The following is a 115,343-nucleotide window of genomic DNA, read 5'->3' as shown; positions in this document are numbered from 1 at the left end:
AAGAATTTTGGTATGAAATATTATTTAAAGTAGTGACTTCTAATGGCAAGAGATTTATATTTCTAGATGAGAATCAGAATATTTTTGAAAATTTCACAACAATTCCAAATGAGAAAAAATTTTTTAAATATAATCTTCCAGAAAATTGCAGAAATACAAAGACAATTGTAAATCATTTGTCTGTAATTATAAATAGAGAAATCAAATCATTTGTATCTGCTCCGGTTGGAGAGGCAATTGTCAATAAGGCATTTGATAATTTAATTGAATTACAAAAATATTTAATTGAAGAGGTTAAAGAATTACTTCAAAATCAAAATTTAGATCCAAGTCAGATACTATTTATGTTAAATACCCCAAAAGATGAAAGCAGTATTTCTAATTTAACGAAAATCGGAAACATGAAAATAGAGGCGGTGGATAATAAAGGAAGACTTCAATCAAATTGTATCAATTATACGACAATTAACCAGTTTAAAGGGCTTGAGGCAGATGTTGTGTTTATTTTAGATACAAACAAAATAATAAATAAAAAACTCGAGAAACTATACACTGAAGCTTCTCGAGCTCGATTTAAGCTGTATATTATTGACTTAGAATTATCTATTAAAAAATAAATCATTCCATTTCTACTTCGAAATCCTCATTAATATACTCATCTTCGTCATCATCTTCGTCATCATCATCATCTTCGCCATTTCTTAAAAAATCTAAGGGATTAACTTCAATATGTCTATCTCTAATAAATCTAGCCAACGAAATAGATATATTTTGTAATAAGTCCTCAAAAGCATTACTATTTTCTTCTGAATCATTTGAAAGAATATCCATTTCATATGCTAAGGAACTTATCAACATTTCAATACTAATAGCGAATATTTTTAGACTAGGGTTTGTCTTTAAAGGTAAAATGATATTTTGATAATAATTGTGATTTGTATTGATAAATGTAATCAGTTTTCCATCAATTTCTCTGAGTTCAAATAAATTGCCTGTTTCATTAGGAGCATACAAAACGATTGTTTTTGTGTTTTTTTCTGCTTCTTTCACAACTTGAGCATGAATATCTTCTCTAGAAATATATGCAAATCTTTCATGCAATAAATCAACAACTCTCTCTATATGCTCGGGATTCCAAGTTCCTCCTGCAGGAAATAGTGGCCTTAATGTTCCATCAATAGTTGTTATGGGATCTGGTTCATCACCTTCATTTGTAGCGGTTAAATAACTTTTCTCTACCTCTTTAAATCTATCTGAGGCTTCTTTGAATTTTTTCCTCATTAGTTTAATAGCTCTTTTCATTGATGAAGAAATTTCTTGATATAAAAGATCTTTTTCAATTCCTTTCGGCAATTCTTCATTTATATCGTAACTCCTAACTGAAGCAGAATCAATATATTTAAAATCTACACTTTGTTTTGTCATACTTACCCCTAAGAGGTCATCTAGTTCACTTTGAAAGTGAATTTCAATTGTCCAAAATCTATTTTTTTCATCTGTTACAGTATACATTCCAAAATTACCAAAATCAATTTCTCTTCCAGCCCTTAAAAAATAAATATTAGCACTTTTAAAATGGTTATCTCCAGACATTTTTTTTGCCAAATTCTCTGCCAATTTTAGTTCCTCCACCATTTCTAATTCCTGGATTGGTAATTGAATCTTTTGCATAAGCTGCCCTAATTGTCCAAGAATAGGTTTTACCATTTAAAGTAATAGAAGAAGGTGCATCCCAAAATCCTTCTAATTTATCAAATAGAGGCAATGTAGTTTCGTTTTCAATACACCCATCTATAAATTTCGCGTAATGATATTTTGAATTAAACTGCTGATCAACATTGCCAAGATCTGAATGTTTCCCTTGAGGATCATCATTCAATGCATAATACCAAATCTCCGATGTCATATAATATCTGCTTTGAGTTACATATAATGGATCATATGCAAGTAAAGGTTTGATTGTTTCTTCGGCAGGATTTCCTTTTCTAAATATTCTAAAGTTGATATTTAAGTCATCAGTCAATTTGTATCGGTAAATTCTCCCCATTAACTTCTCCCCTCTACTAATAAGTGTGTCTGCTTTAGCTGCGTCTAATTTATCTAGCTTAGACCATACAATTATAGTTTTTGCATCTTGCAGTAGGTATTCAGGAATATTGTATTCATCAAATTCTGGGTTTTTAAAAATTGCAAAATCAATTTCTGCATTATCTTTATTTAGTTGATCTTCTACATCTAAAAAGGTATACATCCAATTTAAAGTTACATTTGTTCGAGAGAATACATCAACTCTTTTTCCCACACTTAGAGATGAGGTTGGGAGGCCAATTCCAAAAGCTCCGATTCTTTCATCTGATTTGCCTTCGCCATCTGAAAAAACAAGACAACCGTTCAAGCGCTCCTCTGTCATACCTTTCCCATTATCAATAAATATAATTTTATCAATATAACTTATTGTTTGTTGACCTCTTACTTTAATTGACTCAATAAATAAAATATCAATATTTTTTGCCCCAGCATCTACTGAATTATCGACAATTTCTGCCATTGAGTAAATTGTTGACTTATAGCCACTACTCCTTTGTGAAGTAATGTAATTTGATCCATATAATCTGTTTCCCATAATTTTTGAATTAATTATTTAATACAATATATTCTAATAACTTAAAATCTTCTATCTTTTTTCGATTGCTTGGTGTTAAATAAACCGTGTTTACTTCGTTACCTTGATTTTCTTCTCCCCTCATTGCTCTTCCAAGTATCTGCAATGTTAAAGTGGGCGAACTAATATCACCAAGGATCATTATTGAATTTAAGCCTGGAACATCAATTCCCGTTGATAAAATTTGATGATTAACCAATACATTTAAACTTGAATTATCATCACCTAATTTTTCAATTAAGTCCTTCCTTAAAGCATTTGGAGTTTCACCAACAATTAAACCATTTTCTATTCCTTTTTGATTTAGTAAAATGGATAAAGCGATCGCATGTGATTTGCTCTCTGCATAAATAATGGTATTCTCATTCAACCCGATCAGTTGTAGACAATTATTAACAATTGCCTCATGTAGATTTTTATAATAGGTAGAATTTTTAGTTTCTGAAACGACACTTAGAATGTGAAAATTAATCCTAGCTAAATATCTGGCTTCTACTAGATAGTCAATTGGGCTTTCAACTACAATCCCATTTTCATCTGTAATTGAGACTAATTCATTGAACATTCCTCTCAAACTATCACTAGATGTATCATCAAGCCTGTATGGAGTAGCTGTTAATCCCAAAATTCTACAATTATCTTGTGATAAATCTTTATACAATTCAATTAATTCACGATAGGTTGTAGCATTTGAAAAATGCGCTTCATCAATGATTAATAAACTAGTATCTTGAAGTAATTTTTTTATAACATGATTATCAATTCGCGCATTCAATAAGTCAAACGTTGCAAATGTAACCGTCGAATGAAAATCTGAAAAAACTAGTTCGTCAAACTTATCAAAAAATCTTTGAATGATAATTGGATGATCTCCACGTTGTAGCCAAATTTTTTTAAAAGAGAGCAAACTTTGTTCGCAAAGCTCCTTTGAATTAACAAGCCATAAAATATTATGAGAATTTCCTTTTAGATCTTTATCAACTCTTAAAAAATCAACTACAGCCTCTAAAGCTAAAACTGTTTTACCTCCACCAGTTGGCATTGTGGCTAGTATTCTAGGTCTTACATTATTAATTAAATATTTAATAATACTCGATTTAATTCTTTTTTGGTAAGAATGAGGGAACCCATTAATTTTAATTAGGCTATTATGTACTGGTTGTAAAGTTTCCCTATTTTGTCTATCATCAATAATAGCCTCCCTTTTAAACTCATTTTCTATTCCAACAATATCGAAAAAATTTTGGGGATCATTTAAAAAACTTCTTGCTTCATCCAAGCTACCGAATCCTAGTTCAATTAAATTTTTTTTCGTTAAATATGCAACTAATATTTCTCGGTATTTTCTATTATAAATCAAATTTTCTCCAAGCTGCAATACGATTGCTTCATCGATTATTACAGATTTTATTGGATGATCTTCTGATTCTGCAAAAGTATATCTTAACAATTTTGCAGTTTCAACATTTAGTAATTTACTCGTTTTTGTGTAGCTATCGATATTTGCTACAAGTTCAATTAGTCGCATATATATAATTTCAGTTCTTGGAATAACATTTCAATTTTTTCAAAATCATTCTGTCCCGATAAACAAATTCTAAAAAAACCATTCAAATCATTAACTTCAGTTTTAAGAGCTTTTAAAACATGTGATTGTTGAATAATAGAAGAATTGCATGCTGAGCCATTTCCAATAATGTGTTTAGAATTTTGGGTCATAAAAAGATCAACATTTAATCCTTTTATATAGACAGTTATGATATTAGAATGATTTTTATTTTCGACTGCTATTATTTCACTACATTCAAAAATTTTCAATTTATTTTTAATTGTCTGGATTATATTATAGTCAAAATAGTATTCCGATTTTATAATTTCACAGGAAACACCTAAACCTACAATTAATGGTGTATTGTACGTCCCGGCCCTTAAACCTCCTTCTTGGCTACCGCCATGAATTAATGGTGTCAATTTTATGTTTTTCTTTTTAAATAATACCCCTATTCCCTTTGGCCCATTTATTTTATGCCCACTAAATGATAGCATATCAATATTATCTAATTCTACATCCACTTTAATTTTCCCAACGGCCTGCGTTGCGTCACAAAAAAAAGCAATTAAATGCTGCTTGGCTATTTCACCTATTTGTTTAATCGGCTGGATAACGCCAATCTCATTATTAACATACATTACAGAAATAAGTAATGTATGTGGTTTTATGGCATCTTTCAATTCATCCAAAGATATTAACCCATTAGCATCAACGTCCAAATATGTGACCTCCACTCCTCTTTCTTCTAAGTATTCACAGGTAGATAATACTGCTTTGTGCTCTGTTTTAACTGTAATAATATGGTTTCCTTTTTTATAATTTGCTTCTACGTAACCTTTAAGTGCCATATTTATTGACTCTGTTGCGCCTGATGTGAAAATAATTTCCTTATCATCAGAATTTATCAAATTTGCGACTTGTTTTCTCGCATTTTCAATCGCATCTTTTGCTATTTTGCCGAATTGATGATTACTTGATGCATTGCCATAGAAATGAGTAAAATAAGGTAACATTGCATTAACCACACGATGATCCACCTTTGTAGTAGAGGCATTATCCCAATAAAAAAACTCTTCTATCTTTTCCATTATAAAGCAAACAACCTTAAAAGTTAAATAAATAATTCTGAAACAGGAAATAAATTTATTAAACGGAAATTACACAAATTCAACCATTTGTCCTCCCAACAAATCCTTATGACTGCCATGGCACGTAAACACAAAAACCTGCTTTTGGTCTGCAACTTCAGAGAGTAGTTGACTGGCAAATACCTTTCTTTCGTCATCTAACTCGGTCATAGGATCATCTAGCATCAAAAATCCATCTTCATCTCCCAAATAGTAATCTGCCATCGCTAATCTCGTAGCCAAAGCTAAAATGTCAGATGTCCCCTGAGATAACAAATGATTGTCTAACACAAACCCATCTTTTTGAATTCCGTTGGGAGTCACATCATTCATTTCGACCGCTGAATAACGACCATTGGAAAGTCTTTCAAGATAGGACGCTAACTTCATTTCTAAATCCCCGAATGGATTTGCACCAATAGCGGCTTCGATCTCCTCCACTTTCTGTTGAATCTTCAACAAAGCGTGTCCCTCAGCAAGCAATGATTCATATTGAACTCGTAATGATACTACTGATTCAGTTAACTCCTCTACTGTTGCACCGGCACCATAAATCGGCAAAATTGCTGCCCTTGACTGAAGCAACCGATTCAATTCTCTAGTTGCTAAGTCTTTTTGCTGGCACATATATCTGTATTGTAACATGAACGCTTCATCTGTATCGAATTCCTCAGGTCTAGCAGGAAAGTGAGCTAATTGAGTAGCAAGTGCATCCTTTTGTGCCGTTGAATTCGCTATTGCAAGCATCAACCCTTGTTGATTGACATAATCATTACGCAAAATTTCAACAGTATATTCATTAGCTAATTTTGTCTGCGCCAATTGATTCTGTTCTAATTCTTTTCTCGCAATGAGTTGATTTAGTGAATCTACTGAGCGAACCTGAATAGCATTCACCTGATTAACTTGTTCAATTAGGTCTTGTAACACTCTTCCTGAAAGCAGCGCATCAAATTGATTTTGTGCCGTATTTCTAGCACCTAATATGTCATTATATGTTATGTTTAACTGATTTAGCTCGTCAATATTCGTAACATTATAAGTCGTTAGAATCTGATTCAATCTATATGTAAAGTCTACAAAACGTTTATTGAGAACCGTCACATCCTCTTCACCTGCGGAAACTTCTAACTTTAAATGATCAGTATCTAAAACAAATTGGGTATTCGCATCGATGAGTATTTCATCACCAATCGTTAAATTGAAAGGCTCAGGTTCTGAAATTCCAGCCTGACTCACTCCTGATAGTGCTTTCTTAGCCACTAGCTTTACTTTCAATTTTTGTGCTCCTAATTGAATTTGTAATTCACGAAGATCCTCAGAGAATTTAGACGCATTCAATAAATCAATTACTGATATTGCCTGTAGACCTTCTAAAATTTTATTTTTCTCTTGTATTAGTCCTTGAAATTGAGAAAGCTGTACTACCGCTTGTCGAAGTTGCTCTGATTGTTGAACTTGGATTGCTGATACCCTTTCATTTTTCAAATCAGCCAAATCCTGATTAATTTGTTGATTATTTGCTTGAAAATTATTCAATGACGTTTCAAGTGCTACCCAGTTTTGAAACTTTTCGCTTAACCTCAACAATTTAGTATTTTCATTTTCCAAATTAGCCAGAACTAAATTCCGTTGAGCTAAACTTTGTTCAAACGCTTGATTAGCATTAATAAAATGATCTGCCTCATCGAAGTCCACCTGTTGATTACTAATTTCGCCCACAATTTGATCATACTGTTCCTCTAATGCATGTCGATCGTTTAGTGCTTTTTGTTCATTTTTCCAAGCATAATAAGACCCTAATATTAACCCTACACCATTTACAAATGGATTATCATAATCCCCTCGCCCTCCATTTAATTCAGGAAGATTTAATACTAATCCATGAGTATCAATCAATCGCCATCTTTGTGACAAAGCAGCTAACCGATTTGAAACACGCGTTTTAAATTCTTCAATCGAAATACCCTCTAATTGAGACATCAATTCTGCCAATGAATTTTTAACTGTATCAGTCGAGTTAATTTTATCAAATGTCTTAGACAAACTAGCTTGATTAGCAAAAACTACGTCCATCCAAGCTTTTAAATTCATTTTAGGCGTATCACCCGAAATACCTAAAATACTATTTAACTTGGATTGAACTCCATTGTGATCATTTAATTGAGTACCGCCAAAATGTAGCTCTGAGAACTTCGTTGCAACCGTTTGACCAAAAATTTTGCGAAGTTTGTATTCAACGCCATTTGAATGAAACTCAATCTGAACATCAATACTATCTCCACCTGACTTTGGCAAAAAATCAACTAATACAAATCCAAAATTAGCGTTTAATTGTTGATTGGTGATATTGGGTGAAACAAACAACCCAAACTTGATAGCCTTCAATAAAGTAGATTTACCTATCTCATTTGGACCATAAATCACATTTAGATTTCCGCCAAAAGAAGCTTCAAAGTTGCTGATACCTGCAAATCGGTTGATTTTAATTTTCGTAATTTTCATATTAGATGGTATTAGTGTTGACGAATAAGGTCATAAGCTAACTGCAATGCCAAGCCATCAGGATCCTCCCGATTCAATTTGTCTAGCAGCTTGAAGCCAAGACTATTCTGACGGTAATTAGCATTAATAAATGCCTCATCAATATTAAGAATAATCGAATCAGCAAAATTAAGCTCAATGAAGTTGTCTCGTAAAGCATGGATTCTATTTCTAAAATCAACTAACTCTTCAGAGGTTAAACGTCCTGAAACCCGAAGGCGAAGCAAACACTTTCCAATAGGTAAACTTGTAATATCACCAAGTAATTGATCCAAATCTGTCATGGAATTAACCACTTTATTACTCCAATCTATATGTTCAACTTCGCTGGACACTTTTAATTCTGCACGATGAAATGACTTTCCATCACATTGAATTTTCCAATAGGTACCCTTCCCTTTTCTACCCATAGCTGATTGAGCGGTGGTACTGGGCATAAAAAACAGCGGCTTACTAATTACAGTAGTTTGAGTAGGATATGGCACATGAATATGACCTAATAAAGTAAAATCTAAGCCTGTTATACTCAAATCCGCCTCCGTCATATTAAAGTAGCGGCCTTCACTGTCTAAGCCATAGCCATCTACATTACCGTGAGCCACACCAATATTCAAAGCCATATTATCTTTTACAACTTCGCTAATCCATCCAATGGCATGTTGAGGCGAATGTTTGCTCGTACACAGACCTGGGAAAAAATTAATCTTTTCATCTCCGATCTCATAAGAAAGAACAGATGGCTCGGTAAATACATGAATTTTAGAATGATTTGCCGCTGCACGATTAAATCGAGTCCATAGCGTCAAAGCTGCCTCATTACCCTGATTAGCTTCATAAAAATCATGGTTACCAGGTAAAACCAATACTGCTTCTCCTTGAAACGTACCTAGTAGGTTAGCCGTAGGATTAATGGTTTCTTGAACACCTACTTGAACTGAATCAAAAAGATCTCCAGCTATTACCAAAAATTGAGCGCGATCTTCATTCGCTTCATCAATAATATTCTTCAAGGCATCAAAACGATCTTGAATTAACCGTCTGCGAACAGCATCAGATTTTTTAGAAAACTTCAATCCTAAATGAAGATCAGCGGCATGATAAATAGTAATCATAATGGTTTGGTTTATGATGTTTAACTAGCGATTTTTTGAAATCCAATCGTCGAGCTGGCTGACTTTTGGTACCGGGTCTTAGCGGCCAAGACTTCTTGGTCAGCAATTAATTCAAATAGCGATTCCTCCGCGAAAGCCTCGCCTGCGTATTGCAAGAAGAAGCCACGGGAACAAATGGAATGGATATCAGAGCCTGATAACTCCACCTCAGCAAGACGTTCTAATAAAGGTTCGTTCGTTTGCCAAAATCCCTCACGAGAAGCCCAAATTGCTTTCCGAGCAGCATGAGATGGTAAAGAAAATGAGATTAGGGTTTCAAAACGTCTCAACCCTGCGCTTTCCATACGATCAACGACATTAGCTGATCCAATCAAGATTCCTTTGAATCTATCAATACTTTTTAACATCTGACTAACAATGGCATTCATGTAAAAAGATGAATGTGTTTCGATCTCAACTTTTTGGCCTAATGCTTGGTCAATTTCGTCAAAGTACAACACCACCTTGTTATTGTATTCCTTCATCAAACGGGGAAATTCTACCTCAAGAATGCGCACGATGGATTGTTCACTTTCGCCAACCCATTTCGACGACAAGGAAGAAACGCTGACACACATTAGTCCAAGTTGCTTACACAATTGCATTACAAACTCAGTCTTACCGCAACCAGATTCTCCAGCAAGTAAGACTCCGAAACGACGCGTGTTCCATAACTCAGACGGACATGATTTCAAGATAGCCGTCAATCGATCTAATGAACGCTGAGTCGACTCTTCAAAAAACAAATCAATAGCCGAAATATCAGCTGGAGCAATGACACGGAATTTATCAAACTCTTCCGTTTCATCAGAACTAAACTCGGGTAAGATAAGCTGAATAGCTTTCTCTTTGACCAAAATAGTCGATTCTTGATCCCACATGTCTTTTTCGATCTTCCACAATCCCTCGTTCAAGAAGGTCTGTTTATTTTGATTTATCGAAAGCATAAAAAGTAAATAGTCCTTAGCAGAAACAAACTTTCTGAATTCAGTTAATTCGATACGTTTAGCAAAACCTACATTCACATAATGAGCCAAAGTATACAATAAGAAGAACGACTCTTGTACTTGATTTAAACAAGTAAACTTTTGCACTAACTCTTCCTTAGGATACCAGTCTTGGCATTTATTAATCATCAATACCGGAAACGTCCGCGCAGCAATACCAATTTCTTTCGACAATTTCGAGAAGGCGAAGAAGATCTCCAAAAATTCAATAAAAGGCATCGACTCAGCGGATTGCGACACCCCCTGAATTTTGACTTTAGTCGAACTACTACTGAAGCGACCCTCCGGCGCCATGAACTGAACGACGTTACGGTAATGAGCTTCTAACAAGAACTCAAACTTCTCTAAGTCGTTTGCAGGCAATACCTCTTTAAACTTACGCAAGAAAGAGGCAACACCCATCGAATCAACTCCATCCTCCTCTAAATCCTCCACTAACTCAAATTCATCCTCACTCGAGGGGCGCGACGGTCTACGACGCTTGGGACTAACAGGTTGTTTTTTCAAAGAGGCAACCTTTTGCTGGAACTTATCCACGTATTCCTCAAAAACTAACAAGGGGATCTGCATGCTTATGAATTTAATTTTGATTGTAATTCTGTTTTAATGTAGGTTTCAAAGTGGTATTTCAATTTTGCTTTGAATTCCTGGCTATCCACCATCTCAATATGGTTAATCAAGCCGATTAACCAGCCGGCAAGGGGATCCACACGCAAAACTTCTAGTACTATTCGATAGGGCTTTTGATTATCGGGATCATCTAATCGCTCTATCATAGGGACTAACTTAGAGAAATGCAAGGAAAACAAAACAAATGCTTTCAGGTCCATCCGTAGGTCTAACTTCAAAAGTTCCTTACCTTGAATCAGGTACCCAAACGGATCTCGCTTAATCTCTAGCTTCCCTAGATTCAGTTCTTTAGGTGCCTTTTCCTTTAATTTCTCGATCCCATCCATGCGATCAAGCTTAAACACCTTAAGCACACCATTTTCTTCTAAATCATAGGCGTATATCTCAACAGCTTCGAGGTTGAAAATCACAGGAACCACTAGACGATTCTTAATTTCACCCGAGTTAATACTTGTATAGTTCTTCAGGATCATCTGAAACTTAATTTTAGCCTTATTGATATTTTTTTCAGCCCATTGAATTAATTCCAACGTACGCTTATCAATCAACTCTTCCTTACTGCGGCTCTCATGATAAATACGTAATAACTTTTCTTGTGCAATGCCCCGAAGCTCTGCATTAGGAATTCCTTGAGCTGAAAAATAAAGCGCTTGTGCCTCCGTAGAGTTAAACTGAATCTCACGATAATTAGCCTTCTTCTTAATGGAATAATGATCTCCGCGAATCAATTCAAATCCCCATTTTTCTAAAATATTTAAGTAGCGATAAATAGTCCGTGATTTATCTACATTAGACTCGAATCCACCACCAAATAGTCGCTCGAGGTTAACCATTTTAACTGGCTTGGGATTTTCTAAAAGGTACACCAAAAGCTTCAAAACATTCTCTTTTGTAGGTTGCGCCTTGACGATTTTCTTTTTAGATTTACCTTCTTCTAATTCTTCCATAGCCAATCGGTTTTTTGGTTCAAAAATGGGGTTTTTCACCCCCTTGCAGAGGTTCGGTGCAAAGTTACTAATTAATCTTAATTTACAAAGCGCCACCGACAAAAAACGTATAAATAAATACATGTTATAATAGTGACAATTTTTTTAATATTTACACCTAAAATAGGCGATAAAATGATATTTAAAGGTATTTTTAGTAGAATTAGGAGTGACAATTTTTAAAAACTAATTGACAATTTATACTAAAATTGTCTTTAATTTTTAATTGCAATTTAATTGATAATCCGCTTCAAAATTCACTCAAAAAAACTAGCATTACCGTTAAATAAATTATTCTGTTTTATTTTGACCATTTTTGTATCTAAAATAGAAATAGTTTAATTATTTCTATTTTAAAATTTCTAATTCTTTTGTCTTTCTACCCGAATAAATTGTCCCAATTATTCTAAGGGAGATCTGCCACATATTAATACTTATTCGTAATTTCAACCTGAGGGTCTACAGCCTTTTGCCTAGCAATCGGCCACCGCGCAATAACCATTAAGCTGCTTTGAGCTGGAAACCGTAAGAAAACATAACGTAGACCCTTATTTTTTAACCATTAAATCTAAATACTATGATCACAGTAAAGAAAACCGTCGAGTCGAAAACCGACAATCGAAACCGAATGGACTTAAGCATCGGGAATACCACCCTTCGTTTAACAGAACGTGAAGCGGTTTATTTAGTTCGCTCAATCGCTGACTTGTATTTTGGCGATGTCGCTAACCTAGAGTCAAACATCCGCAACCACAAGGGTTTCGACGGTGTAGACCTTGGAAAAATTAAAGAACCTAAGGATAAAGAGTAGACGAATGTATTCTAGGCAAGATTTAGAAAACAGCTTCAATCTTTTACTCGAAAGAGCTCAATGGAAACGCCGCGTTCCTTTAGCACTTTCGAATCAAGATGCGTTCACTAATCCTGCCCTCGTGTCGCAATTACCTATCGGTTCGGATGGCATGAAGACAATTACTTTCCTGAAGAATCCGGATTTACACTACGGCGAAATCCTTAGAAAGCTAAAGAATCATACGGAAGATCCTGGCAAACCTTACCATTTTCGGCCTGTAAGAGCACAAAAGAAATTCACAAAATCAGGTAAAAGCCGAACCATTTATTGCTATAGTTTGGTCGATCAAATTGTTCTTAAAACCGTACAGCAAGAGCTAAAACAGGGTTGGGGAAAGGCCTATTCTTCCCAACAGCATCCGATGGATACGGCTTTTCTGATTTCGCAAGAAATTGAAAAAGCTGAGGCAGGTGTCCAAATTCTAAAAGTGGACATCACTAAGTTTTTCCCCTCCATCGACCGGGCTATTTTATTTGCTGATCTTGAAAAAGAAATAGGTATTAGACCTGAAGTCTGCCGCTTAATGATAGCAGCCAATAGCCTAGATAATACTACTGGCGTAGTAACAGGCGGTTCGCTTTCTACTTTACTTTCCGAATTCTACTTACGTAATTTTAAATCCGCTTTTCCATCAGAAATCGGCTTCCATCGTTTTGCGGATGACATGTGTTTCGTGATTCCTTCCTCCCATAATCCAGAAGCGGTAAAACAAAAACTCATCGATGAACTAGCGAAACTGAGCCTAAGTCTTTCGGCTGAAAAAAGCAAAATCATTGATCCATTTGAAGAAGAATTCGAATTTTTAGGCATCAACTTCATTTCCGGCAGACCAGTCATCACAGAGGATGAAGTGGAGCATTGGAAATCCAAAGTGACACAAGATGTCTTTTCAGAAAAAGGAAAACTCAGGATTTACAAAATGTTAAATCCTGAGTTAGAAAATCTACCGTCTGGAAAGGAAATCCAAAACACCGTTTGGGCTCAGCACCTAACCGGAAAAAGATCTAGATTTAATATAAAATACGCGAAATACCTACGCTATTTTGTTTCTATTAAATCCAACTGATCCCCATATTTTCCTTTAACAAACTCTGGATCTATGTCCATATAAATAGTTAGAGCGAAATCATTTTTCTGTTCCTCTATTTCTAAGCCAATCCCTAAAAAAGTCTCGAATTGACTCGATTTCAAATAAGTAAAATTAGTCAAGCGAATGCGATGCCAGCTATTCTGCTTACAAGTAGCTAAGATATCCTTCGTAATAGATCTTGCCTGCTGCTGAATAGAAATTTCAGAGCTACGATCAATTAATGGCGTGCTCACTAAAGTGGCCTGCAGATGAAGTTTCTCCTTCAGTTGTTGAGAAAGGGCATAGCTCCACCCTCCAAAACTGGTGTTTTCCGAATGAAATAACGCATCAATCCGTAAGGGATCTTGGCCATCTGGGCCTGCCGTTTTGGCCATAGATACATCATGACTCATCATAAAAAACCGAATACCTTTTGGCTCCTCTTCATTCACCTCTTCATTTTCCGAATAAGCATATTTTTGAGATCGTGAGGATCGAATTCCATAATAGGAATCATACTCCATTACCTCCCAATATAGATATTCTCTCTTTTCGGGATCCTTCTCTAAAAGATACTGATCCATCAAATTTTCACATTCCTCTTGCATACCTTCTAACACCTCCATTACCTGTGGAATCGCATAACATTCTTCCAAATGCTTAAAAGCAAAACGACCACAATTCAGGGCAGCAATACTAGCAATTTCTGGATCCATACTGATACGAGACGAACCCATTTCAAGCATTCGGCCGTTAATCGCCACGACCTGCTTCATAAATGCCTTATTACGTAATAAAGTATCTGGAACTTGATCTTTAAAGGGTCTATAACCCCAATCGTTGTTTAATAAGGCTAACAAAACCTCTTCCTTCATGCGCATCTCTGGGCTTAATAAGTCCATTACATCGGTTTCATTTTCCACAGCTTTGATACATATTTCCAAATCCGATTTTACTAAATCCGGATGCACAAACTCAATCGCTAACCCATTAGCTTTCACCGCTAATAGAGCTAACTCTCGATCAGCTTTCATCCACAAAGGCGCAAAAGCCAGCGTAGTCCCAAACTTCTCAATACTGCCGCGCGCCACATCTACATCTGCGCGCCACTCATCTGATAACCACTGGTAAGCGTGTCGATCCCGACTCACTTCCTCCATTAAATACTGTTTTTCTTCCATCATATTTCTCCAATAATTTCCATCGTATTAAGCGCAAACTGGGTAATCAATCGTCTCGCACTAGGGTGCGGCGCATCATCATAATACCGATAACCCGCTCTCTTAATTAACTCCTCCCCTAATTCCAACGCCATAAACGCCTCTTCCTCCACTAAATACTCCGAGGTCGTATGGTATAAATAATATCCTACCGGCACATTGCAGCAAGTAAAATGGGGGCGCAATTTCACAATATCCGTGTAGGAATGCTGCTCTAAAGTAAATTCCGTTTCTCTTTTTTCAGAGAACTCTAATAATAATGCTGTCCAAATCTTACCCAATCCCTTTTCATCATCCGGGTTATACATCAGCTGGTTCCCTAAGGTAATGGACGAGGTATTCGCCGGGCTATCAAACTCGATGGCATAGCCCACATTTTGCAAAAAGGAAACATCCACTTTCTCTGCTCCTCTGGCCCCTATTTCCTCCTGTACTGGGAAGAAACCCTTTAGTACAGGTTGTCTTAAAAATAGGATCAAGCACAAAGCAATCCCCACTTTGCAGTCAGCCCCTAAGCCTACTGGATTGTCATTAGCATCAAATCCCTTTAAGGCTGGCTTCAATTCTCCCGCATAATTAGGTAAAAGCAATTTCTTGGGTATAATCTTGTTCCCGTGAATACGGTGTACGGTGTCTGTATGCGCAACCACTAAGGGGTATTTTTGGTAGTTACCTATCTCCCCTTTTTCTGCATATACATTACCCATCTCATCTTTCCAGGCTTTAATGTCATTTTTAGCAAAGAAATCAAGTAAAAACTCAATCATTGCCCCCTCCTCTTTGGAATGGGTTTCAATGGCAAGTACTTCAAGTAATAATTTATATTCTGATTGAGTCATAGGTTATTTTTAGTTTATAGGTTAATAAAATGTTAGGGTTCAAGGACAATTAAGATTAGCTTGAAAGAACGCTGAACTTTGACAGGTTGCAATGCTGACTCTTGGAATCTTGAATTTTGAATACAGGTTCTAGATCGACTATCGATAGCGTGCGATATGGCTTTAAATGGGTGCTTATCTCTAACTATTCTCTCCCCCTAACAATATTATATGGGGCGCTCCTTTTGAGCGCCCTTATTTCTTACACTCCCTCTACAACCGTGTCATGGTTAAAGCGGTCTAACTCCTCCTCTATCGCATCTATGCGATCCTGGAGGCTCATTATAATAGCGTCTCTTACCTCCACCGTTAACTCCGCTGTTTTCAGTATTTCGGTACTGTCATAGCGGCTAGTTACCGCTCCTTCAGAGCAGTCTAAATTTTGTAACTTATTCGCCTGGGTTTTCAATTCCGCTAAAAGGAATATTTTCCTTAGCATTCCTCCTTTTACATTCGCCTCGTGCAACTTAGTTTTTAAGTTCACCAGTTTTTCAGCTAAGTCCTCGTAGTTTTTTAAGGACTCAAAAACACTGTAAGGCCGTCTGTTTTTCTCACTAATGGAGTTGTAACGGCTCGCTTTTGTAAACTCAGTATCCATCATTCCGAGGATCCGGTTCTTCATTTTAAGGCAATTCTTTATATTAGCCATATTTCTTTAAGGTTTTTGTTGATAAAATCTTCCCACCACGATTACGCGCTGCAATGTGTAGGAATTAAAAAATGAAATAAATAAGATGTAAGGTTACAGCCTTACGCTGGTAATGCTGAAAGTATATCAGCAAAAGACAAGGATTCGTACGATTTCGCGGATGGATACAGATTCGTATAGGTCTCGTTAAGATTCACAAAATACTTCACTGTTTCTCCCAATCCTGATTTTACTTTCGTATTTACCTTTTGACAAGCAACATTCTCACAAATAAAATTTTGTGCTGAATATCCACTCAAAACTGATCCAATAGATCTAAACAAATGGGCATTTTGTTTGCAATATTGGCATTCAATTGTTCTCCCTCCTTGATGAAAGGAAAGAGCCAATGCCCCTAAACTAGGGGACACAGTACAGTAACTAAACGCACCAAACTCTGCGGAATATTTATTACATATTTCCGGATGCGCAACTAGGTACTCCCGACTTTCAAAGAACTTGTAAACATTAGGTCTAAAAAGAGCTTCATCTCGTTTGATTCGCTCCTCCACTTTAAACCAGGCTTCGTATTGACCTTCTGTCAGAAAAATGACACCATCGATAATTTCTAATTTATTATCATCGATTAAATCTTTACGAACCATAGCCACACGACCTTCCCTATCTATCAGCTGATATGACTCGGCTGATGGTAGATAAAGTGCTTCGGCGACTATTTTCCTTTGTTTACTCATTTTGTTCTTTTGGTCAGATTTAACAATGCAAAATTCCGAATAATTATTCACATACGCAATACAAGGTCTTAACTATCAGGCATTTAAGTCTATTTATAGAGACAAAAAATAAGGCCAAAAAATGAAAATTAACCCCATTTTATCGATTTAAATGTTTTAAACTGATTTTTGATCAGTGACAAAAATGCTCTATTATTTCTTTTAAAAATAACTACTTTATTAGACCGACATTAAACGAACCACTGCATCACAAAAATCGATTTGAAAGACCTAGAAGGCGGTTGCCCCGAGCATTCATGGGCCATACGTCTTTAACCAGAAGAAGCCTCGGATAAACGAGACTTCTTCGATGATGATACTGACTACAAGGAGTTTATGAATGGTTGTAGTCCGGGGTTTAAAGATTAAAATGATATTCGGACTAAATGTGCACTTGGACAAGGATATGCCGAATTACAAATTGCAATTTTCTTAAAGTGATTTCCAGCGAAACGAGTTGGATCAGGTAAAAATATCCTAAAAGTTACAGGATGAATTCCTAGAAAAACAATGGCCAATGGAGGAAATCCATTAACCGGATTAACTATATATTCTGATGTTAGATAAGGTGCCACAAATGATAAATCCCAATCTTTACATAATAATGTACCTAAGCGATTGATTCTATCTTGTAAATTATAAGGATTTATAATGGCAGGATTAGAGTTATTCCAGAAACTTAAAGTTCTTCTAGTTCGATTTAATCTTCTTCTTAAAGCTGAACTGAAAAGTATAGCAAACGGGTACAAATCTAATAATAAAACACCTTTAGAAGCTAAATCTAATAGGTAACTAATTTTATCTTGTGGACAGGGAGAATAATTGCATGCGCCAAATGCATCTCTTGGAGAAGTAAGCCAAGGTGAAGATTTTACGTGCCTTATATCATAGATATAGGAGTTTTTTTTATCCCCATTACACTTATTTAATACAGAGGGTTTTAATTTCGGAGGAGCCTCCCCTACTAATACATACTTAATACAAGGTGTTATCCCAAGCTTAGGTGTGCCGTCATCATTAAAAAATGGATGAGGATAGGGCATTTTAATTGTACCCTCTCTATCTCGTGTACTATGACCTCTAAAAATGTCTAAATAATCTTCTAACATCCCCTCTCGTATCAAATAATCATTGTAATCAGGTATTGCAATTTTAGGGCGAAGAGATCCAATTGAATTTCCCCAAAGATCATCAAATTGTTTTTTGCTCATCATAGCTGCTAAATTTAAATATTTCGTTGATTAACCGGAATTGCACTATAATAACACAAAATAAAACTATTCCTATTAATTAAAATAAGCAAAAAAAGCCGGAATAAAAAAATACGCGCCGTTCCGGGTACGCTTTTTGTCACAGAATTTAATTTATGAGCTACATAAATAATTTTATAATACGTTTTATCTAACTCCACTTCACGACTATTAAACCCTATTTTAATTCCTACTTTGTTTTATTTTCTAAATCTTGTACTTTTCTACTAAAATAATTTAAGGCACACCACAGTGAAAAAGATACCAGAGAAGCCAGTAAAAGAAAGATTGGACGAGTTAGAAGACCTAGACTCCACTAAAATCAATTGGGCTGATTATGTCATGGCAGACGATTCTGATGCCGCTGAAATTAATTTGGGGGATTTTGATTTAAATAATGAGGAGTTGGTTGCCAAAGCTTCTGCAAGAATAAAGAAAGAAAAAACGGTAACAGGTTTGGTATATATAAACACTGCCCTAAGCGAACTAGGATACGAAATAGATAATCATAATCCTTTCTTTTTCACCTCCATAGTACATGTATCAGACAGAGAATTAGCCGGCTTTTTGTACGTAAATAGGGATGGATTCTATAGTAATTGCATGGAAGAAAGTGAATTGCAACTGATTTTCTCTTGGGATTGCGTAAAAGATATCGAGTTAGTGGAAGAAGGTGAATCCTCCATAAAAATAACTATCGTTTCAGAAGAAAGTAAACTTATCATTTACGAGCCCTACTCTAAAAACATGTTAGTTTTACTTTCTATCTATAAATACATTTGGAAAAATGCACTTAAAAATGAAATGGGGATTAATGTAATTAATTTTGAAACACATGAAGAATACATCAGTTGGTTGCATTCTTGAACACAATTTAGAACTAGTTAAAGTTTTATTTTTTAGGAAATAATAGTTTAAATGAAACAACTGAAAACTCCAGATTTAGAGTCCATCAAAAAACACATTAAGAAAGAGTATAGCAATTGGACAGACGCTCAAATTGAACTTAAATCACAAGAAATTTTAGCGGGTTATTTGGAGTCAAACAAAGAGAAAATAGATAAGGAGATTCAAGAGGATAAAGATAACCTTGAGATCGCTTTAGACAAGGAATTCATTAACTTGTTTTTGGATTTGAAATCTGATGATTGGTCGAATAACAATAAGAATGAATAAATGTGTTGGAAAAACTCCATATCCAACTTCTTCGATGGTTCATTTTTAAACTAAAAAGACAGTTTAATCAACTGGCTTTTTAGTTATTTAAAAATCCTTAATAACCATTGCCAAAATCCAATAGGTTCTGATTCTTGGATTTCCACCTTAGGTGGTATCTGAATTTGAAGTTTTACTATTTCCGGCTTCGATGTAATCTTAGGAGCTTTTTTTACAGCTGGCTTAGGTTTATTTAAGGCTATGGGTTTTACTTCCTTCTTATTCTTCTCCACAGTCATTAAATCAATAAAATCAATTGCCGCCATTATGGCTAAATCAGCATTTTCAAAAACGGGGTTGCCCTTCAAGCGTATACCTTGAGAATAGCTTTCCAACTTTTTACTTTTTTTCAAAGTGGCCTTTACAAATTCCTCATCCCGGCAGTAGAATCCAATTTTGATTCCACTTTGGGGAGTATTAAAAAACAAATGCGTTGACTTAGCTGTGTTAACCGATGGGATATGTATGTCCAAAAAATTATCCTTGTTCATTTTTTTAATGATGCTACCAGAGTAACTCCTTTTCATACCCGCTGATAGTGTTTCTTGCAATGTCATAAAAAATTAAAATCTAAAATATAATCTGAATAATTTTAAACGCTTACTAAGCGGATAAAGTATTAATAATTCTGTTTAAAAAATAAAAAATACTTTATTTTGCTCAATAAATCTTGTATTTTTAAATATCGAATCCAAATTAGACGAGCATTTTTGTTTTAAAAAATATTAAGTAATCCTAAACTTAAAATCTTCTATGGCTTTTATCCAAAAAAAGCATTTGATCAAGAGAAAAAATCTTGGATACAAAATTTCAAATGGTTGGTTATGTGAAGTTAAACGCAAGTCTATTCCATCCGGCTCAAATGTAAAAGTAGGAGATTTAATTTATGTTGCTCAAAATGGGTATGCAATTTTTGGTTCAGGAATTGTTAGTAAAGTACATAGTATCTGCATAGAAGGATTCAAAAAAATGGCAAACTATGTTTTAAATGAGTCAAACATAAAAGATGATTCCTTTTGGATTTCCAAACTCAAAAAATACGCTTCGGATGATTCGGAAGAATTGTATAATATTTTGGAATATGAGCTTGAACAAGTAGTGCAATTTGATGTATCTTTTCCTCTTGAGGATAGGTTTTTGAACCAATCAGCTTGGTATTATTTAGAAGACAATTTTGAATTAAAATTAATTGAAATTTCCACTGAATTAACAAAACATATTCCCACTAAAATTAGAGAAGAAGTCTATCATTTATTCAAAATCCAAATGCAAGAGGAGCATATAATTGACATTGACCATGTTGTGCCGGCCTCCTTGGGTGGGCCTGGCAATATAATTGAAAACTTAATCCCAATTTCAGCAAGTATTAATCGAAGAAAATCCAATAGAGTTCCAAGTAAACTATTTGATTTATCAAAAAAATTTGGGATAAAAATTCCCCCTAATTTAGGGGTAAGCCACGATAAATTTTATTCTGAAAAAGAATTGAAAGACCAAGCAAGAAAAATTATAGAGAAGATAAACCAACAGTCAATTGAAGAAATAAAAAAAGACTATCAAGAGGTTAGAAGTTTTCATTTTCCGGCGGTATCCATCAAAGAATAGATTAATATTTTTTCAATCAAAAAAGAAAACTTTGAAAAATAAAATCATTTAAAATATGCAAAGTAAATCTTACCTAAAAAATTAAAATAATGGTATCGGATCAATCAAACAATGGCTCCTCAGAATTAACAATTCAGCAACATCTTCTAAACTCCATATCAGAGGTGTACCCTGATGCAGAAGCAAAGAAACTGGATAAAGATAATTTCCTAGACATCTACATTCCTTCCGTAAGTGCAGCTAAGGGGACTCACCTATTTTTTAATACGGTAAAAGGTGTCATCAAAATCGGCTATTACACCAGAGACGAAGACTTTATCGCTCAAGTTTCTTCTCGTTCCTCGCATAAGATTGATGCAGCAGGTAATGGGTTGAGAATCGTAGGAAATCCAAAATTTGACGATAAGGAGGCTGCTGTAGCAGCGGCGCTAGCATTTTTGGCTACGATTCAAGGTGAAGGCGTAGTCGGCGTCCAATCTTCTAAAGTAGGGCAAGCTATTAGTTCTACTTCACCTTCCGATGCAAAAAGTCAGGAGGAAATAGATGCCTTTATTGCAGAAAATGGAGTAGATATTTTTTCTGAGGCTTTAGAGAATTTTTTAGTAGACGGGGAGATTGTTATAATGACCATTGAAAAAGAAGACCTAATGGCTGTCATAGCAGGGACTTCTGATGTGGGGGATTGTATTCAACCCTTAGGAACGGTGGAACTCGATGATTGGACCGGATTAGCAAATTTGATTGGAAAAAAGGAGGCGAATTGGGCAAAAAAAGAATTTAAAGAGGAAAATGCTAGCGGAATAGTGCTTCTGTATTGTGATGGAAAATATGTCTATGCATTTTCAAATCCTCAGGAAGAGGATGCAAGTGATGAAATGAAAGAAGGCGCTTCAAGTGAAGAGGATTTCCATGAATTTGATTATACAGAAAGTGAGGAGGAAGATGGAGAAGAAGAAGAAGAAGAAGAAGAAGAAGAAGATGATGATGATGACGATGATGATGATGATGAGGTCATCAAGAACAAATTACCCCTTTCTCATTACGGAGTGCTAGAAAAGCTGATTGAAATTATTAAGGAGGATAGCAATCAAATTCATTTTGCACACGAATCGCTCCTAAAAAAAGAAGCCAATTTAGAAGCCTTGATTGTAGCAAATCCTGAAATCTTTGCGTTATTGCCAGAAAAGTTTACTGCCTCAAAAAGCATCCGAAAACTCGCAATAGAAAATGGATATCTTGATGATAATTTTTCAGAAGTTATAGATTTAACCGATCAGCAGCTTCTAAAAAAAGTGATGATCGCCAACTCGAATTACTACCAGTATTTGCCTGATGACTACAAGACCAAGGAACTGACCCTAATTGCCATCGAAAATCAATCGGGCGACATTTCGTTTGACATCCTACCCGAGTCCCTTCGAACGGACCCTACATTTTTTAAAGAGTTAATGGATTACCTGCACAGTCATCTCTCTTACAAGCCTATACCCAGTATTTCCTATTCAGATTGCTTGATCGAAGGATACCAAGAGTTTATCTGTGAAGATGCTGCGTTAATCATCAAAAATGGGCTTCTTGACTATGCGAGCCCCCGCATACCGAAGGATGAAAATTTCTGTTTTAGCTACCTAAATCAAAATATAGGTTCCTATGGAGAATTGCTTGAAAAAAATAAAAAGTTAGAAGATAATGAGGCTTTCGCAAAACTAGCCGTTGAACTCGATGGGGCTAACAATTACCCCAATCTTCCAGATAAATTTAAAAAAGACAGAGCGTTTTTAGACATAGCCCTAAAAACTGCGGATGGAAGTTTGATGTTGAATCAGCTCCCCGATGAGGTAATTCATGTGGATGGAAAGATCGATTTTGATTTGGCGGTAAGACTTCTTCAGGATAACCCGTTCAACATTAAGTCTATATCTGTTGAAATTATGGAGCGTGAAGGTGTGTCAGACAAGCTCGTGCTTGCTGCAAAAAACAAAAATAATGTCCTCTATTATGCGCCAGCTTCGCTCAAAAAAGATAAGGCGTTTCTTTCTAAACTAACAGATTCCAACCCCTACACAATTACGTTTGCGGATAAGTCAATTTTAGCAGACCGGGAGTTTATGCTTAGCATCCTGCCAAAATTACCAATCGCGATCAAATACTGTTCTGAAGAATTGAAGTCAGACAAACAACTAGCCAAAGAAGCAGTAAGCTTGAATGGGTTAGTGATTCGGTACCTAGATGAAAAAATAGTCTCTGACCCAGAGATTTACTGGACAGCACTGCATCAAAATCCAGAAGCGTTTAAACTGTTACCTTCTGAAATCTCTTCTGATACAGCGGTACAAGAATACGTTTCAAAAATCAATGGAGGTATTTTTAAACACTTTTCTAACTCCTCCTATCCTAAACAAATTAGGTTTAATGCCATTTTGAATTCAGCCGATGCTGCATTTGAAGAGGAATTAATGGTCTTTAAAACACTTAATGAAAATCCTACCTCAACCGCGATTTTGGAAGCAATCAAAATAGACCCTACCCAGGTCGCTTTTCTTCCCGAGGAATTTTTCAGTAAAAACGTGGATATAACACGTTCGATTTTAGAGGTCACCTCTTTCCCTTTGCAATTCAAATCATGTAGAAAGGCTTTAGGCGAACAAGAACTCAAAAAGCACTTACGCAATCACAATTGGGCTTTTAAATACCTAGAAAAGGACGAAACCTTCACCGATGAATTTGTAAAAGAAGCACTGACGATTAATGGAAATCTGCTGCAATATTTAAATGAGGATCAAAAGAAGGACGCTGTATTTATTCGCATCGCGCTTACTGCCAATCCCGAAGCTTGCTATTGGGTATCCAAAGAGTTTGATTGGAAATCAGAAGAGGCGCAAGCTCTTGCGAAACAAATCCTCACCATTGATCCGCTTTTATTTGCGTACTTCATCGAAAGAGACCCAGAGCCTATCTATGAGTTTTTCGAACATGCTTACAACCTTGATGCATCCGTGTTAGAAATGATGGATCATTCGTTTTTTGAGGATTCGTGGTATTTTATCTCAGAGAATAATGGATCTTTTCCATTGCATGAGGATGCCCTACTTTATGGGCTCAATCAAAATGGACAGATTTATTATTGGGAACCTATCAGCAATACACTTACTAATGTATGCCTAGCAATTGAGAATGGGGTAGAATTTGGGTGGGAAGATTTATTTACAAACTGGGAACAGGATCTAACCATACTTGAGAAAGCATTTGCATATTATCCTTCTGCTGAGACTTTTCAAGCATTGAGAAAGAAATTAGGTAAAAAATTCGAGGAGTCCAGTTATATCACTCCTCAACTTGTAGCCAAAGGATCAGAATTGTATCCACTACTTTCTAATAAGTTACAGCAGGATTGTGCATATGCCTTTGCGTACTTGAAATCGGATGATTTCTACGACTTGTCCGCCAAGTTTGAAAACCTTCCCGGTAACTTTAAAAATGACGAAGCATTCCTAAAAATGCTTTTGGGGACAAAAATCGATTTTGAGATACTGGATGCATTTTTTGATTCCAAATTACTTCACGATGATTCGTTTATCCTTCCATATCTCGAATTAAATTCTGATCAGTTCACCTACTTCCCAGACAAACTACAGAAAAATAGAGCGATAGCACTTCAGTATGGTATTTGCAACAGTGAGCAGTCCTATTATGGGTTGACAGATTTGGGGCTGCCAGAACAGTGGAATACAGACAAAGCACTTATTCTAGAAATTGCAAAAGGGAATAAATTTAAAAACTTTAGAATAGATGATACCCTCTTAAATGATACCAAGTTTCTGCTTGAATTGATTGAATTTCAGCCTCAACTTGTTCAAGCACTTGAAGAAGAACAACGAAATCCAGACTTATTCTACAAGTTGATAGAAAGGAATTTGGATGTTTTCGATTATTTGGAAGTAGAGGAGAAGTTTAATTCGAAGTTATTCAACTTGATGGTTTCAAAAGAGGTTTCGAAAATTCGAAAAATCGAGTGGTCATACACCCTGTCCGATACACTCGCTGAACTAACGAAGGACCTAAGTATAACCAGGTACATCAATTTGTTTGAAGAGTCAGATTTTGCAGAAGCTTTGTCTGAAAAATACACGATTGAAAGCGTTACCCTCAATAGCCAACCGGAAGACAAAACCTTCATAGCAACTCAATATTATTTCCCAGAGTCTGGTACAGTTACCCTGGGATACGATCGGAATTGCTACCTCAGTGAGGCGGTTGCGGGAGAAATTTCGGATGAAACGATTCTTGAGTTTTTAGAAACTGAAGACGGTTGGTCAGATTTTATCTATTACAATTCCTGGCATGACTACACAAGCATTTACCATACCTATGGCATGGGTGAACCGGCTACCGATATGCAACTGCCAAGTGGCAAGATTGTCGAGGTTAAATTGGCCTATGACGCTCCTGTAGTGGATAATTTAAAGGAAAGCTTCGATTGCTCAGAAAAAGGAAGTTTTGTCCATATCGCTTCCTCAGATGAGAAAGCCTACGGATGGGGTAAATGGAAGACTTATACCATGGAGGTAGCTCCTGGTGTTTTTGATGTAGCAAATATTTCGGTAGAGTTTGAAGGCGATATTGTTGAGTCTTATCGCTATAACCTCCCTGATGGTACGTATGACTCCTTTGAAGAAAATCAAGATTACGAAACTACCGGTCAAGGCTTTTCTTCCACGCTCTACTTTAATAATGGTAAAGAGCTGATTGATGTAGATGAATTAAGGGATTTGCTTGAAGAAAATGAAATTGAAATAGTTGATATTAAAGAGATTAAAAAGTTTTTACTCAATTATTATTCATAGAGTACTTTAAACTAGAATAAAGAATAAATTTTCATAAGAATCCTATGAATAAAAAAATAATCTACATAGACATGGATGGCGTCATTGTTGACTTTCAAGGTCAAATTGATTTTCATTTTGATGCTAACCCTGACTACAAATCAATTTTTCAGCATAATCCCGATGAAATTCCGGGCATATTTAGAAACCCTAAACCGATAGCTGGAGCTAAAGAATCCATCTTAAAACTAGCTGAATCGGGATTATATGAGCTTTTTATCGCTACATCTGCTACCTGGGGAAATGTAGAATCAGCGATGCATAAAAGAGAATGGATTGAAGATCATTTTCAAGATCTCTTCAAAAAGAAAATGATTATCACCCATCGAAAAGATCTTCTAATAGGGGATTATTTAATCGATGATCGAGAGGCGAATGGTGCCAAAGATTTTAAAGGAGAGTTACTTCCTTTCGGGTGGGCCTACGAAACGAAATCTTGGAATGCCTATCGCACCTGGGATGATGTTTTGAAAAAGTTATTATAACAAAAAAGCCAGCATCAGCTGGCTTTCTTTATTTCAACATTCCTAATAAGGAACTCAATTTGTCTTTCAAATCTTTGCGATCGACGATAAAGTCTAAGAAACCATGTTCTTCTACAAACTCGGAGCTTTGGAATCCTTTAGGCAAATCCTTGCCTATTGTTTCTTTGATAACACGTGGACCAGCGAAGCCGATTAATGCTCCTGGTTCAGCAATATTAAAGTCACCTAGCATCGCGAAGGAAGCCGTCACACCGCCGGTGGTCGGATTGGTCATCAAAGAGATGTACGGAATTTTAGCTTCTGCGAGGAGGGCGATTAAAGAAGAGGTTTTGGCCATCTGCATTAAAGAAAAACCAGCCTCCATCATACGAGCTCCGCCGGAGCGAGAGATCATCAAGAAAGGCTTACCTGTTTCTAAGGAATGACGCATGCCGCGGGTGATCTTCTCTCCCACCACGGAACCCATGGATCCTCCGATGAAATTAAAGTCCATCGCCGCAATGGTGATGGGCAAACCGTTGATCTCGCCGTAAGCTGTTCTTACCGCATCTTTTAAGCCTGTACTGTATTCCGTCGCTTTGATACGATCCGTATATTTTTTCGTGTCTGTAAATTCTAATGGATCGCCTGATCCCATCATCGGATCTAATTCCGTATAGATCGAGTTATCAAATAATAACTCGAAATAATCTTGTGAACCGATCTTCTCGTGGTAGTTACATCCAGAGCAAGTGTAGGCAAACAAACGGTGTTCCCGTGTATGAATCGCTTTTTTACAAGACGGACATTGGTACCACAAACCATCTGGCGCATCTAATTTAGAGGCAGTAGGTGTGACAATTCCTTTTTCTTTTCTTGAAAACCAAGACATAGGGCTAATTTTAATGATTAAGTCTGCAAAGATAAGTAAAAAGCTTTGCTAGGCCTTAGCGAACCACAATAATTCGCTTATTATATACATTTCTATTCGTAATCACTTGGACAAAATACGTTCCAGTAGGCAGAGACGAAATATCAAATTGCTTATCTAAATACCCCCCTTTCACCTGAATACTTTCTTGCTGAACCCATTGCCCAGCAGCTCCTAGAATACCCGCACGAACTTCTTCGTCCTGTGATCCTACAGCTAATTGAACGCGAACCATACGAGAGGAAGGATTAGGTGAAACCCGCAATTCTGGCAACAGCGTAAACGGTTCAAGTGCTAAAATTAGCGGAGGTGGTGGTGGAGCCACTGCACCTTGCACATTTAAATTATCGATTGCCCAGCCCCAGCCGTGCGCTCCCACGTCTGCGTGTAAACGGAAACGGAAGACTAACTGATCCCCGGCTTTAAATTTGCCAGAAGAAAGAATGTCGATTTCTCGTTTTTTGACCAACGTAGACGATCCCTCAGCCGTCGAATTTCCCTTCGAGTCAAAGCCCGTATTATACGCATTCAACCACACCGTAGAGAAATTCGAATCCCAACCATTGATTAAATTATACCAGTTTTTACCTAAGTCATTTGAAGCCTGAACCGTCACATAATCATAAAAACTGCGATTCACCGATCCATCAGGATTTAAGAAAGACGCTCCGGGTTCTCCTGGCTCCACTAAAACGACCTCATCAAAATACATTTTAGACGAATCCGACCGAACCGTAATCGGTTTTAACAAAATAGCGTCGCTGTTCGTAAACTTATCAGACCCGCCTGCGCCATTATAAGACTCCTCGGTACCATCAGCATAAGGGTGCGCACTATGCAAACCGGTCGTCGTAAAATCGGATGGCTTCGCAAAAGTGAAGCCTTTTAAATAAAAATCAGTCGTAGGAGGGGTATCAAAATTCTGTACGTAACTCCCCACTGCTGCCTGCAAGCCTATGACAGCAAATTCATAGTTTCCTGTGGCGGGAAGCGTGACGGAATTCGTGATTTTGGCCTTATCCTTCACTATAATACGGTATTTAATTACATCACCGGATTTCAATAAGCCCGATGCAAATTCAAAACTATTCGTAAAACTAAAGCTCAAACCAGCCACTTTCTTAAAACCCTTTCGAATAGTTGCCCCGCTATTAATGGAATACTCCATATAGATGGTATCAATGCCGATATTATCCGACGCTAAGAGCGTAGGCAGAGGAACCGTGGTTTGAGAGGTGAAAATATACTTCAAGGGATTCGCATACAAAACAATCGGCTTCGTTGTATCTGGTGCGATATTGAACTCAAAATAACTCCCCAATGTAGTGCCCGAAACAAGAGGTGCCTCCGCCGGTGTCACAAATTTCTTACCCGATTTTTCCTTTGCATACCAGTAATACTTGATATTTCTGGATGACGCACTCTTAGGCAAAGAATACGAATAGGTATTCCCTGCTTTTGTAAAAGTGGAAATAGGACTAAAAATTGTCGAATTAATGGCTAAATAGAGTTTTAATGATGATTCATCCCAAAGCGTATCCGAATATACCTTCACCGAAAAGACCTTATCCGTTGCCTGATCCTCCGTATCATCAAACTCCTCCCCTATCAGGTTCGAAGAATACCAGCCAAAATCATTGAAAGCAGACGTCACAATCGGACCAATGCTACGCGTTACCTCACCACGCGCAATTTGTGGAGTCATTAAGGCATTTGCATCACCTACCGGGTATTTCACCTGGTCCACATGGTAAATACTCGATCCTGCCGAATAAGCAGAAGGTGTATATAATTTCCCCGCACTTCCATTATTCTGCAAAATGGATGGAGAAGACAAGTTGATTTTTCCAGAGGTCAATTGTGTAAAAAGTGCAGCTGATGAATTCTTATAATTATTCGTGTCCATCAAGGCAACATTCCCCTCATTGACCATAAACTGATCAAATATTCCAGGATAACCATAACCAGCTTTCCCATCTTCCACGCCCACCTGACCGATAAATCCTAATCCATGTCCAATTTCATGTAAAACAACCGAATAAAGGTCGATTTGATTAATAGTCGGCATTCCATCTATCGCAATATACCAGGCCGTAAAGTCCGAATTAAACGTGGCCACCACATCAGCGTTCGTTCCATTCAGGTTTTTATGGGCCATTTTTTCGGCCAAAGCAATGGGATAAAACGTATTCAATCGATTCGCTCCCACAAAGTTGCGCACGTTTGCTGTCGCACCCGCACTACCTAAAACGTTTGTAGCTAACGAAGCCCATTTCACATAAACATTAATAGGCACATCGGAAGAAAAAACCGTAGACCAGACGGCAGCTGCCTTCTCGAAAACAACCTTTACATCTGCTGGAGGGGCTGTTTCATAGGTTAAAACAATGGTTGCAGATGCCTTCGTCTGCGTCGATGCATCTAATTTAATCGCCGCCGCTTGCGCTAAAATGGCGCGCATGTTTTCGGTATAGCCTTCCGGTAAATCGCGCTTCAAACCCTTATATTCAGGCACGAATTCCTCGATTATTTTGCCTGGTACCATTTCCATGGTATTGCGGCTTTTTTGGGCAAAAGACGCCGTGCAGGTTAATAAAAATACGATTATCAGGTTTCTCATAGAGCGACTATTTTAGAAAACAAATCTACAAAATTAGGTGTAATTACCTGAGTGTGTGCTAATTCTTCCGCCGTATGCGAAGTCGTCATCCCTACCACTCGAGCGCCAGCGGCAAGACCTGAGGCGATCCCTTGAAGAGAATCTTCGATCACCCAGCAATCCGCTGTGGCTACGCCCACTAAGGCCGCAGCTTTAACATAAATCTCTGGATCTGGCTTCCCCTTCGTTACTTCAGCTCCACCGATAATGGCATCAAACTGATCTCGAATTCCTAAACCATCCACAATAAAATCAATATTTCCTGGACCCGCCGAGGTAGCTAAAGCCGTCTTAATTCCTCTTGAACGCAATGCTTGTAAAAATTCTAGCAGCCCTTCCGCTGGCTTACGGTATTCTTCATAAAAGGCGCGGTAAAGCAATTCTTTCTCTTCTTCTAACACTTCTACTTCCGCCCGCGACATGTCTCTTTTATAAAACCACTCGAAGGTATCTTTTGAATTCATTCCATTGAGTTCTTTGTAAAATACCTCCTTAGTCAATGGAATTCCGTTTCGCTCGCAAAAAAGTAACCAAGCCTCCACGTGATACGGTAGATTATCTACAATCACGCCATCCATATCGAATAAAACTGCTTTCATGGACATATTAGAAGTGAAGGATAAGCCCATCATGAGCTAATGAAACGTTAGGTGGCAATTCTTTATTTACCTCTGCATGTAAGCCCATTTGGTGACTAATATGTGTGATATAGGCCTGCTTAGGATTTAAATCGGCTATCAACTTGAGTGCTTCGGCTAATGTGAAATGAGAAACATGCGTCGTTTTCCGCAAGGCATTAATGACTAACACATCTAAGTCCCGTAATTTATCCTGCTCTTCTGGGGCGATGGCATTCGCATCCGTCACATAGGCAAAATTCCCAAAACGGAAACCCAACACATCTAAATAATAATGTTTTACGAAAATCGGCTGAATATCTATTCCTTGTACCGTAAAAGGAGTTCCATCGATCTCATATACATCGATTTCAGGAGCACCCGGGTATTTATTTTCCCCAAAAGCATAGGCAAACTCCCGCTTCAATTGCGCAATCACTTGAGCCCGGGCATACAAAGGAATAGTGGCTTGTTGGTGGTAATTAAAACCCCTGATATCATCCATACCGGCGGTATGGTCTTTATGCTCGTGGGTATAAAGAACAGCATCCAGTCGTTTAATTCCAGCCCGAAGGACCTGTTGACGAAAATCTGGACCTGTGTCTATAATAAAACTTTTGCCTCCGATTTCGACATGAATCGAAACACGAAGCCGCTTATCTCGCTCATCCGTGGACTTGCACACCGCGCAGCCACAAGCGATCATCGGAATCCCCTGCGAAGTTCCCGTTCCTAAAAACGTTACTTTAGAAGGGGACATGCACTTATTCCGTTAAGGCTTTCACCTGAGAAACCAAGGAATCGAAGTTCAATGGCTTAGCTAAGAAATCATTGAATCCAGCGGCTTTGAAATCATCCATCGAATAGTTACGCGCATTTCCTGTAATGGCAATCATCGGAATAGCTGCTTTTTTCTGGTCTGCTAAAGCACGAACGGCGCGAGCACAATCCATACCGTCCATTACCGGCATATTGATATCTAATAAGATAATATCATAATCAGCCTTCGCTAATTCGTCTAAAACCTGTTGACCGTTCTTCACAGCGTGTATCTGAAAATTTTGAAATTCTAAAATCTTCTTAGCTAGATTTTGGATCACTGAGCTATCTTCTGCTATCAATACCTTTTTCATATATTCTTTATTTATCGTCAATTGCGAGTAAAAATAGCCAAAGGAATGTGGATTTCAAACGAATTTTGGCAATAAAAAAAGCGACCCATTACTGAGCCGCTTTTTTATCAAGATCTTGATTTTATTTCAAGTAAAAAGAAACAGATGATTTATCCCAATCCAAGGTCACTTGACCCGTCGCAGATACAGCGATCGTGAATTGCTCTGTAGGAGCATGCTCGCTCACGCGTGCGTTAACGCGTAACACGTCATTTGCCGCTTTGTAGGTATAAGCACCCCACATTTTCGCTTCTTTATTAAAGATGATTGTCCACTCAGATGCACCAGGAATAGATAATAACGAATAAACTCCTTTCGCTAAAGTCTTTCCTTGAACGGTGATGTCCTTCGAAATTTCGAAAGTGGTCGCCTCATTCGCACCTGTTCTCCAAACTTCCCCATAAGGGACTAAAGCTTTCGCTTCTTTCGTTCCGAAAACCAAACGTCCTTTAGCTGACGGTTGTGCGTATTTGATCATCACTTCAGTGGATCCTACTTTTTGCGAAACAACGGCAGGAGGTGAAGGGATAGCTTTCTGTGCTAAAGCAGAGAAAGAAACTAAACAGGTTAAAAGCACTAAGAATTTTTTCATAATTATGTTTTATTTTAGATTACAAATTAAGCCAATAATTTAATTTCAACACCACTGCGCGGTTACGAATTTGCATGATTTCCGGAAAATAATTATCCGTGTACACTAAAAATAAATCAGATGCTGGTTTATAACGCCATTGCAGACGCGCATTTAAGTTGATATTTTTTGTTTGTTGATTGATTTGAAAGAAGGTAGCAAAGAATAATTTATTAGAAAAGGTGATGTCGATTTTGGGGCGAATAATCCAAAAATTAGAGGATACCTTCTTCGCCGCCATCACATCCGTACCGGGTACATAGACATCTACGATATCATTATAATCCAAGGCAACCGATACACTTCCATAAGGCTGGAAGCGATAGCCGATATCTGCGGTGACTCCCGTACGCCAGCCCTTGCCATAATAACCACCCAAACGAGAGGTTAAGGAATAGGTAAGTGCCTTAATGGGAGATGACATATACCGCGCATTAACCGCATACCAATCATGCTCTGTTCCCTTTTTCAAGGATGTATTTCCCATCCGCGTCGCATCAAAGTCATACAATAATTTCACATAATCATAGGAAAGATAGACTCCAAAAGTAGAACGATCTTTCATTGTACCTTCAAAAGAAGTGAAGGTGGTATTGTCCGTGAACGTACCTTGGTTATTCCAATAGCTCATCGACATCACGGAGAGTGTCGTATAAAATAAGTTCGTCGACTTGTTCTTCGGATAGAAATTCTTTCCTGCGTCAGTTTGAACTTGGAAGTAATTCAACCGAGGGACATAACCGGTCTCTGGATTATAATTTTCCCCTACCCAGGATTCTTTCACCGAGAAAGTCCAGTTATTGTCTTTATAGGCCAAAGAAGCCGCCTGCGAAAAACTACGATCTTTCTGCAATGGACTTATTGTATTTGCATAAAACAACGATCCAGTCCAAAAATTATCTGCTGAAGCTAAATTGTATTCGAATCCTACATCTCGATTATAATTCTGAAAACCATTTGAACGCTGTAAATCGGTATCAATGAACGATTGCTTGTTCACCATGTAAGCACCGAAATTCGATCGAGCAAATAACTTGCGCTGCAAAGCAACCATGGAATAGTTTTGGGTAGGAACTCCTTTCGCATCAATACGCTCAGACTGCACATTCAACACTCCGATACGCCAATCCTGGTTCAATTTACCACTCAAACGTGCCCCATAGGTAATGGGCGTTTGCTCGTAAATCCCCGTCTTTGGATTCAGGGCTAAACCGATTCTGCGCGAAAAGAACGGACGAATACTTTCCGTACCAAATCCATCAAATAAGTCTGAATTCTCGATGAAAAACTGGCGTTTCTCTGGATAAAAAAGCTCAAAACGATCCAAATTCGTCTGCTGCCGATCCACATCGACTTGGGAGAAATCAGGATTCAAGGTCATGTCTAGATTCAATCCGGAATTAATGGCCACTTTGATATCGCCACCAATTTGGTTTCGCATGGTAGCTGGATTTTTCGACTCATAATTCGCCGATACCCCTGATAAGACGTAAGGAATCAACGAGATATTTTTCTTAGGGGTAGGTGGCGGTGTATCCCAAACCAATACTCCCGCATAAGCTAAGGCAGCGGTTGGAAACTGCCGAGGGACAGGAGCCCAGGCTGACTTTTCTTTGGCCTTCAAATCATAGCGGGAAAAATTAATCCCCCAACGACTCACATTTCCCTTATAACGTATCGATTTAAACGGAATCGCTGCTTCGAAAATCCACGAATCTCGCTTATAGGTCGTCGCAGACTCCCATTTATTATCCCAGTTTAGATTTACTTTAGAACCCTCGGACATTTGACCATCCCACTGAGCTCCCGCCGCATTCGCACCAAAAGCAAAACCCGTCGTCTTATCTTCGAAGGTATCTATGAAGACTAAAAAATTATCATTCACCCCGAAGCCAAAGTCCCGCTTCATCGACTCCACCACAAAAGCCCCCGGTTCTTTCAAAAAACATTCCGCAGAAATATAGATGTATTTATCATCGTAGGCCATCTTCACATCTGTTCGAAGCTGGGCAAAAAGTGTATCGAAAGGATTGCACATCATGAAATCGCTGACAGCGGCCGCTTGAAACCAGGCCTTATCATCTAAGACACCGTCGATTTTTATAGCTCCGGTGCTTTGCTTGATGTACATTTTATAGTTTTCATTCTTCTTTTGGGCAAAAATGGCCGTGGACAGAAGAACTAAAATAAACAAAAGGTATTTTCTCATCCCTGCAATTTAAACAATTTTATGAGCTAAGAACGCGGTTCTGTGGGGGGATTTTTTTTAGTAGAGATAGCGGATTTCAATCAGCTTGTTTTATTTTTGCAATGTAAAATACAGAACTATGGGAAGAGCCTTCGAATTTAGAAAAGCGAGAAAATTCAAACGTTGGGGTCAAATGGCCAAAACCTTTACTAAAATCGGTAAGGATATTGTGATCGCTGTGAAAGCGGGCGGTGGGGATCCAGCGTCGAATTCCCGATTACGTGCGATCATTCAAAACGCGAAGGCAGTAAACATGCCGAAGGAAAACGTAGAACGTGCCATCAAGCGCGCTACTTCGAAAGACCAAGAAGATTATAAAGAAATCGTTTACGAAGGATATGCACTACATGGTATCGCCATCCTAGTAGAAACAACGACTGATAATATTAACCGTACCGTGGCAAACATCCGCTCTTCCTTCACTAAATGTGGCGGAAGTTTAGGAACAACAGGGATGTTAGACTTTATTTTTGCCCGCAAATCCGTATTTAAAATCGCGGCGAAACCAGAGATCGATTTAGAAGAATTAGAATTCGACTTGATTGACTTAGGTGGCGATGAAGTTTTCCTAGATGAAGAAACGAATCAGATAAACATCTACGGGGAGTTCACGGCTTTTGGAGGTATCCAAAAATTCTTAGAAGAAAAAGGATTTGAATTAATGGGAGCAGATTTCGAACGCATCCCAGACGAGACTAAAGAATTAACTGAGGAACAAGCGGCTGACGTGGAAAAACTCATCGAACGTCTAGAAGAAGACGAAGATGTGCAGAATGTCTACCACAATATGGGATAAAATTAGGAAGCGGAGCTCAAAAAAGCCTCCGCTTTTTTTCTGTCCAAACGGTATAAATAAGGTGCCTTGTGCGCTCCTCCTGAATATTTCTTTTCGATTCGCTCCAGAATATCTAAGCTCAACATCTTGCGCTGGAAGTTCGTTCTAACTATTTCCTTGCCTAAAATCGTCTCATAGACCTTTTGCAATTCCGACATCGTGAAGGTCTCCGGCAATAAATTAAATGCGGCTAATTTCGTATCAATCGAACTTCTTAAATGCGCTAGACCTGTTTTAATGATTTCGTTGTGATCTAAAAATAAAGCCGGAATTTGATCTACCTCCATCCAGGCTGATTCGTCAGAAATATCGTTTGTGGTTACCAGTACTTTCGAATAATCAACTAATGCATAATAACCAATCGAAATATAACGAAGCGACAACCACTTTAAGTCCTCGTTAGAACGGCCCATAGCTAGGTTGATCTCCTCGTGCTTTTCGATCGCGCCTATATTCCTTTTTAAATCACCAAAGGTGTGAAACTGCTGCAAATAGATATTTTCAAGCCCCGTCCTTTGCCACAAAACTCGTTTAGCCGCATCGTCCGCATCCTCCTCTTTCCCGATAAATCCACCCGCTATAGACCAGACCTCATTATTTCTAAATTTCAACAAAAGCACCTTTAAGTGATTCTCTTGAAACCCGAAAATGACACAGTCTACCGAAATATTCGGTAACCAATCACCTTTTAAAATGTCATTATTGGGCATGTTGCTGAATGAAGTTTTGTATTTGTTTCGCAAAGATCACGTAGCCCTTTTCATTCAGGTGTAAACGATCGGCTACAAAAATATCTTGCATCAAAGTACCATCTGCGTTATAAAAAGGCGAATGCATATCGATTACATAATGCCCTTTTTTCTTCGTCGAGATGGCAGCAATTCGCTGATTCAGATCTTGTTGTTTGGCTTTGTTCGCCGCACGAGCTAAACTAGGGCGAGCCGATACGAAAACTAATTTCGCTCCGGGAACCTGCTTCGCTAATCGCCCAGAAAACTCTTCGAACTGAGCCGCAATTTCTTCCGGACTTGTTCCCATGGTTAAATCATTATCTCCCTCATACATAAACACCCAGGATGGTTGGTATTTAGCGACCATGCGATCAAAATAATACAAGGCCTCCTTCAGCGTACTTCCACCAAAACCACGGTTCAATGCATTCGATCCTTTTGTATCTGCTTCAAAGTTCTTCCACAACCGGAAGCTAGAGGAACCGATAAATAATTTCATCCCTTTTGCAGGCATGGCGATCGAGTCCAGCTTTTCGTAAGAGACAATCTCTTTTTCGAAGCGGTTTAGTGGCTTCTGGGCGAATACGCCAAAAGACAAAAGTAGTAAAAGAAGGATCTTATTCATTGGGGTATTTTAAACCGATTTGGGAACGTATTTCATCTAATAAAGCCATTAATTCCGTACTAAATGCATGGGACATCAGCGCATTTTCTGTGCGACCAGCGCGCAAATCTGCTTGCACCGCCTCCGCTTCATAACTATATCCCCAGCCTAAACGCTCTGTTTCGTAAAACGTTTCCTTATCGGTTTCATGGATGGTAACGGTGATGCCTTTCGTTTCGTGGAAACGAGAATGCATGTGGATTTTACCTTTCGTTCCGTGAATTTCACAGGTCGTATCGGTCTTCGTTGCAAAGGTGGAGAATAAAGAAGCGGTCGCTCCTGAACTATATTTCAAGGCAATCGACGTATTCATATCAACACCCGTGGGCGCCATTACACCCGTTGCCTTCATTTCTAGGGGATTTCCGAGAACGAATTTGGAGATAAATAAAGGATAAATTCCGATGTCTAATAAGGATCCTCCGGTCAAAGCTGGATTAAACCAACGCGCCTCCGGGATATACTCGGCCTGAAACCCAAAGTCCGCTGTCAAATGAACGATATCACCTATCACGCCGGAAGCTAAAATCTCTTGCAGCTTCACAATAGATGGATGAAAACGCGTCCACAAGGCTTCCATCAGGAAAATCTGTTTTTCTCGCGCGGTTGTAATCATCTCCGCTACTTGCTTCGAATTAATCGCAAACGCCTTTTCACATAAGACTGGAATTCCTGCGTTCAAGCACAATAAGGTGTGCTGGTGGTGCAAACCATGCGGGGACGCGATGTAAACCACATCGATTTCGCCACTCGAAAGCATCGCTTCGTAAGAGCCAAAGCACTTCACATCTGGCCCATAATGGGACGCAAACTCGACTGCACGGGAAATATCTCTGGAAGAAACGGCAGCTAAATAACCGTCTTTCACAAAGGCTAAGTCATCTGCAAATTTGCGGGCTATTCCACCGCATGCCAAAATACCCCAACGGATGGGTCCTGTATTTTTCATAGTTTTAGGTTAATATTATAAGGCGCCTAATTCAGTTATTAAAGACTGAACTTGGGCTAAATTTACTGCTGGGAAATTCGCGATACGGATTTGGGTTTCTTTCAATTTGCCATATCCGGCCCCTAAAATCATATCACTCTTTTCTTTAATCGTAGAAATCACTTTCGAGCTACCTTCTTTGCAGTTTAATACTACAACAGTCGCTGAACGGTGATTTTCATTCTCCACGAATATCTCGAATTTATCTGATTTCTTTGCGAAATCATACAAAGCCTTCGCTTTTTTATCCGTCTCTTTGCGCATCTCCTCCACTCCGATTCGGTTAAAATCCTCCGCCACTTTACCTAACACATAGATTGCCATCACGTTAGGTGTTTCTGGCGTTTCGAAATTTTTATAATTTTCCCAAAGGCTAGGCAGCGAGTGGTAGGTCCCCACGATTCCATCGTGCTTCTTCATTCGCTCGGATTTCTCCAGCATCGCCTCATTCGCAAACCACACGCCTAAACCAGCGGGCATTCCGAAGGATTTTTGCACGCTAAAAAACGCGGAGTCCACTAAATTAAAATCCAAATTCGGGTAAGGTGCAGAGGAAACCATGTCCACCGCCACAAACTTATCCTTATTCGCCTTCTTGATCTTGTGAATTTCAGAGGCCTTCATTTGAACGCCCGAACTCGTCTCGTTCGCCGTGCAGCAGATTAGTTCCGCATATTCCGGCACATCCACTTCAGCCGCATCGAAACCCTCGCCAAAAGGCTTGTGCATCGAATTCGCAAACTTGTGCAAGTCTTTAGAGAAATCGAAGAATTTCTTCGAAAACGAACCGTTCACTAAGTGAAAACTTTCGTGCTCTACGGTATTCATTAAAATACGCTCCCACACCTCTGTTGCAGAACCTGTAAACAGGACGGCATGGCTTTTAGGCAAGGCGAATAATTCGCGCAATTGTTCATCTGCATGCTGGTAAATCTTACGGAAAGCCGCGGAACGATGGGAAATCGAACCGAGGTTTAAGCGGAATGCCTCCATGTAATGGGACTGAACCGTAGGAAATAAGGCCGCAGGGCCGGGGGTAAAAAAGGTGCTCATATTAATATAACATTCTAAACTTAATCGTGTTATCGATTAACTTCAATTCATTCACGATTTCCTCTGAGTATTCCTTCGCCACATCCGTAATCACATATCCCGTATTTTCTGTGGTCTTTAAGTATTGACCGATAATATTTACGTGGTATTTCGCGAATATTTGGTTGATTTGGGCCAAAATCCCCGGCATATTGTGGTGAATGTGCAATAAACGGTGCGCATCCTCTAATGGGGGCAATTGCAATTCAGGGAAATTCACAGAACCATACGTACTGCCATTATTGATGAATTGCAATAATTTCGAGGGAACAAACTCCCCGATATTCTGCTGTGCTTCCTCCGTGCTTCCACCGATATGCGGCGTCAAAATCACATTAGGCAATCCACGTAATTCATTGATAAACTCCTCGTCATTTGTCTTAGGCTCATAAGGAAACACGTCTATTGCCGCTCCCCACACTTTACCTGACTTAATCGCCTCCACTAAGGCTGGAATTTCGACCACATGACCACGAGACAAATTCAAGAAAACTACATTATCCTTCATCCAAGAAAACTGTTGTTTCCCGATGATATTTGTATTCGACTTACGACCATCTACGTGTAAACTCACAAAGTCCGCATGAGATAATAATTCTTGTAGGCTGCTGCATTTTTTGGCATTACCTAAAGCTAATTTATCGACCGAATCATAGAAATACACCTCCATACCCAGCGCCTCCGCAATTACGGAAATCTGTGTACCGATACTTCCATAACCCACTAAACCGATTTTCTTACCTCTGATTTCATACGAATTCGTCGCTGATTTATCCCAAACACCCGCATGCATTTTCGTCGATTTCTCGAAGATATTACGCGTCAACATCACCATTAAACCAATCGATAATTCCACGACCGAACGCGTATTCGAATACGGCGCATTGAAAACCGCGATCCCGCGCTTCTCACATTCTATCAGATCTATTTGATTCGTACCAATACAGAAGGCGCCTACACACATCAGGCGTGACGCATTCGGGTGGTCTAATACTCTCTTCGTCAAAAGCGTCTTAGACCGAAGGCCTACGATCGAAACGTCCTTAATCTTCTCGATCAATTCGTCCTCGTCTAAAGCGCCCTTTAATAATTCCACCTGGAAACCTTCTTTCTTAAACGTATTCACGGCACCTGGGTGCACATTTTCCAATAAAAGAACTTTGATACGTGATTTAGGATAGGATTGTGCCCGGCTTAAACCGTTGATATATAAAAACTCATCTAAAGACGGGACGATAAAATCCGCTTTATCCGTCACCGCTTTGCGAGTTACGTTCTCAGTAAATGCAAAGAACTTATTTGCTAAACCAGATTCGCGTAATTCATAATCCGTAATGCCGTCGCCTATCACGTAAACCTCGCCTTCTAACTGCAAGGATTGCAATAAACGCACTTTCCCTTTGTCTTGAGACAATAAATTTTCTGCGTCATAACCGGTGATATTTCCTTCCGCATCGTAGGTAAATGTATTCGCATACACGTTCTCTTCCGGGATGCCCATCTCATTTACCACGGGAACGATAAAGTCCTTGAAACCAGAGGATACGATCAAAATTTGAGCGGCATTCTCTTCTAAAAAATCCTTGTTGCGCTTAAAAGACTCTGAGATTTTACCCTTTAAAAAGACGATTAATTGATCGACGTGCGAACGATTCGCTGGCAATAAAGCCACGCGATCGCGCAAAGAATCTGCAAAAGAATAGGCCCCTACCATTCCTTGGTCGGTGATGTCCTTAATCTTTCCTACGATCTCCGCCTGCTTCGGATTTCCCTGAAGCGCGATTCTCGCTAATTCATCTAGTCCCTCCACTTTCGTGAACGTACTATCGAAATCAATTACAATTTTTAAAGGTTCTGCTTGAGCTGTAGGCATAGTATTATTTTCTAAATGCTTTTATTAAACCAAATTTCGGCTCGATTCTCCGACCAAGTATAGCCCTGGTAATTCTTCGGATAGAATCCACAATGCCCTCCTTTTTCCTGTGCGTCTAATTGGACAAAATCCAAGGTCTTCACATAGTCTTCCGGAATACATTCCGCCGATAAAAAAGGGTCATTTTTTGCATTCACGATTAAAGTGGGTACGTTAATCCGATCCAAAAAATACAAGGAACTACTCTTTTCGTAATAGTCTTCCCCGTCTTTAAACCCGTGCAAAGGCCCGGTGATCACATCGTCAAAATCCACTAAACTCTTCACCGAATCAATCATCTCCGCGGTAATATCCTGAGGATAGCGCGCGGACTTTTCCTTGACCTTTTTAATGAGAGTTTGTAGAAATCGATGAGTGTAGAGTCTGTTTTCCCGCTTAGCTAAATTTTTGCTACTCGATGAAAGGTGTAAAGGTACGGAAAATGCGATAGCTTTTCGAATCATTTTGGGTGGATTTTTACCCTGTTCCCCTAACCATTTTAAGGTCAAGTTACCCCCTAAACTAAATCCTGCCAGGTAAATATCCTTGGCTCCCCGTTCGATTGCCAGACGTATTATAAAGTCCAAATCATCCGTCGCCCCACTGTGGTAAAACCGCAAGTTCAGATTAGGCTCTCCAGAACAACTGCGGTAGTTCCAAGCCAGCGCATTCATCCCCTTCATCTTTTTAATCAATCCCGTGATATATTGTCGATCACTCGAACCCTCTAAACCGTGAGAAACGATTAAAAGCGGCCTCTCAGAGAGCTCGCCTCCATACCAATCGATATCCAAGAAATCTTGATCCGGTGTGGTCACTCGTTCCCGCCGAGGTGTTTCATTCAGTGCCACTTTCCGAAAAATGGAAGGATAAATACTCTGCGTGTGTCCGTCCGGTAACCAAAGAGGTGGAGTATAATTTTCCAATGTTAAATAAAAAAGTCCGGGAGCAATTGATCTTCGGGCGTATTCGGATTCACGCGGTATTGTGTAAAATCAGTCACACCTTCAGCCCGCAATACCTCTTCATCAATGTAAAAGTGACCACTTACCGTCTTCGCATCTTTCTGCAAGATAGCCGAAGCGGCATCTGCCATGATACTCCCTTTGCGACCTAATTGCATCATCGCCGCATTTCCTATCGCAAATTCAATCGCGGCAGTAGATATGATTGTTTTAGGCCAAAGTGAATTAAATGCCACCTTCCCCTTAAATTCCGACGCCATACCCAGTGTGCATAAAGACATCCCAAATTTTGCAATCGAATAGGCCACATGATTTTCAAACCAGCGTGCCTCTACATTCAAGGGAGGAGAAAGCGTCAAAACGTGCGGATTTTCCGATTTCAATAAATAGGGCAAACAAGCCTGAGCACACAAAAAGGTCCCCCGGGCATTTACTTGATTCATCAAATCGTATTTCTTCATCTCCGTGCTCAAGGTACCCGTGAGCTGAATGGCTGAGGCATTGTTGATCAAAATATCAATACCCCCGAAGGTATCCACCGCTTTTTTCACCGCTGCTAAAACCTGATTTTCGTCACGAATGTCTACCATACAGGCCAAAGCCTTACCCCCAGCCGCCTCAATTTCTGCTGCCGCGCTGTGAATAGTACCCGGTAATTTAGGGTGTGGTTCCGAAGTTTTCGCCGCAATAACAATGTTAGCGCCCTCTGAAGCTAATTTTTTTGCAATATCTAATCCAATTCCACGGGATCCTCCCGTGATAAAAACGGTCTTATTTTTGAAGTGCATCTTGTTCGTATTTATTCTTCATCTAAATTACGATTTTCTTTCAAAGACGGATAATATTTTAATTTTTGCATCGTACTTTTGTGAATTAATAATCTCGCTTAAGACAACAATGATTTTACCTTTTAAATCCGTCAGCCTTTCACACCGCACTGCGCCGCTCGCTATTCGTGAGCAGTTAGCATTGAATGAAGAAGAGAGCAAAGGATTTTATGTGAAGTGCAAGGATCTTTTTGGCCTAAATGAATTATTAATCGTTTCTACTTGTAACCGCACCGAGTTCTATTATACCTCAGATCGCGACATTTCAACCGATTTAATCAAAGCTTTCTTAATCGAGAAAGGCTTAACCAATACGGCAGAATACCTGGCTTATTTCAAGCAAATGGATGAAACAGAGGATTCTCTGCGCCATTTATTCGAAGTAGCGACAGGTTTACAATCGAAAGTAGTGGGGGATTTACAAATCCCTAACCAGATCAAGAAAGCCTATCAACAAGCGGCGGATTCGAATATGGCTGGACCTTATTTGCACCGTTTAATGCATACCATCTTCTATTCGAATAAGCGCGTAGCTCAAGAAACCTCGTTCCGTGATGGAGCGGCCTCTGTTTCTTATGCGACCGTTGCCTTAGCTGAAGAATTATCTCAAGCCCTCCCTAACCCGAAAGTCTTAATCCTAGGTTTAGGCGAAATAGGGCTGGATGTTTGCAAAAACATGGAAGATAAAGATTTTGCAGAGTTCACGATTATGAACCGCACGATCGAAAAAGCAGAAAAAATCGCTGCTGGGAAAGACCTTTTTAGAGTAGCTCCTATCACAGACTTGTGGAAGGAAATCGCAACGGCTGACATTATCATCTCGTCTGTTCGCACGGATAGCCCGATTATCACGCAAGCTGAGATCAAGAAATTGCAATTATTGTCCTTTAAATACTTCATCGACCTTTCTGTACCCCGTAGTATCGAAGACGGAATCGAGAAGATTAATGGGGTGCTATTATACAACATCGATACCTTGAAGGAGCGGGCGAATGAGGCTTTGGCCACACGTTTAGCGTCTATTCCAGAGGTAAGGACCATCATCGAAGAGAGCATTATCAGCTTTAATGATTGGTCGAAAGAGATGGAGGTTTCGCCTACCATTAATAAATTGAAGAATGCGCTGGAGCAAATCCGTAAAGAGGAATTGAACCGCCATATGAAGGGTTTGACGAAGGAAGAGACCGAGAAGCTGGAGAAAATTACGGCTGGTTTAGTCCAAAAAATCATCAAACAACCTATCATTCACCTAAAAGCTGCTTGCAAACGCGGTGATTCAGATAAAATGGTGGATGTATTGAACGATCTGTTCAATCTAGAAAGTTTCGAAGAAATCGAATCTTAACTAATCCTGATGAATAGCGAAATTCTTCAAAAGCTGGCCCGCTATTGCGCCTATCAGGAAAGATGCGTGCAAGAACTGGAGCAGAAGATGAAGACTTTTGAGGTTGTGCCCGCGGAATTTCCATTCTATTTAGATTGGCTTAAGGAAAACAATTACCTGAACGAGGCGCGTTTTGTCGAGATCTTCGTCCGCTCTAAATTCAATCAAAAAAGCTGGGGTCGCACTAAAATTAATTACGAATTACGCAAGCGTGGTATTTCAGCCCCTTTATTAGCCAGCGCCTGGGATGGAATCAACGATCAAGATTATATAGAGAAAGCACGCGCACTTTTGCAGAAGAAAAAAGACGAGATAAAATCAGGGACCTCGCCACAGCGCTACCAAAAATGCTATAATTATGGTCTCTCTAAAGGATACGAATCTTCGCTGGTTCGCGAGCTTTTGAAGCCCTTATTTGCATAAAAGCAAAATTTCCCTACCTTTGGCATATGAAATTACAAGCAAACAGCTATCTAACAGGTTATTATTACGCAGGTTATTACAACGCTGCCTAATCGGTTATATAGTTTTTTGTCAAATCTATCAGCCGACTTTATGTCGGTTTTTTGTTTTATGAGCTTACACATCACAGCGGCGAGCCGCTTAAACAGCGTAGAGGAATACTATTTCTCTAAAAAATTAAAGCAGATTGCGGCTTTGAAGGAATCCGGCGTGCCCATCATTAATTTAGGCATCGGATCCCCTGACTTAGCCCCATCCGCTGAAACCATCGCAGCACTCACGGAAAGTGCTGCTAATCCGACCCATCACGCCTACCAAGGTTACCAAGGTATTCCGGCATTACGAGAAGCATTCGCCTCTTTTTATGCAACGCATTATGGAGTAACCGTAAACCCGGCCTCTGAGATTTTACCCTTGATTGGTTCTAAAGAAGGCATCATGCACATCGCGATGGCCTATTTAGAAAAAGGGGATGTAACCTTAATCCCGAATCCAGGCTATCCAACCTATTCAGCTGCTTGTTCGCTCGCAGGTGCAACGGTCGAAAGCTATGAATTATCGGCATCGAATAGCTGGTTACCTGATTTAGTGGCCCTTGAAAAACGCGATTTATCTAAAGTGAAAATTATGTGGGTGAATTACCCACACATGCCCACAGGAGCGCAAGCAACCGTAGAATTCTTCACCGAATTACGTGATTTTGCTCTTCGTCATTCGATATTATTAGTAAATGACAATCCCTACAGCTTCATTCTGAACGATAAGCCTTTAAGTATGCTTTCGATTCCAGGTATGCAGGAGGTGGCCATTGAATTGAATTCCCTTTCTAAATCCCACAACATGGCGGGTTGGAGAATTGGGGCGGCTTTTGGAAAAGCGGAGTTTCTCGCACCCGTGCTGAAGTTTAAATCCAATATGGATTCTGGAATGTTCTTACCGTTGCAGCAAGCCGCGGTGAAAGCTCTTTCTGCAGATAGCGCTTGGTTTGCGAATCAAAACCGCATCTACCGTTCACGTCAGAAGCTAGTTTTCGAACTCTTAGATTTAATTAACTGCGTGTATGATCCAGCTCAGTCGGGGATGTTTGTTTGGGCCAAAATCCCTTCAGAATTCACCTCCGGATATGTGTTATCAGATAAAATTTTAGATGAAAACGCGGTGTTTATTACGCCGGGGGGAATCTTCGGCAGCCAAGGCGACGGATACATCCGCATCTCGCTTTGCGCACAAGAATCTGTTTTCTCACAAGCGATCGATCGCATCAAAAATCACAGCAATGGAATCTCATAAAGTAGGTATTATTGGTATCGGCTTGATAGGCGGGTCCATCGCCCTTGGATTGCGCAAGTCGGGATGGGCTTCTGAAATCGTAGGAATCGATACGAATACCGAGCACCAGAAAAAGGCGCTATCGTTAAGACTCGTAGACCGCATCGCCACCTGGCAAGAGGCCATCGATCAAGTCGATGTCTTCGTTTGTGCCATTCCCGTAGATCTTTTAGTGGCTTTAATTCCGTCTGTCTTAGACTCACTAAAGCCCGGCCAAATCATCATCGAAGTGGGTTCCACCAAAAGCCCGGTTTTCGAAGCTTTACAGCATCACCCCAAACGCGCTCAATTCGTTTCTACCCACCCCATGGCCGGAACCGAATTCTCTGGCCCGGAGGCGGCCGTTCAGGGCTTATTCGTGGGAAAAAGAGGCGTTATTTGCGACAAAGAATTAAGTGATCCAGCAGCGCTTGCCTTAATCGAGGATTTATACCGCCATGGATTAGAGATGAACCTGATTTACATGGGTTCTATCGAGCATGACGTGCACACTGCTTACATTTCACATATCTCCCATATCTGTTCATTCGCCCTAGCGAATACGGTATTAGAAAAAGAAAAGGATGAATCCCGCATCTTCGAATTAGCTTCGACAGGTTTTGAGTCGACGGTACGTTTAGCGAAATCATCCCCAGAAACCTGGAGCCAGATTTTCCACCAAAACCAAGAGAATCTGCTTGACGTGCTCGACGAGTATATCAACACCCTCTTGAAATACAAGGGCCTAATGCTTTCTGGCAGCTACGAAAAACTGAAAGAAGAATTAGGAAAGGCGAATGATATCGGACGCATTTTGAAAGGATAAAAAAAAGCCCTTGCAATTCTGCGAGGGCTTTTTCATTATCTACTGCGAATACTCATCGGCTTCCAGGTATTATTCTTAGAATCCATATCAGGGAATGAATGATCTGGATCGATCACCACTGATTTGATCGGCAGTTTCGTCGACGTGCGGAATGTCCAGCTAGCACCTCGTTGCCAAATCTCTACCGGGAACGTAAAGCGTTCTTTTTCTCCGCTCGTTAATTCCACTTCAACGATAGCTGGCATCGCCATTTTGTCTAAGTTTTCGATGGTAATCACTGCGCCTTTGGCTGGATCCTGCTCCACATAATCCACCTCTTTCACGGATTGATCAAGTCTCCAAAGTTCATAGAACCAAGCTCTCCAGAACCAACCTAAATCTTCACCGGCTCCATCTTCCATTGCGCGGAAAAAGTCCATAGGGGTAGGGTGTTTGAAGGCCCATTTGGAGATATAATTTTTTAAGGCATAATCAAAACGATCCGCACCTAAGACATGTTCACGCAAAATACGTAAACCAAAACCTGGCTTATTATACGCCTCCCAGCCTAAATTACGCGTTTGAATCACATCCGGAATCGACATAATCGGATCAGCCGTTTCACGGAACATCGACTTCGCAATCGCGTGCATATCAAATTTACGGTTCTTGTATTCGCCTTTATTAAAGGCATCTGTCGAATAGAAGTTAATGAAGGTATTAAATCCTTCATCCATCCAAGCGAACTTACGCTCATTCGAACCCACAATCATAGGGAACCAGTTATGGCCAAATTCGTGGTCCGTCACGCCCCATAAAGAAGCGGTCTTATCTTTGTAACCACAGAAAATAATTCCTGGGTATTCCATTCCTGAAACAATACCAGCTACATTCGTAGCTACCGGATAGGTGTACTCGTATAACCAATTTGAATAATGCTCAATCGATGCTTTCACATATTCCGAAGAACGTCCCCAAGCGTCCTTACCGTCTGACTCTACCGGATAAACCGAAACAGCTAAAGACTTCTTACCGCTAGGTAAATTGATACGGCAGGCGTCTAGGATAAAGGATTTAGAAGAAGCGAAAGCCACGTCACGCGCATTGTTACACTTGAATTTCCAAGTCAAGCGATCTTTCGCAGGACGAGAAGCCGGGTCTGTAATTTCCGCTGCGGAACGAATCACCACGGTTGTTTCTGAATTAGCCGCCGCAGCCCATTTCTTCACTTGATCAGCCGTATACACTTCTGAAGGATTCAATAATTCCCCCGAACCCACCACGATGTGAGAAGCCGGTGCATTAATCGAATACTCGAAATTTCCATATTCTAAATAGAATTCACCCGCCCCTAAATAAGGCAAGACATTCCATCCTTCGATATCATCATAAACACATACGCGGGGAAACCATTGAGCCACCGTATAAATCGCGCCATTCTTCGTTTGTTGAATACCCATTCTGTCCGATGCATTCTCGGGAGAAGTAAAGGAGTAAGCTATTTTGATTTTAGCCGTTCCTATTTTTTCTGCCAAAGGTGCCGCTAATCGAATCTGCATCCGGGTATCTTCTACGATAAAATTCGCTGGCTTGCCATCAATCGTAACACTCTCGATTTTATAACCACCATCAAAAGCTAAATTACCAAAACGGCCACCTGCTATCGGTGTCGTCTTGCCTCCACGAGATTGTGTATTGAAGCTGTTTTGGTCTAATTGCAACCACAAGAAAGGTAATTTATCCGGAGAATTATTCTTGTAAGTAATCTCTACATCACCCGTGATTTTGTTCGCCACATCGTCTAAGGAAACGGCGATCTTATAATCAGCCGAATTCTGCCAGTATCCAGGTCCCGGAACACCTGCTGCAGAACGCGCAGAGGAAACAGGTCCATAGTTCCAAAGAGGGTGGAATAATTCGTAGGCAGAATACTTACTTTGTGCGTTCGCCGCAGTCGAAATCAAGGCCAACAGGCCCATAAATACCAGTTTTTTTAACATAAAATTCTTATTTGTGATCAAAAATCGTCAAAATTTCTTCATCTAACAAACGCTTTGATAAACCTAAAGCTTTAGGCACCTCATAGTGGAAGAAGAATTTCATCGTATGAATCTTGTCCTTGTAGAAAGCTTCGTCCTCTGCACTTAAACCACCTTTCGCTAAGGCGGCAGCGGCCACATGACCTTGCTTTAACCATTGCCAAGCGACTGTAATCAGACCGAATAATTCCATATATAAAGTAGAATCCGCTAAGAAAACTTCGATTTCCCCTTTCATTGCGAAGCCTAATTTATGCATCGTCACCTTCGTTAAATTTTCTAATTCCTTCTCTAGTATCGAAGCATATTTAGCTAGACTTTCGTGTCCTTTAGCCACCGCAATATCCGCGAAAACTAATTTTCCTAAAGTCTGCAAAGCCTCTCCATTGTTTGCTGGAATGCCACGACCTAATAAAGTCAAGCCGTGAATACCGGTTGTTCCTTCATAGATGGACATAATCCGCACATCGCGCGCCATCTGCTCTAATGGGAAATCTTCCGTGTAACCATAACCACCTAAAACTTGCAAGCCTTGGTTTACGGCAAGCGTTCCCATTTCCGCTGGATAAGTCTTAGCTACGGTAGTCATCAAGTCGAGCATCATTTGCGCTTCTTTTTTAGCCTCACCGTCTAGGCTCTTTGCTAAATCATCCCACATAAAGCATTGGAATAAAAGACCCATGGAGCCTTCTACGATGGCTTTTTGGAAGTATAACATACGTTGTACATCCGGGTGATTTTTAATCAAAGTTGGAGGTGTATGCGGATCTTTATTCGTTAATAAACGACCTTGAGCACGTTCGTTTGCATATTGCTTCGACGCATGGTAAGCAGCAGACGCAATATAAGCACCGCCCATTCCTACGCCTAAGCGGGCTTCGTTCATCATTTGGAACATATAAGACAAACCTCTATTCGGTTCGCCTACTAAATAGCCAATTGAATTGCCTTTATCGCCAAAAGAAAGGTGAAGCGCAGGCGTCGCTTTTTGGCCCATCTTATGGTAAACCCCTAAAGAGATAACTTCGTTACTCACTAGTCCGCCGTTTTCGATGCGCTTCTTAGGAACCACGAAAAGGGAAATCCCTTTTGTACCTGCTGGGGCTCCTTCTAAACGAGCCAAAACTAAGTGAATGATATTTTCTGAGAAGTGATTATCCCCTCCTGAAATGAATATTTTTTGTCCTTTAATGGCATAGGTTCCGTCCCCTAAATCCTTAGCAGAAGTAGACGCATCATTCAAGGAACTTCCTGCCTGCGGCTCTGTCAAACACATCGTTCCTGCCCACTTGCCGGCTAACATGTTAGGCACATAGGTATCGGCTAATTCTTTCGAACCAAAAGAGGCAATCAGGTGTGCTGCCCCGTGGGATAATCCCGTAAACATGACCGCTGAATTATGCGCAGCACCACGAATAAATTCGTGTGCCCCACCGATCATCGAAGGTACTTGCTGACCTCCATGTTCTAAATCAAACGTACAGCCGATCATACCCGATTCGCCCATTTCCTTCATATAAGGCTCAATTCCCGGGTGAACTTGTACGATTCCATCCACTAATTCAGCTGCTTTACGATCTGAATCTACGTAGATAGGACGTAAGTATTTCTCAGCAATGGATTCAGCTGAGTCTAATACCATAGTAAACATGTCTGGGGTATAATCCGCGTAACGAGGATAATTACACAGAGAGGCTGTATCAAAAACCTCGTTTAAAATAAAGTCTAGGTTGCGACGGTCGTATTCTTTTGCCATGGTTATAACGTTTAGGTTACAACAAATTTGCAGAGAAAAAAACTATTATGCAAGCATACTAGTTTTATAATGGAGGCAAAGAATATCCGAGGTTATATTTGATAAATGACGCGTCTTTACAATTCCAAAGCGGGATGTCTTTTCGGCGGATATTGTTGAAGTCCACGTAGAAGCCTAATTTCTGATAAGCCGCTGCAGGAATCCCATTAAAACGATCAACAGTCAATCTCTTTTGAGTTAAACCTCCTACCATAAAAAAGCCTAGCACTTCTTGTGATGGCTCATTTATACATTTTAGATTTCCCGTTATCTGAGCAGGTACTTTATCGAAAATACCACCACTCATCTTACGCTGATCTTCTAATCTTTTCCAATAGGTATGTGTTTCCTTAGAGACAGAATAAACATCTAATTGCACCACCCAATTTGTAAAATCCTCATAAGGAAGCTGACCTACATCAATGGACAAATTCTTTCCGCTTAAGAGAAAATCATCTAAAAGATAGGGTTGCGTATTTTGAGGTGCCTGCCAGCATAAGCAATTACAAGGCGGAGTGGGGGCCGGTGGTGGTGGTGGCGTAGGGCAAGTCAATAAGAATTGACGGAAGTCTTGGCGCTTCACAAAATAAAAATCTTCTGTTGCCTTCGGATCCTTAATACTCGCTTTTAACGGGAATCGCATATCTTCTACCTTAGTCGCATCCTGAAAGGAATAAGAGAATTCAGCGAGTTCAGGAGCTGCATTAATGGTTTGAAAATTAGATTCGATTGTTTTACCATTTAGGAGCTTGATGCGCAATTTGTATTTTTGGCCTACTTCTCCCTTAAATCCAACCGGACTTAGGTAATATCCTTTGCTCTTTTCATAAAAGGCCGTCTCTTTCCCGGATCCATCTACAATTCGCACATTGGCATCCGAAATAGGCTGCCCAGAAAATTGAGTCGCATCGTAAGGCGAATAAGCACTAATGTAGTTCAAACGAACATTATAGGGGCCATCTATGTTTGAAATTTCCCCATAAACGACGATGGCAGAACTCAGGTTTTGAGTTTGAAAATCCTCAATCTCCGTCTCACAAGAACTGAAGACTAAAAAGGCACATAGTATCAGAATTAAGTGTCTCATTAGAATTTGAAGTTATAGGTGATGGACGGAATAGCAGCTCCTAAAACCGATAATTGATAGGTTTTAGCTTGATTGATTTCTCCTGTAGAGGAGCGGAAATAGACGGAATAAGCATTCTGACGACCTAATAAATTATAGATCGAGAAGTTCCAACTTCCCTGCCAGCGTTTACCAGGTTTGGGATCAATTGTGATCCCTACGTCTAAACGAATATAATCTGGAATACGTTCTGCATTTCGCAGGGTGAAGGATGCAGTTGAATAACCGTCAAGTAATTCTTTAATTTCCTTCGCAACTAGATAGCTGTAAGTAGATCCATTATAGGTATAGCTTGCTTGTGCCAAACCTGGTCTAGGGAAAATCCCTGTCTCCACGGCATAATCATAAAGATCATTAAAGGAATAAATCTTGTAACGTCCATTCGGATAGGTAATCGGACGACCCGTCGTATAGGTAAAGTTCGCGTTAAAGGAAATGCGGTTTGTCCAGCGATTATTTAACACAAATTTAAAAGTATGTGGCGTATCAAAATTCGCCGGAAATTGAATCCCAAAATTCGCTTCTTTCTGATTCTCGTTCGCTTGAATCGTCCTAAAAGTACGCGCATAGGTGTAGGAAATCCATCCCGTCAGGCGTTTTCCTCGTGATTTCTTCAGAAAGAATTCGGCCCCATAAGCCATTCCTTTGCCCACTAATAATTGCGTTTCAACCGTCGGATTTAAATATAATTGCGCCCCATCCACATAATCCACTACATTATTCAAGTTCTTGTAGTACATCTCAACAGATGTTTCGAATACCGCATTCGACGCATTTGTGAAGTTTTTGAAGAAACCGATAGAATATTGATCCGCGACTTGAGGTGGAATTTGTTGATTCGAATTTTTCCAAATATCCGAAGGCGAAACGGCCATCGTATTCGATAATAAATGGCGGAATTGCTGCATTCGATTGAAACCGATTTTTATCGAGAAGCTAGTATCTAATTTAATGGCAAAAGATAAACGAGGCTCAAAACCCCCATAGCTTGCCACCACGTCATTCGAGCCAGCCTTTAAAGTATCCGTAATCGTATTGATTTCGCGCGGAGTCCCTAATTTATACTGATAGAATTCGCCTGGGCCTATCAGCTGATAATAGGCATAACGCAGACCATAATCCAAGCTAAATTTCTTTCCCAGCGCTACACTATGACCCAGATATGCTGCCATTTCTCTTGTGTACTCCGTCGACATCGCGAACTTATCAATTTTCGAACTACTGGAATTAGGAACAAAACTGCCGGCATCATTACTAAAGGCAGAAATTTCGGCGCCCATATCGAAGCGTCCAGCTTTACCTAGGTCTTTACTTAATTCTTCTTTTACGGAAGTTTGGATGATAGAAGGATTCCAAAGGAATTCCAAGCCCTGTTTTTGGCCTTCAATTCCATAGGTATAATCGCTATAGAAGGCCGTTAAATTATGGGATAAATCCCCTTTCAAAAGGGCATTATGTTTAAAACTTAAGGTCTTCGTATTCCAGGAATACAGGGTATCCTGCGCAAATTTAAACCCATCATTACTCGCATATCCGGATAAGGAAATGCGCTGATTCTTCCCAAAACGATGCGTCAACTTAAAGTTCACATCGTAAAAATCCGCCTTGCTCTTCGCTAAACTCGGATTAGGAAAATACTTCATATAGAAATCCGAAATAGATCCGCGCGCTCCCAAGATCAAGGATGTTTTTCCTTTCACCAGCGGGCCATCCACTAAAATACGGGATGAAATAGGACCCACACCACCCTGCATAGACCATTTATCAAAATCGCCTTCCTTCACCCGCACATCCAAAACCGAAGAGGCGCGACCGCCATACATCGATGGAATGCCGCCTTTGTATAGACTCAAATCCTGTACCATGTCCGCATTAAATCCGGTAAAAAATCCGAATAAATGGGACGTATTAAATAAGGGAACGCCATCGAGTAGAACTAGGTTTTGGTCTACATTACCGCCACGCACATTAAATCCGGATGCGCCTTCACCTACTGTCGAAACGCCAGGAAGCAATAAAATACTCCGAATGACATCGGCCTCTCCCATTAGCGTCGGCAATTTTTTCAAGGTCTTAGAAGACATTTTCTCCACGCCCATTATCGTCCGGTTGACGTTCGCATCTGCTTTTTCGGCGGTAATAACCACCTCGCCTAATAATTGTTCCGAGCGTTCTAGCTCGATGGTTGTTTGTGCATTTTTCGTAAGATCTAATCGGAAGGTCTTGTATTTATAGCCTAAACTGCGGGCAATTACCTGGTAAGATCGAGCGGCAATCGTCACCGAAAACACTCCCAGGGAATCCGTCGTTCCACCCTCGGATGATCCCGAGAAAAAGACAGAGGCTCCTTCGATGGGCGCTTTGTTTTCAACATCAATAATTTTTCCAGAGAACACGACATAGCCTTTGTGTTGGGCAAGCGCGATGGGGCCACAAAGCAGCAGTAAAATTAATACCCATAAGCCGTTTTTCATTTCGTTTTGTTTCGTAAAATTAGCAGTCCTTTTGCCTGCTTCCATTGAGGATCGAACCCTCCCTCTGGGAACTTCGCAACTGCATGCGAGCCCAGCGCCACATCTAAATCCCCATCCCCGTCTACATCCGCGATATCCATCACAGACCAGCGGCCTAAATGCTGAATGGGTAAAGTCATCGGAACAAATGTTCCTTTTTTGTTTTCAAAATACATCGCCCCTTCGCCGGGTCTTTTTGCCACGTCTGGAAACAGTGCGATTGATAATAAATCTGGATCCCCATCTCCATCAAAGTCTGCGGGCATCACTTTTGTAGCACCGTTTTGGGAGAAAAAGGCTTTCTGTTTGAAATTCATGCCTCCCGTATTCTCAAAGATATATACCCCATGATAAGGCTTTAAAACCGTGGTAAAATCCGCATTATCCCCAGCAGAATACACAATATCAAGATCTTTATCACCATCGATGTCCGTCACATCAAACGAAGAGGACCCATATATGGAGGGAAAGCGAAGCAACGCTTTTTCCTTGAATTTTAATCCGCCTTCATTCACATACAATAAAATACGCTCGTCACCCTGTGCAAAAAGCGCTAAAATATCTGGTTTCCCATCGCCTGTAAAATCACGAACAATGGATTTTGTTGCTCCCGTCTGTGGATTCAATACTTGTTTTTTATATACCCCTTTTTCGAGCTTCCAAATGCTCATCCCCCCCACCTTAAATCCGAACTCTGAACTGATTAATTCATCACCCACTTCGTCGTCGAGGTTAGCTGAAACTAATCCGATAGGCCGATTCAACCCTTGCAATAGCTTTTTACCCGTAGAGGCTTGGCTCACAAAGCCATTCACATCCGGATTCGCCTGGGTGGTGGTTCCGATAAAAGTATACAGGGTCTCAGCACCTAATAAAGTAATATCCGTCAAGGCGTCTTGATTCTTTTGCGTTTCCAGTAATTTACCGCTAGCATCCCATTTCCAAATCACGCGATTCGACTGATCTCCCGCCGTAATTTGCTGGCGACGCGCATCGATTCGAACGGCCGTCATATTAGGCAGAGATGTTCCGGGTAAAGTCGCGACGATAGGCTCGATGGCAAAAATGCTTTGAGTCGCTAAAGGTGCGTAAGCAGGCATTTCTAAGGTCTTAGGCGCCGTTTCTAAATAATAGGCCTTGATTTTCTCCCAGTCTTCGTCTGGAATCATTTGTGAGCCTGGGCCCAAAACCGTATAATCAGACAAAGGTTTCTCCAGCATCGCGATTTCCTTATCCACACCCATCAGGATACCCATGTAGGGAAGGGTGCTGTATTGCCATACATTTTTAGGTAGCAAAGCTGGATCTGGAAGCAAATGGCAAGAGGCGCAATAGGTTTTGGCTAACTCTTTCCCTTCCGCCGCCTTAGTAGAGCAACTTGGTAAGCCATAGGCTACTACCGAGAAAAGGGCGATGGCCAGCAGAGTTCGCATCTTATAATTTCTTAAATACCTGTATTTTATCGTTATTGCGTGCTACTAGGTACAAAATTCCGGCGGTAGTCTTCACCTGTTTTATGTCGCGAATATCCCCTTCAAGAAGTAAGCCGGTGTCCGTGGGAATCAGCGTTTTAAATCCGCCTTTTCCATTTCCTTTTAGAATTAGTCCAAAGAAGGCGTCATAACGTGCCTGGTACATCGACGCTCCATTGTAGTTACCTCCCACGATCACATCTAAGTTCCCGTCTTTGTCGACGTCTTCCGTCCGTAAGACCATGATTTTAGAAACTTGTGCAAGTTCCGGAAGTGCCACCATTTTAAAGGTCTTATTTCCTTGATTTTCTAGGTACATAGATTCGAACGTATTGACGCGTTTTTCATCTGCTCCTTTCAGTTCATTATCCCCAAAAATCTCTTCTACCGTTTTTCCAGCAAATAAATGGTAAGCCGTATATTTCTTATTGATGATACTTGGAATCTGTTTCCCCATCTCATCTTTCCCATTGATTGGGAACCAGTCATTACCGCGGTTATAAGAAACAATGTGTTCTTTCGTATCATTTTTATCAATGTCCTTAATCTGCATCCGCAATTGCCCATCTACTTCTTTGCGCAATTTCGTATTCGTCCCTAGATTTCCTACGATAAAATCGATATCACCATCTTTATCAAAATCTGCCGCCGTCATACCCGACCAGAATCCCGATTTCTCCTCTAGGCCATTCTCTATTAATTTGAATTTGCCCTTATTATTCTCAAAGGTTTTGATCGGCATCCAATCCCCCACCACCGTTAAGTCCTGATCTCCATCTTTATCTATATCAGCCCAAACAGCCTCCGTCAGCATTCCTGCCTCCCGTAATTCCGGCGCTAGAGCTACGGTCTTATCCGCAAAGTGGCCTTTACCATCGTTAACTAATAAATAAGAACGAGGCGAAGCTCCATAAGAATATCCAACAACACGTCCTCCTACAAACAAATCCATATCTCCATCTCGGTCGATATCACAAGGACGAACCACTGATTTATTATCGTACATCGGAGGAAGTGCGTTTAAAGATCGAGAGAAATTACCTTTCCCATCGTTTAAATACAGACGATCAAATTGCTCTGGCATTTGGTCAAAAAATTCATTCCCTCCAGTCACCACATAAAGATCTAAGTCCTTATCGCCATCTGCATCAAAGAATAAGGCATCCACATCTTCATATAAGGAATCCGCTTTAAAGACGGGTTGATTAGAAACGACAAAACCTGCGCCTTTTTGGACTAACAATTGTCCTGCCTGGTATTTAGCTCCACTCAAATACACATCCTCTAAACCATCTCCATTCACGTCTCCCACCGCAATTTTAGGACCTTCGATCGAAACCTTAAATGGAATCAATAATTCCCGGTTAAAGTCGAAATACACATTTTCCTGATGCTGATAAGGAACAGTAATCCCCGCAGTCACTTCCTCAAAAAGGGGCTTCACAGGCGCAGAGAATACATAATCCTTCACATTAACGGTCGCATTCTTTTGCTCCATGGTCAATGTCGTATTGATCTTAGGATTTTTAATAATCTGCATTTTCTCATTTTCCCAAATCACGAGCATCTCCTCCACCTGTTGCAAATCACCAATTCCAAATAGTAAAGTAGGGTCCACCGAACTCATAAAGCCACGCGTCGGCATCATCTGCTGTAATTGCTGGCCATCCTTCGTTTTCAAGATGACTTTAGCTCCAATACCAAACGTATTTCCACCATCGCCCTTGAATTTCACTTTGACAAAATTATGCTTCAATAACTGGCGGCTATTGTTTTGATAGACACTTGCCTTCTCGTTCAGGTTATTCGTCACTAAATCTAAATCCCCATCGTTATCTAAATCCGCATAGGTAGAACCGTTCGAAACGCCTTTATCCTCAAAACCCCACTTAAATGATTTGTCCACAAAGCGCAAATCTTTTGCTCCCTTGAACATATAGTTGTGTACACGTCCATCCGGCATTAAATCGATTGCCTCTTGATCTAATTTCTCTGAAGTAGGCACACCATAATGCAAGGAATCCCCGATAATGAATTTCAAATAATCTAAGTCATTCGGGCGGCGCAAAATACCATTTGAGATAAAAATATCTTTGATTCCATCGCCATCATAGTCATTCATCAAAGTCGACCAACTCCAATCTGTCGCAACAACCCCGGAAGAGGCGGCGATGTCGGAGAATTTTTCACCCCCCATATTTAGCTGAAGACAGTTTCTCGAGTATTGATTAAAATAACCGAACTGTAATTTGTACATATAAATGTCCAAAGGATCCTCTCCCACCGACGACTTTTCGACCTTCTCGTCATCCGGATACATATCCAATGTCATCACATCTTGGAAGCCATCATTATTAATATCTGCCACATCTGAACCCATCGAGAAACGACTCAAGTGCTTGAAGTGATCGCGGATACCTTCTTTGTAGGTTCCATCTTTTTGGTTGATATAATAATAGTCGTCTTCGTGGAAGTCATTAGACACGTAAATATCTAACCAGCCATCGTTATCTATGTCCGCCACCGAGATACCTAAACCATAACCCATAGCGGCTTGGTAGATGCCGGATTCTTTAGAGATATCCACAAACTTACCGTTATCATTACGGTACAAATAATCCCCCGCCTCATTATCCTTCAAAGATCGCGTATTCACCCGATCGTATGAACGCGTATTGTGCACGGCGTGATTTAATAAATAGCAATCTAAATCGCCATCTTTATCGTAATCGAAGAACGCTGCCTGTGTGGAAAAACCCGTAAAATCTAAGCCATATTCACTCGATTTCTCGGTGAACGTGTTGTCACCATTATTGATATACAACTCGTTTGACCCCTCTAATCCTTTGTAATTTCCTACCGCACAAACATAAATATCTAAGAAGCCATCGGCGTTAATATCGGCCATCGTAACTCCCGTTTTCCAATCAGAGAAACCTTCGACACCCGCCTTAGCTGAGATATCTTCGAATTCCATATTTCCCTTATTCAGGTATAATTTGTTCTTGCCTTGGTTCGACACAAAAAACAAATCTACTAAACCATCATTATTGATATCGCCTGAAGAAACGCCTCCGCCATTATAAAAATAGAGGTAATCCAGGATGTTGAAATCCTTTGTTTCGGTGATATTATTTGAGAAATCGATGTGTGTATTTTCGGAATCTAATTTTTCAAAAAGCACATCATCGCCTGAATTACAAGCAAAGAGCGCTAGCGAAAAAAGAAAAAGAAATAAATAATTACTACGCATTGTTTTAAAATTTAAATACTTGGGCTTTGTCATCGTTTTTGGCCAAAACCACATAAGTCGACTTTCCTCCTTTAACGAGAGCCATATTACGTACTTGACCGATTGTTTTAAATCCAGTTTGCTTTGATAATTTCACGGTGAATTTACCTTTACCTTGGCCTTCTAATAATAGACCATAGTTCGCGTCGAAACGTCCCCATTCCGGAAGCGAATCAAAGAAATTTCCTGCTAATAAAATATCCAGCTTCCCATCCTTATTAAAATCCCCCGTTTCGATCGCTTTAATGGGCGAGAATTGGGCTTGATAAGGCAAGGCTTGCAAACTAAAGTTTCCTTTTCCATCATTAATCATAAAGGAAGATTGTGTCGTCGTGATCTGACGAATAGTGACTCCCTCACGTTGTTCATCACTAAACAATTCGTCCATGGTTTTATTCGCATAATCTTTATACTTAATGAATTTCTTTTTAATCATCGGAAGCGCGCGCTGCATTTCCCCCTTCAAGACCATCGGATAGGTATTTCCATCTTCCGTCACACAAGAAATGATTTGCTCCACCGAGCCATTCTTATCGAAATCGCCCACATGCAGGTAAGCAGGTGCTTCTGCTGAAGCTTTAACTTTAGAATTTAGGCCAAAGTTTCCTAACACAAAATCCATATCCCCATCCCCATCCATGTCTGCTGACTTGATAGCACCCCAAAGACCCTCAGATCCCACAACTGGCTCCTGCTTCGTTAATTTTCTACCTCGTTCATTTTTAAATACGACTACCGGACCCCAATCTTGAGTCACCACTAAATCTTGATATCCATCGCCATCCACATCGGACCATTCCGAATCGGTTACCATGCCTAAATCAGTTACCTGCGGCATATAGCGCTTGGATTGATTCTTGAATCCTCCCGTCCCGTCGTTGATGAATAAATTGCTTTGGGCACTTTGGCCATATTTAGCATTGATCATCCGCGTTCCCACAAATAGATCGATGTCACCATCTTTATCATAATCCGCCGCCGACACGCTAGACCCATTCTCATATATCATCGGGAAGCGAACATCTCTTTTCAGATTGCCTTTCCCATCATTTAGGTACAATAAATCATGTAATTCAGGTGCATTTTCTTCGAACTCATTACTTCCAGTCACCACGAACAAATCTAAATCGCCATCCTTATCCGCATCAAAGAATACCGCATCCGTATTCTCCGTCGTTTGATCTAAGCTAAAGTCAACTTGTGGAGAGTCCATGAATTTTCCGCCAGGCTTTTGGATAAATAAACGCTTTATCTGACCAGCCGCACCCCCTAAATAAATATCTTCTAAACCATCCCCATTCACATCCCCCACAGCTAGAGCAGGTCCTTGCGTAGAGAATTTTTGTTTCAACAACACATCGCGATCATAGTCGTTAAACCTACTTTCCACGTGCAAATAATCCAGCATACCTCCTGTTACATCGGCAAAAATAGGCGTTTGTTTCACTTCAAAGAAGTGGAAGATTTCCTTCGCATTTTCTTGCTTCAGCGTGATCACCTGATCTGATTTCACGGATTTAGTCGTCTCAATCTTATCATTTGGCCATAAAACTTGAACTGAATCAATCGCCCCATTCGCACCTAAACCAAAAACCATCTGATGATCACTGGACGACTGAAAACCACGGTTAGGCATCTGCTGCAAGACTTTGAAACCTCCTTTTTGATAAACAGTTACGCGCGCACCGATTCCATTTAAATTCCGATCGACACCTTTCAAGTGCACCGTTAAAAAATGGTTCTTTAGCTTCTCATTCGTCTTATTCTTATAAACCGATAGAGGCGAATTGACATTATTCACCACTAAATCTAAGTCCCCGTCATTATCTAAATCTCCGTAAGCCGAACCATTCGAGAAGCCGGGTCCTTCAATTCCCCAAGCCTTGCCTTGATTCGAGAACTTCAAATCCCCCTCGTTCTTGAACGCATAATTCGGAATAGGAACAGACGAAATCTTGTCTGTAAACTCTTTATAATCAAATTTCTTGCCATCTAACATCTGCTGCATCGTATTGCGATCCCCTAGGAAATCCACAAAATCTTGATCCGTTAGATCTTTAGCAATTCCATTCGCCACAAAAATATCCTTCTTCCCGTCATTGTCCATATCGAAAATCAAGGCACCCCAACTCCAGTCCGTTGCATGAACTCCAGCTAATTGACCCACTTCAGAGAAAGTCCCGTCGCCATTATTTAATTGCAAGTTATTGCGCATATATTGATGCCAAAATCCTCGCTTCTTCTTCAACTCCACTAAATTATACCCCTCAAAAACCGACGTCGTCTTCAAACGACGATCATCCCCTGGTAACATATCTGTCACGAAGATGTCCATATAGCCATCATCATTTAAATCCGCCATATCAGCCCCCATCGAGCTCAGAGAAATATGCGGCATCTGATTCTCTAAATCTTCCTTAAACGTGCCATTCTGCTGATTAATGTACAAGTAATCACGCTCGTAAAAGTCATTTGAAATATAAATATCCGGCCAGTTGTCATTATTCACATCGCCTAAGGTAATTCCCAATCCAAAACCAATTAAACTCCCATATATACCCGCCGTCTCCGACACATCGGTAAATTGAAGTTCCTTCCCATCCTTGCTATCATTTCTAAACAATTTATCACCCCCTAATTTATCTCGATCCTCCCTTAAATTCGTGTACCCTAATTTATCAATCGGGGTAAAACTGTTATTCAACAAATACATATCTAAATCACCATCGCGATCGTAATCGAAGAAGGCCGCGTGAGTCGAAAATCCACCATCGGCTAGTCCTGCCTCTTTTGCCTGCTCCTTAAAAGAAGGCACTCCCCCCTTAATTCCTTGATTAATATACAATTGATTCCCTCGTTGATCACGAGAACCAGAATTACACACATAAATGTCCATCAAACCATCTCCATTCACATCGGCAAACGTGACGCCAGTAGACCAAAACTTCTTCCCCACAATCCCCGATTTAACGGTGATATCTTCAAATTTCATTGCACCCTTATTCAAATACAATTTATTGTCTTCGAAATTAGACGTCACGAAAATATCCGATAATCCATCATTATTTACATCGCCTATTGCTACACCACCTCCATTATAAAAGTTGCGGTAATTGAAGATGTTGAACTCTTTTTTCTCTAAACTGCGATTCACAAAATCGATACCCGTCTGTTCCGCAGGCAACTCCTCGAAAAGCGTATCCTCGTTCTTAGAACAAGAAAATAAACCTAAAATAATAAGAAGATATAGACTGAATTTTTTCATCCTAAAATGTGATTTTTTGCGTCACAAAAATACAAAATGCTAGGGGTATATAAAACCCTTATAAAACAAAAAGGCAGAACCAAATGGTTCTGCCTTTCTATAAAAAACCTTCAGATTAATATCCTGGGTTTTGAGTCAATAATGGATTCGCATCACGACGAGGTTGTGGAATTGGGAACAATTCACGAGTCTTGTCAGTAACAGCCATAAATTTACGAGCTGTAGAGAATTTACCGAAACGAATCATATCATTACGTCTCCATCCTTCCCATGCTAATTCACGACCACGCTCAGCTAAGATTGCATCAGCAGTAACAGCAGTTAATGCAGCAACACCAGAACGAGTACGGATAGCGTTGATATCAGTTAACGCTTGCGCTGTATTTCCTAAACGGAACGCAGCTTCAGCACGCATTAAGATAACATCAGCTAAACGTAAGAATACGTAGTCATTTGATTGATCTCCGTTTGGATTGTTCTTTTGGATCTCATATTTCTGAGAACGAATACCAGCTACTTGGAACACAGCATCCGCATCAGTCATTTGATCTTTTTCCCAATCCGCAACGAATGCTAAATCAGCACCTTTTGCATCTTTCAATTTAGCTCCAGAAGAAGCATATTGCTGTCCTTTGATCCACATTGCACCACGTAAGTCACCAGACTCAAATGAGTTGTAGAAATCAGCTAAAGTACAGAAACCATTCCAAGGAGAGTTACCTAAACCATACGTTTGTTGGTTAGCATAGTGTAACGTTCTCATGTGGAAGTTCATACCACCTGCTTTGAATGAATCAAAAGGGATAGAGAAGATATTCTCGTTTGAACCTTGGTTTTGAACGACAAAGTTAGACAAAGTAGAAGAAGACAATGACCAGCCATTCGAAGATTTGATCACTTGATCAGCTGTATCATATGCTTTCTGCCATTGTGCTGTACCGCTATAAACACCTGCGTTCAAGTAAACTTTCGCTAATAATGCTTTAGCAGCATCTTGCGTCATACGAGAGTATGATTTACCTGAGGTTAAGTTAGGGATAGCAGCAGTTAACTCAGACACGATGAATGCATAAACCTCAGCACGCGTCTTAGTCGCAGCAGAAGATTTGTTATCTGTTACGATAGGCACATTACCGAATGCATCCACAGCCATGAAGTAATAGATAGCACGTACTGCACGTAACTCATCTACCGCTTTTTGGTTAGCAGCTACTACTGGGATCAATTGGTTCACTTGAGAGATATTACCAAAGATGAATCCCCACATACCATTGATAGGGCCGTGTTGAGGAGTCCATGTGTGGCGAGAATACGCCAACCAATCACCACCATCAAACCAGTCACCACCACGAGTAGGAACAATTAACTCATCCGAAGATGCTTCACTAGGATTAAACCAATCCCAAGTGATTCCACGAAGACCACCATAAGCAGGTCCAAGTGCCGCAGCAATTTGTGCATCAGTCTTTAAGAATTGATCCGCTGGGATCGAATCGTAAACTGGCTCAGTCAAATCTGTACAAGACGATAGGGCTAACGAAGCGAAAACACCTACTGAAAGTACTTTATAGATATATTTTTTCATTTTTTTAATTGTTTTATTAATTAAGTTATATAACTAATAGTGTGGCAATTATGTTTTAGAAAGACAAATTAATTCCCGCAGTAAAGGCACGAGTTTTGTAATAAGTCTCACGAACATCGATACCAGGAGCAGCGTTACCAATAGAAAGGTTTTGGCTAACTTCTGGATCAACACCTGAATAGTTAGTAAACAACAATAAGTTGTTACCAGCTACATAAATACGAGCTCTTTTGAATACACCTTTAACTGGTAAAGTATAACCTAAAGAAGCGTTATTTAAACGGATGTGATCACCTGACTCTACATAGTAATCCATAGGGATTGTACGCTCATCGTTGATTACAGATGTTAAAGCAGTTTTCAACGCATTAGATTCTCCTAAACGACCATCTTGACGACCTAACAATAAGTTATTCGTGTTAACGATCTTAGCACCTGCATTTCCTGTAAATTGGAACTGTAAGTCAAATGCTTTGTAACGTACGTTAGTAGTTAAACCACCTACGAAAGTAGGGTTAGGATTTCCTATGTAAGTACGGTCTTTTGCGTTAGGATCTACAGTACCATCACCATTAAGGTCTTGGAATATGTATTTACCATTTTCGATTTTAGAAATCTTAGCTCCGTAGAATACACCTACTGGTTGACCAGCTTGTAATACAGAGAAGTTTACTGCTGAAGTACCACGGATGTAGCTACCTAAAGAAGTAGATAAGAATACTTGGTCAGCTGCAGCGAACTCATCGTTTTTCAATGAGATCAATTCGTTTTGGTTGAATGAACCAGCGAATGTAGAGCTAATTGACCAATCTTGCGTATCTAACCATTGGTAAGAAGCAGAGATCTCAATACCACGGTTTTGCATCGAACCAATGTTCGCTAAGATAGTTGGATATACATATCCTTTTTCTTGTGGAGCATTAACTGTGTATAATAAATCTTTTGTTTGACGAGTATACCAGTCAATCGATCCAGTTAATTTACCTTTCAAGATAGAGAAGTCAATACCAGTACCGTAGTTTTCGTTAACCTCCCACTTCAAGTTAGGGTTCGGGTTAGATTGTACAGCATATGATGGCAAGAAGTCATCAGCACTACCATCATAGTATGTTCCAGATGGACCATAGAATGATTTAGATAACAACGGACGAATACCTTCCGAGTTACCAGTTCTACCCCAAGAAACACGAAGCTTCAAGTTATCGATAGTTGTATTTCCTTTTAAGAATGCTTCTTCAGTTAATGACCAACCCACTGAAACCGATGGGAATAAACCCCACTTGTTGTTATCACCGAATTTAGTTGAACCGTCACGACGCATGTTCACAGTAGCAAAATACTTGTTCATTAACGAGTATTGAGCACGTGCTAAGAAAGAAACCAATTTATATTCGTTCTTGTAAGAATACAAAAGGTTTGGATTAGAACGAATACCTAAACCAGAACCTAAGTTATTAGCTTCAAACGCATCTGTTAGGAAGTTGTTGTTAGAAGCACCAAAACCGTCGTTAACAACATCTTGATACGTATAACCACCTAATAATGTCAATGTAGACACGTCAGATAATTTCTTAGTCCAGTTTAAAGTAGCTTCTAATTGCTTATCAGTTACAGCGTTTAATGAACGAGATGCAGAGTTTCCACCTACAGTAGATAATAAGTTACCTGGTGTAGTTGCTGCGAAATATGCATTGTTCGCGCTTTGAGTACGTAAAGTACCTGATACGTTAAATACTAAACCATCTAAGATAGTATAACCAGCAGAAGCATTGAACAAGAAGTCTTGCAAACGTTGTGTGTTTGTTTTCTTCTCTAATGCAGCTAATGGATTGAAGTTAGCAAATGTACCTGGTAATTGGAAGTAGTTACCGTTTGCAGCGTAAACTGGATCAGTTGGACGCATGTTCATGGCAAAACCAATCGCACGGTTATCAGAGAAAGTTCCGTTTGTTTGCATAGCAGACATGTTGAACTTCATGATTAATTTACCATCTAATGCTTTTGCATCTAAGTTCAAACGACCAGTTAAACGATCTTTTCCTGAACCGATTAATGTACCAGTTTGGTCTAAATAACCTACTGAAGCACGGTAAGATAAGTTCTCAGAACCGCCTGAAACACCTACGTTGTGGTTTTGAGAAACCGCAGTACGAGTGATTACATCTAACCAATCCGTGTTAGCACCATTGTCATCAAATGTTTGCTTGTATTTCGCAGCCGCAGCGCGGAATTCAGCAGCATTTAATAATTCTGGACGTTGAGAGATAGTCTCAGCACCTACATAAGCTGAATAATCAACTGTAGGAGCACCTGACTTACCACGTTTTGTGTTGATCAAGATAACACCGTTAGCACCACGAGAACCGTAGATAGCTGCAGAAGATGCATCACGTAACACGTCCATAGATAAGATATCTTCTGGAGCAACGTTTTCGATAGGAGCACCAATCACACCGTCAATAACGTATAAAGGCTCAGAACCTGCGTTCAATGAACCTGTACCACGTAAACGTACAGTAGGACGTGCGTTAGGATCACCTGAAGATTGAGTAATCACTAAACCAGCTACTTTACCTTGAGCAGCAGCTAATGGGTTAGTCACAATACCCGCGTTGAAATCACGAGATCCTAAACTTGTTACAGTTCCTGAAATCTCTTTTCTCTTTTGAGTACCGTAACCTACTACCACAACTTCTTCTAAAGATTGATTGTCAGCAACTAAAGAAACATTCACTACAGAACCTGTAGCAGAAACTTCTTTTTTAGAATAACCTACAAAAGTGAATACTAAAGTGCTACCACTTCCTGCATTTACTTTATAAGTACCGTTAATGTCAGTTTGAGCACCTCTAGTGGTACCTTTAACAGTGACAGAAACACCAGGAATAGCTGAACCATCTTTCGAGTCAGTTACTTTACCTGAAACCACATCTTGGGCGAAAGCACCCAAGGAAATTAATAGTGCAACAGCAACACTAAAAGCTTGCTTGAAGCCTAGGTTACTAACACTTGATCGCACAAGGCGACCCACTCTCTTGTAAGAATGAATCATAAGTGAAAAATTAAGGGTTAAAAATAATTAATGATTCTTGTAGGCCTTTTTCTTAATCGTATTATAAAATTATTAGTAGGATTCTCCTGGCCAAAGCCTTTTGAATTACCTATGTAATCATTTACATAGTATGACTAATATCAAAACCTCCACAAAAAAACTAAGAATAAATTGAATAAAAAAATGATTTAAGATAATGAATCAATGACTGAGGCCTAATAAATTGCACAAAAGTCAGATTTTCTTAAAACTAGCACAGTATAGGACTGAATCTGAAAATAATCTAATTGTTATCTAATTGTAAACAGAGGCCGTATTTTAGGGATGCGAAGAATCACAAATGGCGAAATAAGGCTAGAAACGATTGTATTTTTTCAATAGAAAATATTTTGAAAAAAATATCAGTTTTTTTTCGGCAATCTAATGCCAATAAAAAATTAGGCTAAAATTAGAATAATACAATTCGAACAATGCTACACTGTTCATTTTTATCAAGGCACAGGATCATGACCACTTCCTCCCCAAGGATGACAGCTGCCGATTCGTCTAACTGTCAGACGTAAACCCTCGATTAAACCATGCTTTTTTAGCGCTTGTTTTGCGTATTCTGAACAAGTAGGTGAATAGCGGCAGGAATTAGGCAAAAAAGGCGAAATCATTCCTTGGTAGATTCCAATCAAGACCTGAAAAAAGAAAACTACGATACGCGCTAACATAGGGGTTTGAATTAAGTCCTTTTCTGATTAAATTGCTTTTAAATTTACCAAATACATTTCGCATATTCGAATATGAATCGCAGGTCTTTAGCTCTAGGAATTTTAGCATCGTTATTTTGCATGGCCTCCTGCAATAATATTCCAGGACATTTTTTCTCCAGCAAAAGCAGCGTTGAAAAAAGAAACGATAGCATTGCGAACCTATTCAACCCACAAATTGCGGCTGAAAAAGCGGTAAAGCTCGATACATTTTTCAAAGCATTGCAAAAGAATACAGGCTTCAATGGCACTGTTTTAGTGGCACAATACGGTAAAATCATTTATAAACGTGCCTTTGGAGTCGCTAACAAGTTTACTAATGACAAGTTAAGCACCCGGACATCATTTCAACTAGCATCTGTATCTAAACAATTTACTGCAGTCGCAATTCTCCAGCTTGTAGAGAAAGGTAAACTTTCCTTAGAAGATCCAGTTGAACGTCATATTCCTGGATTTTCATATGATTCTAGTATTACCATTCGAAGTTTATTAACACATAAATCTGGACTTCCTGACTATACTTTTGCTTTAGATAAATATTATGACAAAAAAACTCCTTTAACAAATGCTAAAGTTGTCCAAATGATGAATGAAATTAAGCCTGGCATTGATTATAGTCCCAACAGGTCATTTCATTATAATAACACGAACTACATGTTATTAGCCTATATAGTAGAGAGGTCAAGCGGAAAGGATTTCAGAACCTATATAAAGGAAAATATCTTTATTCCTGCGGGAATGATTGAATCGTTTATTTATGACCCACAACATCCTGAATTACTAAAAAATGCTGCAACAGGTTATGTGCCAAAAGGTGGAGGTAGTGTAGTAGCAAATTTCGATCATTTGGATGGAGTAACGGGAGATAAAGGAATTTATTCGACCGTGGAAGATATGTTTCTTTGGGACCAAGCACTAAATTCAGAAACCGTTATCAAACTAAGCTCCTTAGCCGAGGCATTTACGCCGCAACATACGAAGCCTAAAATATTAACTACTAATTATGGATTAGGCTGGCGGATGAAACAATTAGATAACGGAGAATGGTTAACTTATCATACCGGTTGGTGGCATGGTTTTAAAAATTATTACCTTCATAATCCTAAGGATAATTCTGCCATTATTATTTTAGGCAATAACGCTAATCAGTCATTATCAAAAATAAATATTGTTCAATCCATACTTTACCCTGAGAGAAGCAAATTATTCTTAAAAGGAGAGACAAATCCTCCTTCTGCTAATTCGGGTGGAAACTAACTTCATAATCATGAAAAATTTAATCATTGCCATCTTATGCTTATTTACTACATGTGCTTTTGCTCAATCGGAAGACGAGGCAATTAAATCAACTGTAAGTGCATATACAGAAGGATTTACCAAAGGAGATTCCGCTAGTATCAGTCGCGCATTTGCTAGCAATGCTCTTTTGAGAAACCTAAATACAGGAACAGGGAAAATTACAGACACTCCTTTACGTAAATTCATTGCTTCGATGCCTGCTGGTGGCGCTAAGGCAACAGGGAGTTTAGTGAATTATTCTTATGCAGGTACTTCTGCGGTAGCTACCGTTGAATTTAAATTTGACGACTTCAAATACATCGACTTATTAAGTTTGATGAAGATTAATGACGATTGGAAAATCGTTTGTCGCGTTTTTAGCCGGGTGACATTAGATGTGAATGTGGCTAGTGGTGTAGGGGCCAAAGCAAGCACTTCAAAGACTACCTCACCTTCGAAAGCCGTTGCTCCTGCGAAAAAAGCGGCGGCGAAAAAGGCAGACGATGGATGGTGATAAATATTTAGTATTGGGGACAAAAAGGTTATTACATAAATATTTTTGCCCCCAATACTAAATTTTATCTCTGGAAAAGAGAATGAAAATAAAGTGCTCCGTAGAAAACATTCGCTTGTGACGTTTTCCAGGAGCACTTTTTTTGTGACGCAAGCACATGTTTTGTAGCAGGGAGAAGAAATTTATCTCTAGGAAGAGAACGAAAATAAAGAGAATCGAGGCCAAGAGGCCTTTTTTCATTGGATAGTTTACTATTAGGCTCCGCAAAAAATATTTGCTGGCAACATTTTTCAGTAGCCTAATAGTAAACTACCAATAAATAGGACCTGTCCCGAGATACTTCTCCGCAATCGGCTTATAATATTCCTTCAACTCCTCGTAATTAGGAACAAAAGGGGATTTTGAATAAAGATCATATTGATTGAAATCGCGAATCCACTCTAAATACTGAGCATCTTTTTCGCATAATAAGGCTTTATAGCTTCCGCCCGAGTGCCATGGATAAAAAGAATGGTAACGAACCATCGCCATTCCTGCCTCTGGAATCTGGTTATTTGGGTGATTTTTTAATACTTGGTATAAATATTCATCATGCCCCCAGGCTAAATGTACTTTATCCAAACCGCAACCTGCCTCATAAATACCTAATTCCGTATTGTATCGGGAGTCTTGCATATCTGGATTCAATTCGTTGAACTCAGGGTAAACACAGGAGTCAGGTAATTTGCAACCTACGACAAAGACATCGCCCACTAAACCCCACTGCTCGGCTTGAGATGTTCCATCTTCGTCAGAGCCGAATAAGTACATGGCTTTGCCTAAATCATGAATTAAACCGACTAATTGCATCCAGTCTGGACGGCCGTCGGCGCGTAATCCTTCGGCAGATTGCAATAGGTGAATGACATTAGGAAGATTTAAATCTGGATCGGAAACATCGATTAAGGCATTTAGGCGTTCCATCATATCCCAAAGGTCCATGGGACGTTCGAAGGTGAGGTATTTGGCCTTCATACGCTGGACATACTCATACGTCTGGCGTGTACGCATCTTACGGTAGTGTTCTTTTACGGCAGCCGTAATGTCGCCTTGATTGTAATTTCTAAATTCGGCTTTTTCTTTAATAGGGGTTTCCATAGTCCTAGATTTTGGAACTAATTTACACAATACACGTGAAAAATGAAATTAAGATTTCAATACGAAGAGGATGATCGCACTGCCTAACATCAAAAGTCCCATCACGAAGAAGATGGATGGATTTAAGCCGGGTACGGTGTTTTCAGCTAAGGAAGCTTCGTATGGGTTTTCTGATAAATAGCGAACGGGGATTTCTTGTCCGATTTCGCAGTTTTTGGCCAAACCCTTATCCGCTTCACGTCTGAATTCTAGACCATTCACGTAGTAAGAGACAATCGGAAAATAAATAGGGAAACGACCGCTGTGGTCATCGCGAGAATAGCGCTTGGAGATTTCTACGATTTTACCATAGGTCATCTTTGAATTGTGCACCCATTCTTTTCGTTTTTTGAAAAGGACAATTCCGAAACCAATTAATGCCAAAGAAATCAGCGTGAACGCACCCAAGAACAAGGGCATCGATCCGTGAAATTCGCCAGTAGGCCGAGCTGATATTAATAAGATTCCTAACATATTTGTCGTGCTGAATACAATTCAACACTCAAAAAAAGGATAAATAATACGGTTTATCAAATTAATAGCTCTTTGCTCAATAAGTCAATGGAGTTGTGTTTTAAGGGGATAAAATAAGATTTTTGTATTATTCGAAAAAACTCGATGTAAAAACGGACTACTCTTGAAAAAAAATGACAAAAATAGCAGAAACTAGTATTTGAAAATCGGCAAAATGCCTCAAAAATATATTTTCAGAAAATTTTAAATATCAGACAAATTTGTATTTTTGGTCCATCTAAACCTAAAAAAATGAAAAATAGCGTCAAGTTTCAACTCATGTCGATGATGTTCCTCATGTTCTTCGGATGGGGAGCCTGGTACGGACAGATGAGTAAATACTTACTCGATAATTTGCACGCCTCTGGCGACCAAGTGGGCAATGCCTATACTACATTCGCGATTGCTTCTATCTTCGCTCCCTTTTTTGTGGGCCTAATTTCAGATCGTTATTTCTCCGCCCAAAAAGTAATGGGCTTTTTAAATATTTTAGGAGGTGTTATTCTCTACTTTTTAAGTCAACAAAGAGATCCAGAGGTGTTTTTCTGGTATATTTTAGCCTATACTCTCTGTTTTGCGCCTAATCTAGCCCTTTCGAATTCCATCGCAATGAACCAGATGTCTAATCCGGAAAAGGAATTTGCTAGCATTCGAGTGACGGGAACGATTGCTTGGATTGTAGTGACGAATATTATCGGCTTTTATGCCTTAGGGGACAAAGTGGCTATTTTCGAAATTGCTATGTACACCTCATTCCTATTAGGAATCTATTCTTTTACGCTTCCTAATACGCCACCTAAAGGCGATAAAAATGCGTCGGTAGGCCAGATTTTAGGCTTAGATGCTTTGAAACTATTCAAAGATCGTTCTTTCTTGATCTTCTTTATCTCCTCTATTCTGATCTGTATTCCTTTGTCCTTCTATTATGCGATGGCGAACCCTTCGTTAACGGATTCACATATGAGCAACGTGGAGAACAAAATGTCCTTAGGGCAGGCGTCAGAGGTGATTTTCATGCTCTTAATTCCGATCGCATTTATCCGCTTAGGGGTGAAAAAGATGCTCGTAGTAGGTCTGGTGGCCTGGATTATTCGCTTCCTATGTTTCGGTTATGGCGATGGGATTTCGAGCGAATGGATCCTTTATATCGGGATTATTCTGCACGGGGTTTGCTACGATTTCTTCTTTGTGACGGGGCAGATTTATACAGACCAAAAAGCAGGCGAGAAAATCAAGAATTCCGCTCAAGGTCTTATTACTTTTGCGACTTATGGTGTCGGGATGGGAATAGGGTCCAAGCTTTCTGGAATCGTATTGGATTATTATACGGTCAATGAAGTAAAAGATTGGCAAGCGGTTTGGATGGTTCCAGCAGCCATTGCTGCAGTGGTCTTGCTCCTTTTCTTGTTCTTCTTTAAAGAAGAAAAGAAACCTATGTATTCTTAATCTTACGCAGCATAAAGGGCATAATCGAAGGAAAGAAGCGCTTCACGAAAAGCCCAAATCCTTCGAGAAAACCACCTACGAAGAATTCGTTTTTCTCAGCTAGTATAGCCTGCAGGATTTTCTGTGCGGTGAAATTGGGATCTAAGCCTTTGGCCTGATTCGGATCCATTTTTCCATAGGCCTCACCTTTCTCGTTCATGGCGTGAAGGGAAATGTTCGTCTTAATATAACCCGGTAAAATAGTCGTCACCCGTATTCCGTCTGCAAAAACTTCCGCCCGAACCGAATCAAAGAAACCAATTAGCGCGTGCTTCGTGGCACTATAAGCAGCTCTTCGCGGAGTAGAAATTCGTCCAGCCACCGAAGCGATGGGAACGAAAACGCCTGATTTTTGAGCGGTAAAGAAAGGCAAAACAGCCTGCGTTAATGAAACGATCGAAAAGAAATTCACCTCAAATAGACGGCGATACACGTCGAAGTTGGTGTCTTTCACAAAAGAACGTTGGGAAACCCCTGCATTTAAAACAAGGTAATCTATACGGCCATAGGTGTTTATCACATCTTGCACGCGATCAGCATGATCGGCTAACGAAAGCATGTCAAAAGGGAGCACATAGGCATTGCCGCAAGTTTTGGCAACCCGCTGCAATTCCTCTTCTCTACGCGCAGACAAAACTAAAAGCGCGCCTTCAGCAGCAAATGCATAAGCTAGCGCCTCACCGATTCCAGACGATGCGCCTGTAATCCAAACTACTTTGTTATGAAATTTCATGAGATAGCATTTTAGATTCTAAGGCGAGGAAGAAATCAGCCATCGGATTCACCTCTAAACGTTGCAACTTCTGCCATAAACGCACGGCTTTAGTCATTAAGCCACTTTCAATTAAAAATCCATCGTGTCCATAAAGGGAATCGATGACATGGAAAGAGGCTTCGGGAATGTATTTGGCCAAAAACTCCTGCTCTACAATTGGAAATAAAGCATCCGATTTAATACCAATTACAAGGGTTTTCGATTGAATCTGCTTCAGCGCAGCGATAGCACCGCCGCGATTACGTCCCACATCCTGCGAATCCATCATTTTCGAAAGTTGAAAATAAGAATAGGCATTAAAACGCTGGGCTAATTTTTCGCCCTGGTAGCGTTGATATGAAACGGCACGCAAAGACGACCCAAAGGAGTTTTCCTTTCTCGCCTGGGTAATCTGATAGGTTTCGTAATTCCGATACGAGATTAAGGCCGTCGCGCGGGCGGCTTTCATGCCCTCTATACCCGCCTTAGGCTGAGATTCTTTCCAAGTGGGATCGACTTCGATGGCCATTCTTTGGGACTCATTAAAGGCAATTCCCCAAGGCGAATGAATAGCGTTAGTCGCCACTAAAATCAAATTTTCGATTAAGGAGGGATTCATAATCGCCCATTCCACTGCTTGCTGACCGCCCAGGGATCCTCCAATGCAGGTTTTGATCTTCGTAATTTTTAATTCCTTCCGCAAAATCTCAAAACTAGAAACGACGTCGCGAATCGTCACGTCTGGAAAAGAGTGGAAATAAGGCTTTCCTGTTCTGGGATCCACCGATAAGGGACCAGATGAGCCATAATGCGAGCCTAAAATATTCACACAAACGATTAAGTTATTCTCGGGATTAAAGAGCTTTCCTGACCCCACGAGTCCTTGCCACCATTCCGCCACATCGTGACTTCCGGTGAAGGCGTGGCAAATCCAGACGACATTATCTTTTTTAGCGTTCAGTTTGCCCCAGGTTTGGTAAACTAAATCTAAAACAGGCAATTCACCCCCTAATTCAAGGGCAAATGGAGACGACGATTGAAAATGATGAAACTCAGCTTGCATGCACAAAATGGTTTATATTTCCCTAAACAGGCACCGCCTGGGGTAGGAATTAGCACCGGGATCTACATTTGCAGACGGGTTGCCAGAAGTTCATTGAGCCTAGTCTCTCCCTTCTTCTTTATAAATCAACAAGCGAGGCTTTTTGATTTGAGGATGCAAGTAACAGCCGAATTCGCTTTTTTCCAAAAACTTTGCCGATTAATTCCTTTCTGACGATATTTGTCCCATGTTAAAAATAGGTGTTTTTTATGGAGTTTTAGGAGGCATACTTTATGCTTTAATGCAAACAAGCTTCCAAATTTACTTACATCCAGAGCTAAAATTCATCTTTGTCTTTCTACTTTTCCAAACCTATTTAACCTTCAATCTCGCTCAGCTTGGCTTAAAGAAGGACGGAGAGAAATTCATTCCATTCCAACTGATTTCGCTAACGATTCGATTTATTTTTAGCGTCGTTTTCATCGGTTATTTCGCCTATATTCACACGGTAGATATGGTCTTGTTCGCCAGCAACTTTTTTGTACTCTATTTATGTAGCACAAATTTTGAAATTTTTGGTTTGCTTCGTAACTTGCGACGTTTTTAGAAAATAGCAAGATTAATATTTCAGATGCAGGTTCAGACTTCAATACAAAAAATGTACTTTTCGAATATCCTACTAGGGCTCTTTTTCAGCTTTATTAGCTTATCGGCGTTCGCAAACGAACCCGATGTAGCTCCTACTTCTGAGGTGAAAGAAACAGCCGCTACAGCTGAGGCTAAAACGGAGAAATTCGATCCAGGTAAGTTAATTCTTCACCACATTGCGGATGAGCACGAATGGCACTTTTTTACCATAGGTCATTTCCATGCTACCCTTCCTCTTCCTTGTATTGTTTATACAGCATCGGCTGGTTTACAAGTATTTTCTTCTTCTAACTTTAAAAACGAACACCACGAGGAGATTCCTTATAATGGATTTGTTTTAGAGCACGGAAAGATTCTCGCAGAAAATGGTGAGAAGGTGTATGATGTTTCGATTACGAAAAACGTAGCCTCTTTATTTTTATCAGCTGTTTTATTATTGACCATCTTTATCGGTATTGGTAAAAAATACCAAGATAATCCACACAGAGCACCTAAAGGCTTACAATCGATGTTCGAACCGATCATTATTTTTGTTCGTGACGAGATTGCAAAAAATAACATTGGAGAGAAGCACTACCGTCGTTTTATGCCTTATTTATTGACGATCTTCTTCTTTATTTGGTTCAATAATATGTTAGGCCTGATTCCAGGTGGAGCAAACGTAACGGGTAATATCGCCGTAACGCTAGTTTTAGCCATCATCGCTTTTATTGTAACGAACGTAAATGGCCGTTCTACTTATTGGACACACATCTTCGCGATGCCAGGTGTACCTAAGTGGATGTTAATTATCTTAACTCCGGTAGAAATTGTGGGTGTTTTCATGAAGCCATTCTCGTTAATGGTTCGTTTGTTCGCCAATATCACCGCGGGTCACATCATTTTATTAAGTTTAGTATCCTTGATTTTCATTTTTGAAAATGCCGCATTAGGACTAGCAGTAGTTCCTTTCTCGCTTTTCATGAACGTAATCGAGTTAATTGTTGCCTTCATACAAGCCTTCATCTTTACGATGTTAGTTTCGAACTACATCGGATCGGCGGTAGAAGAGCATCACCATTAATTTGTAAATTTTTTTTTATTATATAAACCCAAATCGTATGTCTATTTTATCGATTTTATTAGAAGTTTCTGTAGGTCTTGGTCTTGCAGGTATTGGTGCTGGTTTAGCTGCTTTAGGAGCTGGAGTAGGTATCGGCCGTATCGGTGGTTCTGCAATGGAAGCTATCGCTCGCCAACCAGAAGCATCTGGAAAAATTCAAGGTGCGATGTTAATCGTTGCTGCCTTCGTGGAGGCGGTTGCGTTATTCGCAGCAGTAATTTGTCTATTGGTAACTTTGAAATAAGAGACCAATCAGAATCTCCAAAGGGTTAGCCTTTGAACCGATTCTACCCCATTTAAAACGCAATTTGGTTTACATTAGGTGCCAAATTGCGTTTTTTGAAACGATTTACATTAAATTAAAATACTATGGAGTTAATCACCCCAGATTTTGGACTTATCTTCTGGCAACTAATTGTCTTTGGAATTTTATTTTTCCTATTAGCCAAATATGCTTGGAAGCCCATCATTCAATCATTAGCTGAGCGCGAGCAATCGATCGACGAGGCCATCAAGTTATCTGAAACAACACGTGCTGAAATGGCTGAATTGAAAGCAGGTAATGAGCAATTAATTGCTTCTGCTCGTGCTGAAAGAGATGCCTTGATTAAACAAGCGAAAGAAGCATCCGATGCGATGATCTCTCAAGCGAAGTTAGATGCCCAAACAGCAGCTAATCAAGAAATCGAAAAAGCACGCGTAGCTTTCGAACAAGAAAAAACAAGTGCTGTAGCAGCGATCCGTAAGGAAGCAGCATCTCTTTCTTTAGATTTAGCTGAGAAAGTGTTAAAAAGCCAATTAAAAGACAAAGCAGCTCAGGAAAAATTAGTGACTGAGTGGATGGCTGACGTTAAATTATCTTAATCGAATAGACCATGTCAGAATTAATTGTAGCTCATCGTTACGCTAAATCACTGCTAGACTTCGCGATCGAGAAGAACGCGGTAGAGGCTGTTGCTAAAGATATGATCGTTTTCGCAGAAACTTGCGAAGGAAGTTATGAATTAGTGTTAGCGCTTAAGAGCCCTATCATCAAGCATTATACGAAGTTAGCTATCCTAGCGAAGCTTTTTAAGGATAAATTCAATCCTGTAACCTACGGTATCTTCGTGATTATCACGAATAAAAACCGCGAGAAAATTCTTCCTGCTGTAGCAAAAGAATTTATATCGATGTACACGGATTTTAAAGGAATCCAAAAGGCTACTGTTACGACTGCCTCTACTTTAACGGCAGACCAGAAAGCTACGGTATCGAAAATTGTGAAAGATTACACAGGTAAAGAAGTGGAATTAATCGAACAAATAGATGAAAGCCTAATAGGCGGTTTCATCTTAAAGGTAGGTGACCAACAAATCGATGATTCGATCAAGCGGAAACTAAACGATTTAAAAGTTTCTTTAGCATCTTAAAATCTTAGAAGGCCTTGAAAACAAGGCCTTTTTTTATCTCTAAATCGTATCGCGCACATTCCATATGAAAAAATTTGCCTTATTTTCTGGATCACTGATGGCAGGCATATCTGTTGCTTTAGGCGCATTTGGGGCACATACTTGGAAGGATTACTTGCGCGAGATTAATCGTTTAGAGACTTTTGAGACGGCTGCTCGTTACCAAATGTATGGAGGAATCACCTTGTTGATTTTAGGGGTTTGGCAAATGAACTTCAGCAATAAGCACTTAAAGTCTGCTGCCTATTTTCAATTTGCGGGCAGCATCATTTTTCCTGGTTCTTTGTATTTAATTTGCTTGACTAATATGAGCATTTTCGGAGCGATTGCCCCGATAGGCGGCCTATCTCATCTACTGGGTTATGGATTGATGATGTGGTCCATCTTCAAGAAATAATTAGTGACGCATAACTAATTCCAGACTTAACCAAACAATCTCCCCCATCGTCTTGCAATTCAGAAAACGATCGTCCTCGTAATGCTTGGCTAATTCCGATTTTAATTGTTCCACATTATCCGGAGGGGCAATCTCATCTTTTGACATCACAGCCATTAAATCATACACACGCTGACTCTCCGACTTTAACCGAGAGGCAATCATAGAACGTTCTTCGATTTGGTATTGCCAAACCGATTCCGGTGTCATATATTTCATCCCTAATTCTATCAAGGCATTATTTTGCTTGAAATATTGTGGTAAATAAACCGATTTCTTGCCCTCATAACATTGCTGATCAAAGTCAATGGGGCGTATTCGATAATATATCTCCTCAAAATCCGGCGTCGTAATCACGACAAAATTAGCCGAATGCATATCCCCCAATAATTGGACAAGACAGCGCTCGTTAAATTTGACAAATTCCTTTGCTAGACGAATGGGGGATTCTAAATCTGTCTCCAAATCTTGTTTAAGAAACGCATCCCCAGGCACACCCGCAATATGTTCCTCTACTAATGTATTGTCACAGGTGACGTAATTGATCCGATTTGGCGATAAAATATGCTCTAATTCGAGCCCATAAACACGGGACGCATCGGCAATTTTAATGTAGAAATAATCAAAGTTATCATTCACCCGATTCACAATCCGAATCCGAAAGGGATGGGTATTCCCATACGTGCAATAATCCACTCGATCGATCACTAAGTGCTTGATTACCTCCTCATTTCCATCCGTCTTCAAATCGGCATAGATTTGTTTCAAAGCTTCATACACCTCTTTTTGATCCCCCGGAGAATAAAAAACCGTTTCCCACAAAGTATCTTGCCCATTCTTATCATACAACACGATTGAATTATCAAACCGCAGCAGATCAGTATAGCTAATATTCATCGTATGCTCCCGGTTGTATTTATGCAAATACCTCCGAAGCTGTTGATTAATCCGATAAAGGGTCTTCTTTTTCGAAATCAGGGCCATTATTCAGTGTAGTCTAAGGATTTACCGAAAGTTTCTTTCAGTTGTGAGACGGAATAGATGGCCAAAGCAAAGCATAAAATTCCTACATAAGCTGCGGAATGAATCAAGCCAACAGACGGAATTAAAAATTTGAACAACAAGGAAATCGGGATTAAGGCTCCGCGTACAAAATTAGGCACGGTCGTAGTCACCGTCATCCGAACATTAGTCCCAAACTGCTCCGACGAAAAGGTCAAGAATACCGCCCAATAACCTCCGAAGAAACCTAGCAAAGTAATCATCACGTATGCATGCGTGGTGGTTATATTAGACATTCCAAAGAGATAATACACGCAAATCCCTACCGCGATAAATAAATACGTTAATACCGCCTTTCCGCGGCTTTTCAACCATTGGCTTAAGGCGCCAGCGGCAAAATCCCCAGTGGCCAGACCTATATAGCAAAACATAATCGCATCCCCGCCACTAATTTTGCCATCAATGCCAATAATCTTTGAAATTTCGGGGGCAGAAAACACTAAAATCCCAATGATATACCAAATGGGTAAGCCCATCAAAATACAGTATATATATTTCTTAAAGGTCGCCGGATTTCTAAATAATTGAAAGAAGTTTCCGCGTTCTACTTTATCATCCATTTCCGTATACATCGAGGATTCGAAAGTCCCTAAACGTAAAAGTAAGAGCGCTAATCCCATTCCACCACCAATGAAATAACAAGATCTCCACCACTCGGGATCTGTACTTAAGCCCGCAATGATGGGAGCGAAAACAGCTCCAGCTGCGCCCACACCGGCAATAATTAAGGTTCCGATGCCTCGCTTAGATGGTGGCAATGTTTCATTTACTAGCGTAATCCCAGCTCCTAATTCACCTGCAAGACCTATTCCTGCGATAAAACGCAATAAGGCATAGGTATTCAAATCCGTTACTAAACCATTCAAGGCATTGGCGGCAGAATACAATAGAATAGAACCGAACAATACCGATTTTCGACCTTTTTTATCGCCATAAATTCCCCAAAGAATACCACCAAGCAACATTCCGCCCATTTGTATATTCATCAAGCTCAAGCCCTGATTTAATAAATCATCGCCTTTTAAACCTAAACTCATCAAGCTAGGATTTCTCACCACCGAGAATAAAATCAAATCATATACATCTACGAAGTAACCGAGAGCGGCGACGGCGATGAGCATTTTGGCTTTGGAAGAAATTTTTTCGTTTTCCATACTAGCGAGAAAGCATATCCGACCGATGAGAGTCTAGTTTTAAAAAGATAAAAAGCAAAATAGTGAAAGACCATAAAGACGATCCACCATAGCTAAAATAGGGCAATGGAATTCCCATAATAGGCATTAAGCCGATCGTCATCCCAATATTTACTAAAAAGTGAAAAAATAGAATTCCTGCTAATCCATATCCATAGGCCCGTGCAAAACGGGAACGCTGCAAATCCGCTAAATACATTAAGCGCCAAAGGAAAGCTAGAAAGAGAATGATCATCAACATCACTCCAATAAAGCCATACTCCTCACCGATCGTACAGAAAACCATATCCGTACTTTGCTCCGGTACGAAATCAAATTTTGTTTGAGTACCTCCTAAAAATCCTTTGCCCCAAAAACCACCCGATCCAATCGCAATTTTCGATTGTGTCACCTGATAGCCTATACCTCTAGGATCAAATCCTGGATCAATCAAGACGCGAATTCGATTCCTCTGGTGTTCTTTTAACACATTATTGACCACCCAATCTACTAAAAGAGCCAAGGACATAATCAATCCAATAGCTCCTGAAAGACGCAAATAGGTCTTCGGATCTCTTCGCATATAAATGGGCATAAATACGACTAAAAGACCTGTCAATAAAACCAAAACGAGTAAAATTACCCAGGCCTTCACAAGCAGAGCCGAAACAAAAAGTGCAATTCCCCCAATAAATAAAGCGGGAAAGGTGCCAGGCAAGCCCTCTCGGTACAACAGTATAATAAAGGAGGCAAAAACCAAGGCAGAACCCGTCTCATTCGAACCGATAATCAAAAGCATGGGAATCAATATAATCAAAGCTGCTTTCCATTGAAATGGAAATTTACTTAGATTCACCAGCGGATCATTCAAATATTTAGCCAATAAAAGCGCGGTGGCAGCTTTAGCAAATTCGGCCGGCTGAATGGTCGCACTCCCTATTCGAAACCAGGAATGGGAACCATTAATGGTCACCCCTAAAAAAGGAACTGCCATTAATAAAAGCAATAAGCCTAGGTAAATAAACAGTGCAAAGGATTCAAAAAAACGAAAATCAATAACTAAAATACACACAATCAAAACCAAACTTGTGCCTATCCAAATTAATTGTTTTCCTGCATTCGAATCATAGAAAGCGGCATCTGAAAAGGATAATGGAGCATCTGGACTATATACCGCCGAGTAGATATTCAACCACCCTAATCCGACGAAAAACACATAGAACCCTACCGTTATCCAATCGATGCGACCTTGTATGTGATTAGAATCTGTCATCTTTTAGTAGAATCTGGGGTATTCTTCTTTCGCGCCACGCTGCCGTAGGCATTGGGCAAATAATTCATATTCATGAATTTAGTCTCCACAGCCTTGCGATCCACTTTCCGTTTTAAGTATTTTTCTACTACTAATGAGGCGATGGGAGCTGCTGCAGAACCACCAAAACCTGCATTTTCTACAAAAACAGCAATCGCAATCTTCGGATTATCTCTTGGTGCAAAAGCGATAAAAATAGAGTGATCCTTCCCTTTTTGGTTTTGCGATGTACCCGTTTTGCCTACCATTAAAATGTCAGGTATTTTGCCATCAGGCCCCACCGTACCGTTTGCGACAGCATCTTGCATTCCATCAATGACCACATTGAAATATTTAGCCTCTACCCCTACTTTTACTGGAGTTTTATAGAAAGGATCTATGCTTTTTGCCAAACCCACCCCTTTCACCACGTGAGGTGGGATATACCAACCTCTATTTGCGATGATTGCCGCGAGATTCGCCATTTTTAGCGGGCTAACGACGATCTCTCCTTCCCCAATACTTATCGAATAAATATTAGAAAATTTCCAACTTTTCTCCCCTTTATAAACGGCATTATAATAATCTACGTTTGGCAAAATCCCCTTCTTTTCATTTCCTAAATCCACCCCTAACTTACGTCCAAAACCAAAATTAGCCACTAAATCAGCCCAGCGTTGCAATCCTGTAGCCGAACGCTCATAGGTGTCTCCCGTAGTATTATCATAAATCATCTTTCGGAAGGCATGATAAAAATAAGGGTTGCAAGACACGCGAATCGCACCTCGCAAATCCACTGCTCCGTGTCCGTGGCATTTAACCGGAGCACCTGCATGCGAATAGACCGTTCCTGGGCCAATAAAACCGAGTTGTTGGCCTACTAAGGCTTGCACTAATTTAAAGGTAGAACCTGGACGATAATAGGCAGACGGCGGTCGATTTAGCAGCGGCTTCATCGGATCCAAGGCTAATTGTTGGTAATAATTCGAGAAATTATTACCCGTCAAAAGACTTGCATCATATGACGGAGCAGATACCATCGCTAATATTTCCCCAGTCGAGGGTTCAATAGCCACGACACTTCCTACTTTATGCTGCATTAAGCTGTCAGCATATTCCTGAATTTCTAGATCGATAGAGGTATACAAATTATTCCCTGATATCGGATTAATGTTCAAAGAGCCATTTTTATAATCCCCCTTTTCCACGCCATTGCTATTCACCATGCGGTATTTCACCCCTCTCTGGCCTCGCAAGGTTTCTTCATAAAAGGATTCTATTCCAGAAATACCTACGTAATCCCCTTGGCGGTAATAATCATCCTTCTGTTCAACAAGGGCAGTGGGACTAATCTCTGCGACGTAACCTAAGGCATTCGAAAAAGAACGGGATTGATAGGTGCGAAAGGCATTCGTCTCAAAGAAGAAACCCGGAAAATCAACCATAGCATCTTGTACACTGGCAAAATCTTCTTTCGATAAATGATTCAGAAATAAACTTGGTTTTACCCGCGAATAGGCCCTTGCACGCTGAGTCGTTTTAATGAAATAATCCTTAGTTATCTTAAAGACCTGACAAAAATAAGTAGTATCCTTAACCGCAGCCTTACGTGGAATGATATATAAATCATATACAGGAGTGTTGTAAACAATTAATTTACCAAAGCGATCATACACTTCGCCTCGAAAAGGAATCTGGATAATCTTGCGTATCGCATTATTATCTGCCGCTTTTTCATAAGTATCATCTACTACCTGAATGAAAAACAATTTTCCTATGAACAATAGCCCAATGAAACCAAAAAACAAGAAAATCAGATTTCGCCGATGAGTAAACACTAGATTGAAATTTTAATGACAAAAATACAGAATTATCCGCGCTTCTGCGAAAGCTATTTGGGAAGACTTTTGATGAGTGCAAAAAGCGCAAAAGCGATGGATCCCAGTGAGAAAATAATCGTAAACCAGGGCTTATCCGTAAAAAAATACGCATCTAGATAGCGGCCCGCAAAAACACCTGCGAGGATAGTTACGAGCATCTGAAAGGCCGCTCCCAAGAATTTTTGGTATGAATTCATATTCACCTAAATTTATCCAATTTTCGGGAAGATAAATCGTAAATTTAAAAATTGTTCTTTTGAACCTTATGCATAGGAGTCTTGTCTTTCTTTTTCTAGCCCTCAACACCTGGTCTTGTTCTCAATACAGCAACAAGCCTATGGCCGTTAGCTTTCATAATGTGAATGCGAAATACAATGCGATTTGGCAAGCTTCCAGATTAGATAAAGAATTACAAAAAAAAGCATTTTCGGAAAGGAAAGAGAGCTATAACTCCGTTTTGCCCATCCTTATTCCCCGGGACTCTAGCTTTAAACAAGGCAATGAAAAAGACATCAAAGAATTAATTCGAAAAGCATCTTTAGTCATTGATCGACACCAAAATTCGCATTTCATCCTGGATGCTTACCTACTGATAGGTAAAGGTCGTTTATACCAAAATGATCTAAAAAATGCCATCGAAACCTACAAATACGTTAATTCACTAGAAATTAGACCAGAGGCTTTGCTCTCTTTATACGAGATCTATTTAAATCAACAAGAATTCACCTCAGCCGAGAAAATCGAAGAATTCCTCAGCGAAAATCCGTTGAATTCCAATGAGAAAAAACAATTTTTACTTCTCAAAGCTTATTCCTTTCAACTCCTGAATGAACCACTGAAAGCGGTAGCCATTTTGCAAGAAGCCTCGAAATTTATAAAAAAGGGGGACGAAAAGGCCCGCATTTCCTTCATCATGGGGCAATTATTTAGTGATAATAATCAGCCTAATTTAGCTTTGGAAAGCTATAAAACGGTAGTAAACAACAAGCCGAGCTACGATTTGCAATTGCAAGCGAGCCTTGCCATCCACCAGCTGGAAGGGGACATTGTGGCTTTGAATCAACTGCTGAAAGATCCTAAAAACGAGGAAAGCAGAGCGGTCATTTATGTGAAAATAGGGCAATATTATTATACGCGAAAAGACTTTAAAAAAGCCAAAGAAAACTGGGAAAAAGGAGGAGAAAATAACCCGAACAAGGGCGAACTCTATTTTCAATTAGGCGATCTTTTTGCTAAACAAATGAAAGATTACGATCTAGCGGCTACTTATTATGATAGCGCTGCCACCTACCTTTCATCGAATCATCCAGATTTTGCGAAAGCCCAAAAATTAAAAGTATCCTGGGGCAAGTATACGGCCCTATCAAAACAAATTACGTTACAAGATTCGCTTCTCCGTTTAGCGAATCTAAGTCCAGAATCCTTACACGACATTTTTTTAAAACAACAGAAAGACACGGTTAAAGCTGTTGTACAAAAAACGACGCTCCCCGTTTTCACGAGACGACCCTTTAATTCAGATCAACAAAATTTTTATTTCAATAACGAACAAGCCCGAATACAAGGCACTATTGAATTTAGTAACCGATGGGGAAATAGAATATTGGAGGATTTTTGGAATCGAAAAAACAAAAACACTAGCATTAGCCTTGCCGCAGCTACGAATGTCACCACTGATAAAAAAGCTGGTCCAAGCAATGAAACAAAAGCCCAGGCAGAAGATAATTGGATAAAATCCATTCCGTCCACCCCCGCTTCTAAGTTAAAAGCTGAAAAAATAATCGAAGAATCTCTCTTCAAATTAGGCAAACTAGCCCGCTTAGAATTAGGGGAAAATGACTTAGCAAATACAATGCTAAAGCGATTATTAACGGATTATCCGAGTACGGCCTTTGAAGCAGAAGCGCTTTATATACATTATTTAAGCAGTGAAGCTGGGGCAAAATCCAGCTATCGTTCGACATTATTCGAACGTTACCCAAGTTCTTATTTCAAAACTATGATCTTGAAACTTGAGAATGGCACCTTATCTGAAAATAAAGAGATACAAGCACAAAAAAAATACGAAGAGGCATTTGAGCGTTTTGAAGCAAAGGATTTTAAAATGACAGCTGATGCCTGTTTATTCATCCAACAAACTTATCCGGGTAGTAAATTGGAAGATAAAATTGTATTTTTATTGGCGCTTTCTAAAGCGGGGATGCACGAGACTGAAGAATGTAAACAACTACTTGAAGAGTTTACAATTTCCTTCCCCACTAGTCCACTACTTAAAGAGGCGACAGAAATGCTAAAGCTGATCAATAAATGATTGAATTCAATAAAGAAACAAAGGTGAATCGAATTCATTTAGCTTATAAACTATTTGGCGGCACATTCTTATTTGCCATTTTATTTATCGCTTCTGTCAATTACAATTTCCTTTGGCTTTTCGGAGGAATGCCTAGTTTACAAGAATTAGAGAATCCAAAGAGCCAAGAAGCTTCCATATTAATCTCGGAAGATGGGGAAGAAATCGGAAAATATTTTCGAGAAAATAGAAACCTAATTGAATTTGAAGGACTAACCCCCATTCTAGTAAATACCTTAATCGCAACAGAGGATAATCGTTATGTAAGCCATTCTGGAATCGATGTGAGATCTATGGCGCGGGTATTTTTTTCAATGGGAACTTCAGGGGGAGGTAGCACTATTTCGCAGCAATTGGCCAAAAACTTATTTCATACGCGGTCCTTAGAATACGGGGAAGATGATCCGATATATATGGGTCTACTCATGAAAGTAGGAGGTTTGAAAACAGCTATTGCAAAAGTGAAGGAGTGGATTTTAGCCATCAAATTAGAGAGACGTTATACGAAGCAAGAGATCCTGGCGATGTATTTGAATGAGGTGAGCTTTGGAAATAATGCTTATGGAATTCAAGTAGCCTGTCGAACCTATTTTCAAAAAAATATTCAAAATATAACTTACCCAGAAGCTGCCATGTTAATAGGGTTATTGCAAAATCCATCGTTGTACAACCCAAGAGTTCGCCCAGAACGCACCTTAGCTCGCAGAAACACAGTTTTAAGTCAGCTCGCTAAATATGAATATATAGCCGAAGCAGATGCTGAAAATATGAAGAATACTCCACTGAATTTAAAGTTTAAGGTGGAAAATCAAAATACGGGAGCGGCACCCTATTTAAGAGAATCTATCCGAAAGGAATTAGTTACTATCATTCAAGAAATCAACAAAGATCGTCCTGAAGATCAGCAACTTAACTTATTTACAAGTGGACTGCGCATCCATACGAGCATAGATTCGCGTATGCAAAAATATGCTCAAGATGCTGTTCAAACTCATATGAGAGCGGAACAAATTACCTTCAACCAGCATTGGGCTGGCAAAAACCCGTGGGTAAATGAAAGAATGCAAGAAATAAAAGGGTTTATAATTTCAGCGATGAAAAGAACTGAACGATATCGTGACCTGATGGAAGCTTACAATAACGACGAGTTAAAGGTTTGGGAAGAGTTAAAACGCCCCGTAAAAATGACCGTATTTTCCTACAATGGAGATATTGACACCACATTGAGTCCATTAGACTCTATGCGTTACTATAAACGCATTCTAAATATTGGTATGATGTCCATGGATCCTACGAATGGCCACGTAAAGGCCTGGATTGGTGGCATTAATTTTAAATATTTTAAATACGATCATATTTCCCAAAGTAAGCGCCAACCTGGTTCTACATTCAAACCATTTGTTTATGGCGCCGCGATCGAAAATGAAATTGCTACTCCTTGTGATAAATATGTAGATGAACCTGTCACTTTTGGGACAGAGGATGGATTAACAAATGATACCTGGACTCCTCAAAACTCGGATGGGAATTATAGTTATGAGAGCTTGACCCTGAGAAGAGCAATGGGGCGGTCTATCAATACCATTTCTGCCAAATTAATTAAAGCACTCGGACCTAGTAAAGTAGCAGATTTTGCCCACAAAGCAGGCATAACTAGTTCCTTATACGAGGGGCCTTCCTTATGTTTAGGAACATCGGAAGTTTCCGTTTTTGAACAAGTGGCCGCCTATTGTCCTTTTGCAAACGGGGGAGAAAAAATAGACCCGATCATTATCTTAAAAATTACAGATAAAAACGGGGTGGTTTTACGCGAATATACTCCAAAAGCTAAGGCTGTTATGAAACCTGAAACGGCATATCTCATGACATATATGCTTCAAGGTGCTGTTCGTGAACCCGGCGGAACAGCTCAAGGTCTAAATAGTAGTTCCATCGCTTCAGGTAATGAAATCGGCGCTAAAACGGGTACAACCTCAAACTATTCAGACGGTTGGTTTATGGGTGTTACCCAAAAATTAGTCACCGGAGTATGGGTGGGTGGTGATGACCGAAGCATTCACTTCCGAAACATAAGTTTAGGTCAAGGAGCTAAAATGGCCATGCCCGCATTCTCTAAGTTTATGGAAAAAGTCTATGCTGACCGATCTCTATCGCTCGATGGCTACCGCAAAATGCCCTTTATCAAACCCGAAAATATCGCCTTTGACTTTAGTTGTGTGGGGGGAGTAGGAAGCGATTCGACATCAAGTACAACGGAAATCGAAAAACTTGAATGAAAATTTTAGCCTTTGTTTTTATTGCCCTTTTTACATTTGCCTGCAGTTCTAAAAAAACGGGGGAAGAACTAGCTAAAGAGAATTGTAGCTCCTGCCATAAGTTTCCAGATCCTAGTCTGTTAGACAAAAAGACCTGGAACGACCAGGTGCTGATGGATATGTCCTACCGTTTAGGCATGCGCAATAAGTTTGAATTAGCAGCAAAAATTACGGAGGAACAATTCCAGACAGCTGTAGACCTAAATATCTTTCCAGATAAACCGGTTATGAGCATCGAAGATTGGCAGGCAATCGTAGATTATTATGTGACGAATGCTCCAGAAAATCCCCTTCCTCAAAAAGCAAAAAGTCCCATATCCTCACTAACCCTTCATTTCAAAAAAGAAGACTTCCTTTCCCCTTCTGAAATACAAGGACGCGTTACCTCCGTTAAAGTACATCCCACTAAATCTGAGGCTTGGATAGGGATGAATACCAATGAAACGGTCATTTTAAACAGCAAACTTCAAGTTAGCTCCATCATTCGAACTCCAAGCCCTAATGTCAACACCGCCTTCATTGAGGGAAAAACCTATCTACTAAGTATTGGGAAAACACTACCCAATGATGAGAAATTAGGGTATCTATTTCAGGTTAATGCAGGTGGCAAATTGGCTAAATTAGTCGATGGATTAAAGCGGCCTGTAGATATGCAGGTTGCCGATTTTAATGGTGATGGCACTATGGATTATCTACTCTGTGAATATGGATACCAAGCAGGGCAGTTGGTTTGGGTGGATGGAAAATCAAAAGAGCGGCATCTGTTAAAGTCTCAGCCGGGAGCTAGAAATGTGATCATTAATGACTACTCGAAGGATGGGAAACCCGATATATTGGTCTTAATGGCGGAGGCGAAAGAAGGCGTTTCTGTATTTATTAACAAAGGGCAAGGATTGTTTGTTGAAAAACCACTTTTGCAATTTGAGTCAGTTTGGGGAAGTAGCTTTATGGAAGTAGCTGATTTGAATCAGGATGGATTTGATGATATCGTCATTTCAAATGGGGACAATGCGGATAATTCCAATACGAAAAAAGCATACCACGGTGTTCACCTGTTCCTAAACGATGGTAAAAATAATTTTAAAGAGACCTATTTTTACCCTGCATACGGCGCTACTAAAACCCTGGCGCGCGATTTTGATGGAGATGGAGACCTTGATCTAGCCATGATCGCCTTCTTCCCGGAGAATGAAAAAGGGAAAAACGAATCGTTTTTATACTTCCAAAACCAAGGAAAACTACAATTTCAAGTGAGCAATCTACACCTTCCAGATGATGCGCGTTATATGGCCATGGATGCCGGTGATTTCGACAAAGACGGAGATATTGACCTGCTTCTAGGTAACTTTCAATTTGGAAAACCAAAGCCAGGCGTTAAACTAACACCTGGCCTTCAGATTAGACTTTTAAGAAATACGATTCGTTAATTAAGTTTTGCCCCCTTAGGAATGAAAGCTTGTGCGCTAGCACTTTGGCTTAAATAAGACGAACCATAACTCCAATCGATCTTTTGTTTGTGCCCATTCAGCGAATAACTAAATGATGCCCCCGGTTTAACCGCTGCTTTCACAAACGAGCCCTGCGGCTTAAACACTTTCATAGGACCTCTATTTTGAAAAGCTATAAAAGCTAATTCGGAACCCACTTGAATGCCCACTAGGGATTTCGCATCCGCTGGGACCATCATACCTGAATTCTGCGCGTATGTAAATCCTTTGCCGTTACCTAGCAAGACACCGCCATTCGAAGCGTCGTAACGCCCCACCGCGACCTCGTTTGCAAAGTTATTCCCTACATATAAAATATCTAAATAGCCATCCGAATTCACATCCAAAATCTGCATACCGTTCATAGAGGATAATTGCGCCATATCCGGCAAAGCCTTTGCTTTAAAATGGCCTTCACCTAAATTCTCTATATACATCGATGCATTTTCCGTGAAGGATAATTTAGAGGCCTTCGCCTTCTCTTTTTCCGTTAAGAAATCATCTTGTGTAATCTTTCCATAGTCTTTGTAATATACCCAGCGCTGACGAGTCGAATTTAATTGTTTATGGACATCATCTTTCCCAAACAAAGGAGCAGACACGGGAGTCCCCGCTGCGCTTTGGAAATAAACAAAGGGGAATATATCATAGACGCCATTTGCATCCACGTCACCATGCAAAACATCCACTGGCTGCTTCGCATTCGCACGCAATAAAGTATTCTTACCCATATTACCAGCCACGAAGTCCATATCGCCGTCTTGGTCAAAATCTGCAGCTGCCACTGATCCCCAAAGACCAGAAATTTCTTCTAATCCGGTATTCTCTAATTTAACTAAATGTCCTTTTTCGTTTTGGTAAATCTGAATAGGCATAAATTCGCCAGCCACCACTAAGTCTGACCAGCCATCGTTGTTCACATCTGTCCAAACCGCATCACAAGCTAACGCAGGTTTCAATAAATCAGGAGCCCATTTTGCCGTCAAATCAGTATATTTTATCGATCCTGATTTTGAATCATTGCGTAATAAACGAGAGGTCGTTCCTTGTGGATAAGAGAACGGTACGTTTCTACCGCTGACATAAAGATCTAAATCCCCATCCTTATCAAAATCAACGGCACGAACCGCTGCATTACTTTCTGTAAATGCTGGCAAAGCAGAGGTAACCAAACTAAAATTCCCTTTTCCATCATTCGAATATATGACATCTTGCAAGCTTGTCGCCCCTATTTGACCTTCGGTACCCCCTCTAGCAATGTATAAATCCAAATCTCCATCGCGGTCCATATCAATCAAAAGTGAACCTAAGTCCTCTCCTAATTTTTCTTTTTTCTCCGCAACACCTTCTAGGAATTTCGCCACGAATTTTCCGGACGGCTCTTGTAAATAGAAGATTCCTGAATTGAATTTAGACCCTCCCACGAAGAAATCCTCTAAGCCATCTCCATTCACATCTCCTACGGAGGCTCCAGGTCCCAGTTGAGACATTTTGAAAGGAATTAAACTCTGAAAATTAAAGTCAATAAAGTCCATTTCTTTATGAACGTCCGTTAATTGCATCTGGTCTGTCACATCCCGCAATAAAGGCGCTTGTGTTTGGTACAAAGAAACATAAGGCTGCTTCGCATCGGACATTTTTACTTTCAGTAGCTGATCCACACCAGGTCTTGAAATCACCTGCATGGAATCATTCGGCCAAATAACCCGCAATTCTTTAATCTTCTGCTTCGCACCCAAACCGATGTGAGCCACTGCCTCCACACTAGATAAATAACCCCTATAAGGTGAATTCTCATAATAGAAATAGGTTCCATCCGCGTATACCCCTTCGATACGCGTACCAATTCCCTGAGTATTTTGGCCTTTCCCCTCCATCTTTACACGTAAATAATGCCCTTTATCTGCATTCGCTTCCACCGTATTATTTTGATAGACAAAAGCCTCGTCATTGATATTATTCACCACATAATCCAGGTCTCCATCGTTATCTAAATCACCATAAGAGGCTCCATTAGAGAATGACGGGCGCTGGATTCCCCAGACTGCACTCACGTCATCAAAATGCAAACCATCTTTATTTTTAAAGGCATAATTATTCACCTTAATGACTGGCATCTGCCCTAAAAGCATGTCATCCGAAGCTAATCGAGCTGAATTCGCTCTATACAACATAAAATCCCTATCTGTCACATCCCGTGGAAAGCCATTAGTAATCATCAAATCCCGGAAGCCATCATTATCAAAATCAGCCAAAGAAGGGCACCAGCTCCACTCCGTCTCCGCCATTCCCGCTAACAAACTTATCTCTTGGAAAGGTGCAGGAGAACCGTCCGCCTTTTTACCTGCGTTTAATTGCAAGGTATTACGCATGTATTGGTACGTATAACCGTGTAAATCACTGTTTTGGTAGGACTGATAGCTATTAGGCGGCGCTAATTGCTTCTTACGCTCATTATCCTTTGGCAACATATCCAGTGCCACGATATCTGGGCGGCCATCATTATTAATGTCCGCTACATCATTACCCATTGCAGATAAGCTGGTATGTTTGAAATAGGCTTTGGCCTGATCCGTAAACGTCCCATCGTGGTTATTGATGTATAAAATATCATCTGATACATAATCATTCGTCACATAGATATCCGGCCAGTTATCTTGGTTGATATCACAAATATTGATCCCGAGGCCATAGCCTTCGATCGTAATTCCAGCCTCCTTAGACACATTGGTAAAAACTGGATGATTCTTTTCTTTTGACCACTCATTGCGATACAAGCGATCGGTATTCGGATACGAACCATCTGTGACTTTAGGTCGATACAGTGAAGGAACCTGATCAATTACATCGGTCAAAACATATAAATCTAAATCCCCATCTCGATCATAATCAAAGAAAGCTGCGTGCTCACTATGTCCATTATCATTAATTCCATACTCCGCTGCCATTTCTTTAAAGCTAGGCTTGCCATCTTTAATCCCTTGGTTCACAAAAAGCATATTTTGTCGATCGCGCTCCGCATTCTTCATCGTCGCAGAGACATACACATCTAGCAAGCCATCGCCATTGATATCTACAATACTCACGCCAGAACACCAGCGATCTTTTGTGTCTAAACCAGCCGTTTTGCCTAACTCTTCAAACTTCATTTCCCCTTTGTTTATATACAAAGTGGCATTCGCCTGAGAACCAGAAAAAACGATATCTAATAAGCCGTCATTATTAAAATCCCCCATACCCACACCGCTTCCGTTGTAGAGGTATTCATACTTCAAAATAGTCAAGGAGTCGTTCTCCACGATCTTGTTTGAAAAATGAATACCGGTATCATCACCGGATAAAAGCTCAAAAGTAGTGGCGTTTTTACAAGAGAAAACGAAGAATGAACAGGCAATCAATAAGTAGGCGTAACTAGGCTTCATAGCGTATTTTTAAACTTAAGCGAAAATAAAAAAGGTGGGATTAATATCCCACCTTTTTTAAAGAAAATTAGGTCAAATTAATAACCAGGGTTTTGCTTCAAGATAGAAGTTCCTTGGATATCGATTTGAGCTTGAGGGATAGGCAAATACTTATCCGTAGCTTGGTAAGATGCTCCACCAAACTTCGTTACTAAGTATTGCTTCTCATAAGTTAAATACGCATTTAAAGTAGCAACGTCAGTACCCCAACGAACTAAGTCGAAGAAACGGTGACCTTCAGTCGCTAATTCTAACATACGCTCCATACGAACCGCCTTTTGAGCAGCAGTCTTATCAGCAAATGCTGTATAAGGAGAGATCACGTAGTTAGCTTCAGCTACTCCACCTTTCATTACGAAACCTGCAGGGTTAGCTGCACGAGCACGAACTTGGTTGATGTAACCTAAAGCAGTAGCTAATGAACCAGCTTCGATTTCAGCCTCAGCAGCCATTAACAATACATCTGCAAAACGAATGATGTTGAAGTTCATCGTTGCATAACCACGTGTCCAAGAAGAACCATCTGTTAATGTATTCTCTTGACGCTTGTAGTATACGTATTTCTTAGGTGAATAAGGACCAGCATAAGTTTGATCACGAATCCAGTTCTTACCAGGGTGCTCGATCCAGTCTAAATACTGGATACCACGACGACCGATAGTGTGGTCAATACGTGGATCTAAAGCACCAGCATCTTCCGTAAATGCAGCAGATGAAGCGATTTGAAAGTCTTGCTTCAATGCATTCGCAGCTAAGTTATAATCTGGAGCTCCAGCCGTCTCAGTTAAGATAGGCAAACCATTCACTGTACGGTAAGCATTAGCTAAAGAGAAAGAAGGTTGGAAGAATCCGCAGCAGTTACCTGGACCATCAGAACCCGTGTTATATGGGTAGTTCAAGTCATCAAAACCGTTCGCGTTATTCACGTTACCTGTGTTCATCGAAGATTGGATAGCAAAGATAGCCTCTTCGTTGTTGTCATTCTCCGCGTTGAAGATTTCAGCAAACTTAGGAACTAAACCATACTTCTTACCATTCGTAGTCACACCGTTCGCGATTACATCAGTAAACTTAGCTTTCGCATCAGCAAACTTTCCTTGGAACAATAACACTTTACCTAAATAAGCTTGAGCAGCCCATTTGTTCGCACGACCTGCAGATGAAGACGTTGCTGGCAAGTTTGTATATGCATAAGCAAAGTCACCTTCGATCTTATCCCAGAATGCTTCTGTGTTCGCTACTTTTTCGATACCCTTACCGTAATCCTTTGTCTCATCTACATATGGAACTGAGTTAAATAACTTCTTTAACTCAAAGTAGTAGTGACCGCGTAAGAAACGAGCTTCTGCAACAATACGAGTCTTATCTGCTGCTGAAATCTCTTTAGATCCATTAGCTAAATTAATCGTCGCATTACAACGAGCAACACCTTCGTATTTTGCTTGCCATGTGCTGTTCAAATCACCATCAGTAGGTTGAACCTCATAACGTTGCATAGGGTTGATGGAAGTGAAGTCACCCGCATCCGTACCTTTATTGTTCTCTCCTCCACGGATAGAACCCCAAACCCAGTTATTACCTGCTGCAAGACGAGTAAATCCTTTAGCAGCTAATTGAGCATAAGCACCGATTAAGGTACCTTCTACACCATCTTTAGAAGATAACTGCGCCTGAGCCAAAGAGGCAGTAGGCGGCACTTCTAAAAACTGATCCTTACAAGCGAAGGTCAACGTAAGAGCTGACACACTCACTAAAGCGATTCGCTTTAAAATCTGATTATTTTTCATTTTTCTATTTTATTAAATTTGTTATATAACTAACAGCGTGGACTTTATGTTTTAGAAAGTCAAGTTAATCGATGCATTGAATGAACGAGTCACTGGGTAGTTACCCACATCAATACCGAAACCTGTATCCGCTGCACCACCTACGCCTGGATCTAAACCTTGATACTTAGTAAAAGTCAAAAGGTTGTTAGCTGATAAAGTAAACTTCGCACGCTTGATACCTAACTTAGAAGTATAAGCTTTAGGAATATTGTATCCTAAAGAGACGTTTTGAAGACGTAAGTAATCACCATTCTCTACATACCATGAGTTAGCAGCACCTGAAGTTGACATGTTAGAATTTGATTCCCAAATAGGAGCAGCTGCGCTGTTTCCTAATGCTGGAGTCCATGATTGCTTCGCACGCTCACCTTTTCCTGATCCTTCAAACGTTCCGAAGAAGTCTGTAAACCACTTAGATTGGTTCCAGATTTGGTTTCCTACTGAAGCGTATAAATACGTAGCAAATTCAAAATCCTTGTAAGTCAATCCTACGTTAATACCACCTGTATAGGTAGGTACTGGAGAACCTAAGAACGTACGGTCATCAGTCGTGATTTTACCATCACCATTGATATCCGCATAACGGAAACGACCTAAGCCTTTACCATCTTGTGCTGGAGAAGAACTTACCTCAGCAGCTGAGTTGAAGTAACCGATTACTTTGTAACCGTAGAAAGAAGATAACGATTGTCCTACTTCCATACGCACTGGCGTAATTCCACGGAATGCACCACCTGTTAAGTTCGTAATACCCGGAGCGAATGCAACGATTTCGTTCTTCAAGAATGAATTATTAAAAGTTAATTCATATTTCAAATCAGAAGTTAAGTTACCACGGTTAATGATTTGGAAATCAATACCTTGATTACGCATCTTCGCTACGTTCACAGAAGGAGCAGACGCAGCTGGTCCTACTACCGCTGGAAGAGGCACGTTGAATAATAGATCACGTGTATCTTTTCTCCAAACGTCTAATACGATTTCCCACTTACCATTGAAAAGAGTTGCATCAAAACCAATGTTCAATGTTTCTGATGTCTCCCACTTCGCAGCTGGGTTACCAATACGAGAACGGTAGTATCCTTCATTAGCTCCTGATGATTGACCATCAATCGCATAAAACGAGTTACCTCTGTTCGCTGCATATAAAGAGAACTGGTTAGCTGGGTCTACGTTATTCGAGTTACCCATTAAACCCCAACCACCACGGATTTTCAAATCAGAGATAGCAGGTAGATCTTTCATAAACTCCTCAGATGTTACTCTCCAAGCAGCAGATACTGCAGGGAAGATACCATAACGATTCTCAGGACCGAAACGAGATGATCCGTCACGACGAACAACTCCAGTTAAATAATACTTCTCATCGAAGTTATAATCTAACTTAGAGAATAAAGAGTAGAAATTAACACCTGAATATAAACCAGAGTTAACTACTGGAGATTGTACAGATGATAAAGTTACGAAGTCTAAATCCATTGAGAATGGATTGATACCTGAACCAGAGATCTGACGACCAGCACCTGTATTCAATGCTTCCATACCTACTAAAGCAGTTACGCCATGCTTTCTCCACTTAGTTTTGTAAGCAGCTGTATTCGTAAATGTATAAGCAAAGTTATAACCTGAACCTTCGTTGAATGAATTAGAAGCCTCTGGCTCAGAATCACCTAAGTATCTGTAGTTATAATCCTTGTATCCGTAGCCTGAATAATTACCACCGATTGAAGTCTTGATAATCAAATCTTTGATTGGCTCATACTCAACATAGATATTACCGAATGCAGCTGCGTTATAATTGTTATCATTCGTGTTATTACGAATCCTTGAACGAACTGGATTACGAGGGTTGTTAAAACCTGCAGCTTTAGTAGAGGCAAAGCTTCCGAACTCATCATAAACTGGAATCGCTGTAGGCATACGGTAAGCAGAAAGGATAACTGACTCATCAGCAGCAACACCTAAACCATTATTACCACCTGATTGACCACGAACTGAACGGTACGTGAATTGTAAGTTTTCACCTATACGAACTTTCTTTCCTAAATCAAATTCAGAGTTGAAACGTGCTGAATAACGCTTGAAATCGTTTTCAATTAAGATACCTTGTTGATCTTGTCCAGATAAACCTAAGTAGAAACGACCTTTATCAGTTCCACCTTGGATTCCTAATGAATGACGCATGGTAGTACCGAAACGAGTAATTTCATCGTACCAGTTTGTTCCAGCTTTATTTGTTTTAATTACAAACGTATTTAATGGATTAGATGCAAAAGCTGCTTGAGCAGCTGCTAAATCTCCTGAATTGACACCATTTTGACCGTTGAAGTGCAAATACGTAGGTAAAGTTGCTTGCGCAGATGTACCATATTGAGGGTGAGTATAACCTACTGCAGTTCCGTTAGCCGCCGCATTGTTACGGTATGCTACGTGAGTCCAATCAGCTTGCTCTTGTGGAGTTAACATTTTAGCTACACCACCTACGTTAGGATCAGTACCACCGTACAATCCATCGTAAGAAATCGAAATTCCTTTGTTACGTGTACCACGCTTAGTAGTGTAAACGATTACACCGTTCGCTGCACGAGCACCATAGATAGAAGCTGCTGCCGCATCCTTAAGGACCGTAGTAGTCTCGATATCATCTGGAGAAAGGAAATCTGTAGTTCCTACTGGAACTCCATCCACAACGTACAATGGCTCGTTACCACCAAATGCACCAAAACCACGAACACGAATGATACTGTTCGTACCTGGCTGTCCGTTTGTGATTAAAGTAACACCGGCCACACGACCTTGTAATTGTTGCTCTACGTTACCTGAAGGTGCAATTTGCAAATCCTTGGCTTTAACAATAGAAGCAGCCGCTGTAGACTCTTTCTTATTAGTCACCGAGTAACCAGTTACGATTACCTCGTCTAACTGAGAATTATCTTCTGCTAACGTTACGTTAATAGAAGCTTGTGAACCTACTGTTATGGATTGTGACTTATATCCTACAGCTGTAATATTTAAAACAGCTGATCCAGAGTTAACAGATACAGAAAATGCACCGTTAACATCTGTAGTTGCTCCTGTGTTAGTTCCTTTAACTAAGATACTTACACCCGGAATTCCTTGGGAATCTGTCCCAGAGACTTTACCTGAAACCTTGCGGTCTTGGGCAAATGACGAAAAGCTTCCTAGCATCACTATCGCTAGCAAAAGAAGGCTTCGTAGAGTTTTGTAAAAATTGTTTTTCATAATAAAGATTAAGTTAGTTTTTAAATTAAATTTTTTGGGTTTACTTTTTGCTAATTCAATGGACCTCCTTTCTGTTTAGGTGAATAAATAGTTTAAACTTTAAATAGGTTTAGTCGTTAAACAAATCTTCAAATAATACAATAGCACTTTAAAACAACATCGGAAATAGATGACCTATCTTAACTATGCTACACTATTACATACTCCCAAATATGTCCAATACTTCCAACCTACACAAGTTTTTACTTACTATTTTTTCATTTTTTTTATTTTAAATAGCAGTATTCTCTTAATAAGCTCATAGGAGGCATTTTTCACCTTTTTAATACAGAAAGGGCAGAAGCTTGGGTCGGCAGAAATGGGGATTTTATTGTGAATTTGGCAATCGGTAACCATGGCATAACAAACCGATAAAATGGGCATAATCAAGAAAGGGCCTCCTTAGATAATTACAAAAAACACAAAGAAGAGAATTTTGCTTAATTTTGGACTATGTCATCCTTTGACCCTAAAATCATCCTTCCTACTTTACCCGAAGATCCGGGGGTATACCGCTACTTTGATGAAAGCGGCACCATCATCTATATAGGTAAGGCGAAGAATCTTAAAAATAGGGTCAGTAGCTATTTTACTAATACGAAAGGCAAGGACAACAAGACGCGTCGACTTGTAGCACAGATTCGTAAGCTGGAGTTCACCATTGTTCACTCGGAATTCGATGCGCTTTTGCTAGAGAATACGCTCATTAAGCAGTTTCAACCTAAATACAATATCCTATTAAGGGATGATAAGACCTACCCTTTTATATGTTTGACTAAAGAACGTTTTCCGCGCTTGATGACGGAGCGACGAATTAATCATTCGCTGGGGACGTTTTTTGGCCCTTATGCGAATCCAAAACTAATGCATGCGTTGCTCGAAATGTTGCATCAATTGTATCCCTTGCGGACTTGTGCGCTGAATTTGAAGGAATCGAATATCGAGGCGGGGAAATTCAAGGTTTGTTTAGAATACCATATCGGGAATTGCAAAGGGCCTTGCGAGGGTCTAGAGCAGGAAGATCGCTATACAGAATACATCGATCAGGTGTCTCAGATTTTGAAGGGGAATTACCAGAAAGCGAAAAGCTTCTTGATTTCCCAAATGCAGGATGCCTCCGCCCGCCACGCCTTTGAGCAAGCGCAGGAGTGGAAAGAGAAATGGCAGCTATTAGAAAACTTCCAAGCGAAGTCGACGGTAGTGAATCCCTCGATCCACGATGTCGATGTATTTTCGATCGTGTCGGATGAGTCTTTGGCCTATATTAATTTCATGAAGGTCATTAATGGGACTATTTTGCAATCGCAGACCTGGGAGGTGAAGAAAAAACTCGAGGAAGAGGAGGCAGAATTGTTGACGATGCTGATTTGGGAGAAGCGCGATCAGTTTCAGAGTAAGGCCAAAGAGATTATAACTAACATCCCTATGTCGATCGAATTCGAAGGGGTGAAAAATACTTTGCCGAATCAGGGCGACAAACGAAAGCTGCTAGACATGTCCTTAAAGAATGTCTTGTATTTCCGAAAAGATAAAGCGGATCGCAAGGCAGCCGAGGAAAGTGGAGGGGATCGCAAGATGCGCGTGATGATCAAATTGAAAAATGATTTGCGACTGACGGAATTGCCGAAACACATCGAATGTTTCGATAACTCGAACTTGCAAGGGACGAATCCGGTCTCCGCGATGGTCTGTTTCATGAATTCGCTTCCTTCTAAAAAGGATTACCGCATCTTCACGCCTAAAACAGTGGAGGGGCCAGACGATTTTGCAACTATGTTCGAGGTAATCACCCGCAGATATACGCGCTTATTAGAAGAAGAGGCTGAATTACCGAATCTAATTATCGTCGATGGAGGAAAAGGACAGTTAAGCGCTGCCTGTGATGCGCTAAAGGCCATCGGATTGTATGGAAAGGTTCCGATCATTGGTATTGCGAAGCGTTTAGAGGAGATTTATTTTCCTGAGGATAGTTTACCCTTATATATAGATAAGAAATCGGAGTCGCTGAAACTGATTCAGCAGCTGCGGGATGAGGCGCACCGTTTTGGGATTACGGCGCATCGAAATAAGCGAAGTAAAAACTTTATCGTGTCACAATTAGAGACGATGGAAGGGATTGGAAAGTTGACGGCGGAGAAATTATTGAAGACTTTTGGGACGGTGGCGAAGCTGAAGGAGGCGTCTCAGGAGGATTTGGCCAAAGTCCTAGGCAAAATGAAAGCCCTCAAATTCAAAAAACAACTCGAAAACCTCTAGAATTCAGAGCTGAACTGATCGACATCAATCGCGCGGTAGTTTCGATATACTTGCAAAATAATCGCCAGAGCAATCGCCATCTCACAAACGCCCACTACTAAAACAAACAAGCTGAGGTAAAGCCCCTGCATCGATAGATCATTCTTCGAAAAGGCCACTAAATTTAAATTAGCTGCATTCAAAATCAGCTCGATTCCCATCAATACAAAAATTGTATTTTTCTTCAAAAGCAAAATCGCTAGACCCGTCGCGAAAAGAAAGGCAGACACCCACAAGAAATAAAGTACCGGAATATCAGTCATGGTTCTTTGCAACAAAGGTGGCGCCTATTAAGGCAATCAATAAAAAGACTCCGGCTAATTCGAAGGGGAAAGCATATTCAGTCAACAAGCCTAAACCTACTTCTCTCAATTTAGATGTACCCGTGATGGGCAGATTGTTCATCCAAGGTCCTTTTGTGAATAACCAAAACAAGCCCAGAAAAAAAGATAAGCCGATCGACAAGGGAAATACTAGATTGGATTCCCGCGTCATCAAATGATTTTTGCTGGAAGCGGTATCGGTTTGATTTGTTTGATTCGTTAGCATAATCCCAAACAAGATTAAGATCAACACCCCTCCTACATAGACTAATAGATGTGCCACCGCTAAAACGTCCGCATAAGCTAACACATAGAGTCCTGCGAGGCCGAGCATCGTTAAGAACATGGACAAGGCCGCGTGCAATAAATTTTTCGTCCACAACATCGACAAAGCGCTTCCGCAAGTCAATAAAGCTAACACCAAGAAAGCGATCACAAGCGGGCTCATTCTGCGTCTGGTTTAGGCTTTGGCTTAAAACTAGGTTTGAAGGCAGGCTTGAAAGCGGGCTTGGGAGTTTCGTCCTTGGTTTCTGTGGGTGCAGCTGTTTTCGCTACTTCATTTGCCGCTTCTTTCAATGCATCCTTTTCCGCTACGTACTGCTCATATAAAGCACGCTTCTCCGCTGCCTGTTCCGGAGTCAAATTCGCGAACTCAAAATTGTGTTCCTTCACATCAAAGACCGAGAAATCATATTCCGAGGTCATTGTTAAACATTCTGTCGGACAAACCGTGGTACATAGACCGCAGAAGCAGCATTTGGACATATCAATGTCAAATTTAGCGGCATACAAACGGATGGGCGAACCATCAGAAGTGGTGCCTACTAAGCCGGTCGCTTTAATGGGATCAATTTCGATACAATCTACCGGACACACTTTCACACATTTATCGCAGACGATGCAATCGTCCATCTCGTTGTGCAATTGGTAGCGGCCGTTAATCGGTGGCAGCATTTGTTGTTGGGGATATTGAAGAGTGACAATACCAGCCTTTTGATTAAAATAATCAGGATCTTGGATATTTTGAATGCTGCGTTGCTTGCGCGCCGCCCAAGCATGCTTCCACGTCAAAGCCATACCCTTTCGAATACTCTGAACTCCCTCTAAAATGTCCTGAAAATACGCTTTCATCTTAAAAATAGATCGCTGGGTAAGTCGATGGATCGGATTCTCGCATAATCATATAAACGGCATCCACCACATTCTCTGTGTTTGGCTTAGAGAAATAATCTCCATCCGAACTATAGGCAGGGCGGTGAGCCGTGGCAGCAATACAAACAGCTGGACTTTCTAACCAGGTAAAGGCTCCTTGTTTGTCTAAAACTTCCTGCATCATATAAGCAGACGCTCCTCCCGGCATATCTTCATCAGCGAAGATAACTCGGTGGGTCTTTTGAATCGAGGCTAAAATACTATGATGACGATCAAATGGCAATAAAGTCTGTGCATCTATCACCTCCACCGAAATCCCTAATCCAGCCAAAGTCTCCGCTGCCTCCATCACAATTCGGCACATAGAACCATAGGTAACAACCGTTATATCAGTCCCTTCCCGCAAAATTTCTGTAATTCCTAAAGGCACTTCGATCTCGTCTAAATTAGACGGCATCGGCTCCTTTAAACGATATCCGTTCAAACATTCAATCACAATTCCAGGGTCATCCCCTTTCAATAAGGTGCGGTACATACCCGCCGCTTGAGTCATATTGCGTGGCACACAGAAATGAACACCTCGTAAACCATTAATTAAAACAGCCATAGGACTACCAGAATGCCAAATTCCCTCCAAACGATGTCCCCTAGTCCGAACAATCATCGGCGCTTTTTGGCCCCCTGCGGTACGGTAATGCAAACACGCCCAGTCATCCGATAAAATCGGGAATGGGTAAAATATATAATCCAAATATTGAATCTCTACGATGGGCTTCAAACCGCGCATGGATGCGCCGATTCCCTGACCTACAATACTTACTTCACGAATACCGGTATCCGTTACTTTTAAAGGCCCATAAATTTCTTGCAATCCGGCCAAGGTTTGATTTACATCCCCAATTTTTCCTACATCCTCTCCTAAGATAAATACCCGTGGATCGGCTAAAAATTGAGAAAATACTTTATTCAAAATGTCTCTCCCATCAACCAAAGCCGGCTCTTTTTCATAGGTCGGTTTCACTCCCGAAATTAATAAGGGGGACTCATCGGACTCACTCATTTGGTGAGAACTAAAGCGTCTGCGGTTTAATTTTTCCAGGTCATCTAGCCATTTACGCAATAATTTTACCGCGGGACCTTGATAAAAACGGAACGCCCGCAAAGTCTTCCGACCAGCCCGAACTAAATCACTGAAAATAGGATAAGGTAAAGCAGTTAATTCATCCAGAATAGGCTGCAAAAGTCCCGGCTCATTAGTAGATTCCAAAAGACTTTTCGCAATACGTAAAAAGCCCTTTTTATCCACATCAACCGAGGCCATATAAGCGGCAAAAGCCTCTTTCTGGTATTTTCGCGCTAAAACGGTAGCCTCCTCATCAATGGCCTTTAGTTGCTCCTCAGAAGCGAATTTTTGTGTTATGACCCAATCGCGGAACAAGGCATTACAATCCGCTTCTTGTTCCCAAGCTAATCGCTCAGTGGATTTATAGCGTTCGTGTGAACCGGAGGCAGAGTGTCCTTGCGGTTGGGTACATTCAATCACGTGAACTAGGCAAGGGACAAATTCTATTCGAGCTAATTCCGCCGCGCGCTGGTAGGCTGCCACTAAACCCGGGTAATCCCAGGCTTTTACTTGTATAATTTCTAATCCTTTCTCGTGCTCATTGCGCTGAAATCCAGCCAAAGCCTTCGAAATAGATGATTTTGTTGTTTGAAATTCAATAGGCACTGAAATACCATAACCATCATCCCAAACGGAGAATACCAAGGGTATTTGCAATACGCCTGCCGCGTTAATGCACTCAAAAAACATGCCTTCTGAAGTGGATGCATCCCCGATTGTGGTGAAACAAACTTCTTGGCCTTGTTTCGAGAAAAGTGCTTGATGATCTTTTAGATCTGCTCTTTCGCGGTACATTTTAGAGGCATAAGCGATTCCTAAAGCACGAGGTATTTGACCTGCGGTAGAAGATATGCCTGCGACGGTGTTATAACGAGAGGTTTGATCCACCCATTTACCTTTCTCATCTAACCAACGCGTCGCATGGTGGTTATTCATCTGACGACCCCCAGAATGTGGATCAAATTGAATGTCTGGATGTCCGTAAAGCTGAGCAAAATACTGTGGCCAAGTTAAATCCCCGATAGCTGCACCAATCGTTTGATCCCGATAATAGCCCGAAATATAGTCTCCAGGGCGCATAGAACGGGCTAAAGCAATTTGGCATAACTCTTTACCATCCCCATAAATACCAAATTTCGCACGTCCTGAAAACACCTCTTTGCGCACTAAAAGACTACAAGCACGGCTGATAACAGCTAGGCGATAGTCCTCTAATACCCGGGTAGGATCGAACGTAAGGTTAGGGTTAGAAAAAGTAAATGAATTCAAATGCTAGGTCTTATTAAACACGTAAAAATACAATAAATTCCTCGCCCTCCAAACAGAATCCAGACAAGAAACTTGGCAAAATATTTTATTGTTTATATATTTGAGCTGTATTAAACCAATGAAAATAGTATGAAAAAATTAATCGCCCTATTTGCGCTACTAGTGGGATTTGCATTTACATCGAATGCACAAGGTGCTTTGAAATTCAAGCAAGAAAAGCATGATTTTGGAACCATCGCTGAAGGAACAATAGCTACTTATAGCTTTGTATTCACTAATACAGGAAAAACACCCGTAGTTATTTCTAACGTTAAGCCTTCATGCGGTTGCACTACTCCAGATTGGACTAGAGAGCCTGTAATGCCAGGTAAAACAGGTAAAGTAACCGCGTCTTATAATTCAGCTGGACGTCCAGGAATCTTCAATAAAACCGTTACTGTTATGAATAACGGGGAAGCTTCTCAAATCGTTTTAGGGATTCAAGGGACTGTGGCTCCCATAAGATAATTCCCTTTATTCTTATAAAAAAAGCTCTCCGCACATCGCAGAGAGCTTTTTTTATTAATCGCGGTTCTTGAGACCTTCTTTTTCTCGAAGTCCATTAATCCAACCCGCAATTTTCAAGACATCAGCCTTAGGAACATGGCTCATAGGTGCCATTTCGGTCGCATAGTCAGGCCAGTTTTGCGGATTAGGTTTGTATACTAACTCTAAAATCTTCTGGTTTGAATAATTGCGCTTAGCAATTTCCGTGAAGGAAGGGCCTACTAATTTGCTGTCTTTCGCGTGGCAAGCAGAGCAAGTGTGTTTCTTTAATAAATTAGAGATGGCTAATTCGTAGCCTAATCCGTTATTCACTACCCTCGCCTCTGTCACTTTCACTCGGATTTCAACCTGAGGCGCCGCTGCCACTAAAGCAGGGCCCGCAGGAATCTCATTCAAAGTATAGTAAGCGGTTTCATGTAATAAAGGATCCCCCTTTTCATTCAGAACACCCTTTAGGACAAATTCGTGAATGAAAAATTGGCGAATCCCATCGATGGAGATACGTACCTTCTTGCGATCTGCTGACACTTCCACCCCTTTAATTTTCAAGTCCTTTAACTCAATAATCGGAGAACCGTATTGGTGTTGGTATTTGTAGATATACGAACGAATCGCATAAGATGCCACTTTCTTCACAGAATTCACATCTACTGGCTGCGTAAAGCTAAATTCAAAACCATCTGACTTCGCTTTAATCATATCGATTTCAAAGGGCATAATACCGTTCCAAAATAAACGTTGCAAACCAAAATCATCCTTTCCTGTACTACCCCATCCGCGAGAAGTCATTCCCACAAACATGCTGCCATCTAGACCAAAACGTTCTCTTAAAATACCAGACTGAAAGCCTTCGCGGTAGTTAATGGCAAAACCTTGATACACGCCATTGATTTTCTCTAAACCCATCCGCATCACCTTGGACTGACCTTGATCAGCTACAAAATACTGGCCAGGGAAAGGGCTGAATTTGCCCTTCGTTGTGTCTTGCAAAATATCTGAAGTAGAAATACCCATGATCGCATGCGGGAACCAAACGGCCGGCAATTTAATCTTCGGATTTTTCTTCGCTGCCTCAAACATAGGCGAGCCATTATCTTGAATCTCTTCTAAGCTAAGTTTCAATGGGCTGTTGGGTTCTTTGGCCCATTTAAGACCGCCTGGATTCCCTGCAAAATCCCCTTTTGCTAGGTGTGTCACCCGACCTGAACCGACCCAATCCCCCTGGTTTTCACCGTAGAAAAGATCGCCTTCGTCATTAAAACTATAACCGGCAGGAGAACGCAATCCACCTGCAAAAGGCTCCATTTTGCCGTCTGGAGAGATTTTAACAAACCAGCCGCGCCATTTGGCAAACTTACCTTCACCAAAACCCACCCAAGCTAAATTCAAACTCACCCACATGTCCCCGTTCTTATCGAATACTGGACCATAGGTATACTCGTGGTAATTCCCAGAAATATCAAATTGATAAATCGGCTCATACAAATCTGCCACTCCGTCGCGATCGGTATCCGAAATCTTCGTCAACTCCCCGCGTTGAGAACAGTAAAAAGCTCCATCCTTGTAGGCTAAACCCAACACCTCGTGTAAACCACTCGCAAAGCGACGGTAATAGGTCTGGTGACTTGATTTTTGGTATGGATTTTCTACGATCCAAATCTCACCTCTTCGCGTGCTTACCGCTAATCTACCATCCGGCATTGTAGCAAGACCACCCACCTCTAAATAAATCTCTTTAGGAATCGGCAAGGTCTTGATTTCGTAATAATCTTGCTCCTTTTTAGGAGTCGTTTTTGTTTGTGCAAAAGCGCCTAAGGCTAGCGTAAACAAAAGAACAAAAGCTGTATATTTTTTCATCGTTACCAAATCAAGTCATAAGTTAATTGTGCCCCCGTCAATGGCACGCGAATTTGTTGCGATCCAGACGCCGTTTTCAGTAGTTCGGCTGCTGCACCTTTCCATTCAATAAAATTGCCTGGCTGCGAAGCAAGACCATTTTGCAAAATCGATAGATGATGTCCCGTTGCTAAAACAGCCTCCACATCATTCTTTTGCGGACTCGCTCCCACTAAAGTCAGTGTGCGACGGAAACCATTTCCTGCGGGTTGAATTCGATCTTCTACTCTCAATTTCGCTGCTGGCCATTCGTACATAAATACCGGACGACCCGCTTCTAGGCGATATCCTTTATAAACTAAGTCCGTCGAATCTGGCTGTACCTGGTGAGCTAAGACTAAGGGGGATTTTCCGTCTTGCACCACCGTTAAACCAAGTGGTTCAGAGGTTTGAGGCTCCCCACGGTTATCCCACATTTGGGTGGCATCTAAGAATTTGCCTCGCCAAACCTGTAAGATCGCTCCTTGCTTCAAGTCATACGTATAATGCACCCCGGCAGGATCCCCTACTTGAATGATGTACATCTTTTTCTTCCCTAGATGAAAAGCGAAGGAACGTTGTAAAACGGGTTCGGCATTCGCCTTCACTTCGATTAATCCCACCGCATCTGGGTCTAAAAGTGAGGTTCTGTCATGCATCGAAACTAAACGAGCACCGATTCGCTTCACGTTCAAACCTAAAGCCTTAGGACCCCAGGGGAAATCTTTGATATGAATAATTTCTAATTGATGCTTGCCGGCTTTTAAGAAGGTAGAAGCAGGCACCATTTCATTAAACCAATGCGCACCTTGATTCAAAACAACTCCATCTACTTTCAATTCCCCTGAGCCCGTCCAATAGGTTTGGAACTCATAATTATCGTCTTCCGGAATAGTCAATTCAGCTTTATAATGAATTAAGAAATCGTTGTTTACCGGAATTACTCGGTAAGTTAAGGCCGGTATTTTGCCCGATGTTACCGGTTTCGTAGTAGGTATAATGGGGTCTGTAAATTTGCCCGTATAATAATCGTAAGACACTTCGCCTAAAGAAGCCGTTGGTTTCTCGTAGGTTTCATAACGCAAATTTCTGAATGCTACCGGACCGTGATCGCCTTGAATAAGGATAGGGCCAAAAGGCGCTTCTTTATCAAAAATCGCACCACGAGTCACCCCCGAAACTTCGATATTCTCCTGAACAAGAATGCCATTCAAAATAACTTTTTTAAAGATGGCGTTCGCTATTTTATGGCCACTCGCATCGAAGCGAGGTGCTTGGAAATCAATTTCTAAGGTCTGCCATAAACCTGGCGCTTTGCTTGCGTTTTGGCGAGGAGCATACCCTTCATAGCCTTCTTTTCCCTTCCCACGTGCATCATCCCAGCGCTCATAAATTCCGGCACAATCATCAAACCTGACCGTCTTCTTACCCCAAGAGTCATACAATTGAACCTCATAACGCCCTTGCAAGTAAATACCTGAATTCATGCCTTTAGGGAGCATAAAATCCACCAAAAGACGAATGTCTGCATGTTGCATTGTAGACTTCAAATCATCTGTCCGATGGTATTTCCCGCTTCTGAGCGTATTCACAATAACACCTTTCCCTGGGCTTACCTGAAAAATTGTATCGGAATATTTCGCGAATACAGACTGTTCAATCGTCCAATTTTTACTGGGTTGGTCGAACGCAGACAGATCTGTGAGGGGAATCGATTGCTGCGCGAATCCAAAAAAGGGCATCGAACACAGCATCGAAAAGAGCAATTTCTTCATAGCAAATTGTAGGTTTAGTCAAATCTACCGAAAATCATTCCGCCTTTTCATCGGCACAATCAGGACACTGGTAGAAATTATAATGGAAATATAAGGAAGATTCTCTTAATTTGAATTCACTGTATGCAAAAAGCATCAAAAACCCATGATAAATAAAACGTTAACAATCCGAAACTTTTTGTTGCACCTGTTTTTTTGGGCTTTCTTAATCGCATTACCCATACTTTTAGGTCCTAATTCGAACTCCACTAATCCAGAGGATATTCGCCGTTCCTACTTTTGGATTATCTACATGACTAGCTTCACAGTTATCAATATCCCCTTCTTTTACCTGAATACGGAGATTTTGCTTCCTAAATTACTGCGGGCAAAAGGGGTTATCATTTATTTAGTGACCCTTGTCAGCACGATCGCATTGATGCTTTGGTTCCATGAAGCAATATTCCATTGGGCCTATGAGTCTTTTTACCCTGATAATCGCGGCGGTGGAGGACCTAGACGCGGTGCGACGATGCGGATGATCTTCCAGCTTTTATTCTATGCGGCGATCGGAACTTCGTATCGATTAATTTCAGATGGCATGAAAGAAGATGAGCGGACTAAAGAACAAGAAAACGAGCGTCTGAAATCAGAACTATCCTTCTTACGTTCCCAAATCAGCCCACATTTCATGTTTAACGTATTGAATAGCGTAGTTTCTTTATCCCGGAGAAAACCCGAAATGGTGGAACCGGTAGTGGTAAAACTATCTGAATTAATGCGGTACATGATCTACGAAACGAATGATTCCATCGTTCCTATTAGTAAAGAGTTGACCTATTTAGAAAGTTATATTGACCTGCAAAAGATTCGTTTTGGCGATGATATTCTCATCAATTTCAAACATGAAATAGGGCCTAAATCGAGTAGTATTGAGCCTATGTTACTGATTCCATTTGTTGAAAATGCGTTCAAACACGGCGTAGGCTTTATTGAAAATCCGACGATTGTAATAGAATTAAAGGATAGCTCGAAAGAATTAACATTCCATGTAGCGAATAAAAAAGGTGCTTCGGTAAATGAAACAAAAGACGAGAGCTCTGGTATTGGTCTTGCTAATGTGAAACGCCGCCTAGAATTGCTTTATCCGAATAGTCATAGTTTAATTGTAAAAGAGTCCGATTCAGATTTCGAAATTACACTCACCATTCAACACGTATAATTATGTCAGAGGAAAGTTTAGTGGAGATTCCGGGCAGCATTTTGAAATGCATGGCGGTGGATGATGAGAGTTTGGCTTTAGACTTAGTCGAAGATAATGTTTCTAAAGTACCCTTCCTCCAACTCGTTAAACGTTGTAGAAATGCGATGGAGGCTGTCGAGTATTTGGAAAACAATCCAGTAGATTTATTATTCCTTGATATTCAAATGCCGGGTATGACGGGCTTGCAGTTTTTAGAAAGTTTGACGAAAAAGCCGATGGTCATTTTCGTGACTGCCTACCAACAATATGCGCTCGATGGATTTAATTTAGATGTCATTGATTACGTGTTAAAACCTATCAATTTCGAACGCTTTTTAAAGGCAAGCCATAAAGCTTTAGACTATTATAAAAGCAAGCAAGTGACCTCTAGGACTGCAGAAGTACCTAAATTAGAGTTCCTATTTATTCATGCGGATTATTCCCTCATGAAGATTATGCTGGAAGATATTTTGTATATCGAGGGCTTGAAAGACTACATCAAAATCCACCTAAGAACCCAAAAATTTCCCGTTGTTTGCCGCATGACGATGAAGTCCATTGAAGAGAAATTACCTTCCATGGATTTTGTGAGAGTGCATAAATCATTTATCGTTTCCTTGAGCAAAATGGAGTCGATTCGTAGCCAAAAAATTAAAATCGGCGAGAACCACATTCCGATCAGCGAAAGTTATTCTGAGCATTTTTACCAAATCATCGGCTATCAAAAGCAATAAATTGTAACTTTGAGAATTGACCGAACATTAACGCATGTCCATTCTTAAAAAATTAGCTGGCGAAACACTATCCTATGGATTCAGTACGATCCTAGGTCGTTCACTAAATTTTTTATTGGTTTTCATCCACACCGCTGCCTTTTTACCAGCTGCGTTAGGCGTAAATGTTAAACTCTATGGCTATGTGGCCATCGCGAATATCATCTTTACCTACGGAATGGAGACGGCCTATTTTCGCTATGCGAAAGAAGCCCCAGAACGCTATTATAACATCATTTTAACAGCGATCATTCTAACGTCAGCTTTCTTTACGCTAGGCTTATTTGTCTTTGCTGATCCTTTAATGGCGCAACTAGGTTATGAAGGAAAAGGACAATTCATGCGTTGGTTGGCTTTGATTTTGGCGATAGATGCAGTGACAGCCATTCCATTTGCGCGCCTTCGATTAGAGCATAAAATCTCCTTATTTGTTAAGGCCAAAATCGTTTCGATACTTATTAACGTAGGACTAAACTTGTTCTTTTTGGCCTTATTAAAACCGATGCATGAAGGACACTGGGGTCCTGCATTTTTACAAAATTTGTATTTCCCTAGCATCGGTGCCGGTTATATATTCTTAGCGAACTTATTAGCAAACGCTAGTCTATTCTATTGGCTGCGATCCTCTTTCGCTTCTTTTCGATGGACTTGGGACGGTGCGGAAATGAAGAAGTTATGGGTCTATTCCTACCCCATCATGTTCATGAGTTTAGCAGCGATGTTTAACTTGATGTTTGACCGCTTATTGCTCGAAGAATTTTTACCCGCCGGATTTTATGCGGGCAGAACATCGGAGGATGCTTTGGGTATTTACGGTAATTGCTATAAACTCTCTGTATTTATGAGTTTAGCCATTCAGGCCTTTAAATATGCAGCAGAACCTTTCTTCTTAGGTTCTAAATCCGCCGAAAATAGCCAATCTAATTTAGCGCTGGTAAGTCATTGGTTCGTCCTTGTTTGCCTCATTTTGTGGGTGGGCGTGAGTTCGAATTTATTTTGGATTCAGGGTCTATTTTTACGTCAGCCCATCTATTGGGAAGGCATCGGAGTTGTACCCATTTTATTGCTTGCCAACTTATTTTTAGGGGTGTATTATACGCAGTCGGTTTGGTTTAAAAAGACCAATAAAACCTATATGGGTACGGTCATCACGGTCACGGGACTCGCAGTTACCTTAATCGGAAACGTAATTTTCATCCCGATTTATGGCTACCTAGCATGCGCCTATTCCTTCCTTGCCTCTGGAATGGTGATGGCTATTTTATGTTATGTAGGGGGCCAAAAATATGATCCCGCACCCTACCGCTGGATGGCAGCTATTGTATACATCAGTTTGGGCGTTATAGCGATTGAATCAGGTGCATTTTTATCCCATTTAGAAATCCCTCTACTCATCAGCCAAAACATCGGATTTATTTGTATTTTGGCCTATATTTTCATCAAAGAATTTTCCTGGAAAAACGGAAAACCTAGCTTAGCCCTGAAATGAAATCAGAACTAAAAATGCAATACTTAAACCTGAAGCTGAAAATCAGTGGAATGGTGGCGCGTATGCATGAATACCAGGGCACGCTCGTTCAAAAACAAGCCGAACTGGAAGATCTGCAACAGAAACTAAGCACTAAATCCGAAGAACTCGCTAAATCTCAAAGACGGCTAAAAGAATTGGAGAAAAGCTTTAAAAAATCAGATAATTTCGCTAAAATTGTAGCTAGTACAGATAACACAGCAGTTCCCACCGCTGAGTTGAAACAAAAGTTAGAAGAATATATTACAAAAATAGATCATTGCATTGACCAATTACGCAATCCATGAATCCTAAAATACCTTGTAATCTGATCGTTGGCATACAAAGTATTGCCTTGAGGGTTAGTCCAGGTGAGGAGGCTTACGTAAGAAATGCAGCATCATTAGTGAACGACCTTGTTCGTTATTACGAACAGCAAACAAATAGTTCAGATCCCGCTGCCGTAATGGCAATGGTTGCTTTAGATCTGGCCATGTGTGGTTTAAAATTTGACGCAGAGCACAATTCACTCCAAGCCGACGTGCTGGAAGAAAACAAAGAATTGTTATCTCTTGCGGCAGAGTTCACGGTATAGTTTTTCTTTTATTTCGACTTTTCAGGGGGCTAATGTATAAACACACATTCGTTCTATATGTCGACTATATTCACATTTATTTTACCCCTCATCGCCGCGGCGGGAGGACTATTTGCCGGAAAAGTATTCTTCTCTAAGGTGAATAAAAATATCGAGGGGGATGCCCAACGCAAAGCGGATGACATCCTTAAAAATGCGGAAATCTCCGCAGAAAACATCAAAAGAGACCGTATGTTAGAAGCGAAGGAAAACTTCCTACGTCTTCGTTCGGAATTCGAAGAAGAGTCCCAAAACAAAAAAGGAATCCTCGTAGAAAACGAACAAAAATTACGGGAGAAAGAACGCGTTTTAACACAACAAGCGGAACAACAACGCGTGGCAGAACAAGAATTACAATCAGCTAAGCAAAGCGTACAATCGAAAGAAGATAACTACCGCAAGAAGCTAGAGGATGTAGAGAAGAAACGCGAAGAGGCGGAAGCAATGCTTGCTAACCAAATCAGCCAATTAGAAAAAATTGCTGGTCTTTCAGCAGATGAAGCACGCCAACAGATCATGGATGCCCTGAAGGCAGAAGCGGAAAGCAAGGCGAGTTCTTTAGTGAAACAAGCTATTGAGGAAGCGAAATTGACGGCAACGAAAGAGGCGAAAAAAATCGTTATTGAAACGATTCAACGCACCGCAGCTGAACACGCCATCGAAAACTGCGTCTCTGTATTCAATATCGAATCAGATGATATTAAAGGTAAAATCATTGGCCGCGAGGGTCGTAACATCCGTGCGCTGGAAGCAGCAACGGGAGTGGAATTTATCGTGGACGATACCCCAGAGGCAATTATCATTTCAGGTTTCGATCCAGTGCGTCGTGAGATTGCGCGTTTATCTCTTCACCGTTTAGTTCAGGATGGTCGTATTCACCCAGCTCGTATTGAGGAAGTGGTGAACAAGACACGTAAGAACATCGACGATGAGATCATCGAAATCGGTGAGAAAACGGTGATCGACTTAGATATTCACGGATTACACCCAGAATTAATTAAGATGATCGGTCGTATGCGTTTCCGTTCTTCTTATGGCCAAAACCTCTTGCAACACTCGCGCGAAGTCGCGAAACTTTGTGCAACGATGGCAGCGGAATTAGGATTAAATGCGAAGCTAGCGAAGCGTGCAGGTCTATTGCATGATATTGGTAAAGTTTGGCATGAAGAACCGGAACTTCCACACGCTTTATTAGGAATGGAACTTGCTCAGAAATACAAGGAGCATCCAGAGGTTTGTAATGCCATCGGAGCTCACCACGATGAGTGCGAAATGACTTCTATGATTTCCCCTATTATCCAAGTATGTGATGCAATCTCTGGATCTCGTCCAGGCGCACGTCGCGAGATGATGGAGTCTTACATGAAGCGTTTACGTGATTTAGAGGCTTTAGCTACTTCGTTCGATGGAGTACAGAAGTGTTATGCAATCCAAGCGGGTCGTGAGCTTCGTATCATGGTCGATTCAGAGAATGTAAGTGACGAAAAAGCGTCGAACTTATCGTTTGACATTTCTCAAAAAATCGAGAAAGAGATGCAATATCCAGGTCAAATTAAAGTAACCGTGATTCGCGAAATGCGTGCGGTGAACTTTGCAAAATAAGATCTAAATCGGTTATATTTATGGCGCCGCCCGCAGGGTGGCGCCATTTTTTTATCCCCTACAAGTTTAGCCATACATGGAAATCAAGTCTCCGCAAACCGACGCCGAATGGAAAGCCTATTACGCTTTGCGTTTTAACGTGCTGCGTGAGCCTTGGAATCAGCCCTTAGGCTCCGAAGTACTTGCAGACGAAGACCAAGCCATTCACGCCATTGCGGTAGAAGAGGGGGAGGTTTTAGGAGTGGCCAGGATGCATGAATCTGCCGCCAACCAAGGACAAGTGCGATGCGTAGCCATCGCTACGGCTGCTCAAGGAAAAGGAATCGGAAAAGCCATCATGGCTTATGTAGAAGAGAAGGCAAGATTAAAAGGCTGGTCTGAAATCGTATTAGAAGCGAGAGAGAATGCGGTACCCTTCTATCAGGCAATAGGATATGCGATTGTGGCGGAGTCTTATTTGCTTTTTGGCGAGATTCAACATTACCGCATGAAAAAAAACCTATAAAAAAAGGCGCTACCTCCATCGAAATAGCGCCTGTTCATTTATTTTTTTATTAGTGCGTATGCTCTAAACCTTGAGCGCTAGGAATCTGGTTAAATTCCACACCCGGCTTGCGCGCATCTTTGAAGGCTGCCTTCGGTTTGATGCTTAAGATTTGGAATAATTCCTCATCCGATTTCGTATCCGGATTAGGGGTTGTTAATAAGACATCTCCAGAGAAGATAGAATTCGCCCCTGCCATAAAGCAGAACGCCTGGCCTTCGTAGTTTAATTCTAAACGCCCGGCAGATAAACGTACGGCAGACTTGGGCATCATGATTCTCGCCGTTGCGATCACCCGAACTAAATCCCAAACCGAAGCCGTCTTTTGATTCTCAAAGGGAGTTCCTTCTACTGGCACTAAATTGTTCACTGGAACAGATTCCGGATGCTCTGGAAGATTAGCTAAGGTTAATAACATTCCCATGCGATCACCAGCACTTTCTCCCATTCCAATAATACCACCAGAACAAACGGATAATTTTGCCTTACGAACGTTTCCTAAGGTCTCTAAACGATCATCATAGGTACGCGT

The 115,343-nt window shown here is 40.3% G+C and carries 91 protein-coding genes and 1 riboswitch (2 of these 92 cut by a window edge); of the genes, 34 read left to right on the top strand and 57 right to left on the bottom strand.

The features are described from left to right. A protein-coding gene (locus tag ACST14_RS06435; protein ID WP_459461758.1) for a nuclease-related domain-containing DEAD/DEAH box helicase crosses the window boundary here: on the top strand, nt 1-617 show its end. The gene continues 1,021 nt to the left of window position 1, outside the view; 617 of the gene's 1,638 nt are visible here — the last part of the coding sequence; its start codon lies off the left edge, out of view; it ends in the stop codon at nt 615-617. Between the two features lies 1 nt (nt 618). Here ACST14_RS06435 and ACST14_RS06430 read toward each other — a convergent pair whose 3' ends face one another. The 8 genes from ACST14_RS06430 to ACST14_RS06395 form a co-directional block, all read right to left on the bottom strand. Continuing rightward, entirely contained in the window at nt 619-1,671 is a 1,053-nt protein-coding gene (locus tag ACST14_RS06430) for a hypothetical protein (protein WP_459461756.1), read from the bottom strand. Next, complete coding sequence (locus ACST14_RS06425) at nt 1,580-2,548, bottom strand: ATP-binding protein (RefSeq protein ID WP_459461754.1); 969 nt, start codon at nt 2,546-2,548, stop codon at nt 1,580-1,582. The genes ACST14_RS06430 and ACST14_RS06425 overlap by 92 nt, the downstream gene beginning before the upstream one ends. 85 nt (nt 2,549-2,633) lie before the next feature. Next, complete coding sequence (locus tag ACST14_RS06420; RefSeq protein WP_459461752.1) at nt 2,634-4,190, bottom strand: DEAD/DEAH box helicase; 1,557 nt, start codon at nt 4,188-4,190, stop codon at nt 2,634-2,636. After that, nucleotides 4,181-5,302, bottom strand: a complete 1,122-nt coding sequence (locus ACST14_RS06415) for a cysteine desulfurase family protein (protein ID WP_459461750.1) — start codon at nt 5,300-5,302, stop codon at nt 4,181-4,183. Before ACST14_RS06415 ends, ACST14_RS06420 begins: the two co-directional genes overlap by 10 nt. Before the next feature lie 69 nt (nt 5,303-5,371). Then, nucleotides 5,372-7,846, bottom strand: coding sequence for an ATP-binding protein (locus ACST14_RS06410; RefSeq protein ID WP_459461747.1), 2,475 nt, complete (start codon nt 7,844-7,846; stop codon nt 5,372-5,374). An 11-nt stretch (nt 7,847-7,857) separates the two neighbouring features. Further along, complete coding sequence (locus tag ACST14_RS06405; protein WP_459461745.1) at nt 7,858-8,997, bottom strand: metallophosphoesterase family protein; 1,140 nt, start codon at nt 8,995-8,997, stop codon at nt 7,858-7,860. Between the two features lie 20 nt (nt 8,998-9,017). Further along, on the bottom strand, nt 9,018-10,613 hold the full coding sequence (locus ACST14_RS06400; protein ID WP_459461743.1) for an ATP-binding protein: 1,596 nt from the start codon (nt 10,611-10,613) through the stop codon (nt 9,018-9,020). 2 nt (nt 10,614-10,615) lie between these two features. Continuing rightward, nucleotides 10,616-11,620, bottom strand: coding sequence for a helix-turn-helix transcriptional regulator (locus ACST14_RS06395; protein WP_459461741.1), 1,005 nt, complete (start codon nt 11,618-11,620; stop codon nt 10,616-10,618). 616 nt (nt 11,621-12,236) lie between these two features. Here ACST14_RS06395 and ACST14_RS06390 point away from each other — a divergent pair. Together ACST14_RS06390 and ACST14_RS06385 are read left to right on the top strand one after the other, a co-directional pair. Then, nucleotides 12,237-12,470 (top strand): hypothetical protein, encoded by a 234-nt coding sequence (locus ACST14_RS06390; RefSeq protein WP_459461739.1) that lies wholly within the window; start codon nt 12,237-12,239, stop codon nt 12,468-12,470. 4 nt (nt 12,471-12,474) lie between these two features. Continuing rightward, on the top strand, nt 12,475-13,578 hold the full coding sequence (locus ACST14_RS06385; RefSeq protein WP_459461737.1) for a reverse transcriptase domain-containing protein: 1,104 nt from the start codon (nt 12,475-12,477) through the stop codon (nt 13,576-13,578). Here ACST14_RS06385 and ACST14_RS06380 read toward each other — a convergent pair. The 5 genes from ACST14_RS06380 to ACST14_RS06360 form a co-directional block, all read right to left on the bottom strand. Next, nucleotides 13,551-14,765: a DUF4116 domain-containing protein gene (locus ACST14_RS06380; RefSeq protein WP_459461735.1), complete on the bottom strand. Its 1,215-nt coding sequence runs from the start codon at nt 14,763-14,765 to the stop codon at nt 13,551-13,553. The genes ACST14_RS06385 and ACST14_RS06380 overlap by 28 nt on opposite strands. Beyond that, complete coding sequence (locus ACST14_RS06375; protein ID WP_459461733.1) at nt 14,762-15,640, bottom strand: hypothetical protein; 879 nt, start codon at nt 15,638-15,640, stop codon at nt 14,762-14,764. The genes ACST14_RS06380 and ACST14_RS06375 overlap by 4 nt, the downstream gene beginning before the upstream one ends. A 241-nt stretch (nt 15,641-15,881) precedes the next feature. Next, nucleotides 15,882-16,301, bottom strand: a complete 420-nt coding sequence (locus ACST14_RS06370; protein WP_459461731.1) for a tropomyosin — start codon at nt 16,299-16,301, stop codon at nt 15,882-15,884. A 128-nt stretch (nt 16,302-16,429) separates the two neighbouring features. Further along, on the bottom strand, nt 16,430-17,062 hold the full coding sequence (locus tag ACST14_RS06365) for a hypothetical protein (RefSeq protein WP_459461729.1): 633 nt from the start codon (nt 17,060-17,062) through the stop codon (nt 16,430-16,432). A 404-nt stretch (nt 17,063-17,466) separates the two neighbouring features. Beyond that, nucleotides 17,467-18,315, bottom strand: a complete 849-nt coding sequence (locus ACST14_RS06360; protein ID WP_459461727.1) for a hypothetical protein — start codon at nt 18,313-18,315, stop codon at nt 17,467-17,469. A gap of 288 nt (nt 18,316-18,603) precedes the next feature. Between ACST14_RS06360 and ACST14_RS06355 the strand changes: the two genes are divergently transcribed. Beyond that, a complete protein-coding gene (locus ACST14_RS06355; RefSeq protein WP_459461725.1) occupies nt 18,604-19,218 on the top strand; it encodes a hypothetical protein in 615 nt (204 codons plus the stop codon). Between the two features lie 51 nt (nt 19,219-19,269). Continuing rightward, entirely contained in the window at nt 19,270-19,527 is a 258-nt protein-coding gene (locus tag ACST14_RS06350) for a hypothetical protein (RefSeq protein ID WP_459461723.1), read from the top strand. An 83-nt stretch (nt 19,528-19,610) separates the two neighbouring features. Here ACST14_RS06350 and ACST14_RS06345 read toward each other — a convergent pair whose 3' ends face one another. Beyond that, on the bottom strand, nt 19,611-20,123 hold the full coding sequence (locus tag ACST14_RS06345) for a hypothetical protein (RefSeq protein ID WP_459461721.1): 513 nt from the start codon (nt 20,121-20,123) through the stop codon (nt 19,611-19,613). Between the two features lie 196 nt (nt 20,124-20,319). Here ACST14_RS06345 and ACST14_RS06340 point away from each other — a divergent pair, with 196 nt between their 5' ends. From ACST14_RS06340 to ACST14_RS06330, 3 genes are all read left to right on the top strand, one after another. Then, nucleotides 20,320-21,171 carry an HNH endonuclease domain-containing protein gene (locus ACST14_RS06340; protein WP_459461719.1) on the top strand — a complete coding sequence of 284 codons (852 nt, stop codon included), beginning with the start codon at nt 20,320-20,322 and terminating at the stop codon, nt 21,169-21,171. An 89-nt stretch (nt 21,172-21,260) separates the two neighbouring features. Then, nucleotides 21,261-26,015, top strand: coding sequence for a DUF4116 domain-containing protein (locus ACST14_RS06335; RefSeq protein WP_459461717.1), 4,755 nt, complete (start codon nt 21,261-21,263; stop codon nt 26,013-26,015). Nucleotides 26,016-26,059: 44 nt separating this feature from the next. Continuing rightward, entirely contained in the window at nt 26,060-26,539 is a 480-nt protein-coding gene (locus ACST14_RS06330) for a 5' nucleotidase, NT5C type (protein WP_459461715.1), read from the top strand. A gap of 28 nt (nt 26,540-26,567) precedes the next feature. Here the strand turns inward: ACST14_RS06330 and accD are convergent, their stop codons facing one another. From accD to ACST14_RS06295, 7 genes are all read right to left on the bottom strand, one after another. Further along, nucleotides 26,568-27,410 carry an acetyl-CoA carboxylase, carboxyltransferase subunit beta gene (gene accD, locus ACST14_RS06325; protein ID WP_459461713.1) on the bottom strand — a complete coding sequence of 281 codons (843 nt, stop codon included), beginning with the start codon at nt 27,408-27,410 and terminating at the stop codon, nt 26,568-26,570. Between the two features lie 55 nt (nt 27,411-27,465). Then, nucleotides 27,466-30,069, bottom strand: a complete 2,604-nt coding sequence (locus ACST14_RS06320; RefSeq protein WP_459461711.1) for a T9SS type A sorting domain-containing protein — start codon at nt 30,067-30,069, stop codon at nt 27,466-27,468. Next, entirely contained in the window at nt 30,066-30,740 is a 675-nt protein-coding gene (locus tag ACST14_RS06315) for an HAD family hydrolase (RefSeq protein ID WP_459461709.1), read from the bottom strand. The genes ACST14_RS06320 and ACST14_RS06315 overlap by 4 nt, the downstream gene beginning before the upstream one ends. Then, the gene (locus ACST14_RS06310; RefSeq protein WP_459461707.1) at nt 30,715-31,485 is read right to left on the bottom strand and encodes an MBL fold metallo-hydrolase; all 771 of its coding nucleotides are present in this window, start codon (nt 31,483-31,485) and stop codon (nt 30,715-30,717) included. Before ACST14_RS06310 ends, ACST14_RS06315 begins: the two co-directional genes overlap by 26 nt. A 4-nt stretch (nt 31,486-31,489) precedes the next feature. Next, the gene (locus tag ACST14_RS06305; protein WP_459461705.1) at nt 31,490-31,858 is read right to left on the bottom strand and encodes a response regulator; all 369 of its coding nucleotides are present in this window, start codon (nt 31,856-31,858) and stop codon (nt 31,490-31,492) included. A 121-nt stretch (nt 31,859-31,979) separates the two neighbouring features. Further along, entirely contained in the window at nt 31,980-32,489 is a 510-nt protein-coding gene (locus ACST14_RS06300; protein WP_459461703.1) for a DUF2911 domain-containing protein, read from the bottom strand. Between the two features lie 19 nt (nt 32,490-32,508). Beyond that, nucleotides 32,509-34,737 carry a DUF5916 domain-containing protein gene (locus ACST14_RS06295; protein WP_459461701.1) on the bottom strand — a complete coding sequence of 743 codons (2,229 nt, stop codon included), beginning with the start codon at nt 34,735-34,737 and terminating at the stop codon, nt 32,509-32,511. A gap of 118 nt (nt 34,738-34,855) precedes the next feature. Between ACST14_RS06295 and ACST14_RS06290 the strand changes: the two genes are divergently transcribed. Next, nucleotides 34,856-35,572 (top strand): YebC/PmpR family DNA-binding transcriptional regulator, encoded by a 717-nt coding sequence (locus ACST14_RS06290; protein ID WP_459461699.1) that lies wholly within the window; start codon nt 34,856-34,858, stop codon nt 35,570-35,572. 2 nt (nt 35,573-35,574) lie between these two features. Here the strand turns inward: ACST14_RS06290 and ACST14_RS06285 are convergent, their stop codons facing one another. Genes ACST14_RS06285 through ACST14_RS06255 form a run of 7 tightly spaced genes read right to left on the bottom strand, consistent with a single transcriptional unit; the run spans nt 35,575 to nt 42,751 of the window. Beyond that, complete coding sequence (locus tag ACST14_RS06285) at nt 35,575-36,321, bottom strand: NUDIX hydrolase (protein ID WP_459461697.1); 747 nt, start codon at nt 36,319-36,321, stop codon at nt 35,575-35,577. Beyond that, the gene (locus ACST14_RS06280; RefSeq protein WP_459461695.1) at nt 36,311-36,967 is read right to left on the bottom strand and encodes a GDSL-type esterase/lipase family protein; all 657 of its coding nucleotides are present in this window, start codon (nt 36,965-36,967) and stop codon (nt 36,311-36,313) included. The genes ACST14_RS06285 and ACST14_RS06280 overlap by 11 nt, the downstream gene beginning before the upstream one ends. Beyond that, nucleotides 36,960-37,955, bottom strand: coding sequence for a Gfo/Idh/MocA family protein (locus ACST14_RS06275; RefSeq protein WP_459461693.1), 996 nt, complete (start codon nt 37,953-37,955; stop codon nt 36,960-36,962). The genes ACST14_RS06280 and ACST14_RS06275 overlap by 8 nt, the downstream gene beginning before the upstream one ends. A gap of 15 nt (nt 37,956-37,970) precedes the next feature. Further along, entirely contained in the window at nt 37,971-39,047 is a 1,077-nt protein-coding gene (locus ACST14_RS06270) for an aminotransferase class V-fold PLP-dependent enzyme (protein WP_459461690.1), read from the bottom strand. A 1-nt stretch (nt 39,048) separates the two neighbouring features. Further along, nucleotides 39,049-40,959, bottom strand: coding sequence for a phosphoglycerate dehydrogenase (gene serA / locus ACST14_RS06265; RefSeq protein ID WP_459461689.1), 1,911 nt, complete (start codon nt 40,957-40,959; stop codon nt 39,049-39,051). A gap of 11 nt (nt 40,960-40,970) precedes the next feature. Continuing rightward, the gene (locus ACST14_RS06260; protein ID WP_459461688.1) at nt 40,971-41,924 is read right to left on the bottom strand and encodes a YheT family hydrolase; all 954 of its coding nucleotides are present in this window, start codon (nt 41,922-41,924) and stop codon (nt 40,971-40,973) included. Nucleotides 41,925-41,926: 2 nt separating this feature from the next. After that, nucleotides 41,927-42,751 (bottom strand): SDR family oxidoreductase, encoded by an 825-nt coding sequence (locus ACST14_RS06255; RefSeq protein WP_459461687.1) that lies wholly within the window; start codon nt 42,749-42,751, stop codon nt 41,927-41,929. Nucleotides 42,752-42,860: 109 nt separating this feature from the next. Here ACST14_RS06255 and hemA point away from each other — a divergent pair, with 109 nt between their 5' ends. The 4 genes from hemA to ACST14_RS06235 all read left to right on the top strand — a co-directional run bounded on the left by hemA (nt 42,861) and on the right by ACST14_RS06235 (nt 46,770). Beyond that, the gene (gene hemA, locus ACST14_RS06250; protein ID WP_459461685.1) at nt 42,861-44,135 is read left to right on the top strand and encodes a glutamyl-tRNA reductase; all 1,275 of its coding nucleotides are present in this window, start codon (nt 42,861-42,863) and stop codon (nt 44,133-44,135) included. 9 nt (nt 44,136-44,144) lie between these two features. Further along, complete coding sequence (locus ACST14_RS06245; RefSeq protein ID WP_459461683.1) at nt 44,145-44,597, top strand: regulatory protein RecX; 453 nt, start codon at nt 44,145-44,147, stop codon at nt 44,595-44,597. Between the two features lie 150 nt (nt 44,598-44,747). After that, on the top strand, nt 44,748-45,926 hold the full coding sequence (locus ACST14_RS06240) for a pyridoxal phosphate-dependent aminotransferase (protein WP_459461681.1): 1,179 nt from the start codon (nt 44,748-44,750) through the stop codon (nt 45,924-45,926). Further along, on the top strand, nt 45,913-46,770 hold the full coding sequence (locus tag ACST14_RS06235; RefSeq protein WP_459461679.1) for a prephenate dehydrogenase: 858 nt from the start codon (nt 45,913-45,915) through the stop codon (nt 46,768-46,770). Before ACST14_RS06240 ends, ACST14_RS06235 begins: the two co-directional genes overlap by 14 nt. Nucleotides 46,771-46,805: 35 nt before the next feature. Here ACST14_RS06235 and ACST14_RS06230 read toward each other — a convergent pair whose 3' ends face one another. From ACST14_RS06230 to yidD, 10 genes are all read right to left on the bottom strand, one after another. Then, on the bottom strand, nt 46,806-48,749 hold the full coding sequence (locus ACST14_RS06230; RefSeq protein WP_459461677.1) for a M1 family metallopeptidase: 1,944 nt from the start codon (nt 48,747-48,749) through the stop codon (nt 46,806-46,808). Nucleotides 48,750-48,756: 7 nt separating this feature from the next. After that, nucleotides 48,757-50,544 carry an acyl-CoA dehydrogenase gene (locus ACST14_RS06225; RefSeq protein ID WP_459461675.1) on the bottom strand — a complete coding sequence of 596 codons (1,788 nt, stop codon included), beginning with the start codon at nt 50,542-50,544 and terminating at the stop codon, nt 48,757-48,759. Nucleotides 50,545-50,608: 64 nt separating this feature from the next. Beyond that, the gene (locus ACST14_RS06220) at nt 50,609-51,670 is read right to left on the bottom strand and encodes a DUF4249 domain-containing protein (protein WP_459461673.1); all 1,062 of its coding nucleotides are present in this window, start codon (nt 51,668-51,670) and stop codon (nt 50,609-50,611) included. After that, nucleotides 51,670-54,183, bottom strand: coding sequence for a TonB-dependent receptor (locus ACST14_RS06215; RefSeq protein ID WP_459461672.1), 2,514 nt, complete (start codon nt 54,181-54,183; stop codon nt 51,670-51,672). The genes ACST14_RS06220 and ACST14_RS06215 overlap by 1 nt, the downstream gene beginning before the upstream one ends. After that, on the bottom strand, nt 54,180-55,655 hold the full coding sequence (locus ACST14_RS06210; RefSeq protein ID WP_459461670.1) for an FG-GAP repeat domain-containing protein: 1,476 nt from the start codon (nt 55,653-55,655) through the stop codon (nt 54,180-54,182). Before ACST14_RS06210 ends, ACST14_RS06215 begins: the two co-directional genes overlap by 4 nt. 1 nt (nt 55,656) lies before the next feature. Next, nucleotides 55,657-58,947, bottom strand: a complete 3,291-nt coding sequence (locus ACST14_RS06205) for a VCBS repeat-containing protein (RefSeq protein WP_459461669.1) — start codon at nt 58,945-58,947, stop codon at nt 55,657-55,659. Nucleotides 58,948-58,951: 4 nt separating this feature from the next. After that, nucleotides 58,952-62,251 carry a VCBS repeat-containing protein gene (locus ACST14_RS06200; protein ID WP_459461667.1) on the bottom strand — a complete coding sequence of 1,100 codons (3,300 nt, stop codon included), beginning with the start codon at nt 62,249-62,251 and terminating at the stop codon, nt 58,952-58,954. Nucleotides 62,252-62,366: 115 nt separating this feature from the next. After that, nucleotides 62,367-63,836, bottom strand: a complete 1,470-nt coding sequence (locus ACST14_RS06195) for a RagB/SusD family nutrient uptake outer membrane protein (protein WP_459461665.1) — start codon at nt 63,834-63,836, stop codon at nt 62,367-62,369. 55 nt (nt 63,837-63,891) lie between these two features. Next, nucleotides 63,892-66,888: a SusC/RagA family TonB-linked outer membrane protein gene (locus ACST14_RS06190; protein WP_459461663.1), complete on the bottom strand. Its 2,997-nt coding sequence runs from the start codon at nt 66,886-66,888 to the stop codon at nt 63,892-63,894. 491 nt (nt 66,889-67,379) lie between these two features. Next, entirely contained in the window at nt 67,380-67,604 is a 225-nt protein-coding gene (gene yidD / locus ACST14_RS06185) for a membrane protein insertion efficiency factor YidD (protein WP_459461661.1), read from the bottom strand. Between the two features lie 120 nt (nt 67,605-67,724). Here yidD and ACST14_RS06180 point away from each other — a divergent pair, with 120 nt between their 5' ends. Next, complete coding sequence (locus ACST14_RS06180) at nt 67,725-68,900, top strand: serine hydrolase domain-containing protein (RefSeq protein WP_459461659.1); 1,176 nt, start codon at nt 67,725-67,727, stop codon at nt 68,898-68,900. Between the two features lie 10 nt (nt 68,901-68,910). Next, nucleotides 68,911-69,435: a nuclear transport factor 2 family protein gene (locus tag ACST14_RS06175; RefSeq protein WP_459461657.1), complete on the top strand. Its 525-nt coding sequence runs from the start codon at nt 68,911-68,913 to the stop codon at nt 69,433-69,435. Nucleotides 69,436-69,744: 309 nt separating this feature from the next. Here the strand turns inward: ACST14_RS06175 and ACST14_RS06170 are convergent, their stop codons facing one another. Together ACST14_RS06170 and ACST14_RS06165 are read right to left on the bottom strand one after the other, a co-directional pair. Continuing rightward, the gene (locus ACST14_RS06170) at nt 69,745-70,572 is read right to left on the bottom strand and encodes an inositol oxygenase family protein (RefSeq protein ID WP_459461656.1); all 828 of its coding nucleotides are present in this window, start codon (nt 70,570-70,572) and stop codon (nt 69,745-69,747) included. A 48-nt stretch (nt 70,573-70,620) separates the two neighbouring features. Next, entirely contained in the window at nt 70,621-71,085 is a 465-nt protein-coding gene (locus ACST14_RS06165) for a DUF3592 domain-containing protein (RefSeq protein WP_459461655.1), read from the bottom strand. 291 nt (nt 71,086-71,376) lie between these two features. Between ACST14_RS06165 and ACST14_RS06160 the strand changes: the two genes are divergently transcribed. Continuing rightward, nucleotides 71,377-72,570, top strand: coding sequence for a nucleoside permease (locus ACST14_RS06160; protein ID WP_459461653.1), 1,194 nt, complete (start codon nt 71,377-71,379; stop codon nt 72,568-72,570). Here ACST14_RS06160 and ACST14_RS06155 read toward each other — a convergent pair. Both ACST14_RS06155 and ACST14_RS06150 read right to left on the bottom strand, forming a co-directional pair. Further along, the gene (locus ACST14_RS06155; protein WP_459461651.1) at nt 72,557-73,342 is read right to left on the bottom strand and encodes an SDR family oxidoreductase; all 786 of its coding nucleotides are present in this window, start codon (nt 73,340-73,342) and stop codon (nt 72,557-72,559) included. The two genes, ACST14_RS06160 and ACST14_RS06155, sit on opposite strands and share 14 nt — an antisense overlap. Next, nucleotides 73,329-74,426, bottom strand: a complete 1,098-nt coding sequence (locus ACST14_RS06150) for a homoserine O-acetyltransferase family protein (protein WP_459461649.1) — start codon at nt 74,424-74,426, stop codon at nt 73,329-73,331. Before ACST14_RS06150 ends, ACST14_RS06155 begins: the two co-directional genes overlap by 14 nt. 9 nt (nt 74,427-74,435) lie before the next feature. Then, nucleotides 74,436-74,553: riboswitch (SAM riboswitch) on the bottom strand. 99 nt (nt 74,554-74,652) lie between these two features. On the opposite strand from ACST14_RS06150, the gene ACST14_RS06145 reads away from it, so the two are divergent. The 6 genes from ACST14_RS06145 (at nt 74,653) to ACST14_RS06120 (ending at nt 78,003) form a co-directional block, all read left to right on the top strand. Further along, entirely contained in the window at nt 74,653-75,012 is a 360-nt protein-coding gene (locus tag ACST14_RS06145) for a hypothetical protein (protein WP_459461647.1), read from the top strand. Between the two features lie 51 nt (nt 75,013-75,063). Further along, complete coding sequence (atpB, locus tag ACST14_RS06140) at nt 75,064-76,116, top strand: F0F1 ATP synthase subunit A (RefSeq protein WP_459461645.1); 1,053 nt, start codon at nt 75,064-75,066, stop codon at nt 76,114-76,116. A gap of 37 nt (nt 76,117-76,153) precedes the next feature. After that, nucleotides 76,154-76,399, top strand: a complete 246-nt coding sequence (gene atpE / locus ACST14_RS06135; protein ID WP_395617216.1) for an ATP synthase F0 subunit C — start codon at nt 76,154-76,156, stop codon at nt 76,397-76,399. Between the two features lie 125 nt (nt 76,400-76,524). Beyond that, a complete protein-coding gene (atpF, locus tag ACST14_RS06130; protein ID WP_459461643.1) occupies nt 76,525-77,019 on the top strand; it encodes a F0F1 ATP synthase subunit B in 495 nt (164 codons plus the stop codon). Nucleotides 77,020-77,030: 11 nt separating this feature from the next. Then, nucleotides 77,031-77,567 (top strand): ATP synthase F1 subunit delta, encoded by a 537-nt coding sequence (gene atpH / locus ACST14_RS06125; protein ID WP_459461641.1) that lies wholly within the window; start codon nt 77,031-77,033, stop codon nt 77,565-77,567. A gap of 64 nt (nt 77,568-77,631) precedes the next feature. Next, on the top strand, nt 77,632-78,003 hold the full coding sequence (locus tag ACST14_RS06120) for a DUF423 domain-containing protein (RefSeq protein WP_459461639.1): 372 nt from the start codon (nt 77,632-77,634) through the stop codon (nt 78,001-78,003). Here ACST14_RS06120 and ACST14_RS06115 read toward each other — a convergent pair whose 3' ends face one another. From ACST14_RS06115 to ACST14_RS06095, 5 genes are read right to left on the bottom strand one after another with little or no spacing between them, the layout of a single operon-like run. Then, complete coding sequence (locus ACST14_RS06115) at nt 78,004-79,026, bottom strand: hypothetical protein (protein ID WP_459461637.1); 1,023 nt, start codon at nt 79,024-79,026, stop codon at nt 78,004-78,006. It abuts the gene before it with no gap. Next, nucleotides 79,026-80,258 (bottom strand): MFS transporter, encoded by a 1,233-nt coding sequence (locus tag ACST14_RS06110; RefSeq protein WP_459461635.1) that lies wholly within the window; start codon nt 80,256-80,258, stop codon nt 79,026-79,028. Before ACST14_RS06110 ends, ACST14_RS06115 begins: the two co-directional genes overlap by 1 nt. A 1-nt stretch (nt 80,259) precedes the next feature. Beyond that, nucleotides 80,260-81,549 carry a rod shape-determining protein RodA gene (rodA, locus tag ACST14_RS06105; protein WP_459461633.1) on the bottom strand — a complete coding sequence of 430 codons (1,290 nt, stop codon included), beginning with the start codon at nt 81,547-81,549 and terminating at the stop codon, nt 80,260-80,262. Next, nucleotides 81,546-83,405 (bottom strand): penicillin-binding transpeptidase domain-containing protein, encoded by a 1,860-nt coding sequence (locus ACST14_RS06100; RefSeq protein ID WP_459461631.1) that lies wholly within the window; start codon nt 83,403-83,405, stop codon nt 81,546-81,548. Before ACST14_RS06100 ends, rodA begins: the two co-directional genes overlap by 4 nt. Nucleotides 83,406-83,458: 53 nt before the next feature. Beyond that, the gene (locus ACST14_RS06095; RefSeq protein ID WP_459461629.1) at nt 83,459-83,644 is read right to left on the bottom strand and encodes an AtpZ/AtpI family protein; all 186 of its coding nucleotides are present in this window, start codon (nt 83,642-83,644) and stop codon (nt 83,459-83,461) included. Nucleotides 83,645-83,712: 68 nt separating this feature from the next. Here ACST14_RS06095 and porW point away from each other — a divergent pair, with 68 nt between their 5' ends. From porW to ACST14_RS06080, 3 genes are read left to right on the top strand one after another with little or no spacing between them, the layout of a single operon-like run. Next, nucleotides 83,713-85,758, top strand: a complete 2,046-nt coding sequence (gene porW, locus ACST14_RS06090) for a type IX secretion system periplasmic lipoprotein PorW/SprE (RefSeq protein ID WP_459461627.1) — start codon at nt 83,713-83,715, stop codon at nt 85,756-85,758. Then, nucleotides 85,755-88,073 carry a penicillin-binding protein 1A gene (locus ACST14_RS06085; protein WP_459461625.1) on the top strand — a complete coding sequence of 773 codons (2,319 nt, stop codon included), beginning with the start codon at nt 85,755-85,757 and terminating at the stop codon, nt 88,071-88,073. The genes porW and ACST14_RS06085 overlap by 4 nt, the downstream gene beginning before the upstream one ends. Next, nucleotides 88,070-89,539: an FG-GAP repeat domain-containing protein gene (locus tag ACST14_RS06080; RefSeq protein WP_459461623.1), complete on the top strand. Its 1,470-nt coding sequence runs from the start codon at nt 88,070-88,072 to the stop codon at nt 89,537-89,539. The genes ACST14_RS06085 and ACST14_RS06080 overlap by 4 nt, the downstream gene beginning before the upstream one ends. On the opposite strand, the gene ACST14_RS06075 is transcribed toward ACST14_RS06080, so the two are convergent. The 3 genes from ACST14_RS06075 to ACST14_RS06065 all read right to left on the bottom strand — a co-directional run bounded on the left by ACST14_RS06075 (nt 89,536) and on the right by ACST14_RS06065 (nt 98,132). Next, entirely contained in the window at nt 89,536-93,021 is a 3,486-nt protein-coding gene (locus ACST14_RS06075) for a VCBS repeat-containing protein (RefSeq protein ID WP_459461621.1), read from the bottom strand. The two genes, ACST14_RS06080 and ACST14_RS06075, sit on opposite strands and share 4 nt — an antisense overlap. A gap of 77 nt (nt 93,022-93,098) precedes the next feature. Then, a complete protein-coding gene (locus tag ACST14_RS06070; RefSeq protein ID WP_459461619.1) occupies nt 93,099-94,847 on the bottom strand; it encodes a RagB/SusD family nutrient uptake outer membrane protein in 1,749 nt (582 codons plus the stop codon). Nucleotides 94,848-94,898: 51 nt separating this feature from the next. Further along, nucleotides 94,899-98,132: a SusC/RagA family TonB-linked outer membrane protein gene (locus tag ACST14_RS06065; RefSeq protein WP_459461617.1), complete on the bottom strand. Its 3,234-nt coding sequence runs from the start codon at nt 98,130-98,132 to the stop codon at nt 94,899-94,901. A gap of 492 nt (nt 98,133-98,624) precedes the next feature. On the opposite strand from ACST14_RS06065, the gene uvrC reads away from it, so the two are divergent. After that, nucleotides 98,625-100,427 (top strand): excinuclease ABC subunit UvrC, encoded by a 1,803-nt coding sequence (gene uvrC / locus ACST14_RS06060; RefSeq protein ID WP_459461615.1) that lies wholly within the window; start codon nt 98,625-98,627, stop codon nt 100,425-100,427. On the opposite strand, the gene nuoK is transcribed toward uvrC, so the two are convergent. Genes nuoK through ACST14_RS06040 form a run of 4 tightly spaced genes read right to left on the bottom strand, consistent with a single transcriptional unit; the run spans nt 100,424 to nt 104,333 of the window. Then, nucleotides 100,424-100,729: an NADH-quinone oxidoreductase subunit NuoK gene (nuoK, locus tag ACST14_RS06055; RefSeq protein WP_459461614.1), complete on the bottom strand. Its 306-nt coding sequence runs from the start codon at nt 100,727-100,729 to the stop codon at nt 100,424-100,426. The genes uvrC and nuoK overlap by 4 nt on opposite strands. Next, nucleotides 100,722-101,237 (bottom strand): NADH-quinone oxidoreductase subunit J family protein, encoded by a 516-nt coding sequence (locus ACST14_RS06050; RefSeq protein ID WP_459461612.1) that lies wholly within the window; start codon nt 101,235-101,237, stop codon nt 100,722-100,724. Before ACST14_RS06050 ends, nuoK begins: the two co-directional genes overlap by 8 nt. Continuing rightward, nucleotides 101,234-101,920 carry a 4Fe-4S binding protein gene (locus tag ACST14_RS06045; RefSeq protein WP_459461611.1) on the bottom strand — a complete coding sequence of 229 codons (687 nt, stop codon included), beginning with the start codon at nt 101,918-101,920 and terminating at the stop codon, nt 101,234-101,236. The genes ACST14_RS06050 and ACST14_RS06045 overlap by 4 nt, the downstream gene beginning before the upstream one ends. Before the next feature lies 1 nt (nt 101,921). Next, the gene (locus ACST14_RS06040; RefSeq protein ID WP_459461610.1) at nt 101,922-104,333 is read right to left on the bottom strand and encodes an alpha-ketoacid dehydrogenase subunit alpha/beta; all 2,412 of its coding nucleotides are present in this window, start codon (nt 104,331-104,333) and stop codon (nt 101,922-101,924) included. Nucleotides 104,334-104,462: 129 nt separating this feature from the next. Between ACST14_RS06040 and ACST14_RS06035 the strand changes: the two genes are divergently transcribed. Beyond that, the gene (locus tag ACST14_RS06035) at nt 104,463-104,840 is read left to right on the top strand and encodes a DUF1573 domain-containing protein (protein ID WP_459461609.1); all 378 of its coding nucleotides are present in this window, start codon (nt 104,463-104,465) and stop codon (nt 104,838-104,840) included. A 54-nt stretch (nt 104,841-104,894) separates the two neighbouring features. Here the strand turns inward: ACST14_RS06035 and ACST14_RS06030 are convergent, their stop codons facing one another. Next, complete coding sequence (locus ACST14_RS06030) at nt 104,895-106,736, bottom strand: hypothetical protein (protein WP_459461608.1); 1,842 nt, start codon at nt 106,734-106,736, stop codon at nt 104,895-104,897. 2 nt (nt 106,737-106,738) lie between these two features. Then, nucleotides 106,739-108,529 (bottom strand): family 16 glycoside hydrolase, encoded by a 1,791-nt coding sequence (locus tag ACST14_RS06025; RefSeq protein WP_459461606.1) that lies wholly within the window; start codon nt 108,527-108,529, stop codon nt 106,739-106,741. Nucleotides 108,530-108,674: 145 nt separating this feature from the next. On the opposite strand from ACST14_RS06025, the gene ACST14_RS06020 reads away from it, so the two are divergent. The 7 genes from ACST14_RS06020 (at nt 108,675) to ACST14_RS05990 (ending at nt 114,772) form a co-directional block, all read left to right on the top strand. Next, nucleotides 108,675-109,730, top strand: coding sequence for a sensor histidine kinase (locus ACST14_RS06020; protein WP_459461604.1), 1,056 nt, complete (start codon nt 108,675-108,677; stop codon nt 109,728-109,730). Between the two features lie 2 nt (nt 109,731-109,732). Continuing rightward, nucleotides 109,733-110,485, top strand: a complete 753-nt coding sequence (locus tag ACST14_RS06015) for a LytR/AlgR family response regulator transcription factor (protein ID WP_459461603.1) — start codon at nt 109,733-109,735, stop codon at nt 110,483-110,485. A gap of 34 nt (nt 110,486-110,519) precedes the next feature. After that, nucleotides 110,520-112,013 carry a lipopolysaccharide biosynthesis protein gene (locus ACST14_RS06010; protein ID WP_459461601.1) on the top strand — a complete coding sequence of 498 codons (1,494 nt, stop codon included), beginning with the start codon at nt 110,520-110,522 and terminating at the stop codon, nt 112,011-112,013. Then, nucleotides 112,010-112,339, top strand: a complete 330-nt coding sequence (locus ACST14_RS06005; RefSeq protein ID WP_459461600.1) for a hypothetical protein — start codon at nt 112,010-112,012, stop codon at nt 112,337-112,339. The genes ACST14_RS06010 and ACST14_RS06005 overlap by 4 nt, the downstream gene beginning before the upstream one ends. Continuing rightward, nucleotides 112,336-112,626: a cell division protein ZapA gene (locus ACST14_RS06000; protein WP_459461599.1), complete on the top strand. Its 291-nt coding sequence runs from the start codon at nt 112,336-112,338 to the stop codon at nt 112,624-112,626. The genes ACST14_RS06005 and ACST14_RS06000 overlap by 4 nt, the downstream gene beginning before the upstream one ends. 57 nt (nt 112,627-112,683) lie before the next feature. Next, complete coding sequence (gene rny, locus ACST14_RS05995) at nt 112,684-114,267, top strand: ribonuclease Y (RefSeq protein ID WP_459461598.1); 1,584 nt, start codon at nt 112,684-112,686, stop codon at nt 114,265-114,267. A gap of 76 nt (nt 114,268-114,343) precedes the next feature. After that, nucleotides 114,344-114,772 carry a GNAT family N-acetyltransferase gene (locus tag ACST14_RS05990; RefSeq protein WP_459461596.1) on the top strand — a complete coding sequence of 143 codons (429 nt, stop codon included), beginning with the start codon at nt 114,344-114,346 and terminating at the stop codon, nt 114,770-114,772. Between the two features lie 49 nt (nt 114,773-114,821). Here the strand turns inward: ACST14_RS05990 and bioB are convergent, their stop codons facing one another. After that, nucleotides 114,822-115,343 carry the 3' portion of a biotin synthase BioB gene (bioB, locus tag ACST14_RS05985; RefSeq protein WP_459461595.1) on the bottom strand. 498 nt of this gene lie beyond the right edge of the window, so the window shows 522 of its 1,020 coding nt (coding positions 499-1,020); its start codon lies off the right edge, out of view — the gene reads right to left on this strand; it ends in the stop codon at nt 114,822-114,824.

It is taken from the genome of Aquirufa sp. A-Brett2-15D, from assembly GCF_054558735.1.
Note: the sequence above shows the minus strand (reverse complement) of the source record. Positions and strands in the feature narration are given on the sequence as shown.

What these genes read in the sequence shown, in the direction of transcription:
- ACST14_RS06070 (WP_459461619.1), bottom strand. Translation starts at nt 94,847, where the DNA reads ATGAAAAATAATCAGATTTTAAAGCGAATCGCTTTAGTGAGTGTGTCA.
- atpB (WP_459461645.1), top strand. Translation starts at nt 75,064, where the DNA reads ATGTACTTTTCGAATATCCTACTAGGGCTCTTTTTCAGCTTTATTAGC.
- ACST14_RS06075 (WP_459461621.1), bottom strand. Translation starts at nt 93,021, where the DNA reads ATGAAGCCTAGTTACGCCTACTTATTGATTGCCTGTTCATTCTTCGTT.
- ACST14_RS06425 (WP_459461754.1), bottom strand. Translation starts at nt 2,548, where the DNA reads ATGGCAGAAATTGTCGATAATTCAGTAGATGCTGGGGCAAAAAATATT.
- ACST14_RS06235 (WP_459461679.1), top strand. Translation starts at nt 45,913, where the DNA reads ATGGAATCTCATAAAGTAGGTATTATTGGTATCGGCTTGATAGGCGGG.
- ACST14_RS06210 (WP_459461670.1), bottom strand. Translation starts at nt 55,655, where the DNA reads ATGCGAACTCTGCTGGCCATCGCCCTTTTCTCGGTAGTAGCCTATGGC.
- ACST14_RS06095 (WP_459461629.1), bottom strand. Translation starts at nt 83,644, where the DNA reads ATGAATTCATACCAAAAATTCTTGGGAGCGGCCTTTCAGATGCTCGTA.
- ACST14_RS06085 (WP_459461625.1), top strand. Translation starts at nt 85,755, where the DNA reads ATGATTGAATTCAATAAAGAAACAAAGGTGAATCGAATTCATTTAGCT.
- nuoK (WP_459461614.1), bottom strand. Translation starts at nt 100,729, where the DNA reads ATGACTGATATTCCGGTACTTTATTTCTTGTGGGTGTCTGCCTTTCTT.
- ACST14_RS06170 (WP_459461656.1), bottom strand. Translation starts at nt 70,572, where the DNA reads ATGGAAACCCCTATTAAAGAAAAAGCCGAATTTAGAAATTACAATCAA.
- ACST14_RS06370 (WP_459461731.1), bottom strand. Translation starts at nt 16,301, where the DNA reads ATGAAGAACCGGATCCTCGGAATGATGGATACTGAGTTTACAAAAGCG.
- ACST14_RS06400 (WP_459461743.1), bottom strand. Translation starts at nt 10,613, where the DNA reads ATGCAGATCCCCTTGTTAGTTTTTGAGGAATACGTGGATAAGTTCCAG.
- ACST14_RS06385 (WP_459461737.1), top strand. Translation starts at nt 12,475, where the DNA reads ATGTATTCTAGGCAAGATTTAGAAAACAGCTTCAATCTTTTACTCGAA.
- rny (WP_459461598.1), top strand. Translation starts at nt 112,684, where the DNA reads ATGTCGACTATATTCACATTTATTTTACCCCTCATCGCCGCGGCGGGA.
- ACST14_RS06340 (WP_459461719.1), top strand. Translation starts at nt 20,320, where the DNA reads ATGGCTTTTATCCAAAAAAAGCATTTGATCAAGAGAAAAAATCTTGGA.
- rodA (WP_459461633.1), bottom strand. Translation starts at nt 81,549, where the DNA reads ATGACAGATTCTAATCACATACAAGGTCGCATCGATTGGATAACGGTA.
- ACST14_RS06225 (WP_459461675.1), bottom strand. Translation starts at nt 50,544, where the DNA reads ATGGCAAAAGAATACGACCGTCGCAACCTAGACTTTATTTTAAACGAG.
- ACST14_RS06360 (WP_459461727.1), bottom strand. Translation starts at nt 18,315, where the DNA reads ATGATGAGCAAAAAACAATTTGATGATCTTTGGGGAAATTCAATTGGA.
- ACST14_RS06195 (WP_459461665.1), bottom strand. Translation starts at nt 63,836, where the DNA reads ATGAAAAAATATATCTATAAAGTACTTTCAGTAGGTGTTTTCGCTTCG.
- ACST14_RS06350 (WP_459461723.1), top strand. Translation starts at nt 19,270, where the DNA reads ATGAAACAACTGAAAACTCCAGATTTAGAGTCCATCAAAAAACACATT.
- ACST14_RS06010 (WP_459461601.1), top strand. Translation starts at nt 110,520, where the DNA reads ATGTCCATTCTTAAAAAATTAGCTGGCGAAACACTATCCTATGGATTC.
- ACST14_RS06365 (WP_459461729.1), bottom strand. Translation starts at nt 17,062, where the DNA reads ATGAGTAAACAAAGGAAAATAGTCGCCGAAGCACTTTATCTACCATCA.
- ACST14_RS06375 (WP_459461733.1), bottom strand. Translation starts at nt 15,640, where the DNA reads ATGACTCAATCAGAATATAAATTATTACTTGAAGTACTTGCCATTGAA.
- ACST14_RS06035 (WP_459461609.1), top strand. Translation starts at nt 104,463, where the DNA reads ATGAAAAAATTAATCGCCCTATTTGCGCTACTAGTGGGATTTGCATTT.
- ACST14_RS06420 (WP_459461752.1), bottom strand. Translation starts at nt 4,190, where the DNA reads ATGCGACTAATTGAACTTGTAGCAAATATCGATAGCTACACAAAAACG.
- yidD (WP_459461661.1), bottom strand. Translation starts at nt 67,604, where the DNA reads ATGTTAGCGCGTATCGTAGTTTTCTTTTTTCAGGTCTTGATTGGAATC.
- ACST14_RS06410 (WP_459461747.1), bottom strand. Translation starts at nt 7,846, where the DNA reads ATGAAAATTACGAAAATTAAAATCAACCGATTTGCAGGTATCAGCAAC.
- ACST14_RS06180 (WP_459461659.1), top strand. Translation starts at nt 67,725, where the DNA reads ATGGCCTCCTGCAATAATATTCCAGGACATTTTTTCTCCAGCAAAAGC.
- ACST14_RS06165 (WP_459461655.1), bottom strand. Translation starts at nt 71,085, where the DNA reads ATGTTAGGAATCTTATTAATATCAGCTCGGCCTACTGGCGAATTTCAC.
- ACST14_RS06390 (WP_459461739.1), top strand. Translation starts at nt 12,237, where the DNA reads ATGATCACAGTAAAGAAAACCGTCGAGTCGAAAACCGACAATCGAAAC.
- ACST14_RS06030 (WP_459461608.1), bottom strand. Translation starts at nt 106,736, where the DNA reads ATGAAAAAATATACAGCTTTTGTTCTTTTGTTTACGCTAGCCTTAGGC.
- ACST14_RS06200 (WP_459461667.1), bottom strand. Translation starts at nt 62,251, where the DNA reads ATGAAAAAATTCAGTCTATATCTTCTTATTATTTTAGGTTTATTTTCT.
- ACST14_RS06310 (WP_459461707.1), bottom strand. Translation starts at nt 31,485, where the DNA reads ATGTCCCCTTCTAAAGTAACGTTTTTAGGAACGGGAACTTCGCAGGGG.
- ACST14_RS06270 (WP_459461690.1), bottom strand. Translation starts at nt 39,047, where the DNA reads ATGAGCACCTTTTTTACCCCCGGCCCTGCGGCCTTATTTCCTACGGTT.
- ACST14_RS06320 (WP_459461711.1), bottom strand. Translation starts at nt 30,069, where the DNA reads ATGAGAAACCTGATAATCGTATTTTTATTAACCTGCACGGCGTCTTTT.
- ACST14_RS06005 (WP_459461600.1), top strand. Translation starts at nt 112,010, where the DNA reads ATGAAATCAGAACTAAAAATGCAATACTTAAACCTGAAGCTGAAAATC.
- ACST14_RS06020 (WP_459461604.1), top strand. Translation starts at nt 108,675, where the DNA reads ATGATAAATAAAACGTTAACAATCCGAAACTTTTTGTTGCACCTGTTT.
- ACST14_RS06115 (WP_459461637.1), bottom strand. Translation starts at nt 79,026, where the DNA reads ATGGCCCTGATTTCGAAAAAGAAGACCCTTTATCGGATTAATCAACAG.
- ACST14_RS06015 (WP_459461603.1), top strand. Translation starts at nt 109,733, where the DNA reads ATGTCAGAGGAAAGTTTAGTGGAGATTCCGGGCAGCATTTTGAAATGC.
- ACST14_RS06330 (WP_459461715.1), top strand. Translation starts at nt 26,060, where the DNA reads ATGAATAAAAAAATAATCTACATAGACATGGATGGCGTCATTGTTGAC.
- ACST14_RS06065 (WP_459461617.1), bottom strand. Translation starts at nt 98,132, where the DNA reads ATGAAAAACAATTTTTACAAAACTCTACGAAGCCTTCTTTTGCTAGCG.
- ACST14_RS06335 (WP_459461717.1), top strand. Translation starts at nt 21,261, where the DNA reads ATGGTATCGGATCAATCAAACAATGGCTCCTCAGAATTAACAATTCAG.
- ACST14_RS06145 (WP_459461647.1), top strand. Translation starts at nt 74,653, where the DNA reads ATGTTAAAAATAGGTGTTTTTTATGGAGTTTTAGGAGGCATACTTTAT.
- ACST14_RS06280 (WP_459461695.1), bottom strand. Translation starts at nt 36,967, where the DNA reads ATGAATAAGATCCTTCTTTTACTACTTTTGTCTTTTGGCGTATTCGCC.
- ACST14_RS06295 (WP_459461701.1), bottom strand. Translation starts at nt 34,737, where the DNA reads ATGAGAAAATACCTTTTGTTTATTTTAGTTCTTCTGTCCACGGCCATT.
- ACST14_RS06050 (WP_459461612.1), bottom strand. Translation starts at nt 101,237, where the DNA reads ATGAGCCCGCTTGTGATCGCTTTCTTGGTGTTAGCTTTATTGACTTGC.
- atpH (WP_459461641.1), top strand. Translation starts at nt 77,031, where the DNA reads ATGTCAGAATTAATTGTAGCTCATCGTTACGCTAAATCACTGCTAGAC.
- ACST14_RS06285 (WP_459461697.1), bottom strand. Translation starts at nt 36,321, where the DNA reads ATGCCCAATAATGACATTTTAAAAGGTGATTGGTTACCGAATATTTCG.
- ACST14_RS06120 (WP_459461639.1), top strand. Translation starts at nt 77,632, where the DNA reads ATGAAAAAATTTGCCTTATTTTCTGGATCACTGATGGCAGGCATATCT.
- ACST14_RS06190 (WP_459461663.1), bottom strand. Translation starts at nt 66,888, where the DNA reads ATGATTCATTCTTACAAGAGAGTGGGTCGCCTTGTGCGATCAAGTGTT.
- ACST14_RS06175 (WP_459461657.1), top strand. Translation starts at nt 68,911, where the DNA reads ATGAAAAATTTAATCATTGCCATCTTATGCTTATTTACTACATGTGCT.
- ACST14_RS06240 (WP_459461681.1), top strand. Translation starts at nt 44,748, where the DNA reads ATGAGCTTACACATCACAGCGGCGAGCCGCTTAAACAGCGTAGAGGAA.
- ACST14_RS06000 (WP_459461599.1), top strand. Translation starts at nt 112,336, where the DNA reads ATGAATCCTAAAATACCTTGTAATCTGATCGTTGGCATACAAAGTATT.
- ACST14_RS06215 (WP_459461672.1), bottom strand. Translation starts at nt 54,183, where the DNA reads ATGAAAAACGGCTTATGGGTATTAATTTTACTGCTGCTTTGTGGCCCC.
- hemA (WP_459461685.1), top strand. Translation starts at nt 42,861, where the DNA reads ATGATTTTACCTTTTAAATCCGTCAGCCTTTCACACCGCACTGCGCCG.
- ACST14_RS06415 (WP_459461750.1), bottom strand. Translation starts at nt 5,302, where the DNA reads ATGGAAAAGATAGAAGAGTTTTTTTATTGGGATAATGCCTCTACTACA.
- ACST14_RS06305 (WP_459461705.1), bottom strand. Translation starts at nt 31,858, where the DNA reads ATGAAAAAGGTATTGATAGCAGAAGATAGCTCAGTGATCCAAAATCTA.
- ACST14_RS06150 (WP_459461649.1), bottom strand. Translation starts at nt 74,426, where the DNA reads ATGCAAGCTGAGTTTCATCATTTTCAATCGTCGTCTCCATTTGCCCTT.
- ACST14_RS06255 (WP_459461687.1), bottom strand. Translation starts at nt 42,751, where the DNA reads ATGCACTTCAAAAATAAGACCGTTTTTATCACGGGAGGATCCCGTGGA.
- atpE (WP_395617216.1), top strand. Translation starts at nt 76,154, where the DNA reads ATGTCTATTTTATCGATTTTATTAGAAGTTTCTGTAGGTCTTGGTCTT.
- ACST14_RS06430 (WP_459461756.1), bottom strand. Translation starts at nt 1,671, where the DNA reads ATGCAAAAGATTCAATTACCAATCCAGGAATTAGAAATGGTGGAGGAA.
- ACST14_RS06080 (WP_459461623.1), top strand. Translation starts at nt 88,070, where the DNA reads ATGAAAATTTTAGCCTTTGTTTTTATTGCCCTTTTTACATTTGCCTGC.
- ACST14_RS06220 (WP_459461673.1), bottom strand. Translation starts at nt 51,670, where the DNA reads ATGAGACACTTAATTCTGATACTATGTGCCTTTTTAGTCTTCAGTTCT.
- uvrC (WP_459461615.1), top strand. Translation starts at nt 98,625, where the DNA reads ATGTCATCCTTTGACCCTAAAATCATCCTTCCTACTTTACCCGAAGAT.
- ACST14_RS06205 (WP_459461669.1), bottom strand. Translation starts at nt 58,947, where the DNA reads ATGCGTAGTAATTATTTATTTCTTTTTCTTTTTTCGCTAGCGCTCTTT.
- ACST14_RS06395 (WP_459461741.1), bottom strand. Translation starts at nt 11,620, where the DNA reads ATGGAAGAATTAGAAGAAGGTAAATCTAAAAAGAAAATCGTCAAGGCG.
- ACST14_RS05990 (WP_459461596.1), top strand. Translation starts at nt 114,344, where the DNA reads ATGGAAATCAAGTCTCCGCAAACCGACGCCGAATGGAAAGCCTATTAC.
- atpF (WP_459461643.1), top strand. Translation starts at nt 76,525, where the DNA reads ATGGAGTTAATCACCCCAGATTTTGGACTTATCTTCTGGCAACTAATT.
- ACST14_RS06300 (WP_459461703.1), bottom strand. Translation starts at nt 32,489, where the DNA reads ATGAAAAAATTCTTAGTGCTTTTAACCTGTTTAGTTTCTTTCTCTGCT.
- ACST14_RS06345 (WP_459461721.1), bottom strand. Translation starts at nt 20,123, where the DNA reads ATGACATTGCAAGAAACACTATCAGCGGGTATGAAAAGGAGTTACTCT.
- ACST14_RS06245 (WP_459461683.1), top strand. Translation starts at nt 44,145, where the DNA reads ATGAATAGCGAAATTCTTCAAAAGCTGGCCCGCTATTGCGCCTATCAG.
- ACST14_RS06045 (WP_459461611.1), bottom strand. Translation starts at nt 101,920, where the DNA reads ATGAAAGCGTATTTTCAGGACATTTTAGAGGGAGTTCAGAGTATTCGA.
- ACST14_RS06405 (WP_459461745.1), bottom strand. Translation starts at nt 8,997, where the DNA reads ATGATTACTATTTATCATGCCGCTGATCTTCATTTAGGATTGAAGTTT.
- ACST14_RS06155 (WP_459461651.1), bottom strand. Translation starts at nt 73,342, where the DNA reads ATGAAATTTCATAACAAAGTAGTTTGGATTACAGGCGCATCGTCTGGA.
- accD (WP_459461713.1), bottom strand. Translation starts at nt 27,410, where the DNA reads ATGTCTTGGTTTTCAAGAAAAGAAAAAGGAATTGTCACACCTACTGCC.
- ACST14_RS06275 (WP_459461693.1), bottom strand. Translation starts at nt 37,955, where the DNA reads ATGAAAAATACAGGACCCATCCGTTGGGGTATTTTGGCATGCGGTGGA.
- ACST14_RS06110 (WP_459461635.1), bottom strand. Translation starts at nt 80,258, where the DNA reads ATGGAAAACGAAAAAATTTCTTCCAAAGCCAAAATGCTCATCGCCGTC.
- ACST14_RS06025 (WP_459461606.1), bottom strand. Translation starts at nt 108,529, where the DNA reads ATGAAGAAATTGCTCTTTTCGATGCTGTGTTCGATGCCCTTTTTTGGA.
- ACST14_RS06380 (WP_459461735.1), bottom strand. Translation starts at nt 14,765, where the DNA reads ATGATGGAAGAAAAACAGTATTTAATGGAGGAAGTGAGTCGGGATCGA.
- ACST14_RS06290 (WP_459461699.1), top strand. Translation starts at nt 34,856, where the DNA reads ATGGGAAGAGCCTTCGAATTTAGAAAAGCGAGAAAATTCAAACGTTGG.
- ACST14_RS06160 (WP_459461653.1), top strand. Translation starts at nt 71,377, where the DNA reads ATGAAAAATAGCGTCAAGTTTCAACTCATGTCGATGATGTTCCTCATG.
- ACST14_RS06230 (WP_459461677.1), bottom strand. Translation starts at nt 48,749, where the DNA reads ATGTTAAAAAAACTGGTATTTATGGGCCTGTTGGCCTTGATTTCGACT.
- serA (WP_459461689.1), bottom strand. Translation starts at nt 40,959, where the DNA reads ATGCCTACAGCTCAAGCAGAACCTTTAAAAATTGTAATTGATTTCGAT.
- porW (WP_459461627.1), top strand. Translation starts at nt 83,713, where the DNA reads ATGCATAGGAGTCTTGTCTTTCTTTTTCTAGCCCTCAACACCTGGTCT.
- ACST14_RS06315 (WP_459461709.1), bottom strand. Translation starts at nt 30,740, where the DNA reads ATGATGGGCTTATCCTTCACTTCTAATATGTCCATGAAAGCAGTTTTA.